This is a genomic window from Azospirillum sp. OGB3 (assembly GCF_014192915.1).
In the GTDB taxonomy this organism is placed as follows: domain Bacteria; phylum Pseudomonadota; class Alphaproteobacteria; order Azospirillales; family Azospirillaceae; genus Azospirillum.
This window is the reverse complement of the sequence record NZ_JACHYN010000014.1, coordinates 56,031-167,341: the sequence shown is the minus strand read 5'-3', so window position 1 is coordinate 167,341 and position 111,311 is coordinate 56,031. Positions and strand designations below refer to the sequence as shown.

The 111,311-nt window shown below is 69.7% G+C and carries 106 protein-coding genes, 1 tRNA gene and 2 riboswitches (2 of these 109 cut by a window edge); of the genes, 35 read left to right on the top strand and 72 right to left on the bottom strand.

Translation table 11 applies throughout. The annotated features are described in order from the left end of the window. Both FHW79_RS24050 and ptsP (FHW79_RS24045) read left to right on the top strand, forming a co-directional pair. Positions 1–180, top strand: the 3' portion of a protein-coding gene (locus FHW79_RS24050; protein ID WP_183181234.1) for an HPr family phosphocarrier protein. 162 nt of this gene lie to the left of the window's left edge; 180 of the gene's 342 nt are visible here — the last part of the coding sequence; the start codon falls outside the window, past its left edge; the stop codon is at positions 178–180. Next, positions 170–1,942 (top strand): phosphoenolpyruvate--protein phosphotransferase, encoded by a 1,773-nt coding sequence (ptsP, locus tag FHW79_RS24045; protein WP_183181233.1) that lies wholly within the window; start codon positions 170–172, stop codon positions 1,940–1,942. Before FHW79_RS24050 ends, ptsP (FHW79_RS24045) begins: the two co-directional genes overlap by 11 nt. On the opposite strand, the gene FHW79_RS24040 is transcribed toward ptsP (FHW79_RS24045), so the two are convergent. Next, the gene (locus FHW79_RS24040; RefSeq protein WP_183181232.1) at positions 1,926–2,222 is read right to left on the bottom strand and encodes a hypothetical protein; all 297 of its coding nucleotides are present in this window, start codon (positions 2,220–2,222) and stop codon (positions 1,926–1,928) included. The two genes, ptsP (FHW79_RS24045) and FHW79_RS24040, sit on opposite strands and share 17 nt — an antisense overlap. A gap of 252 nt (positions 2,223–2,474) precedes the next feature. Here FHW79_RS24040 and FHW79_RS24035 point away from each other — a divergent pair, with 252 nt between their 5' ends. After that, on the top strand, positions 2,475–3,203 hold the full coding sequence (locus FHW79_RS24035) for a hypothetical protein (RefSeq protein WP_183181231.1): 729 nt from the start codon (positions 2,475–2,477) through the stop codon (positions 3,201–3,203). Next, complete coding sequence (locus FHW79_RS24030; RefSeq protein WP_183181230.1) at positions 3,200–3,781, top strand: hypothetical protein; 582 nt, start codon at positions 3,200–3,202, stop codon at positions 3,779–3,781. The genes FHW79_RS24035 and FHW79_RS24030 overlap by 4 nt, the downstream gene beginning before the upstream one ends. A gap of 18 nt (positions 3,782–3,799) precedes the next feature. Here the strand turns inward: FHW79_RS24030 and FHW79_RS24025 are convergent, their stop codons facing one another. After that, the gene (locus FHW79_RS24025) at positions 3,800–4,564 is read right to left on the bottom strand and encodes a hypothetical protein (protein WP_183181229.1); all 765 of its coding nucleotides are present in this window, start codon (positions 4,562–4,564) and stop codon (positions 3,800–3,802) included. A gap of 199 nt (positions 4,565–4,763) precedes the next feature. Then, positions 4,764–5,810: a TerC family protein gene (locus FHW79_RS24020; protein WP_183181228.1), complete on the bottom strand. Its 1,047-nt coding sequence runs from the start codon at positions 5,808–5,810 to the stop codon at positions 4,764–4,766. A gap of 528 nt (positions 5,811–6,338) precedes the next feature. Then, positions 6,339–6,558, top strand: a riboswitch (cobalamin riboswitch). A 115-nt stretch (positions 6,559–6,673) separates the two neighbouring features. On the opposite strand from FHW79_RS24020, the gene FHW79_RS24015 reads away from it, so the two are divergent. From FHW79_RS24015 to FHW79_RS23995, 5 genes are read left to right on the top strand one after another with little or no spacing between them, the layout of a single operon-like run. Next, positions 6,674–8,587, top strand: a complete 1,914-nt coding sequence (locus tag FHW79_RS24015) for a TonB-dependent receptor (RefSeq protein WP_183181227.1) — start codon at positions 6,674–6,676, stop codon at positions 8,585–8,587. Next, complete coding sequence (locus tag FHW79_RS24010) at positions 8,584–9,444, top strand: ABC transporter substrate-binding protein (RefSeq protein WP_183181226.1); 861 nt, start codon at positions 8,584–8,586, stop codon at positions 9,442–9,444. The genes FHW79_RS24015 and FHW79_RS24010 overlap by 4 nt, the downstream gene beginning before the upstream one ends. Next, positions 9,441–10,448: an iron ABC transporter permease gene (locus tag FHW79_RS24005; protein ID WP_183181225.1), complete on the top strand. Its 1,008-nt coding sequence runs from the start codon at positions 9,441–9,443 to the stop codon at positions 10,446–10,448. The genes FHW79_RS24010 and FHW79_RS24005 overlap by 4 nt, the downstream gene beginning before the upstream one ends. After that, positions 10,448–11,248: an ABC transporter ATP-binding protein gene (locus FHW79_RS24000; RefSeq protein ID WP_183181224.1), complete on the top strand. Its 801-nt coding sequence runs from the start codon at positions 10,448–10,450 to the stop codon at positions 11,246–11,248. Before FHW79_RS24005 ends, FHW79_RS24000 begins: the two co-directional genes overlap by 1 nt. Continuing rightward, positions 11,248–11,961, top strand: a complete 714-nt coding sequence (locus tag FHW79_RS23995) for a hypothetical protein (protein ID WP_183181223.1) — start codon at positions 11,248–11,250, stop codon at positions 11,959–11,961. The genes FHW79_RS24000 and FHW79_RS23995 overlap by 1 nt, the downstream gene beginning before the upstream one ends. A gap of 43 nt (positions 11,962–12,004) precedes the next feature. Here FHW79_RS23995 and FHW79_RS23990 read toward each other — a convergent pair whose 3' ends face one another. From FHW79_RS23990 to FHW79_RS23935, 12 genes are all read right to left on the bottom strand, one after another. Beyond that, positions 12,005–14,110: a heavy metal translocating P-type ATPase gene (locus FHW79_RS23990; protein ID WP_183181222.1), complete on the bottom strand. Its 2,106-nt coding sequence runs from the start codon at positions 14,108–14,110 to the stop codon at positions 12,005–12,007. Beyond that, entirely contained in the window at positions 14,107–14,469 is a 363-nt protein-coding gene (locus FHW79_RS23985; protein ID WP_183181221.1) for a YtxH domain-containing protein, read from the bottom strand. Before FHW79_RS23985 ends, FHW79_RS23990 begins: the two co-directional genes overlap by 4 nt. After that, positions 14,462–14,806: a hypothetical protein gene (locus FHW79_RS23980; protein ID WP_183181220.1), complete on the bottom strand. Its 345-nt coding sequence runs from the start codon at positions 14,804–14,806 to the stop codon at positions 14,462–14,464. The genes FHW79_RS23985 and FHW79_RS23980 overlap by 8 nt, the downstream gene beginning before the upstream one ends. Next, positions 14,803–15,198 (bottom strand): hypothetical protein, encoded by a 396-nt coding sequence (locus tag FHW79_RS23975; RefSeq protein ID WP_183181219.1) that lies wholly within the window; start codon positions 15,196–15,198, stop codon positions 14,803–14,805. Before FHW79_RS23975 ends, FHW79_RS23980 begins: the two co-directional genes overlap by 4 nt. After that, positions 15,195–15,536, bottom strand: a complete 342-nt coding sequence (locus tag FHW79_RS23970; RefSeq protein WP_183181218.1) for a cation transporter — start codon at positions 15,534–15,536, stop codon at positions 15,195–15,197. The genes FHW79_RS23975 and FHW79_RS23970 overlap by 4 nt, the downstream gene beginning before the upstream one ends. 17 nt (positions 15,537–15,553) lie before the next feature. Beyond that, entirely contained in the window at positions 15,554–16,039 is a 486-nt protein-coding gene (locus FHW79_RS23965; protein WP_183181217.1) for an HMA2 domain-containing protein, read from the bottom strand. A 218-nt stretch (positions 16,040–16,257) separates the two neighbouring features. Continuing rightward, positions 16,258–18,066, bottom strand: coding sequence for a hypothetical protein (locus FHW79_RS23960; RefSeq protein ID WP_183181216.1), 1,809 nt, complete (start codon positions 18,064–18,066; stop codon positions 16,258–16,260). Between the two features lie 410 nt (positions 18,067–18,476). Next, positions 18,477–19,676 carry a hybrid sensor histidine kinase/response regulator gene (locus FHW79_RS23955; RefSeq protein ID WP_183181215.1) on the bottom strand — a complete coding sequence of 400 codons (1,200 nt, stop codon included), beginning with the start codon at positions 19,674–19,676 and terminating at the stop codon, positions 18,477–18,479. Continuing rightward, on the bottom strand, positions 19,673–22,708 hold the full coding sequence (locus tag FHW79_RS23950) for an ATP-binding protein (protein ID WP_247884575.1): 3,036 nt from the start codon (positions 22,706–22,708) through the stop codon (positions 19,673–19,675). The genes FHW79_RS23955 and FHW79_RS23950 overlap by 4 nt, the downstream gene beginning before the upstream one ends. Continuing rightward, a complete protein-coding gene (locus FHW79_RS23945; RefSeq protein ID WP_183181213.1) occupies positions 22,708–24,219 on the bottom strand; it encodes a 5'-nucleotidase C-terminal domain-containing protein in 1,512 nt (503 codons plus the stop codon). The genes FHW79_RS23950 and FHW79_RS23945 overlap by 1 nt, the downstream gene beginning before the upstream one ends. A 144-nt stretch (positions 24,220–24,363) precedes the next feature. Next, complete coding sequence (locus tag FHW79_RS23940) at positions 24,364–24,690, bottom strand: DUF2218 domain-containing protein (RefSeq protein WP_183181212.1); 327 nt, start codon at positions 24,688–24,690, stop codon at positions 24,364–24,366. Positions 24,691–24,725: 35 nt separating this feature from the next. Next, on the bottom strand, positions 24,726–25,355 hold the full coding sequence (locus FHW79_RS23935; RefSeq protein WP_247884574.1) for a PadR family transcriptional regulator: 630 nt from the start codon (positions 25,353–25,355) through the stop codon (positions 24,726–24,728). Positions 25,356–25,712: 357 nt separating this feature from the next. On the opposite strand from FHW79_RS23935, the gene FHW79_RS23930 reads away from it, so the two are divergent. The 4 genes from FHW79_RS23930 to FHW79_RS23915 are packed head-to-tail and all read left to right on the top strand — an operon-like array spanning position 25,713 to position 29,357. Continuing rightward, complete coding sequence (locus FHW79_RS23930; RefSeq protein ID WP_183181211.1) at positions 25,713–26,642, top strand: siderophore ABC transporter substrate-binding protein; 930 nt, start codon at positions 25,713–25,715, stop codon at positions 26,640–26,642. Between the two features lie 3 nt (positions 26,643–26,645). Then, complete coding sequence (locus tag FHW79_RS23925; RefSeq protein ID WP_348984257.1) at positions 26,646–27,629, top strand: ABC transporter permease; 984 nt, start codon at positions 26,646–26,648, stop codon at positions 27,627–27,629. Further along, positions 27,619–28,602 carry an iron chelate uptake ABC transporter family permease subunit gene (locus tag FHW79_RS23920; protein WP_183181210.1) on the top strand — a complete coding sequence of 328 codons (984 nt, stop codon included), beginning with the start codon at positions 27,619–27,621 and terminating at the stop codon, positions 28,600–28,602. Before FHW79_RS23925 ends, FHW79_RS23920 begins: the two co-directional genes overlap by 11 nt. Next, positions 28,599–29,357: an ABC transporter ATP-binding protein gene (locus FHW79_RS23915; protein WP_183181209.1), complete on the top strand. Its 759-nt coding sequence runs from the start codon at positions 28,599–28,601 to the stop codon at positions 29,355–29,357. The genes FHW79_RS23920 and FHW79_RS23915 overlap by 4 nt, the downstream gene beginning before the upstream one ends. A gap of 160 nt (positions 29,358–29,517) precedes the next feature. On the opposite strand, the gene FHW79_RS23910 is transcribed toward FHW79_RS23915, so the two are convergent. The 8 genes from FHW79_RS23910 to FHW79_RS23875 all read right to left on the bottom strand — a co-directional run bounded on the left by FHW79_RS23910 (position 29,518) and on the right by FHW79_RS23875 (position 38,406). After that, positions 29,518–30,606 (bottom strand): alpha-hydroxy acid oxidase, encoded by a 1,089-nt coding sequence (locus FHW79_RS23910; RefSeq protein ID WP_183181208.1) that lies wholly within the window; start codon positions 30,604–30,606, stop codon positions 29,518–29,520. Between the two features lie 105 nt (positions 30,607–30,711). Beyond that, the gene (locus tag FHW79_RS23905) at positions 30,712–31,401 is read right to left on the bottom strand and encodes a tetratricopeptide repeat protein (protein ID WP_247884573.1); all 690 of its coding nucleotides are present in this window, start codon (positions 31,399–31,401) and stop codon (positions 30,712–30,714) included. After that, positions 31,401–32,087 carry a Fe2+-dependent dioxygenase gene (locus FHW79_RS23900; RefSeq protein WP_183181207.1) on the bottom strand — a complete coding sequence of 229 codons (687 nt, stop codon included), beginning with the start codon at positions 32,085–32,087 and terminating at the stop codon, positions 31,401–31,403. The genes FHW79_RS23905 and FHW79_RS23900 overlap by 1 nt, the downstream gene beginning before the upstream one ends. An 82-nt stretch (positions 32,088–32,169) precedes the next feature. Further along, positions 32,170–34,467, bottom strand: coding sequence for a TonB-dependent siderophore receptor (locus FHW79_RS23895; protein WP_183181206.1), 2,298 nt, complete (start codon positions 34,465–34,467; stop codon positions 32,170–32,172). A gap of 370 nt (positions 34,468–34,837) precedes the next feature. Continuing rightward, the gene (locus FHW79_RS23890) at positions 34,838–36,364 is read right to left on the bottom strand and encodes a glycosyl transferase family protein (RefSeq protein ID WP_183181205.1); all 1,527 of its coding nucleotides are present in this window, start codon (positions 36,362–36,364) and stop codon (positions 34,838–34,840) included. Between the two features lie 251 nt (positions 36,365–36,615). After that, positions 36,616–36,987 (bottom strand): hypothetical protein, encoded by a 372-nt coding sequence (locus tag FHW79_RS23885; RefSeq protein WP_183181204.1) that lies wholly within the window; start codon positions 36,985–36,987, stop codon positions 36,616–36,618. A 22-nt stretch (positions 36,988–37,009) separates the two neighbouring features. Continuing rightward, a complete protein-coding gene (locus FHW79_RS23880) occupies positions 37,010–37,573 on the bottom strand; it encodes a hypothetical protein (protein WP_183181203.1) in 564 nt (187 codons plus the stop codon). 74 nt (positions 37,574–37,647) lie between these two features. Next, entirely contained in the window at positions 37,648–38,406 is a 759-nt protein-coding gene (locus FHW79_RS23875) for a phosphatase PAP2 family protein (RefSeq protein ID WP_183181202.1), read from the bottom strand. A gap of 218 nt (positions 38,407–38,624) precedes the next feature. Between FHW79_RS23875 and ahcY the strand changes: the two genes are divergently transcribed. Continuing rightward, entirely contained in the window at positions 38,625–39,929 is a 1,305-nt protein-coding gene (ahcY, locus tag FHW79_RS23870) for an adenosylhomocysteinase (RefSeq protein ID WP_174439554.1), read from the top strand. Positions 39,930–40,047: 118 nt separating this feature from the next. Here the strand turns inward: ahcY and FHW79_RS23865 are convergent, their stop codons facing one another. The 6 genes from FHW79_RS23865 to FHW79_RS23840 all read right to left on the bottom strand — a co-directional run bounded on the left by FHW79_RS23865 (position 40,048) and on the right by FHW79_RS23840 (position 45,953). After that, complete coding sequence (locus tag FHW79_RS23865; RefSeq protein WP_183181201.1) at positions 40,048–40,719, bottom strand: hypothetical protein; 672 nt, start codon at positions 40,717–40,719, stop codon at positions 40,048–40,050. Between the two features lie 485 nt (positions 40,720–41,204). Continuing rightward, entirely contained in the window at positions 41,205–41,792 is a 588-nt protein-coding gene (locus tag FHW79_RS23860) for a hypothetical protein (RefSeq protein WP_183181200.1), read from the bottom strand. 79 nt (positions 41,793–41,871) lie between these two features. Beyond that, positions 41,872–42,819 (bottom strand): Hsp33 family molecular chaperone, encoded by a 948-nt coding sequence (locus tag FHW79_RS23855; RefSeq protein WP_247884572.1) that lies wholly within the window; start codon positions 42,817–42,819, stop codon positions 41,872–41,874. Positions 42,820–42,930: 111 nt separating this feature from the next. Beyond that, positions 42,931–43,845, bottom strand: a complete 915-nt coding sequence (argF, locus tag FHW79_RS23850) for an ornithine carbamoyltransferase (RefSeq protein WP_149651079.1) — start codon at positions 43,843–43,845, stop codon at positions 42,931–42,933. Next, complete coding sequence (locus tag FHW79_RS23845; RefSeq protein ID WP_183181198.1) at positions 43,845–44,999, bottom strand: aspartate aminotransferase family protein; 1,155 nt, start codon at positions 44,997–44,999, stop codon at positions 43,845–43,847. The genes argF and FHW79_RS23845 overlap by 1 nt, the downstream gene beginning before the upstream one ends. A 150-nt stretch (positions 45,000–45,149) precedes the next feature. Next, the gene (locus FHW79_RS23840; RefSeq protein WP_035678066.1) at positions 45,150–45,953 is read right to left on the bottom strand and encodes an ABC transporter permease; all 804 of its coding nucleotides are present in this window, start codon (positions 45,951–45,953) and stop codon (positions 45,150–45,152) included. Positions 45,954–46,033: 80 nt separating this feature from the next. On the opposite strand from FHW79_RS23840, the gene FHW79_RS23835 reads away from it, so the two are divergent. Both FHW79_RS23835 and FHW79_RS23830 read left to right on the top strand, forming a co-directional pair. After that, entirely contained in the window at positions 46,034–46,594 is a 561-nt protein-coding gene (locus tag FHW79_RS23835; protein ID WP_040133851.1) for a RecX family transcriptional regulator, read from the top strand. Positions 46,595–46,668: 74 nt separating this feature from the next. Then, positions 46,669–47,442 (top strand): hypothetical protein, encoded by a 774-nt coding sequence (locus FHW79_RS23830; protein WP_247884571.1) that lies wholly within the window; start codon positions 46,669–46,671, stop codon positions 47,440–47,442. Between the two features lie 195 nt (positions 47,443–47,637). Here the strand turns inward: FHW79_RS23830 and rpmB are convergent, their stop codons facing one another. The 5 genes from rpmB to FHW79_RS23805 all read right to left on the bottom strand — a co-directional run bounded on the left by rpmB (position 47,638) and on the right by FHW79_RS23805 (position 52,688). Beyond that, positions 47,638–47,940, bottom strand: coding sequence for a 50S ribosomal protein L28 (rpmB, locus tag FHW79_RS23825; RefSeq protein WP_014198082.1), 303 nt, complete (start codon positions 47,938–47,940; stop codon positions 47,638–47,640). Between the two features lie 164 nt (positions 47,941–48,104). Then, positions 48,105–48,911, bottom strand: a complete 807-nt coding sequence (locus FHW79_RS23820; protein ID WP_183181197.1) for a phasin family protein — start codon at positions 48,909–48,911, stop codon at positions 48,105–48,107. Between the two features lie 195 nt (positions 48,912–49,106). Continuing rightward, complete coding sequence (gene meaB / locus FHW79_RS23815; RefSeq protein WP_183181196.1) at positions 49,107–50,105, bottom strand: methylmalonyl Co-A mutase-associated GTPase MeaB; 999 nt, start codon at positions 50,103–50,105, stop codon at positions 49,107–49,109. Positions 50,106–50,199: 94 nt separating this feature from the next. After that, positions 50,200–50,802, bottom strand: a complete 603-nt coding sequence (locus FHW79_RS23810) for a biliverdin-producing heme oxygenase (protein WP_183181195.1) — start codon at positions 50,800–50,802, stop codon at positions 50,200–50,202. Positions 50,803–50,828: 26 nt separating this feature from the next. Then, positions 50,829–52,688, bottom strand: a complete 1,860-nt coding sequence (locus FHW79_RS23805) for an ABC transporter ATP-binding protein/permease (RefSeq protein ID WP_282184020.1) — start codon at positions 52,686–52,688, stop codon at positions 50,829–50,831. Between the two features lie 244 nt (positions 52,689–52,932). Between FHW79_RS23805 and FHW79_RS23800 the strand changes: the two genes are divergently transcribed. Then, positions 52,933–55,011, top strand: a complete 2,079-nt coding sequence (locus FHW79_RS23800) for a methyl-accepting chemotaxis protein (protein WP_183181194.1) — start codon at positions 52,933–52,935, stop codon at positions 55,009–55,011. 31 nt (positions 55,012–55,042) lie between these two features. Here FHW79_RS23800 and FHW79_RS23795 read toward each other — a convergent pair whose 3' ends face one another. From FHW79_RS23795 to FHW79_RS23785, 3 genes are all read right to left on the bottom strand, one after another. Next, positions 55,043–55,504 (bottom strand): SH3 domain-containing protein, encoded by a 462-nt coding sequence (locus FHW79_RS23795; RefSeq protein ID WP_183181193.1) that lies wholly within the window; start codon positions 55,502–55,504, stop codon positions 55,043–55,045. A 129-nt stretch (positions 55,505–55,633) separates the two neighbouring features. Further along, entirely contained in the window at positions 55,634–55,972 is a 339-nt protein-coding gene (locus FHW79_RS23790; RefSeq protein ID WP_211108454.1) for an AzlD domain-containing protein, read from the bottom strand. Continuing rightward, entirely contained in the window at positions 55,969–56,700 is a 732-nt protein-coding gene (locus FHW79_RS23785; protein WP_183181192.1) for an AzlC family ABC transporter permease, read from the bottom strand. Before FHW79_RS23785 ends, FHW79_RS23790 begins: the two co-directional genes overlap by 4 nt. A gap of 225 nt (positions 56,701–56,925) precedes the next feature. On the opposite strand from FHW79_RS23785, the gene FHW79_RS23780 reads away from it, so the two are divergent. Both FHW79_RS23780 and FHW79_RS23775 read left to right on the top strand, forming a co-directional pair. Continuing rightward, complete coding sequence (locus FHW79_RS23780; RefSeq protein WP_183181191.1) at positions 56,926–57,813, top strand: phytanoyl-CoA dioxygenase family protein; 888 nt, start codon at positions 56,926–56,928, stop codon at positions 57,811–57,813. A 70-nt stretch (positions 57,814–57,883) separates the two neighbouring features. Continuing rightward, the gene (locus FHW79_RS23775; RefSeq protein ID WP_183181190.1) at positions 57,884–58,543 is read left to right on the top strand and encodes a hemolysin III family protein; all 660 of its coding nucleotides are present in this window, start codon (positions 57,884–57,886) and stop codon (positions 58,541–58,543) included. A 40-nt stretch (positions 58,544–58,583) separates the two neighbouring features. On the opposite strand, the gene clpB is transcribed toward FHW79_RS23775, so the two are convergent. Then, a complete protein-coding gene (gene clpB, locus FHW79_RS23770; RefSeq protein ID WP_183181189.1) occupies positions 58,584–61,214 on the bottom strand; it encodes an ATP-dependent chaperone ClpB in 2,631 nt (876 codons plus the stop codon). Between the two features lie 238 nt (positions 61,215–61,452). On the opposite strand from clpB, the gene FHW79_RS23765 reads away from it, so the two are divergent. Both FHW79_RS23765 and FHW79_RS23760 read left to right on the top strand, forming a co-directional pair. Next, positions 61,453–61,998 carry an NUDIX domain-containing protein gene (locus FHW79_RS23765; protein ID WP_183181188.1) on the top strand — a complete coding sequence of 182 codons (546 nt, stop codon included), beginning with the start codon at positions 61,453–61,455 and terminating at the stop codon, positions 61,996–61,998. 57 nt (positions 61,999–62,055) lie between these two features. After that, positions 62,056–62,850 carry an MOSC domain-containing protein gene (locus FHW79_RS23760; protein ID WP_183181187.1) on the top strand — a complete coding sequence of 265 codons (795 nt, stop codon included), beginning with the start codon at positions 62,056–62,058 and terminating at the stop codon, positions 62,848–62,850. An 80-nt stretch (positions 62,851–62,930) separates the two neighbouring features. Here FHW79_RS23760 and FHW79_RS23755 read toward each other — a convergent pair whose 3' ends face one another. Both FHW79_RS23755 and prmC read right to left on the bottom strand, forming a co-directional pair. Next, complete coding sequence (locus FHW79_RS23755; RefSeq protein WP_183181186.1) at positions 62,931–63,371, bottom strand: DUF4167 domain-containing protein; 441 nt, start codon at positions 63,369–63,371, stop codon at positions 62,931–62,933. A gap of 287 nt (positions 63,372–63,658) precedes the next feature. Continuing rightward, positions 63,659–64,513 carry a peptide chain release factor N(5)-glutamine methyltransferase gene (gene prmC, locus FHW79_RS23750; protein ID WP_183181185.1) on the bottom strand — a complete coding sequence of 285 codons (855 nt, stop codon included), beginning with the start codon at positions 64,511–64,513 and terminating at the stop codon, positions 63,659–63,661. Between the two features lie 146 nt (positions 64,514–64,659). Here prmC and FHW79_RS23745 point away from each other — a divergent pair, with 146 nt between their 5' ends. Next, complete coding sequence (locus FHW79_RS23745; RefSeq protein ID WP_183181184.1) at positions 64,660–65,019, top strand: endonuclease domain-containing protein; 360 nt, start codon at positions 64,660–64,662, stop codon at positions 65,017–65,019. Positions 65,020–65,029: 10 nt separating this feature from the next. Here FHW79_RS23745 and prfA read toward each other — a convergent pair whose 3' ends face one another. The 7 genes from prfA to FHW79_RS23710 all read right to left on the bottom strand — a co-directional run bounded on the left by prfA (position 65,030) and on the right by FHW79_RS23710 (position 74,989). Further along, positions 65,030–66,103: a peptide chain release factor 1 gene (gene prfA, locus FHW79_RS23740; protein WP_183181183.1), complete on the bottom strand. Its 1,074-nt coding sequence runs from the start codon at positions 66,101–66,103 to the stop codon at positions 65,030–65,032. Beyond that, positions 66,078–67,391, bottom strand: coding sequence for a glutamyl-tRNA reductase (gene hemA, locus FHW79_RS23735; protein WP_183181182.1), 1,314 nt, complete (start codon positions 67,389–67,391; stop codon positions 66,078–66,080). The genes prfA and hemA overlap by 26 nt, the downstream gene beginning before the upstream one ends. A 115-nt stretch (positions 67,392–67,506) precedes the next feature. After that, the gene (gene ispG, locus FHW79_RS23730; protein ID WP_183181181.1) at positions 67,507–68,643 is read right to left on the bottom strand and encodes a flavodoxin-dependent (E)-4-hydroxy-3-methylbut-2-enyl-diphosphate synthase; all 1,137 of its coding nucleotides are present in this window, start codon (positions 68,641–68,643) and stop codon (positions 67,507–67,509) included. A gap of 132 nt (positions 68,644–68,775) precedes the next feature. Continuing rightward, positions 68,776–70,089 carry a helix-turn-helix domain-containing protein gene (locus FHW79_RS23725; RefSeq protein ID WP_183181249.1) on the bottom strand — a complete coding sequence of 438 codons (1,314 nt, stop codon included), beginning with the start codon at positions 70,087–70,089 and terminating at the stop codon, positions 68,776–68,778. Between the two features lie 220 nt (positions 70,090–70,309). Next, positions 70,310–72,610 carry a phosphoenolpyruvate--protein phosphotransferase gene (ptsP, locus tag FHW79_RS23720; RefSeq protein WP_183181180.1) on the bottom strand — a complete coding sequence of 767 codons (2,301 nt, stop codon included), beginning with the start codon at positions 72,608–72,610 and terminating at the stop codon, positions 70,310–70,312. Next, positions 72,610–73,728 (bottom strand): nitronate monooxygenase, encoded by a 1,119-nt coding sequence (locus FHW79_RS23715; protein WP_183181179.1) that lies wholly within the window; start codon positions 73,726–73,728, stop codon positions 72,610–72,612. Before FHW79_RS23715 ends, ptsP (FHW79_RS23720) begins: the two co-directional genes overlap by 1 nt. A gap of 25 nt (positions 73,729–73,753) precedes the next feature. Then, positions 73,754–74,989 carry an aspartate kinase gene (locus FHW79_RS23710; protein ID WP_183181178.1) on the bottom strand — a complete coding sequence of 412 codons (1,236 nt, stop codon included), beginning with the start codon at positions 74,987–74,989 and terminating at the stop codon, positions 73,754–73,756. A 156-nt stretch (positions 74,990–75,145) separates the two neighbouring features. Between FHW79_RS23710 and ubiG the strand changes: the two genes are divergently transcribed. Continuing rightward, a complete protein-coding gene (ubiG, locus tag FHW79_RS23705) occupies positions 75,146–75,907 on the top strand; it encodes a bifunctional 2-polyprenyl-6-hydroxyphenol methylase/3-demethylubiquinol 3-O-methyltransferase UbiG (protein ID WP_183181177.1) in 762 nt (253 codons plus the stop codon). A 138-nt stretch (positions 75,908–76,045) separates the two neighbouring features. Here ubiG and ptsN read toward each other — a convergent pair whose 3' ends face one another. The 9 genes from ptsN to FHW79_RS23660 form a co-directional block, all read right to left on the bottom strand. Then, on the bottom strand, positions 76,046–76,504 hold the full coding sequence (gene ptsN / locus FHW79_RS23700) for a PTS IIA-like nitrogen regulatory protein PtsN (protein ID WP_183181176.1): 459 nt from the start codon (positions 76,502–76,504) through the stop codon (positions 76,046–76,048). Positions 76,505–76,538: 34 nt separating this feature from the next. Beyond that, on the bottom strand, positions 76,539–77,135 hold the full coding sequence (gene raiA, locus FHW79_RS23695; protein WP_014198054.1) for a ribosome-associated translation inhibitor RaiA: 597 nt from the start codon (positions 77,133–77,135) through the stop codon (positions 76,539–76,541). Between the two features lie 123 nt (positions 77,136–77,258). After that, positions 77,259–78,836 (bottom strand): RNA polymerase factor sigma-54, encoded by a 1,578-nt coding sequence (gene rpoN, locus FHW79_RS23690; protein WP_183181175.1) that lies wholly within the window; start codon positions 78,834–78,836, stop codon positions 77,259–77,261. A gap of 16 nt (positions 78,837–78,852) precedes the next feature. Then, positions 78,853–79,677, bottom strand: a complete 825-nt coding sequence (gene lptB / locus FHW79_RS23685; RefSeq protein ID WP_183181174.1) for an LPS export ABC transporter ATP-binding protein — start codon at positions 79,675–79,677, stop codon at positions 78,853–78,855. Positions 79,678–79,695: 18 nt separating this feature from the next. Next, positions 79,696–80,634: an LptA/OstA family protein gene (locus FHW79_RS23680; RefSeq protein ID WP_183181173.1), complete on the bottom strand. Its 939-nt coding sequence runs from the start codon at positions 80,632–80,634 to the stop codon at positions 79,696–79,698. After that, positions 80,631–81,368 (bottom strand): LPS export ABC transporter periplasmic protein LptC, encoded by a 738-nt coding sequence (gene lptC, locus FHW79_RS23675; protein WP_183181172.1) that lies wholly within the window; start codon positions 81,366–81,368, stop codon positions 80,631–80,633. Before lptC ends, FHW79_RS23680 begins: the two co-directional genes overlap by 4 nt. A gap of 26 nt (positions 81,369–81,394) precedes the next feature. After that, positions 81,395–82,411: a KpsF/GutQ family sugar-phosphate isomerase gene (locus FHW79_RS23670; protein ID WP_183181171.1), complete on the bottom strand. Its 1,017-nt coding sequence runs from the start codon at positions 82,409–82,411 to the stop codon at positions 81,395–81,397. Positions 82,412–82,611: 200 nt separating this feature from the next. Continuing rightward, complete coding sequence (locus tag FHW79_RS23665) at positions 82,612–83,238, bottom strand: ribonuclease H-like domain-containing protein (protein ID WP_183181170.1); 627 nt, start codon at positions 83,236–83,238, stop codon at positions 82,612–82,614. Between the two features lie 123 nt (positions 83,239–83,361). Then, positions 83,362–83,448 (bottom strand) — tRNA-Leu (locus tag FHW79_RS23660). 227 nt (positions 83,449–83,675) lie between these two features. On the opposite strand from FHW79_RS23660, the gene FHW79_RS23655 reads away from it, so the two are divergent. After that, on the top strand, positions 83,676–84,665 hold the full coding sequence (locus FHW79_RS23655) for a complex I NDUFA9 subunit family protein (protein WP_183181169.1): 990 nt from the start codon (positions 83,676–83,678) through the stop codon (positions 84,663–84,665). 187 nt (positions 84,666–84,852) lie between these two features. Beyond that, a complete protein-coding gene (locus FHW79_RS23650) occupies positions 84,853–86,028 on the top strand; it encodes an MFS transporter (protein WP_183181168.1) in 1,176 nt (391 codons plus the stop codon). Positions 86,029–86,049: 21 nt separating this feature from the next. Here the strand turns inward: FHW79_RS23650 and FHW79_RS23645 are convergent, their stop codons facing one another. Continuing rightward, entirely contained in the window at positions 86,050–86,850 is an 801-nt protein-coding gene (locus tag FHW79_RS23645) for an undecaprenyl-diphosphate phosphatase (protein WP_183181167.1), read from the bottom strand. Positions 86,851–87,241: 391 nt separating this feature from the next. Between FHW79_RS23645 and FHW79_RS23640 the strand changes: the two genes are divergently transcribed. The 5 genes from FHW79_RS23640 (at position 87,242) to FHW79_RS23620 (ending at position 95,104) form a co-directional block, all read left to right on the top strand. Further along, positions 87,242–88,690, top strand: coding sequence for an NAD(P)-dependent oxidoreductase (locus tag FHW79_RS23640; RefSeq protein ID WP_183181166.1), 1,449 nt, complete (start codon positions 87,242–87,244; stop codon positions 88,688–88,690). 108 nt (positions 88,691–88,798) lie between these two features. Beyond that, positions 88,799–93,358 carry a glutamate synthase large subunit gene (gene gltB / locus FHW79_RS23635; protein ID WP_183181165.1) on the top strand — a complete coding sequence of 1,520 codons (4,560 nt, stop codon included), beginning with the start codon at positions 88,799–88,801 and terminating at the stop codon, positions 93,356–93,358. Positions 93,359–93,560: 202 nt separating this feature from the next. Beyond that, positions 93,561–94,016 (top strand): GNAT family N-acetyltransferase, encoded by a 456-nt coding sequence (locus FHW79_RS23630; protein ID WP_183181164.1) that lies wholly within the window; start codon positions 93,561–93,563, stop codon positions 94,014–94,016. Between the two features lie 101 nt (positions 94,017–94,117). Then, complete coding sequence (locus FHW79_RS23625; RefSeq protein ID WP_183181163.1) at positions 94,118–94,786, top strand: glutathione S-transferase family protein; 669 nt, start codon at positions 94,118–94,120, stop codon at positions 94,784–94,786. A 147-nt stretch (positions 94,787–94,933) separates the two neighbouring features. Beyond that, entirely contained in the window at positions 94,934–95,104 is a 171-nt protein-coding gene (locus tag FHW79_RS23620; RefSeq protein ID WP_183181162.1) for a hypothetical protein, read from the top strand. A gap of 36 nt (positions 95,105–95,140) precedes the next feature. Here the strand turns inward: FHW79_RS23620 and chrA are convergent, their stop codons facing one another. The 4 genes from chrA to FHW79_RS23600 form a co-directional block, all read right to left on the bottom strand. Beyond that, a complete protein-coding gene (chrA, locus tag FHW79_RS23615; protein ID WP_183181161.1) occupies positions 95,141–96,532 on the bottom strand; it encodes a chromate efflux transporter in 1,392 nt (463 codons plus the stop codon). Between the two features lie 92 nt (positions 96,533–96,624). After that, on the bottom strand, positions 96,625–97,974 hold the full coding sequence (locus FHW79_RS33335) for a sensor histidine kinase (RefSeq protein WP_183181160.1): 1,350 nt from the start codon (positions 97,972–97,974) through the stop codon (positions 96,625–96,627). Next, positions 97,971–98,630, bottom strand: a complete 660-nt coding sequence (locus FHW79_RS23605) for a response regulator transcription factor (RefSeq protein WP_183181159.1) — start codon at positions 98,628–98,630, stop codon at positions 97,971–97,973. Before FHW79_RS23605 ends, FHW79_RS33335 begins: the two co-directional genes overlap by 4 nt. 5 nt (positions 98,631–98,635) lie before the next feature. After that, on the bottom strand, positions 98,636–98,992 hold the full coding sequence (locus FHW79_RS23600) for a PepSY domain-containing protein (RefSeq protein ID WP_183181158.1): 357 nt from the start codon (positions 98,990–98,992) through the stop codon (positions 98,636–98,638). A gap of 137 nt (positions 98,993–99,129) precedes the next feature. On the opposite strand from FHW79_RS23600, the gene FHW79_RS23595 reads away from it, so the two are divergent. From FHW79_RS23595 to FHW79_RS23575, 5 genes are all read left to right on the top strand, one after another. Further along, positions 99,130–99,288 carry a hypothetical protein gene (locus tag FHW79_RS23595; RefSeq protein ID WP_183181157.1) on the top strand — a complete coding sequence of 53 codons (159 nt, stop codon included), beginning with the start codon at positions 99,130–99,132 and terminating at the stop codon, positions 99,286–99,288. Continuing rightward, positions 99,275–99,814 (top strand): hypothetical protein, encoded by a 540-nt coding sequence (locus FHW79_RS23590; protein WP_183181156.1) that lies wholly within the window; start codon positions 99,275–99,277, stop codon positions 99,812–99,814. Before FHW79_RS23595 ends, FHW79_RS23590 begins: the two co-directional genes overlap by 14 nt. Beyond that, entirely contained in the window at positions 99,811–100,233 is a 423-nt protein-coding gene (locus tag FHW79_RS23585) for a DUF1924 domain-containing protein (RefSeq protein ID WP_183181155.1), read from the top strand. Before FHW79_RS23590 ends, FHW79_RS23585 begins: the two co-directional genes overlap by 4 nt. A gap of 11 nt (positions 100,234–100,244) precedes the next feature. Next, positions 100,245–100,676, top strand: a complete 432-nt coding sequence (locus tag FHW79_RS23580; RefSeq protein ID WP_211108453.1) for a diheme cytochrome c — start codon at positions 100,245–100,247, stop codon at positions 100,674–100,676. Positions 100,677–100,740: 64 nt separating this feature from the next. Beyond that, positions 100,741–100,947, top strand: a complete 207-nt coding sequence (locus FHW79_RS23575; protein WP_137104577.1) for a DUF6494 family protein — start codon at positions 100,741–100,743, stop codon at positions 100,945–100,947. 118 nt (positions 100,948–101,065) lie between these two features. Here the strand turns inward: FHW79_RS23575 and FHW79_RS23570 are convergent, their stop codons facing one another. The 11 genes from FHW79_RS23570 to FHW79_RS23520 all read right to left on the bottom strand — a co-directional run. Continuing rightward, complete coding sequence (locus FHW79_RS23570; protein ID WP_183181153.1) at positions 101,066–101,833, bottom strand: 3-oxoacyl-ACP reductase; 768 nt, start codon at positions 101,831–101,833, stop codon at positions 101,066–101,068. A 13-nt stretch (positions 101,834–101,846) separates the two neighbouring features. Continuing rightward, a complete protein-coding gene (locus FHW79_RS23565) occupies positions 101,847–102,824 on the bottom strand; it encodes an ABC transporter substrate-binding protein (RefSeq protein ID WP_183181152.1) in 978 nt (325 codons plus the stop codon). A gap of 7 nt (positions 102,825–102,831) precedes the next feature. Then, entirely contained in the window at positions 102,832–103,578 is a 747-nt protein-coding gene (locus FHW79_RS23560) for an ABC transporter permease (RefSeq protein ID WP_183181248.1), read from the bottom strand. Next, positions 103,578–104,348 (bottom strand): ABC transporter ATP-binding protein, encoded by a 771-nt coding sequence (locus FHW79_RS23555; RefSeq protein ID WP_183181151.1) that lies wholly within the window; start codon positions 104,346–104,348, stop codon positions 103,578–103,580. The genes FHW79_RS23560 and FHW79_RS23555 overlap by 1 nt, the downstream gene beginning before the upstream one ends. An 11-nt stretch (positions 104,349–104,359) precedes the next feature. After that, on the bottom strand, positions 104,360–105,808 hold the full coding sequence (locus FHW79_RS23550) for an acyl-CoA reductase (protein ID WP_183181150.1): 1,449 nt from the start codon (positions 105,806–105,808) through the stop codon (positions 104,360–104,362). Beyond that, positions 105,808–106,902: a long-chain fatty acid--CoA ligase gene (locus FHW79_RS23545; protein ID WP_183181149.1), complete on the bottom strand. Its 1,095-nt coding sequence runs from the start codon at positions 106,900–106,902 to the stop codon at positions 105,808–105,810. The genes FHW79_RS23550 and FHW79_RS23545 overlap by 1 nt, the downstream gene beginning before the upstream one ends. A 76-nt stretch (positions 106,903–106,978) precedes the next feature. Further along, positions 106,979–107,108, bottom strand: a riboswitch (TPP riboswitch). A 72-nt stretch (positions 107,109–107,180) separates the two neighbouring features. Next, complete coding sequence (locus FHW79_RS23540) at positions 107,181–107,756, bottom strand: hypothetical protein (protein ID WP_183181148.1); 576 nt, start codon at positions 107,754–107,756, stop codon at positions 107,181–107,183. Positions 107,757–107,798: 42 nt separating this feature from the next. After that, positions 107,799–109,082 carry an acetylornithine deacetylase/succinyl-diaminopimelate desuccinylase family protein gene (locus FHW79_RS23535; RefSeq protein ID WP_183181147.1) on the bottom strand — a complete coding sequence of 428 codons (1,284 nt, stop codon included), beginning with the start codon at positions 109,080–109,082 and terminating at the stop codon, positions 107,799–107,801. Positions 109,083–109,156: 74 nt separating this feature from the next. After that, positions 109,157–110,161, bottom strand: a complete 1,005-nt coding sequence (locus tag FHW79_RS23530) for a formate dehydrogenase subunit gamma (RefSeq protein WP_183181146.1) — start codon at positions 110,159–110,161, stop codon at positions 109,157–109,159. A 159-nt stretch (positions 110,162–110,320) separates the two neighbouring features. After that, positions 110,321–110,956, bottom strand: coding sequence for a formate dehydrogenase FDH3 subunit beta (fdh3B, locus tag FHW79_RS23525; RefSeq protein WP_145705758.1), 636 nt, complete (start codon positions 110,954–110,956; stop codon positions 110,321–110,323). Between the two features lie 25 nt (positions 110,957–110,981). Next, a protein-coding gene (locus tag FHW79_RS23520) for a formate dehydrogenase subunit alpha (protein WP_183181145.1) crosses the window boundary here: on the bottom strand, positions 110,982–111,311 show its 3' portion. 2,589 nt of this gene lie beyond the right edge of the window; only the last 330 of its 2,919 coding nucleotides appear in the window; its start codon lies off the right edge, out of view; the stop codon is at positions 110,982–110,984.

Here is a 111,311-nt window from a genome sequence, read left to right as displayed (position 1 = left end):
GATTGCGAAATCGAGGTGCGGCGCGGCGAGACGCAGGTGTCGGGCGAATCCATCATGGGCCTGATGATGCTGGCCGCCGGCCCCGGCACCTCGGTGGAGCTGTACGCCTATGGCCGCGAGGCCGAGGAGGCCATGGCGGCTCTCGTGGATCTGATCACCCGCAAGTTCGATGAAGACTGACGTTCCGGCCGCCGGCCAGGGACGGTCGTTGCGCGGGCTGGGCGTTTCGCCCGGCATTGCCATCGGCCCGGCCCATGTGGTGGAGAGCGGCGCCGTCCGCGTTCCCGAATACACGCTCGCCGCCGACCAGGCGGAGGCCGAGACCGCGCGTTTCGCCGACGCCTGCGGCAAGGCGCGCCGCCAGATCCGCAAGCTCAAGGCCAAGGCGCTGGTGCTGCCCGGCTCGGCGTCGGAGGAGATCGGCTTCCTTCTCGACGCCCATCTGGCGATGGTCACCAACTCCCGCCTGACCCGCGGCGTCGAGCGCCGCATCCAGCAGGAGCTGGTCAACGCCGAGGCCGCGGTCCAGGCGGAGATCGCCACCATCGCCCAGACCTTCGCGAGCATGGAGGACAGCTACCTCGCCGGGCGGATCGCCGACGTGCGCGAGGTCGGGCGACGGCTGATCCGCAACCTGATGCGGCACGAGTATCAGGCCTTCTCCATGCTGAATCCCGGCGCGGTGATCCTGGCCGAGGAGCTGACCCCGGCGGACACCGCCCTGCTCGACCCGCGCCGCGTCGCCGGCTTCGCCACCGTGCTCGGCGGCGCCGAGGGGCACACGGCGATCATGGCGCGCTCGCTGGGCATTCCGGCGGTGCTGGGCGTCGGCGGGCTGCTGGCCGGGCTGAAGAACGGGATCACGGTCATCGTCGACGGTGTCCAGGGGCGCGTCATCATCGACCCCACGTCAGAGGTGCTGGAGGATTACCGGCAGCGCCGCGCCGAGCGCGAGCGCGAGCGCGAGCAACTGAAAGGCCTGCGCAAGCTGCCGGCGGTCACCCGCGACAACACCGCGGTGACGCTCCAGGCCAACCTGGAATTGCCGCGCGACCTCGACCACGCGCTGGAGAACGGGGCGCAGGGCATCGGGCTGCTGCGCACCGAGTTCCTGTTCATGAACCGCGACCAGCTGCCGGACGAGGACGAGCAATACACCGTCCTGCGCTCCATCGTGGAGGGCATGGGCGGGCGCACCGTCACCGCCCGCACCATGGACGTCGGCGGCGAGAAGCTGGCCGGCTGGATGGCCGGGCGCTACGGCGAGCCGGCAAACCCGGCGCTCGGCCTGCGCGCCGTCCGGCTGGGCCTGCGCGAACCGAAGCTGCTGGAAACGCAGCTCGCCGCCATGCTGCGGGCCGGCGTCCACGGGCCGCTGCGCATCCTGCTGCCGATGATCTGCTCGGTCGCCGAGGTGCAGCGCGTGCGCGAGATGATGGGCCAGGTGGCCCGCCGCCTGCGCCGCCGCGGCGTGCCCATCGCCGACCCGCTGCCGCCGGTGGGCGTGATGGTGGAGGTGCCGGGCGCGGCGCTGTCCGCCGACGCGCTGGCCTACGCCGCCGACTTCTTCTCCATCGGCACCAACGACCTGACGCAGTACACGCTGGCCATCGACCGCGGCGACGAGCAGGTCGCCTCGCTCTACGACCCGCTGCACCCGGCGGTGCTGCGCCTGATCCAGTTCACCATCGAGGCGGCGTTGCGCGCCCGCATCCCCGTGTCGGTCTGCGGCGAGATCGCCGGCGATTCGCGCTACACCGCGCTGCTGCTGGGTCTGGGCGTGCGCGACCTGTCGATGGTGCCGCCGGCCATTCCCCTGGTGAAGCGGCGCATCCGCAAGCTCGACCTCCAGGAGGCGACCCGCCGCGCCCGCGTCATCATGGACCAGAGCGACAGCGGGCGGATTGCCGCCCTGCTGGACGACTTCAACGCCGTGGGCTGAGGCGACCGGCCGCCTCAGCCCGCATCAAACGGCCCCACCCCCATTTCATCTCGCCCTTGGCGGCGTTGGCCCCAATGTCGAGCGCCATGTTGGCCCAGGCGTAGGCGGCGAAACCGGGGTTCCCGGGCCGCACGCCGTCGCCCGCGACCAGCCCGGCGGCGGCTTCGCCGTCCCTCCCGAACCCCTGGGGGCGGACGGAGGTCGCGGCGGGCCGGCTGGTTCCGCTTCTGCCGGATTGGAGCCCGCCGTCCGGCGGCATCCACACCGTTCGTCCAGCCACCCGTTTCCGCCTGCTGAAGGCCAAGGCCTTCGTTGACACGCGCAGCGCCCTGCGGAACCGGCCGCAGCCCTGATGCGCATTTCGACCGCAGATCCGCCCCAATCAAACAATCGCACCCGTTGTTGACAACCATCCATTGTGAAATACTGACACGCCCATCCGCTGAGGCGTAGCGTCCGGCGGGCAGACCAGAATTGGCGGGCCCCCGTCTTCAGAAACATGGGTCTTCGGGAACACGGAAAGGCAAGCAGGATGCGCTCTGGACGACGGAACGGCGGCCGTGTGCCGGAAGCCGCCTTCGATCTGAACACGGCCTTCGATCGGCGCGACACGCTGTTCACCAGGGCCGCCGAACACATGTCCGACATCGTCGCCAACCCGCCAAGCGGCCCCCACGCCTTCGACCTGCTGAACGGCGGCCTCCGCGAGTTGTCGAGCCTGATGATCCGGCAACTGCCCTTGACGACGGCGCGCGAGGCCCGCCTCGCCCACGCCCTCTGCCAGGAGGGGATCGTCGAAGACACGAAGGCCTTGGCCCTCGGCGAGGGCGTGGCCCTGTTCCTCGACCGGCTTCAGGCGGCCGCCGATCACGCGGGGATCGGTCCGGCCGTGGACCGGCGTCCGGTGCTGGACGTCATGGTGGCACAGCCCGCTCAAGCCTTGGATGAGGTTCTCGCCTCGCTGCGGGCGTGCCGCAGCGCGATGGAGGACCAAGGGAACGGCGCCGAGCGGCTGCTCCCCCTTCTGGACGACGCCATAACGACCCTGCAGGGCTTGGCGCTCTCCGAAGCCGTCGCCCGCTTCGATCGCACGGCGGACGCCATCGAGGCCGCGATGCCGAAGGCCCTGCCGACCAAGCCGACCGAGCGGATGCTTGCCGCCGGGGCCAGGGCAGGGAGCGTGGCCCTGGACGCGGCGCGGCGGATCTATCAGGCTATGGCGTCGGAGTTTCTGTCGCCAAGGAAAGGGGTCGGGGAGTGACGGTCGCCTTGCCCATCACGCCGCCGTCACCCGCATTTCTCAAGGACCGCATCGCACGGCCGCTTGCCCGCGGTCTCGTCACGATCCTACGCGGTCGCCGCGGCGATCCGTCCCCCGCCGGGCCCGCGGAAACCCGCGTCGACATTCATCGGCAGCCCTTGCGCACGGCGCTGGACTGGCACCAGGACATGATCGCCGTGTGGAAGCGGAATCCCAGCTTCGGTCCGGGCCTGCACGACGACCTGAAAAGCATGGGGCTGCTGCCGCGCTGCGTCATCCTGACGTCGCGGGACGGCGGGCCGCTGTGCTTCCGCTACATCGGGGAGCCGACCCGACGGGTCTTCGGTGACCGTTGGGCCGATCAGAACATCGGCAAGCCCCATCTGGACGACGTGCACAGCGCCTACGCCCTGGCCATCGACGCGCAGTACCGGGAGGCGGTGGAGGGCGGGGAGCCGGTGTACAACCATCTGGTGATCACCGGGCTTCCCCGCCCGCCCGTCAATTACCGGCACCTCCTGTTCGGCTGGTCATTGGGCCATCGCCGCCAGGCTCTGCTGGCGCTGATCGATTCCTGACGCGGGTCGGCCCGGGCGTCAGGCCGCCTGGGCAAGGTCCGCGGCGAGTTGCGCGAGATCGCCCAGGAACTGCGCCCGGCTGAAACGCACGAGGTGCATCGGCAGGGTCTTCAGGCCGATCTGGTTGTAGGTGATGGCCGGCACCTCGTCGATGTGGCGCGGCCCCATCTTGCGCTCCGCCCAGACCGGGACGATGTCGGGATCGACGACCGAGATGAACCAGGTCGGCGACCACAGCAGCCACGCCGCCAGCTTGTTCACCCGCTGGCAAATCGGGAACAGGCCGCGGCCCTGGAAGTCGGGCCGCGTCCATCCCGCGTTCGTCCACACCACCCGACCGCGCGTGCTGTTGGCGGTGTCGGACGTGCAGGTGCACCATTCGCCCTCCGGAGCCTGCACGACGGGCTCGTCGTAGAACACCGTCATGGCGTTGAAGCGGTCGCCGATGGACTGCGCGGTGCAATCGTAGAGCAGCCCGGCCTGGGCGGTGACCACATCGCCGGAGGAGGCTGTCCCGCAGATCCAGAAGGCGTTCTCCGGCGTCAGGGAGCGGCAGGCCGGATGGGCCGCCGGAAGCATCGGCTCCCAGGAGCCCGCGGCCACCGCCGCTTCGTTGACACGCACCAGCGCCGGCATGTCGAACACGACGGAGAGCGCGACACCGCGGGCAGCGGCCAGGCCGACGAGTTCGTCGCGGGCGGCCTGGAGCAGGCCGGACAGAGGTCCCGACGGGACGGGGAGAGCGGACAGGGCGATGGAGGTCCGTTGCGTACCGGTGAGCATGGATGTCGCTTCCTTGGGTTGGAAAGGGCCGGCGTCAGCCGCCAAGCGGGGCGCGATCCGCCCCGCACATCCACATCATCGTCTCCACGAAACCAGTATTACTACTTTTGCGGACACCACCACCCGGAAACGCACGGGGCGCCCGATCCACCGGACCGGACGCCCCGCCGTTTCCCTTCCGACCTTCGAAGCGGGCGCCTTACTGGCCCTTGCCGTCCGAGGACACCGCGGCCGCCTCGCTGGAGGAGGACGGCGTCGAACCGCCGGCCCCCTTCGCCGGGCTGCCGGGCACCCACCAGCGGCGGGCTTCGCCGTCCGCGGCCTCCGGGGTCGCCTCGCCACGGGTCTTCAGCATCGAGAAGACGATGGAACCGCCGACCAGGAAGGCCGTGATGCCCAGCGCCAGCGCCGTCGGCATCTTGTAGATGTCGACCATCATCATCTTGGCACCGACCACCACCAGAACCAGCGACAGGCCGTACTTCAGGTAATGGAAGCGGTGGATGATCGAGGCCAGCGCGAAGTAGAGGGCGCGCAGGCCGAGGATCGCGAAGACGTTGGAGGTCCAGACGATGAACGGGTCGGTGGTCACCGAGAAGACCGCCGGGATGGAGTCCACGGCGAAGACCAGGTCGGTGAACTCGATCAGGATCAGCACGAGGAACAGCGGCGTCATCATCCGCACGCCGTCGCGCATCACGAAGAAGTTCTGCCCTTCGTAGCCGTCGGTCATGCGGAAGCGGGAGCGGACGAACTTGACGATCCGGTTGTTCTCCATGTCCGGCTCGTCGTCCACCGACATCAGCATCTTGATGCCGCTGAAGATCAGGAAGGCGCCGAAGATGTAGATGATCCAGTGGAATTCCTGGATCAGCGCCGTGCCCGCCACGATCAGCACGCCGCGCATCACCAGCGCGCCCAGGATGCCCCAGAACAGCACCCGGTGCTGGTACTGCGGCGGCACCGCGAAATGCGTGAAGATCAGCGCGATGACGAAGATGTTGTCGACGCTCAGGCTGTATTCGATCAGGTAGCCGGTCAGGAACTCCAGCCCCTTCTCGGAGCCCTGGAAATGAAAGACGCCGGCCGCGAAGATCATTGCCAGCGTGGAATAGGCCGCGCAGCGCATCAGCGCCTCACGGCCGGAGATCACATGGGATTTCTTGGAAAATACACCAAGATCAAAGGCCAAAAGCACGCCAACGAAGACGGCGAAGCCGGCCCACATTAAAACGATCTGATCCATGGAACTGTCCCTTGCTTCATGCACTCCGCTCCCGCAAGCGGAGACTTCGATCGTCACATGAGCAGTCCGACATCACCGGTGCGCCACGGCGGGGCGCATCGGCCAGAGGGGCCCGGACTGGAAACGCGGCCGCGGGTTTGCGGCCAACGCAAAGACGCGCGCAGCGGTTCGGCCGCGGCGCGTCGGAACACCCGCCCCCATCGTTCGCCGTGGAGGCGTGGCGGTCGGTCAGGATGTTGGTTCGGTGCGGTCCATGTCGATGTCTCCCAAAGGCCCGTCGGGTGCCGTCGTCCGGCGATGGACCTTGTGGGGGAGCGGGACCCAGGGGGAAGAACAGGGCCAGCTTCCGCAAGGCCGCGCCAAGGCGACGGCTCAATGGGAAGTCCGACATCACAGCGCCGGGCGACGCTGCCAGAGGGGCCCGGACCTCAACCGTCATGTAGTCAGACCCCGACCCGGCGACAAGAGGGGGGACCGCCGTGATCGGCACAATGGCCGAATGCGGCTTGACCGGAGCCGTTCCGCCCGCGTAGCTTCGCCCCCGACGGTTGCCCGAAAGGGCTGAAAATGGGAACACGGTGCGGGCCCCGCGGCAATTTGCCGTGCGAGGGTCCAACGCCGGGGCTGCCCCCGCAACTGTAAGCGGCGAGTCGTCCATCGGAATGCCACTGGGATCGCGATCCTGGGAAGGCGATGGGCCGACGATAACCCGCGAGCCAGGAGACCTGCCGTCAGTCGTGGTCACACGCGAACACGTTCGGGCGGGGTGCACCGAAGGTCGTCGAGCCGGAAGTCCGTTCGCGGAGCGTCCGGTGGGACTTCGTTCGCGGTGACGTGCCACCGGCGTCCCGCCCGAGGTCTCAATGCGTGTCCGCGTTCCCCGTCTTCACCGGACGGCGTCCTTCGCCGCCCTTTTGGGAGGCCTTGTCCTTCCCGCGTCGGCCTTCGCCGATTCCACCACCATCACGACGCTTCCGCCGGTCTCGGTGACCGCCAACCGCGTCCCCACCGCCGCCGAGGAAACCGGCAGCGCCCTGACCGTCATCACCCGCGAGGATTTGGAGCAGCGCCAGACCCGCGTCCTGTCCGACGCGCTGCGCGAGGTGCCCGGCGTCGCGGTCAACCGCACCGGCCCGATGGGCACCCTGACCCAGCTCCGCATCCGCGGGTCGGAGGGCAACCAGACGCTCGTCCTGATCGACGGGATCGAGGTCAACGACCCGGCGTCCGACTCCGAATATGACTTCGCCAATCTGCTGGCCGGCGATGTGGAGCGCGTCGAGGTGCTGCGCGGCCCGCAGAGCGCGCTTTACGGCTCCGACGCGGTCGGCGGCGTCGTCAACATCGTGACCCGCCGCGGCTCCGGCGCCCCGCGGTTCGGCGCCGCCGTTGAGGGCGGGTCGTTCGGCACCGCCGCCGGGCGAGCCTCCTTCGGCACCGGGACCGACCGCTACGACCTGTTCCTCAGCGGTCAGGGCGTCACCAGCGACGGCGTGTCGGTCGCCGACAAGCGGCTCGGCAACCCGGAAAAGGACGGCTACCGCAACGGAACGCTCACCGGAAACGCCGCCGTCCGCCCGACCGAGCGCAGCGAGATCGCCGTGACCGGGCGCTACACCCGCTTCCGCACCGACACCGACGGCTTCGTCGGCGGGCGCGGCGCCATCGATGACGGGACCAGCACCGCCGGGGAGCAGGTTTTCGGGCGGCTCCAGGGCAAGATCGCTTTTCTCGACGGGAAGTGGGAGCACATCGTCGGCCTGACCCATGGCCGCCAGCAGCGCGACTACCGCGACGACGCCAAGACGGTGACCAGCCGCTACGACGGGCGCAAGACCAAGGCCGACTACCAGACCAACCTGACACTGAACAGCGGCCCCGCCGACCATGTGCTGACCGCCGCCGTGGAGCATGAGGAGGACAAGGCGATCAGCCGCAGCGCCTTCTCCAGCTTCGACCGCTCCATCGGCTCCACCGGGCTGGTGGGCCAGTACAAGCTGGGCCTGTTCGACCGGCTGACCCTGACCGGCAGCGTCCGCCACGATGAGAACGACCTGTTCCGCGACGCCACCACATGGCGAACCACGGCGGCCTATCTGATCGAAGACAGCGGGACGAAGCTGCGCGCCTCCTATGGCACCGGCGTCAAGAATCCCACCCTGTTCGAGCTGTACGGCTACACCGCCACCTATGCCGGCAACCCGAACTTGAAGCCGGAGCGGGCGCACGGCTGGGACGCCGGGTTCGATCAGGCGCTGTGGGGGAGGCGGGCCACCGTGGACGGCACGTGGTTCGACCAGCGCATCCGCGACCTCATCACCGGCACCGGGCGGACTTCCGTCAACATGCCGGGCGAGTCCCACATCCGCGGCTTCGAGCTTGGCTTGTCGGTGGAGCCGCTGGACCGGCTGACCGTCCGCGGCTCCTACACCTGGACCGACGGCGAGGACTCCGCGGGGGCGGAGTTGGTGCGCCGGCCCAAGCAGCTCGCCAGCCTGACCGTCAATTACCGCTTCCTGGAAGACCGGGCGAACGCCAACCTCGGCGTGGTCTACAACGGGCGGTCCAGCGACTGGGCCTACGACCTCTTCTACAACCGGCAGGTCGTGAACCTCACGCCCTACACGCTGGTCAACATGGCCGGGTCCTACGCGCTGTCCGAGGGGGTCGAACTCTTCGGGCGCGTGGAGAACCTGTTCGACCGCCGGTATCAGGAGGTCTGGACCTACGGCGCGCCGGGACGGGCCGGCCATCTCGGGCTGCGGCTGTCGCTGTGAGGCCCATCCGTCTCGGGCTGGCCGCCGCCCTCCTGCTGATCGCGGGGGGGCCGGCGGCGGCGTGGGAGGCGCCGCCCGCCAAACCGCCCAGCAAACCACAGCGCATCGTCTCCCTGAATCTCTGCGCCGACGAGCTGCTGTTGCGGCTCGTCGGGCCGGAGCGCCTCGCCGCGGTGACATGGCTGGCACGCGATCCCCGCGCCTCCACGGTGGCGGAGCCGGCGGCGCGGGTGCCGTTCAACCACGGGACGGCGGAGGAAATCCTGCCGCTCGACCCCGACCTGATCGTCGCCGGGCGCTACACCACGCGGGTCGCGGTCGGGCTGCTGACGCGGCTGGGCGCGCCGCTGCTGGAGCTGGACGTCCCGCAGAGCGTAGCGGAGGTGGCGGACCAGATCCGCGGCCTCGCCCGCGCCGTCGGCGAGCCGGACCGGGGGGAGGCGCTGGTCGCCGACCTGCTCTCCCGCCTCGACGCCCTGCCCCCCGCGCCGCCGGGGCCGCGCCCGACCGCGGTGGTGCTGCGCCCCAACGGCTTCGTCGCCGGGTCCGGGTCGCTGGTCGACGAACTCCTGTCCCGCGCCGGTTTTGAGAACATGGCCGACCGCCTGCCGCTGGGCAGCCAGGGCGCCCTGCCGCTGGAGGCGATCGTCCTGGGCGGCGCGGACGCGCTGATCGTCGACGCCGCACCCGACGCGCCGCCGTCGCTGGCCGGCGCCCTGCTGCACCACCCGGCCCTGAAGGCGTTGGGACGCACCGTCCGCACCGTGTCGCTGCCCACCCGCCTGTGGACCTGCCCCGGCCCGCAGATCGCCGAGGCCGCGGAGCGGCTGGCCGCCGCGCGGGAGGCCGCGCCATGAGCCGGGTCTCGCGCATCCCCTACCCCGCGCTCGTCGCCGGGCTGACGCTCCTGGCGCTGGCGCTCTGCGCGGTGTCGGCGGCGGTCGGCTATGTGCCGTTCGACCTGGGCGCCGCTTTGTCCGACTGGCTCGCCGGACGCCCCACCCTCACCGCCCTGGTGCTGGCCGAGCTGCGCCTGCCGCGCGCCCTGCTCGGCCTGCTGGTCGGCTTCAGCCTGGGGCTGACCGGGGCGGCGATGCAGGGCTGGCTGCGCAACCCGCTGGCCGAGCCGGGGCTGGTCGGCGTGTCGAGCGCGGCGGCGCTGGGAGCGGTGATTGTCTTCTACAGCGGCCTGTCCGCCGCGCTGTCGCTGGCCCTGCCGCTCGGCGGCATGGCCGGGGCCGCGGCGGCGGCGGTGCTGCTGAACCTGATGGCCGCACGGGGGGCCGGAACGACGGCGCTGGTCATCGGCGGCATCGCCATCAACAGCCTCGCCGGGTCGCTGACCGCGCTGGCCCTCAACCTCGCCCCCAACCCCTACGCGGCGCTGGAGATCGTGTTCTGGCTGATGGGGTCGCTGGCCGACCGCGGCACCGACCAGCTTTGGCTCGTCCTGCCGCCGATGCTGGCGGGCTGGGCGCTCTGCCTGTCCGGCGCCCGCGCGCTCGACGCGCTGACCCTGGGGGAGGACGCGGCGCGCAGCCTGGGCTTCGACCTCACCGGGCTGCGCGTCCGGCTGATCGCCGGGGCGGCGCTGGCGGTGGGCAGCGCGGTGTCGGTCACCGGCGCCGTGGGCTTCGTCGGGCTGGTGGCGCCGCACCTGATGCGTCCGCTGGCCGGGGCGCGGCCGGGACGGCTGCTGCTGTTGGCGGGGCTGGCCGGGGCGTGCCTGACGCTCGCCGCGGACATCGCGGTCCGGCTGCTGCCGACGCGGCCCGAACTGAAGCTGGGCGTGGTCACCGCCCTGATCGGGGCGCCCTTCCTGATCGTCCTGATCGCCCGGCTGCGGCGGGAGGAGGCGTGATGCGCATCGAAACCCACGCCCTGTCCGCAAAAGCCGGCGGGCGGACCATCCTGACCGACGTCAACCTCGCCATCGAGCCCGGCGCCTTCACCGGGCTGATCGGCCCCAACGGCGCCGGCAAGACCACGCTGCTGCGCCTCCTCGCCGGTCTCGCCGAGCCGGCGGCGGGCCGCGTCACCTTCGACGGGCGGTCGGCCGCGCAGGTCGGACGCCGGGCGCTCGCCCGCGCCATCGCCTATCTGCCGCAGAGCGGCCCGGTGCATTGGCCGCTGCGCGCCGAGGCGCTGGTCCTGCTGGGCCGGCTGCCCCACCGCGGCGCGCTGGGCGGGATCACCGCGGCGGACCGTGCGGCGGTGGAGCGGGCACTGTCCACCGCCGACGCCGCGCACCTGCGCGGGCGGATCGTCGGCACCCTGTCGGGGGGCGAGCGGATGCGCGTCCTGCTCGCCCGCGCCCTGGCGACCGAGGCGCCCGTCCTGCTGGCCGACGAGCCGGTCGCCGCGCTCGACCCCGGCCACCAGCTCGCCTGCATGACGCTGCTGCGCGACACCGCCCGCCGGGGGAGCAGCGTGGTGGCGGTGCTGCACGACCTGACCCTGGCCGCCCGCTTCTGCGACCGGCTGATCCTGCTGTCGGGCGACGGCGTGCCGGCCGACGGGCCGCCCGGCCGGGTGCTGACCGACGCCCATCTGCGCGCCGCCTATGGCATCGCCGTCCACCGGGGCGCGGCCGGCGGCGAACCTTTCCTGCTTCCCTGGCACGCCCTGCCATCCCCGACTTGCCAACCGGAGACGCCTTGATGAGCGACCTGTCTTCCCTGCTGCGCGACGCGCTGAACGACCCGGCGACCGGCTGGAGCCTCGGCGCCTTCGGCGCCATCGCGGAGTTCATCCGCGACCCGGACGAACCCGTCGCCCTGCGCGACGACGGCCCGGACCTGGAGGCGCGGACCGCCCGCGGCGGGCTGCGGCTGCACCCCACGCCGGCGATCCGCCCGGTGCCCTACCGGACGCGCAGCGGCGGCCTCGCCGTGGCCCTCTGCCTGCCCCGCCACGTCGGGGCGATGAACCGGCGCGGCGTGGTGACCGAGTTGGGCCCCGACCGCGCGGCCATCGCCGGGGCGGACCGCGGCGCCCTGCTGTTCGACCTCGGGCTCGGCGTCTTCCAGACCGACGTCTGCGTGCGCAGCGCCGACCCCGCCACCATCGCCCGCCTGCGCGCGGTGGTCGGGACGGAGCTGCTGGCGCCGGGCAATCCCCTGCCGCCCGACCTGCCGGCGCTCAGCCCCGACCGCGTCTTCATCGGTCCCTTCGGCCGGATCGAGGTCAGCCAGCCGATCCCGCCGCCCGACGGCCGCAGCCCGGAGGGCCCGCACACCCACGTCCTGCCGAAGCTGCTGGCCCACGACCGGACCCACGCGGCGACCGTCCCGATCCCCGACGGCTGGGTGCCCAGCCTGTACCTGTCGCCGCCCGCGGAGTCCTTCGCCGCGTGGGAGGGGTTGGGGCGCTGAGGTCCTGCCCCACCCCGGCCGTCCCCCGCCCAACGGGGGAGGGTCAGGGTGGGGGCAATGCCGCCGCCGGCGCGCGGCGCAGCGCGTTGAGCAGAATCCCGATCGTGGTCCCGTTGTGCAGCACGGCGGTGCCCACCGGGGACAACAGCCCCAGCGCGGCGGTGCCGAGGATCGCGCTGTTCAGCCCGACGGTCAGGCGGTAGTTGCGGGCGATCAGCGCCATGGCGGCGTTCGCCGTCTCCTTGGCGTCGGCCACCCGCTCGATCCGGTCCTCCAGAAGCGCCACGTCGGCGGTCAGCCGGGCGATGTCCGCCCCCTTCTGCATGGCGATGCCGACATGGGCGCCGGCCAGCGCCGGGGCGTCGTTGATGCCGTCGCCGACGAAGGCGATGCGCGCGCCGTCGCGGCTCAGATCCTCGATGATGCGGGCCTTGTCGGTGGGCAGCAGGTCGGCGTGGAAGCCGTCGAGACGCAGTTCCGCGGCCAGTTCGGCGGCTCGGTCGCGGTGGTCGCCGGTCAGCATCAGCACCCGCGTCACCCCGGCCCGCCGCAGCCGCGCGATGGTCGCCGCGCTGGCCGCGCGCACGCTGTCCTTCAGCGCCAGCACGCCGGCCAGCACCCCGCCGAAGCCGATGAACAGCAGCGTCTTGCCGTCGCGGTGCAGCGCGTCGATGGCCTCGCGGTGGGCCGTGGTGTCGATGCCTTCGTCGTCCTCGATGAAGTGGCGGGAGCCGACGACGATGCGCTTGCCGTCGATGACGCTGGCCACCCCGTGGGCGACGATGAACTTCACCTCTTGATGGTCGAAATGGCGGTTGTGCGTCTCCTTGGCGGCGTTGACCACGGCCATCGCCAGCGGGTGGAAGTAATGCTCCTCCACCGAGGCGGCGAGGCAGATCAGGTCGTCGGGGCTGAAGGTCGGGTCGAAGGCGATGGAATCGGTCACCTGCAGGTCGCCGGTGGTCAGCGTGCCGGTCTTGTCGAAGATGACCGTGTCGGCCTGGGCCAGCCGTTCCAGCGCGTTGGCGCCCTTGATCAGGATGCCCGCCTGCCCCGCCCCGTACATGGCCGCCTTGAAGGCCACCGGGGTCGCCAGCTTCAGCGCGCAGGAATAGTCGGCCTGGAGCACCGACGCGGCGCTGCGCCAGTCGCCGGTCATCAGGAAGGAGCCGCCGGCCAGCTTCAGCACCGTGGGCACCAGCCGGTCGGCCAGCCGCGCCGCGTCGAGCTGCGCCTCGCTCTTGGCGGTCAATGACTGTTCGACGTAATCGGCGATGCGGGCGGCGGCGGTGTGGCTGCCGACATGCTCGGCGTAGACGACCAGCCGCCCCTCCTCCATCAGCGTGCCGGAGAGGACGGCGGAGCCGCGCTGCTTGACCACCGGGGCGCTCTCGCCGGTCATGGCGGCCTCGTTGACGGTCGCCTCCCCGCTCAGCACCGTGCCGTCCACCGGGATCACCGTTCCGGCGCCGATCACCACGCTGTCGCCCACCAGGACGGTGTCGGCGGGCACCTGGACCTCCACCCCGTCGCGCAGCAGCCACACCTGATCGCTCGACGGTCGCAGCAGCCGCTTCAGCAGCGCATCCGACCGGCGGGCGATGGACTCCTCCATGTATTCGCCGAGCGCCAGCATGAAGACGGTGGTGTTGGCCGCGGTGAAGTCCCGCCGCGCCAGGGAGATCGCCACCGCCGCCGCTTCCAGCACGTGGGAGTTGACGCCCTCCCGCCTGTAGATCGCCACGCCCTCGCGCAGCATCGGCATCGCGACGGCCAGCGACAGCGGCAGGCGCAGCGGCACGGGCAGCAGGAAGACGCCGGCCAGTGTGGCGAGGCTGCGAACCAGCGCGGCCCCGTGATTCTCCCCACCCTCCGCCGCCGGGGCGGCCGGCGCCGGTTCCGGGATCGGCAGGGCGGCCAGCACCAGGCACAGCGCCGTGGCGTCGGTCACCGCGGGATCGTAGCGGACGGCCAGCGACCGCGCGGCGCGGCTGGCCCGAACCGACGTCACCCCGGCGACCGCCTCCACCACCCGGTGCAGGGTCGCCGCGTCGTCGGGGGCGCCGGGACGGCAGGCGTAGCGCAGCCGGACGCGCCCCGGAATCCGATGGACCGGCTCCAGCCGCAGGAACCAGGGCGGGCCGCTCATAACGCTCCGACCTGTTCCGCCTCCAACTCGGCCTGGAGGTCGGCCATCTGCTCCTTCATCTCGGCGAGGCCGCCGGCGAGGTTGCCGTAGAGCTTCAGCCCGGACTTCACGATCTTGCCGCGCAGTTCCTCGTCGGACAGCACATAGGCCGCCGCCGCCCCGACCAGAAGCCCGACCAGGAACTGCTCGGACCGGCGCGACGGGAGAAGACCGCTCAGCCCGCCGAGAAGCCCCTGCCCCCGCGCTATGCCGGCGCCCATGCCGCCCCCGATGGGGGTGCCATTGGCGGCCATGGCGGCTTCGTACCGGCGCTGCTGCTTCTTCAGCTTCTTCAACGCCTTCTTGATCTTCTTAGCCATGGGGGTCCTCGTTCTTCGGCCGTTCTTGCAGCGGGTCTTCCGCCGGATTCAGCAGATGCTCGATCATGACGACTCCCGCCGCCCCGGCGGCGACCGCCAGGGCGAGGCGCGCGTAGTCGCGGTTGCGCAGGGCGTCGGCGGCGACGCTGGCGGCGGCCAGCGCCGTCCCGCCCTGCAGCCCTTGGCGCAGGATGGTGCGCGGCGCGGGGGGCTCGGCGCCCGTCACCCAGCGGTCCTGGACGGCGGTCAGCAGGCCGGTCGCCACCATGCCGCGCGTGAAGTCGGCGGCGAGTGTGCCGGAGCCCCGCGCCTTGCCGCGCCGCTTCCCGCGTTTCACGCGGCCCCCGGTGCGGCCGACGGCGCCGGCTCAGACTTTGCCGGCTCCGCCACATCTTCCTTTGCCGGCTCCGCCTCGGCGGGCGCCGCATCCACCAGGGCTTCCTCAACCGGCTCCTGCGCGGCCGCGTCCACGGGCGTGGCGAGGCGGGAGCGCAGACCGGCGGATGTCCGCTCAATGGCGAGCAGGCCGGTGACCGCGGCCTCGCGCACCGCGGCCTGGGCCTTGCCGGCGCCCTCGCGGGCGGCGGCCTTCACATCGGCAGCCTTGAGGTTGGTGGCCCTGAGGTCGGCGATCGTGGGATCGGCCTTGGCCTTGGCGTTCTTCACCATCCGGACGCCGATGGCCCCGGCGATCACGCCGGACGCGAATGTCAGAAGCGGCAGCATCATGGTCTCCTTTCCGGCGCACCGGCGGCCAAGCCGGCGGCGGCGATGCGCAGCAGCGTCCCGGCCGCCGCGCTGGCTTCCCCGCGCAGCAGATCCGGCCACGCCGAGGGCGGGATCACCGCGGGGTCGTATTCGATGGTGCAGGACCGGGCGAGCGGGTTCAGCGCGACGGAGCGGATGCCTTCCGCCCCGGACAAAGCCCGGTGCAGCGCCCTGGCGTCGTCCGCCAGCGCCGCCAGACCACGCTCCGCGGCGCCGTCGAGCTTCAGCCGCACCCGGCCCGGAATGTGGTGCGCGATGGTCAGGGCGGCGGCCAGCCGGCTGAGGAGTTCGTTGGGCATGCTCGCGTCGTGATCGGTCATTGGAAGAGGCGTTTGCGCTGCACGGTCATGTGGACGAGCATGAAGGCGACGAACAGCGTGCCGAAGCCGGCATGGACGCGCTTGCCCACCCCCAGCGCCGCCAGGGTCGCCGCCATGCTGCCCATCATCCCGATCTTGGCCGCGCGGTTGATCCGCCATTTCAGCTCGGGCGCGGCCGGCTTGCCTTCCGCTACGGGGACGGGGGTGGGGTCGTCCGGCACCGGGGGAGCCTCCGCGGGATGCAGGACCGCCGACAGCAGCGCCTCCACCTGGGACCGGGCAACCTCCGGCGTCACCGCGGCGGAGTCGTAGCTCAGCAGGACGCTGCCCACCGCCGGGTTGCTCCCGCTCACCCGAATCGCGTCCAAAGCCTCCAGGCGGGCCAGCGCCTCTTGAAACCGGTCCGTCCGGCGCAGCAGCGGGTGGCGCACGCGGATGCGTCCGGGCACCGCCGATGCGATGGGAGAGGTTCGTCCGGTCATTGCCCGTTCTCCTGCGTCAGCCGCGATCCGCCCACGCGGCCGGGGGCCGTTCAATGGCTGCTCAGAATATCCATAACTTTATAATGGCGAAACATTTCCCGCCTTTGCGCACAGGCGCCAGGCGCAAGGCCGCGTTGCAAAAAAGCCGCGGCCTCATCCACGAAGAGCAGGGCGTGGAGCGGTTGAACTCGAAAGCACCACCGCTGCCCTACCCATTGCTACCCCTTTGGCGCTTTCAGCGTATCGTCGGCAGCCGGCTTGGGCTCGGTTTTCGTCGGTTGGCAGACCATCTCTCGATCCCCGTCCTTGGCGTCGGCTGGTTTGATGACCTGCCAGAACCCTCCGACGACCAGAAAGCCTAGAGAGGCATACATGGCCATACGACCACTGATGAGAATACCCCGAAACACTGTCCGCATGTGTTCGTCCAATGCCGGCAGAAGCCTCCGCATGAGCCGGCGCGATCCGAACAACACAAGACCGGCGACGAGAAGGATCGTCCCCGCGTCGAGGAACAGGTTCTTGAAGCTCTCAACGACCATGTTCATGCCGAAAATGCCGGTGATCACCGCCCCCAGAGAGCCGAGCAGAGCGATCATCGACAGCTTTGTCGTCGCATCCGCGACGGCTTCCTGCTTGGCCAGCACCTTGTCCTGACGGGAGGCCTGCGCCAGTTGGTGGAGGCGGTTCACATCCTCCGTGACACTTTGCAACTCGGTCTCAATGCCCAAGCGGTCGTACCAAGTGCGATAGATGAACTCGTCTTGTTCCGCCAGGCCGAGCGAACGATGAATGTAGCCGGTCGCGTAGCGGGCCAGCTTGCGCTGAACAGCACTGGCTGCCGCCTCAAAAGCATCGTCAGTCTTACGCGCCACATCGGCCACTTCCTGTCGAAGGATAGCCAGACAAGCCCGCTGCGCGCACACCAGAGCCGCAGATTTTAGTGTGATCTCACCGACGTCGTAATAGAATAAGTTTAGGTAAGGGGACCGTTGCGCTTTCGTCCCAGCGTTCTGAATAGCGCCGGCTCTGACGATCGATAGTCGTCCAACACGCGCCACGCTCCAATTCGTATTTTCGTTCCGTTTGCGAACGCCGAGAGCGGTGTTCGCCGCATCCGCCATGGCGTGACTCGTGCCCGACTCAAGCAACTGCCTGCGTATCGCCTCCGGCATGTGATGCCAGAAGTCCGGCAGAAGACCGGTGCGGATGCGCGACACCAATTCCGCCCTTCGCAATTCCTGGCTTTCTTGGGCGGTGCCGGAGCCAACCCAAACAGGCGTAAGCGTAAGCAAGTTGAACCAGTCGTCCAAATCCTTCGTATCTTTGGCGACGGCAAAATTCACCAAGCTGGGGAGCTTTAGGGCGTTACGATCAACCCGGCGCCATTCGTCGTCTGGGCATATGCTGCTAAAAATTTCGCGCGCCATCTTTTGCGAAGCCCCAACAGAGCTTAGCATTTTGGCAATGTCTATTTGTTTAAGACGCGCAACGGTAGCGTTGAATTGCTGGATACAATCCAAATGGTACTTACCAAGCGGAATCTCGCAAATCCTCCAATCCGCCACCAACACGGCAATGTCGGAGCCAAACATGATGATCCCCAGTCGCTCGAGGGAGGGGCGAGGGTGGCCCTCCTCGTCTTGTTCCGGCTTCTGGGCCAATTTGGATTCGGCAGTTTCAGCACTGGCAGGAGAATGCTCCGAACCCACTGCGGCGACGTCGGCTTTGACAGCTTCCTGATTTGCCCGGGGGAAGACAGACGCCGAATCTTCCAAAGCCACCCGATGGTCATCGGATGCCTCAAAAAACTGTACAGAATCAATAGCGTCCACGGAGCTGGTTAAGTATTCGGGAATGGAACAACGAATGCCAAAGTCGCCGCTGTTCGGCGCAGCCCACCATTCCTCAACCTTCGTCCATTTCTTGCTGTTGGCAAACGGTGACATCGTATCGGCGGACGTCGCTGTCGTGACGTTCCGATGATAGGTGCCAAGGACGGTCACACGCGCACCATACAGGAGCATTCTTCCACCACCATGTTAATACACTGCCCGGGATTCGGCGTTTTTTGGTGGTATACCCTGCTCTTCATTCGCGCAAGGAGCGGCTATGCCGATGCCGTCTCTTCAACAGGATGCGGAGAAGACGAGCTGATCCAGCAACCTTCCCTGCGCTGAGGCCCGGGAGTGATGTTTCCAGCCCCTGTCTTAGTCGACGCCACCTTCAACGCTTCTTACATGGTGGCCCGAATCGCTCGCAGTGGGTGGCTGGCCGCAATCTGCGCCTCACAGCCCGCGCAGCTGCACAGACCGTCGCAGCATTCGTCCGAGCCCCGCATCGCCCCCTCGCCAGCCATATCCCCAGGAAACGCAGAGAATCACGACCGGTCAGGCTCAGCCTTGTTCCGCGGTCTGCCAAATTTCCACACAACCGCTCACAGATCCGGCGGGGTGCGGATCGGCAGATGCAGGGTCGCCAAGGTGCCGCCACCGGTGCGCGAGGCGATGGTGAAGGACCCGCCCAGCCGGTCCGTTGCCAGATTGTCCACAATGTTCAGGCCGAGCCCGACCGAGCCGGTGCCGCGGCGGGTGGTGAAGAAGGGCTCCAGGATGCGCCCGGCGGTGCCCTCCGCGATGCCGGCGCCGTCGTCGGCCACGGACAGCAGGACGGTGTCCGGCCCCGACCCCGCGGCCCCGACCGTCACCAGCCCGTGCCGCCCCGCCGGGAAAGCGTGCTCCAGGGCGTTGCGGACGAGCTGCTCCAGGACCGCGGACAGGATCGCCGGGTTGCTGACCATGCGCAGGTCGGCGGGGCAGTCCACGACCATGCGATGCCCCAGCGGCTCCCACTGCGGGCGCAGGCTCTCCGTCACCTGTTCCAGGAAGGGCCTCAGCGCGATGGTCTGGCGCAGCCCGCCATGGTCCGCCGCCACCCCCTTGAAGCAACGCACGATCTCCCCGGCGCGGGCGATGGTGCCGGACAGCAGGGCGGCCAGTTCCCCGGCGCTCGCCAGGAAGCGCTCCAGCTCGGCGCGGCGGAGCTGGTTGGCGGCCAGCCGTTCCGTCATCGCGGCGACCCGGTCGCCGAGGTGGGACGCGCTGCCCAGCGCCACGCCGATGGGCGTGTTGATCTCGTGGGCCACGCCGGCGACCATCTGGCGCAGCGCCGCCATCTTCTCGCGCTGGGCCTGGGCCAGCTTGCGCGTGCGCTCGCGGACCAGCGCCTCCAGATGCTCGTTCTCGTCCTTCAGGCTGCGGTTGGCCCGGCGGAGCGACAGGTGGGTGGCGACGCGGGCGCGCACGATGGCCGGGCTGAAGGGCTTGGTCACGTAATCGACGGCGCCGGTCTCCAGCCCGAAAGCCTCCTCCTCGGGGCTGGACAGCGAGGTGATGAAGATCACCGGGACGTCGGCGGTGGCCGGGTCGGTCTTCAGCAGCCGGCACACCGCGTAGCCGTCCAGCCCCGGCATCATCACGTCGAGCAGCACCAGCTCCGGCGGGTCGGCGGAGGCCAGCTCCAGCGCACGGCGGCCGGAGGTCGCGAAGCGCACCTCGTGCCGGTCCTCCAGCACGCTGGCGAGCGCCCGGATGTTGGCCGTGTCGTCATCGACGATCAGAATGTGACCACCGCTCACGGCGTCGTCTCCCGGTCCCGTTCCCTGGTCCATGCGGCGGTGAGCCGTTCCAGCGCCGCGCAGGCCGCGGCGAATTCCAACGCTTCCACGGCCCGCCCCACCTTGTCCACCGCCTCGTCATGGCCACGCCCGGCCAGCAGGCCGCGCAGAGCGTCGAAGCGGGCCGCCGCCGACAGGCTGCCGCTGCGCAACGCCTCCTCCAGCGCGCGCAGCGCCTCGTCCAACCCTTCCCCGACGAGAGGAGCCAGCGGAACGTCCGGCGCCCCCTCCATGGGTGCTTCCACGCTGCGCAGCGTTTCCGCCGAAGCCAGCGCGGGACCGAGGGCGGCGGACAGGTCGGCCACGAGCCCCGGGATCGTGTCCCACCGCTCCTCGCGCGCCGCCAGCTCCAGCGCCGCAGCGGCCTCGCTCGCCGCCATCGCGCCGACCGTCCCGGCGCTGCCGCGCAGCCCGTGGGCGAAGCGCTCCAGCGCCGGCCCGTCTCTCGCGCTGCGCAGATGCTCCAGCCGGACCGGCGCATCGCCGTAGCGGTCGAGAAAGTCCAGGATCGCCCGGCGCAGCGTGCGCGCCCGCCCGTTCATCCGCGCCAGCGCCGGGGCGAGGTCGAACCCCTCCAAGTCGTCAGGAAGCACGGCATCCATCTCCGCGCCCTTGGCAACCGGCAAAGCCTCCCGCCGCCCGAACGGCTTCAGCCAGCGGTTCAGCACGGCGACGAGGCGGTGCGGCTCCACCGGCTTGGCGATGTGGTCGTCCATGCCGGCGTCCAGACAGCGCCGCCGCTCCTCTTCCAGGGCGTGGGCGGTCATGGCGATGATCGGCAGGCGGTCGGGACCGCACTGGCGGCGGATCGCCCGCGCCACCGCGAAGCCGTCCATGTCCGGCATCTGGACGTCGGTGAGCAGCGCGGCGTAGCCCGCCCCCGGCTCCAGCGCCAGCCGCACCGCCTCCCCGCCGCTGCCCACGGCGGTGACGGCCAGCCCGGCGTCCTCCAGCAGCTCCCGCGCGACCAACCGGTTCACGGCGTTGTCGTCGGCGACCAGCACGCGCAGGCCGCGCAACGGCTCGTCCACCTGCAAGCCTGTCAGCCCCGGATCGGCCAAGGCGGCGGGCAGCGCCGTCGCGGCGCCGTCCTGCACGCCGACCGCGACCGTGAAACGGAAGGTGCTGCCCAAACCGGGCGCACTGTCCACGGCGATGCCGCCGCCCATCATGACGGCCAGCCGACGGCTGATCGCCAGCCCCAGCCCGGTCCCGCCGTAGCGGCGGGTGGTCGAGCTGTCGGCCTGGGCGAAGGGTTGGAACAGGCGAGCCACCTGCTCCGCCGTCATGCCGATGCCGGTGTCGCGCACTGCGAAGCGCAGCTCGGTCTCCGCATCGTCCGGTCCGCGCGGCGCGGCGCTCACGCCAAGGACCACGCTGCCGCTCCCGGTGAACTTCACCGCGTTGTTGACGAGGTTGAGGAGCACCTGCCCCAGCCGCAGCGGGTCGCCCAGCAGGGCGGTGGGCACGTCCGGGGCGACCTCCAGCCGCAAGGCCAGCCCCTTCTCCTCGGCGGAGAGGGCGGCGGTGCCGGCCACCATGTCGAGCACGGCAGACAGGTCGAAGGGCACGCGCTCCAGCGTCAGCATCCCCGCCTCGATCTTCGAGACGTCGAGGATGTCGTTGATGATCCCCAGCAACGCCGTGGCCGAGGCGCGAATGCGCGTCAGGTAGCCGCGCTGGCGCGGCGGCGGCCCGGCGCGCAGGGCGAGATGGCTGAGACCGAGGATGGCGTTCATCGGCGTGCGGATCTCATGGCTCATGTTCGCCAGGAAATCGCCCTTGGCGCGCGACGCCTCCTCGGCGCGGCGGCGGGCCTCCTCCACCTGCTGCTGGCGGCGCGCGATCTCGTCGAGGAAGTGGCGGATCGAGCGGGAGATGGTGGCGATCTCGTCGGTGCCGCCGTCGGGCAGCGGCGTTTCCCGCCCCTCCACCCGGTCGAGCACCGCGTCGTTCAGCCGGACCAGACGCAGGGTCAGGAAGCGGCGCAGGTACAGATACACGCCCAGCGCCACCAGGAAGCCCAGCGCCCCCAGCCCGATCAGGATGCGGTTCTGCGTCGCGGCCAGTTCGGACAGGCCGTCCGCCTCGTCCGCCGCCGCCGCGTTGACCCGTTCGAACAGCGCGTGGGAGATCTTCACGACCTCCTCGACCATCACCAGCACTTGGTTGGTCAGCGCCTTGCTGCGGGCGATGGCCGCCTGCCGCTCCATCAGGCTGGGCAGCAGGCCGGAGGGGCCGAGCAGCGCCGTCTCCAGCCGCCGGTGCAGGGCGGCGAAGCGTTCCGCCTGCTCCGGCGGCAGCCCGGCGTGGAGCGCCGGCAGGGCCGACAGCGCCGCCGCGGCGTCCCGCTGGGCGCGCGCGATCTCGCGCTGGAAACGGCTGTTGCCGGCGTGGGTGCTCTCGTTCAGCACGCGGTTGACCGTGTTGGTCCAGGCGGTCAGCGGCCCCAGCCGGTCCGGCGGCAGGGTCGGCAGCACGGCGGCGACCAGCGCGCCGGCCTCTGCCGACAGGCGGCGGGTCTCGTCCAGCGCGTCGTCGCTGCGCGCAGCCGCGTCGATGCGCTCGGCCACCAGCCGGTCGAGGTCCGCCAGCGTCGGGACGAGCGTCCCCAGGACGCCGGCCAGCGTGGCGCCGCCTTCGATGTCGGACAGGGCCTGGGCCGACCGGGTGACCGCCGTCAGGTTGGCGGTCAACTCGGCCAGGGTGACCCGCCGCTCGGGGTGGCTGGTCGCCCCACCCAGCCGGGTCGCCTGCGACAGCACCTGCTGCAGGCCGCCGTTCAGCACCGCCCCGGTGGTGATGCGCGGCAGCGCGCCGTTGGAGAGGTCCGACAGGGCGTGGCGGAACTGCGCGAGGTCGTAGAGCGCAGCACCCGACACGCCCAGCAGCACCCCGACCATGACCAGCAGGCCCAGCCCGACGCGCCGCCCGACGCCGCCCCGGAAGGGGGGGCGCAGAACCGGCGCGGTCGAGGCGGGCTTGCTGGTCATCAACGCTCGGTGATGCGGCCGTCGATGCCGGGCGACACCGTCCCGCGGTCGGTCAGGTGCTGGGCCATGATCTCCCACAGCAGCTTGCCGCTGGCTCCTGAGGAGGCGCCGGGTGCCTTCAGCATGCCGTAGCCGTCGCCGCCCTGGGCCAGATAGTTGGGCAGGGCAACCGAATAGGTGGCGTTCGGGTCGAGCGGCTTGCCGCCCACCGTGACGGAGACGACGCGGCTGCCCGCCGGCTGCTTCAGGTCGTAGACCACCGCCATGTTGGACGGGTGGAGGAAGCTGCCCTTCTGGTTCTCCACCCCGGCGGCGCTGAGTTCCAGCGCCTCGCGCAGGGCCTTGCCGGACAGGGTCACGGCGTTGATGGTGTCGCGGAAGGGCAGCTCGCGCTGGATGTCGCGGCGGGTCAGCACGGTCCCCGCCTCGTATTGGCGGTTGCCGCGGATGTTGCCGCCGTTGATGAAGGCAACGTCGGTGTTGAAATGACCGCGCATGGCGTCGGCGATCAGCGAGGCGAAGGCGTTCTCGCCGGTGCGCACGGCGGCGCGGCGGGTGTCGAGCGCGGTCGCCGTCGTCCCGATGTTGATGTCCAGCAGTTCCGACAGCCGGGCCAGATAGACTCCGACCCGCTTTTCCATCGCCGGGTCCGGCGGCAGCCCGGCGAGCGGCACGATGTCGGCGCCGGCGAGCGCGGGCGGCGCCTTGCCGTCGCCGTCCAGCCGCAGGACGAAGGCCGACCCTTTCACGTTGACGTGGACGCCGAAGAGCTTGCCGTTATCGGCCTCCAGCACGTCCTTGCCGGTGGCGGAGAGTTGGAGAAGCGCGTCGATGGCGGGCTCGCCGCGCAGCGCCTCCACCGCCTCCGGGGCGTTGTCCAGGATGGCGACCACATAGTTCGCTCCCTGGGCGCGCAGCGCACGGGCCTCCGCCGCGATCGTGGCGGGCGGGCGCACCTCGATGTCCGGCACGATGTACTGCACCGTCAGTTCCGGCGAGATCGCCGAGACCACGCCGATCTTCCCCACCGGCGTGTCGAGCAGCGCCGACGGTTCCAGCCCCTCCATCACCTTGCCGGTGTTGCGGTCGATGGTGGTGGCGCTGACGAAGGGGAAGCGCGCCTCGTAGCTGCGCAGGGTCAGCTCGTCCTTGCCGAAGCCGAGGTCGCGCTTGGTCACTGCCATCATGTCGGGCTGAAGCTCGTTCAGCAGGTCGATCATGTGGGCGCCGCGGTCGAAGGTGGACAGGACGCCCGCGGTCAGCGACGCGCCGCCGTGCAGAAACAGCGTGTTGCCCTCCGCCCGCTTGGTGCGCAGCAGCGTGGCGAGGTTGGCGAGGCCGCCCTCGCCCTCCACCGGCTCGATGTCGGCCATCGTCGAGGTGAAGACGATCGACAGCTCCGCCGCCGACGCGGCCGGCGCGAAAGCGCCGAACGCCGCGACGGCGCAGGCGGCCAGGACGGCCCGCCAGCCGGAAAAACGCCCCGTCGTCCCATTGCCGCGCTTCGGCATGGTTACCCCCTCCTGCCATCCCTGTTCCTTCAGGATGGTTCTTCCCGTATTCGGGCGGGGGAGTTCAAGGCATATCCATGCATGCCGGGGAACATTCCGGTGACAAAATCCCTTGCCGCAACAAGGACAAGGGGAACGGCCGAATCAGGCCTCCTCGTCCTGCCAGGAGTAGGCGAGCGGAACCTCGCGGAAGGCGAAGCGGTCGAGGTGGCGTTCCAGAGCCCCTTTCAACGCGGCGAGATGCTCGGCGGAGCTGGCGTCCAGCCGGCAGTCCAGCGCGTCCGGCCGGGCCTGGAGCGTCAGGGTGGCGTCCCCCGGCCAATCGGCGCCGCGGGCGTTGTGCGGGAAGACGACGCTCCCCGCCTCTGGCGTGTACTCCACGGTCAGATTGTGCGCCCAGTGCTTGCAGAGCTGCTGGAGGTAGCGGCTGCCGTTCGGGGTCGGGACGCGGACGCTGCTGGCGTGTCTCATAATGATCCTTCTGTGTCTGGCCTTCTGTGTCTGGTTCAGGGAAGACGCTCGATGCGCTGGGCCGCCTCGTCGATGATCGAGACGGCGGCGTGCACCGTGTCCGCGTCGACACCCTCGCGCCCCAGCCGGTGCATCAGCACGGCCTTCAGATTCTCCATGGCGCGGCGGATCGGGGCACCGTCGGTGTGGGCGCGCCGGGTCGCCAGGGCGGCGAGGCGGGCGAACAGCGCCTCGACGGTGTCCTTGTCCTGGGCGAGCTGGGCGATGCCGTCCGGGGTCGCGGCGAAGGGCTTGCGCGCGCCGTCGGCGTCCGCCTTGGCGATGTGGCCCATCTCCTCCAGCAGCGACAGCGTCGGGTAGATCACGCCGGGGCTCGGCACGTAACCGCCGCCGGTCAGTTCCTCGACGGCGCGGATCAGGTCGTAGCCGTGCCGCGGCTCGTCGGCGATCAGCTTCAGAAGGACCAGCCGCAGCTCCGACGCCTCGAAGACACCGCGCCGGCCGCCGCGACCGCCCCGCCGCTCGTGACGCTCATGGCCCCAGCCGCCCTCCGCGGCGTGACGCCCGCCCCCATGATGCGGCCCCCCACCATGGGGGCCGTCGCCGTGCGGGCCGGGATGATGGCGGCGCATCCGGCCGCACCAGGGATTCGGGAAAAACTTCATGAGGGGTGTCCTCCATGTTCCGATAGGTTCAAGATATATCGTGACATGTCGAAACACAAGCCCCCAAGACGCTTATTCCCTCTCCCGCCCCGGGAGAGGGTGGCGCCGGAGGCGCCGGGTGAGGGTTTTGCGAGGATCAGATCGCTGATCCTTGCCAGCACCCTCACCCTCCCACCGCTTCGCGGCGGGTCCCTCCCTCTCCCGGGACGGGAGAGGGGACGCAGCGGTCCCCAGCCACGCCCGCCAAGCATACTGCGAATGCGAGCAATTCGCATTGACGATCCGCAGCGATCGGGACCACAGTGCGCCCGCCCTTCCGGCATAGGCCGTCCCGGCAAAGTTGAAGGAGAGTCAAGGATGAAGCTGACCCGACGCCACGCCCTCGCCATGACCGTCGCCGTGGCCGGCCTCGCCGCGCTGGCGCCCGTTCCGGGCCATGCCCAGGGCATGACGGTGCGGCATGCTCAGGGCGAGACCCGGCTTCCCGCCAAGCTCGACCCCGTCCTGGTCTTCGACATGACCGCGCTGGACACACTGGACGCGCTGGGCGTGGCGATCGCCGGGGTGCCCACCGGGCTGAAGCCGAAGCATCTCGCCAAGTATGACGGCCCGTCCTACGCCAAGATCGGCACCCTGTTCGAGCCGGACTACGAGGCGGTGAACGCCGCCGAGCCCGGCCTGATCATCGCCGGCGGCCGCTCCGCCCCGAAATACGCCGAGCTGTCGCGCATCGCGCCGACGCTCGACATGACGACCGACCAGACCGACTTCCTGAACAGCGCCTTCGCCAACGCCGAGACGCTGGGCCGCATCTTCGGGAAGACCGCCGAGGTCAAGCAGAGGCTGGACCGGCTGCGCGCCTCCATCGCCGAGTTGAAGACGGTGGCGGGCAACGCCGGGAAGGGTCTGCTGGTCCTGACCACCGGCGGCAAGATGAGCGCCTACGGGCCGGGGTCGCGCTTCGGCATCCTGCACTCGGAGTTCGGCGTCCAGCCGGCCGCCCCCGACCTGAAGGTCGCCAACCACGGGCAGGCCATCTCCTTCGAATTCATCCTGGAGACCAACCCGGACTGGCTGTTCGTGATCGACCGCGACGCGGCCATCGGGCAGGACGGCACGCCGGCCCGGCAGTTCCTCGACAACGACATCGTCCGCCGCACCACCGCCTGGCAGAAGAATCAAGTCGTCTATCTGAACGGCGGCAACTGGTACCTCGTCGGCGGCGGGCTGCAGGCGCTCCAGCAGGACGTGGACCACCTCCTGGCGGCGCTGTCCAAGAAGTCCTGACCCGTGAAGCCCCTCCCGCTCCCCATCGCCACGCTGCCGCTGGCCGCCCTGGGCATCGGCCTGCTGGCCGTGTGGAGCCTGTTCGTCGGCGTCAGCGACGTCAGCCTCGCGACGCTGTTCGGCGGCGGGGCCACGGACCAGGCCACGCAGGTGCTGCTGGTCAGCCGCCTGCCCCGGACGCTGGCGCTGATCCTGGCCGGCGCCGCCATGGCGGTGTCCGGCCTGCTGCTCCAGATGCTGGTGCGCAACCGCTTCGTGGAGCCCTCCACCGCCGGGACCGCGGAGTCGGCCATCTTCGGCATGATGATGGTCTCGCTGCTGGCGCCGGAGATGCCGGTGTTCGGGCGCATGGCCGTCGCCAGCCTGTGCGCGCTGGCCGGGACGGGGCTGTTCCTGGCGATCCTGCGGCAGGTGCCGCTGCGCTCGCCGCTGGTCGTGCCGCTGGTCGGCATCATGCTGGGCGGGGTCATCACGGCGATGACCGAGTTCATCGCCTACCGCCAGGACCTGATCCAGTCGGTCCGCGCCTGGGAGACCGGGGACTTCTCCGCCATCCTGCTCGGCCGCTACGAGCTGCTGTGGCTGAGCGCCGCCCTGACCGGCGTCGCCTATCTGGCGGCGGACCGCTTCACCGTCGCCGGGATGGGGCGCGACGTCGCCACCAACCTGGGCATCGACCACCGCAAGGTGATGGCGCTGGGGCTGGTCATCGTGTCGATGACCACCGTCGCGGTGATCGCCACCTGCGGCATGATCCCCTTCCTGGGGCTGATCGTTCCCAACGTCGTCAGCCTCGTCCGCGGCGACAACATGCGCGGGTCCCTGCCCTGGGTCGCGCTGATGGGGGCCGGGCTGGTGCTGGCCTGCGACATCGCCGGACGGCTGGTGATCCATCCCTACGAGATCCCGATCGGGACGATGATGGGGGTCATCGGCAGCGCTCTGTTCCTCTATCTCCTGCTGCGGAGGAACGGCCATGCCGGCTGACCGCCGCCTCCTCTCGCCGATGGTCGTGCTGGGCGGCCTGTCGGCGCTGACCCTGCTGTCGATCGCGCTGTTCATGACGCTGGGCGCGCGGGGCAAGTGGGACTTCATCCTGGCCTTCCGTGGCACCAAGGTCGCTGCGATGGTGCTGGTCGGCTACGCCGTCGCCGTGTCGACCGTCCTGTTCCAGACGATCACCAACAACCGCATCCTCACCCCGTCGGTGATGGGCTTCGACCATCTCTTCCGGCTGATCCAGACGGTGCTGGTCTTCCAGTTCGGCAGCGGGCTGGTGGCGTCGCTCGACCCCCGCCTGCGCTTCGGCGTGGAGGTGACGTCGATGGTCGTCTTCTCCGGCCTGCTCTACTGGTGGCTGTTCAACGGGGCGGGCCGCGGCGACAACCGGCGCAGCCTGCATCTGCTGCTTCTCGTCGGCATCGTCTTCGGCGTGCTGTTCCGCAGCGTGACCAGCTTCCTTCAGCGCATCATCGACCCCAACGCCTTCCTGACCGTGCAGGACCGGCTGTTCGCCAACTTCAACCGCGTGGACGTCGAGCTGCTGGCCGTGTCGGCGCTGGTCGTTCTGGCGGTGTCGCTGGCCGGCTGGCGGTGGCGGCGCACCTTCGACGTGCTGGCGCTGGGGCGCGACGCCGCGATCAACCTCGGCGTGGAGCACCGGCGTGCGGTGATGGCGGTGCTGGTGATGGTCTCCATCCTGGTGTCGGTGTCCACCGCGCTGGTCGGGCCGGTCACCTTCTTCGGGCTGCTGGTCGCCAACCTCGCCTATCTGGTGATCCGCTCGCACCGGCACGCGCTGATCCTGCCCGCCGCGGTGCTGCTCGCCGTGCTGACGCTGGTCGCCGGCCAGCTCGTGCTGGAGCGGGTGTTCGGCTACAACGCCGCGCTCAGCATCGTCATCGAGTTCGTGGGCGGTCTCGCCTTCCTGTTCATCCTGGTGCGGGGTTCGGCCCGATGATCGACGTCAAGAACATCACGAAACGCTACAACGGCACCGTCGTCGTCGACGGGGTGTCCCTGTCCCTTCCCGCGGGCGGGGTGATCTCGCTGATCGGGCCGAACGGGGCGGGAAAATCGACGCTGCTGTCGATCATCAGCCGCCTGCTGCCGATGTCCTCGGGCACGGTGGAGATCGACGGGCTGGACGTGACCACCACGCCGGGCGCGGTGCTGGCCCGCCGCCTGTCCATCCTGCGCCAGGACAACCAGATCATGTCCCGCCTGACGGTGGAGGACCTCGTCGCCTTCGGCCGCTACCCGCACAGCAAGGGCCGCCTGACCGACGAGGACCGCAAGCACATCCGCAACGCGCTGCGCTACCTGGACCTGGAGGCGCTGGCCGGCCGTTTCCTGGACGAGCTGTCGGGCGGCCAGCGCCAGCGCGCCTTCATCGCCATGGTGCTGTGCCAGGACACCGAATACATCCTGCTCGACGAGCCGCTGAACAACCTCGACGTCAAGCACGCGGTGGCGATGATGAAGCTGTTCCGCCGCACCGCCGACGAGTTCGGCAAGACCATCGTGCTGGTGCTGCACGACATCAACTTCGCCTCCTGCTACTCCGACCGGATCGTCGCGATGCGCGACGGCCGGGTGGTGCACCAGGGGCCGCCGGCGGTCATCATCACGCCCGACGTCATCCGCGACGTCTACGGCGTCGAGGCCCAGGTGATGGAGAACGCCGGCCAGCGCATCGCGTTATACTATCAGTAAAGAGCACCAATTCCCCTCTCCCGCCCCGGGAGAGGGTGGCCCAAAGGGCCGGGTGAGGGTCGTACGAGGATCGAAGCACTGGCCCGTTGCCGGTACCCTCACCCTTCCCGCGCTCTGCGCGGGCCCCTTCCCTCTCCCGGGACGGGAGAGGGAAATCCGATCAGCGATGCGGCGGGTCGAAGATCACCGAACGGTCGATGTCGGCCAGACGCGCCCGTCCGCTCAGCGCCATGGCGACCTCCAGCTCGGTCTGCAGGATGGTCAACATGTGGGCCACCCCCGCCATGCCGCCGACCGCCAGGGCGTGCAGGACCGGCTGACCCACCAGCACCGCGTCGGCGCCCAGCGCCAGCGCCTTCAGGATGTCGGTGCCGCGCCGGATGCCGCCGTCCGCCAGGATGGGCAGGCGGCCCGCCGCGCGGGCGGCGACCAGCGGCAGCACCTCCGCCACCGCGGGCAGCGTGTCGAGCGTCCGTCCGCCATGGTTCGACACGATGATTCCCGCCGCCCCGGCCTCGATGGCGGGGTCGACGTCGTCGGGGTTCATGATTCCCTTCAGCAGCACCGGCAGGCGCGTCTCGGCGCACAGCCAGCGCACGGTGCCCCAGGTGGCCGCGGCGTGCAGCATGCCCTGGAAGACCGGACTGCCGGGCCGCGATGGGCGGAAAGTGTCCGGAGTCAGGCCGGCCAGATTGACCGGGGCGATGCCGTCGGGCAGGCGGAAGCCGGCGCGCTGTTCGATGTTGCGCAGGCCGCTGACCGGTGCGTCCACCGTCAGCACCAGCGCGCGGTAGCCCGCCGCCTCCGCCCGCCGCACCAGGGTCAGCGTGTCCTCGAACCGCGGCTGGGTGTAGATCTGGAACCACAGCGGCCCGCCGGCCGCCGCCGCGACCTCCTCCAGCGTCACGCTGGACTGGGTGCTGACGGTCATCCAGGTGCCGGTGAGGCCCGCCGCCTGCGCGGTCGCCCGCTCCCCGTCGCGGTGGACCAGCCGGTGGAAGGCCATGGGCGCGATCAGGATGGGATAGGGCATGGCCTGCCCGAACAGGTTCGTGGCGGCGCTGCCCCCCGACAGGTCGCGCAGCGCCCGCGGCATCAGGCGCATCCGGTCGTAGGCGTCGCGGTTGGCCTGCCGGGTGATGCCGTCCGCCCCGGTCCCCGCGATGTAGGCGCGGGTCGCCGCATCGACGCGGGCGGTGAAGTGGCGCTCGTAGTCGTAGAGCGAGACGGTGTCGGCGGGAACGCTCATCGCGGATGTCCTCGTGATTGTCCCCTCGCCCCTCCGCTCACGCGCAAACGAAGTTTGCGCTGACGCGACAGGCGGACCTTTGGTCCGCCGAAAGCGGGGAGAGGGCTATGAAGAACGGCCCTCCGCCAAATCCCTTGCCCGTCGCGCCAGGGCGCGCAGGCGCGGGTCGGGCTGGTCGGCCAAAGCGGCGGCCATGCCGCGGTAAAAGTCGGGAAAGCCGGTTTCCAGCGCCCGCGCAAACCACGCCAGCGCCTCTTCCGTCCGCCCGTCCTGCAGCAGCAGGCGGGCGTGGTTGAAGCGGCCCCAGCAGTCCCCTCCCTCGGCGGCGGCCTGGAAGAGTTGGCGGGCGCCCGCGCCGTCCTCGGCCACCGCGCGCCCGGTCTCGTGGAACAGGCCCAGCATGTTCAGCGCCTTCGCGTTGCCCCGGCGGGCGGCCGCCGCGTAGAGCCGGTAGGCTTCGGCGTCGTCCGCCGGAACGCCCAGGCCGCGGCAATGCAGGTCGGCCAGATTGAACAGCGCCCAGGCGTCGCCCAGCTCGGCGGCCCGGCGGTAATGGGCGGCGGCCTGGACGGGATCAGCGGGCACGCCCCAGCCGTGCTCGTGGCAGCGGCCCAGCATGTTGACGGCGCGGGCGTCGCCGCTGCGCGCGGCGATGCGGAACCACTCCACCGCCTGCGCCCGCTCGGCACCGCCGCGGTCGAGGCATTGCTGCCCCAGGGCGAGCTGCACGTCGATGATGCCCGGCCCGTCCGTCGCGCGGGCGGTGGCGGCGCCGTCCCTCATGGGTTGGGCCATCACACCTCCGCCCAGCGCCGCAGCAGGTTGTGGTAGTGGTTCACCAGGGCCAGCACGGACGGGTGCTGGTCGCCCAGCTCCCGGCGCAGGTCGATGATCGCCACGTCGAGGTCGTAGAGCATCGCCCGCAACCCGTCGTCCTTGACCAGCGACTGCGTGAAGAAGAAGGAGGCCCAGCGCGAGCCGCGCGTCACCGGGGTCACCCGGTGCAGGCTGCTGGACGGGTAGACGACCGCGTGCCCCGCCGGCAGCTTCACGCCCTTGGTGCCGTAGGTGTCCTCGACGACCAGATCGCCGCCGTCATACTCGCCGGGGTCGCTGAGGAAGATCGTCGTGGAGACGTCGGCCCGCATCCGCATGCCGCCGGTGCCCGGAATGGCCCGGATGGCGTTGTCCACATGGTTGCCGTAGGTCATGTCCAGATCGTAGCGGTTGAACATGGGCGGCAGGACGCGCAGCGGCAGGGCCGCGGAATTGAAGGCCGGGTTGCGGCCCAGTGCCTTCAGGATGACCACGCCCAACTCGCGGGCGGTGTCGCTCTCCTCCGGGATCTGCAGGTTGTTCTTGGCCAGCACCGCCTGGGAGCCCGCGGTGAGTCGGCCATCGACCCAGGGCGACGCCTCCAGCACGGCGCGGCAATGGGCGACCTCGTCGGCGGTCAGAACGTCGGGGATTTGCAGAAGCACGGGGCGGAATCCTTTGCAATGGAAGAAGGCCGGACCGCGCCCCCGGCGGATGGTCCGGGAACACGGTCCGGCCTGGCCGGAATCAGAAGGTGACGCCGGCGGTCAGCATGAAGGTGCGGCCCGAGGCCGGAACCGCGCGCGAGGCGTTGAAGGCCGAGGCGTAGTTGCGGTGATCGGTCAGGTTGTAGGCGTTGAGCGCCAGGGACAGGTTGTTGATCTCGTAGGACACCACGCTGTCCAGCGAGACCGTCTCCGGCACGCGGCCCGTGTTGGCGCTGTCGGCCCAGTATTCCGAGGCGTACTGGATGCCGCCGCCGACCATGACCTTGCCGGGCACGACGCCGGGAGCGAACTCGTAGGTCGACCAGAGGCTGGCGTTGTGCTTCGGCACGTTCGGCGCCTCGTTGCCGACGACCGCCGCGTTGGTCCGCGACTCCTTGATCTCCCCGTCGAGGTAGGCGTAGCTGGCGTAGACGCTCCAGCCCTCGACCACCTTGCCGCTGACCCCGGCCTCGAAGCCGCGGATGCGGGTGCCGAGACCGGCCTCGGAGAAGCCGTCGGTGACCGTGCCGGTGGCCGGGTCGACCGAATAGGTGTTGCTCTTCTCGATCTGGAACAGGGCGCCGTTCAGACCCAGCCGCCCGCCGAGGAAGTCGGCCTTGCCGCCGATCTCGTAGAGGTCGGTCTTCTCCGGATCGAAGTCACGCCCATTGCGCGGGGTCTCCGCCGTGCCGTTGGTGAGCTGCGCCGCGATGTCCACGCCGATCGGCTTGTTGGAGCGCGCGTAGGAGACATACAGCGACGCGTCCTTGGTCGGCTCGTAGATCAGGCTGGCCGACGGGCTGAGCGTCCGGGTGCTGGCGCTGCCGCCCGCCACCGTCGGGTCGGAGGCGCGGAAGGTGCTGCGGAAGTAATCCCAGCGCAGGCCGCCCTGCACCGAAAGCTGCTCGAACAGCCACACGCGGTCGGTGATGAACAGGCCGGTGTTGGCGACGCTGGACTCGCGCACGCCGGTCGCCGGGTAGGTGAGGAAGGCGTTGGCCGGGTAGTTGTGGCTGGGGTTGCGGATGGTCTGGGTGTTGGTGCGGTTGACCCAGGTGCCGCCGCGCCGCTCGTCCTTCTGGTAGCTGAGGTCCAGGCCGCCGTTGACCTTGTGGTAGAGGCCGAGGAAGTTGCCCTCCGCCTTGGCGCCCGCGACGTTCTGCACGCCCCAGCCCTTCTGCTTGAAGGCCAGGCCGCCGCCGGCGCCGTAGGCGATCACCGGGTTGCCGCCGTTCAGGAAGAGCGTGCTGCTGGCCGCGGTCAGCGCCGCCGGGGCGGTGGAGACGAAGTCGCGCTCGTAATGGCTGTAGCGGCTGTCGTTGTAGAAGGACAGGTTCTTGCTGACCTCGTGGGCCAGGGTCGAGGTCACGACGTGGTTGTCGGTGTCGTCGCGGTCCTGGTTGCGGACGTAGGACGTGGAGCGGTCGAGCCCGAACTCGGGCGCCGGGCGGAACGTGCCGTCGCGGCCGCGGATCATCGGCACGCCCATGTCCGGGATCTTATCGCCGTCGAGGTAGGCGTAGTTCAGGTGCCAGGTCGTCGGGGTGCCCAACCCGACGCCGAGGTCGGCGGCGATGCCCTTGCGCTTGGCCTCGACCTCGTCGCGGTCGGCGACGTCCTGGTCGTGGTACAGGCCGTTGATGCGCAGCGCCGTCGTCTCGTTGATCGGCTGGTTCACGTCCACCGTGGTGCGGTAGGTGGGGCCGGAACCGACCGACTGCTCGACCTTGTAGCGCTTGTCCAGGCCGGCCTTCTTGGTGCCCTGGTTGATGACGCCGCCGGAGTTGCCGACGCCGAAGCCGTTGCCCGACGGGCCCTTGAAGACCTGCACCGTCTCGGTGTTGAAGACGTCGTGGGTGTAGACGCCGAAGTCCTTCAGGCCGTCGGTGTAGATGTCGCCGCGGGCGGTCAGGCCACGGATGCGGAACTGGTCGCCGTTCTGCCCGCCGTTGCCCTCGCCGGTGGAGATGGTGATGCCGGGGACGTTGCGCAGGACCTGCTCCAGCGTCGTCGCGCGCTGCTGCTCGATGATCTCTTCCGGAACGACGTTGACGACGCGGGGCGTGTCCTTGACGGTGTCGGGCAGACGGGAGATGCCGGTGGGCTTGGCGTTCACGTTGCCGGTGTCCGCCGGACGGTCGGCGCCGACCCGGACCGGGTCAAGGACCGTGGCGTCACCGGCCGCGGTGCCCGGCGCGGCGCCGATCCCGGTCCCCGTTCCGGCCGTCTGCGCCTCGGCCACCGTCGCCAGGGTGGAGAAGGACATCGCCAGCCCCGCCGTCGCGGCGGCGCCGGCGATGATGGGTCGGAGGCGGTCGGGGACATTCGATTGCAACATGGGGCTCTCCCGAAAAATCGTCGTGGCGGATGCGCCGATCAGCGGCGGCTATCTACCAAGCGGGGCGGCGCCCCCATCAACGGCGATCATTCAGAATAATTCTAAATTGCAAAATCACCGTCATTCGGCCCCAGCGCATGCAGGGATATGCAGTTTGTCGGAGGCTCATAATGGGCTTCCCGGCGGTTCGCGCAATGCCCCGCCGAAAAGCTTTTTCTGTTTTCTCTTCAATGACTTAAAAGGTCTCCTCAACGGCTTCCGCAGACCCTGGCACGGACGGGAGGAACCCCACTGTTGCCACACGGCAACATCGATAATAAGAATTATTCTCAATATGCTGATCGGCCTCGGGCCGAACGTCTTTTATACGTCAGCCTGGAATTCGCGCGGCCGCAACGGCCTGCCCGAGGCGGGCCTTCCACAGCCCTTCGGCCAGCCGCAGGGCGTCGGCGAAGGCCGATCCGGTGGCGCCGGGAAGGGCGAACAGAGCGAAGGCCGCAGTGCCGATGATGATGCGTTCCGCCCGTGCGTCGCGCACGGCACCGGTCCACACACCCTGCCAATATTCCAGGCTGGTGCCGCGCGGGCGCGGCGTCGGCGGCGGCTCCTCCATGCAGGCGGGCAGGATGAGGTCCTCCGCCTCGCCGTTGACCAGACGGTGGATGGAGGAGGGACGGAAGGGCGTGAACTGGGCGACGTCGCGCACGCTGCCCAGCACGGCCATGTGCTTCCAGCCGAGGATGCGGGCGGCGTCACGGTGCAGTTCCCGGTAGGTCGGCTTCGCCGCGCCCAACAGGGAGGTCTTGGCCTTGGCCGGCTTCAGCAGATGCACGGCCTCGAACACGGCGGAGCGGGTCTGGGTCAGGCGGTGCAGCCCGATCAGCCGGTAGATCTGCGGCGACAGGGCGGCCAGCGGCGCGTAGGCGATCCGCTGCGTCGCCAGCGCCGCCGCGATCTCCCGCGCGGTGGTGCAGACCGGGATGCCCACGGTGGGCGCGATGAACTCGTAGCGGCCGGAGGCCGCGCTGCACCCCGTGCCGCCGTGCAGCAGCACCCGGTGGCCGGCCTGGGCGACCAGCCGCGCCGCGTGGAAGAACCAGGGCGGGTTGTGGTAGTTGGGCGAGGTGAAGCAGGGCCAGTCGATGTCCGCCTGGATCGTCCGGCCGAGCCCGGCGGCGACATGCGCCTGCATTGCCCGGACCATCCCGGCCAGTTCCGGCGCGGTCGAGCCGCGCATCCGCATCATGCCCAGAAGCGCGCCGACCTGGACCGGATCGGCCTCGCCCGCCAGGATGATGGTCATCGCCTCCTCCGCCTCCTCGGCGGTCAGCGGGCGGCCATGACCACCCCCGGCGATGCCCAGCACGCCGATGTGACGGGCCAGACGGTCCTGCGCGGGGGCGTCCGGCGCGATTCCCTCCAGCTTGGCGTCGATCTGGGCCGGTGACGGCTGCCCCTCCAGCAGGCCGGCGGGCCGGACCTGGAGCGGCGGCACCACGACGGCGGTCGGCACGTTCCAGCGGGGGTCGAAGGTCTCGTCGAGCCCCGGGCGGCCCGACGACGGTTCAAACAGGGCATCGATCCCGCGGGCCAGCGCCTGGACGCGCGGGCGCAACGCCTCGGCGAAGGGCGTGGGCACCAGGCCGCGACCCGAGCGGATGAACAGGGGATCGCCGAACTCCTCGCGCATCTGCGCCAGGAGCCGGCTGAGCGCCGAAGTCTGAAGACCAAGATCGCGGGCGGCCAGCGTGACGTTCCGTTTCGCCAGCAGCGCGTCCAGCGCGACGATGATGCGTCCGCGGGTCAGGCGGTTTTCCTGGTCCTGGAGAGTGGCCTTGCCCGGACCGGATCCCTCCGCCTCCGGACGCGGCGCGGCGTCCTTCCTCTTGACCGTCATGAGATTTCAGCCCGAATGCGGTTGCCTGGCCGGTTCACGGCTGCATACCATGATAATGATACGCATTCGCATGCCAACGCAACACGCATGCCCTTCCCCCTTCCATGCCCGGAGGAAGGGACCGGGGGTCTGTGGTCGCTAAAGCGGATTGCAATCCGCTTTGGACCGCGCCGGCGGGCTCCGGTCGCACATGCGACCGGAGCCCGCCGGCGAATGAGGCGATATGAGTCTAAAGCGAACGGAAGTTCGCTTTAGTCCTCGGACGCCACGGGCTTGGGGGCCGCGGCCTGCTCCGCCTGAATCCGCTCGACGATGCGCGTCAGCGCCGCCGCGTCCAGGGGGCTGTCCATGTTCAGGTCCTGGGCGAACTTGCGGATCACGCCGATGGCACGGCGCCGCGTCACGATGTCGACGTCGCCGGGCCGCGTCCGCTCGACCACCGGCCCCTTGTAGTAGCCGCTGCCGACGCGCCATTGGCGCTGCCCGTCCGCCCGCCATTTGGTGCCGTCGGACAGCACCATGCAGCGGTTGCCCTCGGTGAAGGCATCGACGGTGGCGATCCTCTCCGGGCCGGTCTGGCTGTTGTGGATCGTCACCTGATCCCCGACCCTGAACGCTGTCATTCTGTGATCATCCTCATCTCTGTCAGTCGCCGTCCGACACCGGACCTCCGGAAAGGTGCCGTGCGCCCTGGTCGGTCTCGCGCCGCTCCTCCACCGCCGCCATCAGCCGCGACTTCGCGGTGGCGCGGCTGTCGGGCGTCCCGTCCACCGTCCGCTGGCCCAGCGGCTGGCTCCGCGAGGCGGAGCGCACGCCGTTCAGCGCCGCCAGGAAGCCGGTGGCCGGACGCATCGTTCGGCCGCCGCGCAGCCCCGGCGGCGGCCCTGAAGACGGCCCCCCGGGCGGTGATGCCGGCGGCAGCGGCTGCGCCACGGCAACGGGCACCGTCTCCGGGTCTTCGTGCGGTGCCCGCCGTTCGGCGGCCTCGGCATGGGCGAGGCTGGTGGCGCGCTCCACGACCAGCGTCCGGCATTCGCCGTCCAGCGTTTCGTAAACGCGCTTGGCCTCGTTCAGTTCATCCAGATCTTCCGTTTTCAGCGTGCGTTCCAACGCGCTGGAGAGCAGGCGGAACTCCAGCACACCCGGCACCCGCGCCTCGTCCACGGCGCGCTTCAGCACGCCGACGGCTTGCAGGGTTTCACGGTCCAATGGGCCTTCGGGCATCGACATGCTGTGGGTTGATCGACGGGATAACCCGAAATATCGGCTGAGGCCCGGTGGGGTCAAGTGCGATCCGGCACCGTTCCGGCTTCACCCTCCGGTTCGACGGCACCGCGTCTTTGCAGCCACAGGGCGACGAGCCAGCACAGCGCGGCCCAACCCGCCCCGACGCACCAACCCGCCAGAACGTCAGTCGGCCAATGGACGCCCAGATAGACACGGCTGCTGCCGACCAGCAGCGTCACCGCCATCGCCACGACGAGCACATAGGCCTTCTGCCGCCTCCCCTCGACGAAGCGCGCCAGCATCGCGCCCAGCGTCAGGAAGACGACCGCCGACAGCAGCGAATGGCCGCTGGGGAAGCTGGCGGTAAAGACGATGTCGCCGTGGGGGACGATGTCCGGGCGCTCCCGGCCGATCTGGTTCTTCAGCAGGCCGCTGATCGCCATGCCGCCGCCGACCGACAGCAGCACCAGGAGCGACGCCCCGCGCTTCCCCCGAAGCAGCAGGAAGCCCACCGTCACCGCGGTGATCAGCGACAGCACGGTGATGCTGCCCAAAGCCGTGACGTCGCGCGCCGCGTTGTGAAGCCAGGGCGGCCCCAGCGGCGTCGCCGGATCGCCGGCCACCCGCAGCGCCATCAGCACCGCGCGGTCGAAGGCCGCCGTCTCGCCCTCGATCACCTCGCCGGCCAGCAGGGCGAAGGCCAGGATCAGCCCGGCGCTGACCGCCATGCCGACGAGAAGCCGCAACTCGTGCCGGCCGAGCCTCGTCCAGAAACCGGGTGCTCTCAATCCTGCCAGCGCCATCGCCCGTCCCATGCCTCCCGTCCGTCGCAAAACGGTTATGGGAACGCGGACCCGCATGAAAAAGGTCCGCGGAAACGAAACGGGCAAGGCCACGCCGTCGCACCGCAAACATAAAGATATCTTTATGCTTGCGGGGTTCCGAATGCGCTGCTACACCAGCGCCACAGCGGGCCGGTGCGCCCGCCCCTTTTCATTGCTGTCCCGCAAACAGCCGCCCAGGAGACTCCCCGATGGCCGCGCCCGCCAACTTCACCGACTACAAGGTCAAGGACATCAGCCTCGCCGAGTGGGGCCGCAAGGAAATCACCATCGCCGAGACCGAGATGCCCGGCCTGATGGCGCTGCGCGCGGAGTTCGGCGAGACGAAGCCGCTGGCCGGCGCCCGCATCGTCGGCTGCCTGCACATGACCATCCAGACCGCCGTGCTGATCGAGACGCTGACCGCTCTCGGCGCGACCGTCCGCTGGTCGTCGTGCAACATCTTCTCGACCCAGGACCAGGCCGCCGCCGCCATCGCCGCCGCCGGCATCCCGGTCTTCGCCTGGAAGGGCGAGACGGAGGAGGAGTTCTGGTGGTGCATCGAGCAGACGCTGCGCGGTCCGGACGGTTGGACCCCGAACATGATCCTGGACGACGGCGGCGACGTCACGCAGATCATGCACGACAAGTATCCGGAGATGCTGGCCGAGGTCCGCGGCCTGTCGGAGGAGACCACCACCGGCGTCCACCGTCTCTATGAGATGATGAAGAAGGGCACGCTGAAGGTTCCGGCCATCAACGTGAACGACAGCGTCACCAAGTCGAAGTTCGACAACCTCTACGGCTGCCGCGAGTCGCTGGTCGACGGCATCAAGCGCGCCACCGACGTGATGGTGGCCGGCAAGGTCGCCGTGGTCGCCGGCTACGGCGACGTGGGCAAGGGCTCGGCCGCCTCGCTGCGCTCGCAGGGCGCCCGCGTCCTGGTGACGGAGATCGATCCGATCACCGCGCTCCAGGCCGCCATGGAAGGCTATCAGGTCGTCACGATGGACGAGGCCGCCCCGCAGGGCGACATCTTCGTCACCGCGACCGGCAATGTGGACGTCATCACGCTGGACCACATGCGCGCCATGAAGGACCGCGCCATCGTCTGCAACATCGGCCACTTCGACAGCGAGATCCAGATCGAGGCTCTCCGCAACTACAAGTGGGAAGAGGTCAAGCCGCAGGTTGACGAGGTCGTCTTCCCCGACGGCAAGCGCCTGATCGTCCTGGCCCAGGGCCGCCTGGTGAACCTGGGCTGCGCCACCGGCCACCCGAGCTTCGTGATGAGCGCCAGCTTCACCAACCAGGTGCTGGCCCAGATCGAGCTGTGGACCAACGCCGCCAGCTACGAGAACAAGGTCTACGTCCTGCCGAAGCACCTGGACGAGAAGGTCGCCCGCCTGCATCTGGACAAGATCGGCGCCAAGCTGACCACGCTTTCGGCCAAGCAGGCCGAGTACATCGGCGTGAAGGTCGAAGGCCCGTTCAAGCCGGACCACTACCGCTACTAAGCGGGTCCGGACGGACCGGGTCCGAACGGATCGGAACGGAAAGGGCCGCCCCATGGGGCGGCCCTTTTTCATGGAGCGAATGCGGCGCCCCCTTTCAGACGATGGCCAAGCCGTCTTCTCAGCGGCGCCGGCACAGATCGTCGATCAGCCCCCGGATTGCCGTGTGGACCGCTTCCATGCGCTGCACCAGCGTGCCACCCGCTGAACGGGCCAAGGCGTCGTCGAACGCCTGCATCAGGATGGGGTTGTCAGGCCCGGCGATACCGGGAACGCCGACCAGATCCCGCGCGAGCGCGGCACACTCCAAAGCGACCTGCTCTTCGGTAGCCACTCTCAGACTCAGCCGTTGGAAGAGGTCGCGGTCGCGCTCGACGGCCCGGGAGGAGATCTGCCCCCACAAGCGGCCCACCAGGACCGCGGCGAAGGCCGCCCGGAAAAAGCGCCTCCCCACCCCCTGGAAGTCGAAGGAGCCGTCGATGGGATCGGGCATCCTTTCCACCCAAGCCTGATCGGCCAGAACCGTCTGGTAGGTGATTCCCGAACAGGCGCACAGCAGCGCATAGGCGCGACCCGACGTGCCGGGATCGCGCCGCAAAGACCGCAAGGTGGTCTCATAGGCGACGAAAAGGGGCTGGCTGGCGATGCTGCGATCCGCGATGTCGCGCGTCAGACCGTCGGCCAGGAAAAAGTTGAGGTCGTCGAGGGGTATTGCACGTCCCGCTGACGCGATCGCGGCAACTGCGTAAGCGTGCGCGACGGGCTCGCGCAGATAATCGACGTGGCTCCCCATGAAGGATGGCGTTACCCGATGCGGTTCCGGTTGGTGTGCTGGTCGAATGATTGGCGGAACCCCTTCGGAAGAAGGGCATCGAACATGGTGACTTTGGACCCTTCACCCGGCATCATACGCTCCGGACGGGGCGCGTTCAGGTACGCGGCACCGAGGCTTTGCGACGTCGAGTCACCGGTCCGTTCGGTCCTTGTCGGCGCAACGCGGGAGTTTTTGCGGATCGCGCCTTGGGTCGGAGTGTCTGCGGCGGAATCGTTCGTCTCTTGGAAGGCCGAAAGAACCATTGCTCACCCGCCCCCGGAAAAAACAAAAAGGCTTCCCACTCGGGAGCACCCTGACGATCGATCAAGGCTAGTCCGAACTTGCGGGTACCGCAACACTGATTTTCATCTTATGCGCCGCGGCGAAAGGCCCTGAGCAACCCCAAGGCCCCGCCGCCCTGACCCGCCATCCGGATTAGGCCGCGCCGGACGGCGTGGGTCGCATCAGCGCCGCACCATCGGCGCCAGATCCTTGCGGATGCCGGCGTCCAGCCGGGCGTTCAGGTCGTCCATCATGCGGCGGACGAGATCCTGCAGGGTCGCCTCGCGGTCGGCCACCGAAATGTTCTCCGGCACGGTGGTGGACTGCGTCACGGTCGCTTTGGTCATGCCGCGGTAGGTCGTCTCGCCGGGCAGTTCGCCGCTGATCTCGACCTCGATCCGCCCGTCGTAGCGCTGGGCCTGATCGTTGGTGAAGTAGCCCTTCACCCCGCCGGTCTTGGGAAGCTGAACCTCGACGATGCTGGCGTCGCGGATGGTGACGCGGACGCGGCCCGGCCCACCGGCGGCCTGCAGCCGCTCGTTGGCCCAGCGGCGCACCGCCTCGGCGGGCGGCAGGGGGATGCGCTGGTCGACGGCGGTGCCGGCCGGCCGGTGGGCGTCCACCACGTCGACGCCGCCCGCGTTCAGGACGATCGGGCCGAAGTTGGAATAGTCGATGGGCCGGGCCGCCGGACGCGGCGGCGTGCTCTGGCAGGCCGTCAAGGCCACGGTGGCGAGAGCGGCGGCGAGAACGAAACGGCGGGTGGGCATGATCGCTCCGGTGAGACGGAAAAACGGCGCGGCACTATAGCCGCGCCGTTTCCCAAGCGCATCCGGAACCTGGAGCCCCCTACTTCGCCGTCCCGTAGACCCGGTCGAGGTCCGCGTCGTCGAAGTGGTAGGCGGTGGAGCAGAACTGGCAGACCACCTCGACCCGCCCATCGTCGATCTTCAGGCTCTGCACCTCGTCCCGCGGCAGGCTGGACAGCATGTCCGACACCCGCTCGCGCGAGCAGCGGCAGCCGAAGCGCAGGGCCTTGGGCTGCCACACCCGCACGCCGTCCTCGTGGAACAGGCGGAACAGCAGGTCGCGGGCCGGCAGCTCGGGGTCGAGAAGCTCGTCGCCGGTGGTGCTGGACAGCAGGACCATGGCGCGGCGCCACGCGTCCTCGTCGCCGGAGCCGAGCACCTTTTCCGTGGCGTCCTGCGGCAGGCGCTGGATCATGATGCCGCCGGCCCGCCAGGCGCCCTTGCTGCCGTCCGGCAGGGTTTCCTGGTCCACCGACACGGTCAGGCCGGTGTCGATCTGCTCCGACTGGCGGAAATAATGCTGCACGCAGTCGGCCAGCGTCTTGCCGTACAGCTCGACGATGCCCTGGTAGCGCTCGGTGTTCGGCCCCTGGTCCACGGTGAAGGCGATGTGGCCCTTGCCGAGCAGGGCCGGCGCCGGGGCGATGGCCACGTCGTCGCCGGCCTTGACCAGGGCTTCCTCGTCGAACTGGGCGTAGGCGCGGATGTCGCCGACCGAGGTGATGTCCGCCACCATCAGCCGGACCGGGCCGTCGCCCTTGGTCTGGAGCGTGAAGATGCCGTCGTACTTCAGCATGCTGGACAGCAGCATGGCGAGCGTCATCGTCTCGGCCAGGAAGCGGGCGACCGGCTCTGGATAGGCATGGCGGGTCAGGATTTCGTCCAGCGCGGGGCCCAGCTTCACCATGCGGCCGCGCAGGCGCGACGCCTCGATCTGGAAAGGCAGAACGAGATCGTCGGCGATCGGTTGGACGGAAGGATCGTCCATGATGTCCTCGAAGTTACGACAGGCCATGGCCCGGCGCCGCCATCCCGCTCATCGCAGGGGGCGGCGCCGGGCCATGACTCCAATTCCAAGGGCTCTTAGCCCCAAGTGCTCTTAAATAGTGGCGCCGAGGCACCATGCCAGTATGGCCTTCTGGGCGTGCAGGCGATTTTCCGCCTCGTCCCAGACGACCGAGTGCCGGCCGTCGATCACCCCGTCGGTCACCTCCTCCCCGCGGTGGGCGGGCAGGCAGTGCATGAACAGGGCGTCGGGGGCGGCGAGATCCATCAGCGCCTCGTTGACCTGATAGGGACCCAGGACCGCCGCCCGCTCGTCCACGTCGGTGTTGTGCATGGAGGCCCAGGCGTCGGTGACCACGCAGTCGGCGCCGCGCACGGCCTCCTCCGGCGAGGTGGTGACGGTGATCCGCCCGCCCTCGCGCTTCACCCAGTCCAGCAGCTCCGGCGCCGGGCCGTAGATCTCCGGGCAGCCGAGGCGGATCTCCACGCCGAGGCGCACCGCCACATGGACCCAGCTCACCGCCACGTTGTTCACGTCGCCGATCCAGGCCACCGTGCGCCCTTCGATGGGGCCGCGATGCTCCTCGAAGGTCATCACGTCGGCCATGATCTGGCAGGGGTGCGACTGGTCGGTCAGGCCGTTGATGATCGGCACCGAGGCGAACTCGGCCAGCTCGTGCACGCGCTCCTCGCCCATGGTGCGGACCATCACCGCGTCCACGTAGCGGGACAGCACGCGGGCGGTGTCGCCGATGGTCTCGCCGCGGCCGAGCTGCATGTCGTCGGGCTTCAGCACCACCACGTCGCCGCCGAGCTGGCGCATGCCCACCTCGAAGGAGACGCGGGTGCGAGTCGACGGCTTCTCGAAGATCATCGCCAGCGTGCGGCCCGCGAACAGCGAGCGGTAGGCCGGGATGTCCTTCTTGATGGTCGCGGCCATGGCGAGGATCTGGCGCAGGGTCGCCTTGTCCAGCCGGTCGATGTCGAGGAAATGACGGACGGCGGACATCACACCAGCTCCTTGGCGGTCTTGGCGAGGATGGCCACGGCCTCCTCCACCTCGGCCTCGCCGATGTTCAGCGGCGGCAGCAGCCGGACCACGTTCTCGCCCGCCGGAACCGACAGCAGGCCGTTGGCGCGCAGCGCCGCCACCACGTCGCCGACCGCCGGGCCGCAGGCGAGGCCGAGCATCAGCCCCTTGCCGCGCACGCCCGTGAAGACCGCCGGGTTCTCGGCCACCAGCCCGGCCAGACGGTCCTGGAGCAGGCCGCCGATGCGCTGCACATGGTCGAGGAAGCCGGGCTCCAGCACCTTGTCCAGCACGGCGTTGCCGACCGCGGTGGCCAGCGGGTTGCCGCCGTAGGTCGAGCCGTGGGTGCCGGCGGTCATGCCCGACGCCGCCGTCTCGGTGGCGAGGCAGGCGCCCAGCGGGAAGCCGCCGCCGATGCCCTTGGCCACCGCCATGACGTCCGGCGTGATGCCGGCCCATTCATGGGCGAACAGCTTGCCGGTGCGGCCCATGCCACACTGGATCTCGTCCAGGAACAGCAGCAGCCCGTGCTGGTCGCACAGCGCGCGCAGGCCGCGCAGGAACTCGACCGAGCCGGTGCGGATGCCGCCCTCACCCTGGATCGGCTCCAGGCAGATGGCCGCGGTGCGGTCGGTGATGGCGGCGCGCACCGCCTCCAGATCGCCGAAGGGCACGAGGTCGAAGCCGTCGAGCAGCGGGCCGAAGCCCTTGATCAGCTTCTCCTGCTGCGCCGCCGACACCGCCGCCAGCGTGCGGCCGTGGAAGGCCTGCTCGAAGGTGATGATGCGGGTGCGGGCCTTGTCGCCCTTCTCGTAATGGTATTTGCGGATCAGCTTGGCGCCACATTCCCACGCCTCGGCGCCCGAGTTCGTGAAGAACACGGTGTCGGCGAAGGTCGCCTCGGTCAGCCGCTTGGCGAGGCTCTCCTGCCCGGCGACCCGGAACAGGTTGGAGGTGTGCCAGAGCTTGTGGGCCTGGGCGGTCAGCGCCTCGACCAGATAGGGATTCGCGTGGCCGAGGACGTTCACCGCCACACCGGCGGCGAAGTCGAGGAATCGTCGCCCGTCGGTCGCGTACAGATACGGACCTTCGCCGCGCTCGAACACGATGTCGGCGCGGGCATATGTGGGCATGACGACCGGAATCACAGCGAAAACCTCCAAATGAGGAAAGCCCGGCGGACACCCTCGCCCGCCGGGAACCGTCGAATATCAAGATGTCACTTCACCCTGTCAACGGATTGGCTACGCCGACCGGCTGAATTCGGCCGGATTCCGGCGAATTTACGCCTTGAGCTTGTAGCCCGTCTTCAGCATGCGCCACGCCAGCCACCACAGGCCGCCGTTGACGGCCAGCATCACGAGAATCCCGATCCCCAGCGTGCCGTCCGACCGCCCGATGAAGCCGTAGCGGAAGCCGTCGATCATGTAGAAGAACGGGTCGAAATGGGCGATCCACCAGAACACCGGCGGCAGCGTTTCCACCGAATAGAAGGTGCCGGACAGGAAGGACAGCGGCGTCACCACGAAGTTGGTCACCGCCGCGATGTTGTCGAACTTCTCCGACCAGATGCCGCCGACCAGCCCGAGCAGCGACAGCAGCATGGAGGCCATCAGGGCGTGGAAGATCACGAACTCCGGATGGGCGATGCGCACCGGGACGAAGGCCCAGATCGCCAGCCCGGTGACCAGCCCGACCAGCAGGCCGCGCGTCACCCCGCCCATGACGAAGCCGAAGGCCAGCTCCAGCGGGGCCATCGGCGGCATCAGGATATCGACGATGTTGCCCTGGACCTTGGCGATCACCACGGAGGAGGAGGTGTTGGCGAAGGCGTTCTGAGCCATCGCCATCATGATCAGGCCAGGCGCCAGGAACTCCAGATAGGGCACCGTGCCGATCATCCGCACGGCACCACCCAGCGCCAGCGCGAAGACGGCGTAGAACAGCAGGGTGGTGACCACGGGCGCCCAGACGGTCTGCTGGTGCACCTTCAGGAACCGGCGCACCTCGCGCGCGTAGAGGGTCCACAGGCCGACCCAGTTGACGGCGCCGACCTGGCGGGGCATGGGAGGGAGAGGATGAGTCATCGCACCACGATTCACAGGAATGGACCGGACTTTAGGGCGCGCCGCCCGTTCCGGCAACCGCCCCCGGACGGGAGACAGCCATGACCCGCGACCAGCCGCCGGCCCGCAAGCCGCCGCGCCGCGTCACCGCCCAGTATCTGGAGAACGCGGCCCTGCACTATCTCCAGCGCTTCGCCAGCTCCTCGGCCAGCCTGCGCCGCGTGCTGATGCGCAAGGTCGACCGCTCCGCCCAGGCCCACGGCACCGATCCCGCGGAGGGGGCGCGCTGGGTCGAAGACCTGATCGCCCGCTACCTGCGCAGCGGCCTGCTCAACGACGCGGCGTACGCGGAGATGCGCGCGGCCAGCCTGCACCGCCGCGGCACCTCGACCCGCGCCATCCGCGAGAAGCTGTCCGCCAAGGGCATCGGCCGCGACGAGGCCGACCGCGCGCTGGAGTCGCTGGACGAGGAGGTGGAGGGCGACCTGAACCTGACCGCCGCCCTGGCGCTGGCCCGCCGCCGCCGGCTCGGCCCCTACCGCCTGCCGGAGAAGCGCGCGGAGTTCCGCGACAAGGATCTGGCGGCGCTGGGCCGCGCCGGCTTCGCCTACGACATCGCCCGGCGGGTGGTGGACGCCGAAGACCCCGACTCGGTGGAGTAACCCCCTCCCCTCCGCGGCCCGTTCGCCCCGCCCGGCTGTTGTTCGGCAAACGCCACCGGTTCGGGAAAGCAGACATGCGCCACGCCGCCCTCGCGGGCCTCACCCTCGCCGCCGGGCTGCTCACTGCCGTCGGGACCGCCCGCGCGCAGGACGACGAGCGCATGGCGCTGTCGTCGGAACTGCCGGTCACCGTCGAGGACGCCGCGGCCATCGAGAAGGGCAGCGTCGACGTGAAGGTCCGCGCCTTCTTCGACCGGCTGAAGGGGGACGGCGGGCGCAACCGCCTGACCTTCGACCCGGAACTCCAGGTCGGCGTCGCCGACGGCCTGGCGCTGAAGGCCAATCCCGGCTACCGCGTCGGCAACGCCGACGACGCGCAGCAGGGCGACGTCAAGCTGTCCGCCGAATACAACATCCTCGCACCCTCGCAGGGACGGCTGGGCCTCTCGGTGGAGCCGCTGGTCAGCATCCCCTACGGGTCGGGGAGCAAAACGACCGAGGCCGGGATCACCGGGCGCCTGACCCAGCCGCTCGGCACCGCCGCCAGCGCACCGCGCCTGCACGCCAACCTGTCCTGGCGGCATCGGTTCGATCCGGAGCCGGGCGAGCGCGACAACCGCTTCATCATGGCGGCCGGGATGAACGCCCCGGTCGGCCCGGCCACCGCCGTGGCCTTCGACGTGGTGCGCGAGCAGTCGCCGGAGCGTGGCAAGGCCGACAATTTCGTGGAGGCCGGCGTCCGGCATCTCGTCGGCGAAGACCTCGCCGTGGGTGCCGGCATCGGCGTCGGGTTCGGCCCCGATTCGCCGCGCTACCGCCTGCTGCTGGGCGTGCAGCGGTCGTTTTAGGGCAACCCCCGGAAACGACAAAACGCGCGCAACGCCTTTCGGCGATGCGCGCGGCACTCTCAACCGGGGTTCGGTGCAACCGAGAGTCGGAGTCGTCCTGGTGTGGGGCTTGACACCCGGCCGCGGAGTTTGCCGCCCCGCGGTGACGTCACCAGAATCGCCTGGACGCGCTCCGGCGCCTCCAGGCGGTCAGCCTCAGGCCGCGACGGCCTGCTGCTTGTCCTGGGCCTTGGCGATGCGGCGCTTCAGGCGGCGCGCTTCCAGGCTGAGGACGTCGTCCTTCGCGTCGAGCAGGAAGGCGTCGAGGCCGCCCTTGTGCTCGATCGAACGGATCGCGTTGGTGGAGATACGCAGGCGCACCATCTGACCCAGAGCGTCGCTCAGCAGCGCGGTTTCCTGCAGGTTCGGCTGGAAACGGCGGCGGGTCTTGTTGTTGGCGTGGCTGACGTTGTTGCCAAACTGCGTGCCCTTGCCGGTCACGGAGCACCGACGTGCCATCGGAGTGATCCTTTATTTTAGCAAATGAAACCCGGTCCCGGGCAGCATACCGCCCGAAGGAGGCGGCGTTATAGTCGAACAAGCGCGCGCCCGTCAAGGAAGGAAGAGACGGGCGCGCGCCGATCGACGGTCCCCGGGCCGGCGGGGACCGCGATCCGGTGGGATTACTGGGCGGCGGGAGCGGCGGCCTTCTTCTCCTCAGCCTTCGGAGCGGCCTTGGGCGCTTCCGGCTTCGGCGCGTCGGCCTTGGGAGCTTCGACCTTCGGAGCTTCAGCCTTCACGTCCGCCGTCTTCTCCTCAACCTTCGGGGCGGCCTTCACCTCGGTCTTCTTCTCCTCGGCCTTGGGCGCCGGGGCGGCAACCGCCTCGACCTTCGGCGTTTCGGCCTTCACCGGTTCCGCCTTCGGAGCGGGCGCCTCGGCCTTCGGAGCGGCCTTGGGAGCGGCGGCCTTGGCCGGAGCCTTGCGGGCCGCCGGAGCCTTCTTCGGCGCGGGGGCGGGAGCCGCCTCGGCCTTCTTCTCCTCAGCCTTGGGCGCTTCGACCTTGGGGGCCTCGACCTTCGGAGCGACCGCCTTCGGAGCCGGAACCGGGGCGGCGACCGGAGCGGCCTTGGGCGCCGGGGCGGCCGGCGTCAGGGTCACCGGGCTGACGCCCAGTTCGGCGGCGATCTTCGAGGAGACGTCGAGAACGGTCTGCACCTGGTTGACGACCCGGGCCTGGGCGACGGTCGCCCATTCGCGCTGCACGGCGACGAGGTCCGCCGGGCTGCGCACCTTGGCGAATTCGCCGGCGAGGTGGGTCGTCTCGCCGATGCCGGCGGTCACGCCGTCGAGCAGGCGGCGGCAACCGTCCTGCATCACGCCGGCGACGCGCGTCCCGCGGGCGGCGTAGGTCTCGGCGTTCGCCTTGCCCAGCGGTGACAGGGCGAGGGGATTGAAGCGCTCGAAAAGATCCAGAAAGTTGGCGGCCATGTCCTAAGGTCTCCCGTTGACGACTCGACGCGGAGGCGGTGTCGGACAAGTCAACTCCGGCTCATACCCCAGGAGACTGCGGGCAAACCTCTCGCCCAAGCGCCACGAAGGCGCTCCTTTCCCGCCCACGCCACCTTATGCACGGGAGAATCGTCGCGCAACGGAAATGTTGCGGTGCAGCATACCCGAAAGGACCTACTCCACCGCGCGCCCGAGGAACTTTTCAAGCAGAATGCGTGCGGCGGCGGTGGGGGTGACGGCGCCGCCGGTGACGCGGGATTCCAGCGCGGACAGGTCGGCGCGCACGGCGGGATGCCCCTTGAAGGCGTCCACCAGCGTCTCGCGGATCTCGCTCCACAGCCAGGCGCGGGCCTGCTCGGCGCGGCGCGTGGCGCGGACTCCGGACGCCTCGGTGATGGCCTTGTGCTCCCCGATGGTCTCCCACACCGAATCGATGCCGGCTTTCGTGATGGCCGAGCAGCTCAGCACCGGCACGCGCCAGTCGCCGTGCCGCAGCAGGGTCAGCGCGTGGCGGTAGTCCGCGACGGTATGCCGCGCCGTGTTGGCGAGATCGCCGTCCGCCTTGTTGACGACCACGAGGTCGGCCAGTTCGACGATGCCCTTCTTGATGCCCTGAAGCTCGTCGCCACCGGCGGGCAGCAGCAGCAGCATGAACAGGTCGACCATGTCGGCCACCGCCGTCTCCGACTGGCCGACGCCCACCGTCTCCACCACGATCACGTCGAAGCCCGCCGCCTCGCAGACCAGCATGGCCTCGCGCGTGCGGCGGGCCACGCCGCCCAGCGTGGCGCCGGCCGGCGACGGACGGATGAAGGCGTTCGGCTCGCGCGACAGGTCGACCATGCGCGTCTTGTCGCCCAGGATGGAACCGCCGGTGCGCTGCGACGACGGATCGATGGCCAGAACCGCCACTTTGTGCCCGCGCGCGATGACGTGCTGCCCGAACGCCTCGATGAAGGTCGACTTGCCCACCCCCGGCACGCCGGAAATGCCCACCCGCACCGAGTTGCCGGTGTGGGGCAGCAGCGTCTCCAGCAGGGCGTCGGCCTGGGCGCGGTGGTCGCGCCGGGTCGATTCGATCAGCGTGATGGCGCGGGCGAGCGCGCGGCGGTCACCCCGCAGCACCGCGTCGGCGAGCGCGGCGGGGGTGTTGAGGGCGGGGGCGGTGGTCATGCAGGGAACCTAGCGGGCGCGGCGGGCGCGGTGAAGCCCCTCATCGACCCACTGCGTCGATCCGCTGCGTCCATCCGCCATCGCTCGTCGGCATTCAGGCGGGCTTGGCGACCAAACCGTCCAGCCAGACCTCCAGCGCGGCGAACAGGGCGACCGCCGTGGCGCAGGCGGCCTGCGCCGACTCGGGCGCCTCCAGATCGCTCTCCAGCCGGGCAAGCAGCGCCTTCCAGCGGCCGGCCATGTCGATCCCGGCCGAGGCCAGGAAGCGCGCCCCGTGCGTGGCGTCGAAGCCCAGCGCGCGGGTGACGTTGGGCAGCATCGCCCTCCCGCCATGGGCGGAACCGTCCAGCACATAGCGCGCCGCCAGCCGCGCCGGCACGCCGTCCAGCGCCGGCAGCGCCCCCGCCACCGGCAATGAGTCCGCATCCACCCCCAGATCGGCCAGATCGGCGCGCAGCAGGTCCAGCCGCTCGGCGCCCTCACCCAGCGCCCCCTCGCCCAACGCCCGCTCGCCCAACGCCCGCTCGCCCAACGCCCGCTCGATGGGGGCGTTGAAGCCGTGCAGGGCGATCAGGGCGTCGCGGTATTCGTCCACGGTGATCGTCGGACTGGTCAGCGGGCGCAGCACCGCCGCCCGGTCCAGCCGCTCATGGATGTCGCGGGTCGCTTCGCGCAACGCCTGCCGTACGGGTCCCAAGAAAATGCTCCGTCATGTCTATTGGGTCAGGTTGGGGCGAGGACTTCGGGAACCGGTTCCGGCCCCTGGGAGGATTCCTGCTGCCGCGCCCACAATGCGGCATAGGCGCCGCCGCGCGACAGCAGTTCCGTGTGGCGTCCCCGTTCGATCACACGCCCGGCCTCCATCACCAGGATCTCGTCGGCGTCGATCACGGTGGACAGGCGGTGCGCGATGACCAGCGTGGTGCGGCCCCGGCTGACCTCGCGCAGGTTCGCCTGGATCTCCCGCTCGGTGTGGGTGTCGAGCGCCGAGGTCGCCTCGTCGAACAGCAGGATCGCCGGGTTCTTCAGGATGGTGCGGGCGATGGCGACACGCTGCTTCTCGCCGCCGGACAGCTTCAGCCCGCGTTCCCCCACCGTGGTCTCGTAGCCGTCGGGGAGCGCCATGATGAAGTTGTGGATGTGGGCCAGCCGCGCCGCCTGCTCGACCTCCGCCGGGCTGGCGCCGGGGCGGCCGTAGGCGATGTTGTAATAGACCGTGTCGTTGAACAGCACCGTGTCCTGCGGGACGATGCCGATGGCGCCGCGCAGCGATTGCTGGGTCACCTCCCGGATGTCCTGCCCGTCGATCAGGATGCCGCCGCCCGACACGTCGTAGAAGCGGAACAGCAGGCGCCCGATGGTCGATTTGCCCGCCCCGGACGGGCCGACGATGGCCACCGTCCGCCCGGCGGGCACGGTGAAGCTCACCCCCTTGAGGATCGGACGCCGCGGATCGTAGCCGAACTCCACCCCGTCGAAGCGCAGTTCGCCCCCGGTGATGGCCAGCGCCGGGGCGCCCGGCTGGTCGGCCACCTCGCGGTCCACCGACAGCAGCGTCACCATGGATTCCACGTCGATCAGCGCCTGCTTGATCTCGCGGTACACCACCCCGAAGAAGTTCAGCGGCTGGTAGAGCTGGAGCAGGTAGGTGTTGACCAGCACGAAGTCGCCCAGCGTCATCGTGCCGTTGACGATGCCGCGCGCCGCCATGCCCATGACCACCGCCAGCCCCAGCGAGATAATCGCCGACTGGCCGATGTTCAGCAGCGACAGGCTGCGCTGGCTCTTGACCGCCGCCTGCTCGTAGGAGGCCAGCGCCTGATCGTAGCGCCGGGCCTCGTGCCCCTCGTTGCCGAAATACTTGACGGTCTCGTAGTTCAGCAGGCTGTCCACCGCCTTGGTGTTGGCCTTGTTGTCGGTCTCGTTCATGGCGCGGCGGAACTGGATGCGCCATTCCGACACGAAGAAGGTGTAGGCGATGTAGCTGCCCACCGTGGCGAAGGTCGCCAGCGCGAACCAGCCGTCGAACATCCGCCACAGGATCACGCAGACCAGCGTGATCTCCACCAGCGTCGGCACGATGGAGAACAGGGCGTAGCGCAGCAGCGTCTCGATGGCGCGGGTGCCGCGCTCCAGCGAACGGGTCAGTCCGCCGGTCTGGCGCTCCAGATGGAAGCGCAGCGACAGGGCGTGCAGATGCTGGAAGACCGACAGGGCGACCTTGCGGATGGTGCGCTGGGCGACGTTGGCGAACACCGCGTCGCGCAGTTCGGCGAAGACCAGCGACATGACCCGCGCCAGACCGTAGGCGACGATCAGCCCCAGCGGAATCGTCACCAACGCCCCGGCGTCGCCCGGCGACAGGGCGTCGACCGCCCGCTTGTAGAAGAGCGGCACCCAAACGTTCGCCACCTTGGCACCGACCAGCAGGACCAGCGCCACCACCACGCGCAGCTTCGTCTCGACGGAATCATGCGGCCACAGATAGGGGACGAGCGAGCGCAGCGCCGCCATGTCGCCGGTGCTGGACGCGGCCTCCGCATAGGAGGGGGCCGGGCTGGGGTTGCTGGTGCGGCGGCGCATGGAAGGGTCCGGGAAAGGGGTCGGTTGCCAAAGGCGGCTGCCCTAACCTAGGGCCAGTTGCCGCGCCAACCAAGGAAGACGGGCCGTGCGCCGGCTGCATGGCGGTTTGCCGGAGCCTTTCCACACGGCCGGCGGGAATCGATCTCTGAAAAATTGCAAGCGGACGAATGGATAAAACCGTATTAGACTTATTGTCTATCTCCGTCGGCGAGGGCTGCGGAGCGATTGCCGCATAGGGCCGAACGTGCTGAAAAACCTCTCCCTGACCGCCAAACTGTCCCTGCTGAACGTGCTGGGGCTGTTCATCCTGGCCATCGTGCTGACGCTGGCCTCCAGCCACGTGCTGAGCGACCGCAGCGCCGCCTCCGCGCAGGAGCAGCGGGAGCGCAGCATGGCTCTGGCCCACATGCTTCTGAAGCAGAACGGCGCCGACTACAGCCTGCGCGACGGCGCGCTCTATATCGGATCGGTGCGGGTCGACGGCGACACCCGCATGGTCGACCAGATCCGCGAGCTGACCGGCGGTGCGGCCACGGTGTTCCGCGGCGACACCCGCGTCGCCACCACCGTGCAGAACCCCGACGGCAGCCGGGCCAACGGCACGAAGCTGGGCGCCGGGCCGGTCTTCGACAGCGTCATCACCCAGCGCAAGCCCTACCGCGGCGAGGCCGACATCCTGGGCGAGCGCTACTTCACCTCCTACGACCCGCTGCTCGACGCCTCCGGCTCGGTGGTCGGCGTGCTGTTCGTCGGGCTGAAGCGGGCCGACGTGATGAGGGTGGTGGACGAGGTGGAGCGCACCATCCTGGTGGTGGCGCCGCTGGTCACGCTGGCCTTCGGCCTGGTCAGCTTCTTCCTGGTCCGCCGCCAGATGGGCGCGGTGCGGGCGATGAGCGCGACCATGCACGACCTCGCCGCCGACAAGCTGGAGGTGGCCGTTCCCGGCCTCGACCGCGGCGACGAGATCGGGCAGATGGCGCAGGCGGTGCAGGTGTTCAAGGACAACGCCATCCAGAAGAAGGCGATGGACGAGGCCGAGCGCGCGCGGCTGGAGGCCGAACGCCGCGCCGACGAGGCGCAGCGCGCCCGCGAGGCGGCGATCGGCGAGGAGATCGCCGCGCTGATCGACGGCGTGTCGAAGGGCGACCTGTCGCGCCGCCTCGACCTGGCCGGCAAGGACGGCTTCTACAAGACCATGTCGGCGGGCATCAACCGCCTGACCGACACGGTGGAGGCGGTCATCGCCGACCTCGGCGCGGTGCTCAGCGCGCTCGCCCAGGGCGACCTCAACAAGCGGGTGCAACGCGACTACGAGGGCGCCTTCCAGACGCTGAAAACCGACGTCAACGCCACCTCCGCCAAGCTGTCGGAGATCGTCGGCCAGATCACCCAGGCGGCGGACACCATCGCCTCGGCGGCGGGCGAGGTCTCCATCGGCTCCTCCGACCTCGCGGAGCGGACGGAGCAGCAGGCGTCCTCGCTGGAGGAGACGGCGGCGAGCATGGAGGAGCTGGGGGCGACGGTGCGCTCCAACGCCGACAACGCCCAGCGCGCCAACGGCATGGCCGCCGACGCCCGCACCGCCGCGGAGTCCGGCGGCACGGTGGCGGATTCGGCGATCGACGCGATGAAGCGCATCGAGGCGTCGAGCCGCAAGATCACCGACATCATCGGGGTGATCGACGAGATTGCCTTCCAGACCAACCTGCTGGCGCTGAACGCGGCGGTGGAGGCGGCGCGGGCCGGCGACGCCGGGCGCGGCTTCGCGGTCGTGGCCCAGGAGGTGCGCAACCTCGCCCAGCGCTCCGCCCAGGCGTCCAAGGAGATCAAGGGCCTTATCCTGGACAGCGACGCCCAAGTGAAGGACGGGGTGGAGCTGGTCAAGAAGGCCGGCGACGCGCTGGAGGGCATCGTGTCGGGCGTCCAGCAGGTCGCCGGGCTGATCGCCGAGATGGCCTCGGCCTCCTCCGAGCAGGCGGCGGCGCTCGACGAGATCAACGCCACCGTCTCGCAGATGGACGAGATGACCCAGAAGAACGCCGCGCTCGTCGAGGAGACCACCGCCGCCGCTCAGGCCATGGCCGGTCAGGCGAACGACCTGAAGGGGCTGATCGGCTTCTTCAAGCTGGACCCGCGCGCCGTGCCGGTCGCCGTCGCGGCCACCACTGCGGCACTGCGGCATGTGGCGCCGATGGCGCGTCCGGCCGCCCCGGCGCCCCGCTCCGCCCGCGCCGCGGCCAAGCCGGCGCCGCGCGCGGTGGCCCATTCGGGCGCCGCGCTCAAGCGCAACGTCAGCGAGGACGACGACTGGAAGGAGTTCTGAGGGTCGAAGTGATCATTGCCCCCACCCCGCCTCAATTGGCGATCGGTGTCGCCTCGATCTTGCGGCGCGGCGCGGCCTTGATCGAGGGGCCGGCGTTGTCCTCCGGCTTGGCGACCGTCGTCGTCGTGCCGCGGGCGGTCTGGATGGGCGCGCTGCCGCGCAGGCGCAGCAGATGAATCCGCACATAGGCGGTCGACCCCACCGCCTGCACCGCCACCCAGTCGGTGCCGCGGGCGCGGCCCAGAACCTTCAGGGGCTGGCCGGGCGGGAAGGTGGCGACGATGGGGGCGCCGTTGCTCGGCTGCGACCGCAGCGCGGTGGTCTTGTCGGTTTCCCACTCGCCGGAGACGGTGTCGAGCCCGGCCGGGGATGCGCTGGCGGTCCCCTGCACGACGGGCGCGCGGTTGGTCCGCTGGCCCGTCTGGCAGGCGGTCAGCATCACCGCGCAGGCCACGGCGAGGGAGACGGGAACGAGGCGCAGGCGTCTGGTCATCACGGACTCTGTCGGGTAGCCCTTTCGATCGGGCGACCATACAGGATGCGCCCCCACCCGCGCCACCGCGCCGCGGCAAAGCCGCTATGCACTGTTTGTGGCAGGAAAGTGGCGCCGCCGGTTCCAGTCCTAGGCGAGGACGCCCAGCTGCCAGACGAAGAAGACGCCCAACCCCACGGCGATGGTGAGGAGCTGCTTGCCCGTCGCCACGCAGGCGAGCACGGCGGCCAGCGCGCCGACCAGCTGCGGGTTCCCCCAGGTCAGCTCCAGCCCCTCGCCGTTTGGAGACAGGATCATCGGCACGATGATGGCGGTCAGCACCGTCACCGGGACGAAGCCCAGCGCCTGTTTCAGCAGCGGCGGAAAGACCACCCGGTCGCCCAGCACGAACAGCGCCGCCTTCACGAAGACGGTGACCGCCGCCATGCCCAGGATCATGACGGTGTTGGTCAGGACGGTCCCGGTCATGCCGCCTCCTCCTCCTCCCGCCGCCCGGCCTCCAGCCCGCCCGAGCGCCAGCGTTGCAGGGCCATTCCGACGGTGACGCCAGCCACCACGGCGGCCATCAGCCCCAGCTTGTAGGGAACGTCCTGCCCCAGATAGGCCACGGCCCCCGCCGCCACCGCCGCCGCGAAGTTGGGCAGGCTGGCAAGCTGCGGGACGACGATGGCGATGAAGGTGGCAACCATCGCGAAATCCAGCCCAAGCGACTGGAGTTGCGGAAAGGCCGCGCCGAACAGCAGGCCGACCAGGGTCCAGAACTGCCAGTTCGCGTACATCGACAGGCAGGAGCCCAGGAAGTACCAGTGCCCGAGCGGCGCCCGCGGGTGCCGGGCGTAATAGCCGGCCATCACCGCGAAGGTCTCGTCCGTCAGGAAGAAGCCCAGCGTCCAGCGCCAGCGCGCCGGCAGATGGGCGACGTGCGGCAGCAGCGTTGCGGCGTAGAGGGCGTGGCGCAGGTTCACGATCAGGGTGGTCAGCCAGATCACCGCCAGCCCGGCGTGCCCGGCCACCAGACCCAGCGCGATGAACTGGCTGGACCCCGCATAGACCGACAGGGACATGAGCTGCCCCTGCCACGCCGCCAGCGGGCCGGCGGCCACCAGCGTGCCGAAGATCACCCCGAAGGGCGCCGCGCCGATGACCATCGGCAGGGTGTCGCGGGCGCCGGCGGCGAAGCTGGATCGTCTGGTCATGATCGTTCTGAAGCGTCTTGTCGGACCGTTCCATGGAACAGCGTCGGGTTGCGGACCATAGCGCTGCGACGGGCGCACCGCCCGCCTTTTATTGTCCGGGAGACAAGTCCATCCACCCCACCCCGCGCAAAATGCCGCATGCGAACGAACGATGAAAATTTCCCGCATTTGGAGTATTTTTTCGGAATTCTCGCACTCGCTGCGTTTGCCGGGGAGCCCGCTCGCGTGAAGGTACCGTTCAACAACAAGGCCCGCTTGATCGACGACGTCGTCTGGCATCAAATTCCACGCCTGAAGATCGAGCCGCGGCGCAAGATCGTCGCGTCGCTGGTGGCGCCCTTCCGGCCCCGCACCCCCGGTTTCACGCCGTCCGAACGGGCGTTGAGCCTCAAGACCCAGTTGGAGACGCGCGGCTACACCGACGCCTTCCGCCTGATGACCGACGAGCAGGTCGCGGCGATGCGGCGTTATTTCGAGGAACAGCCCTGCTTCGACGGCGGCCACCGGCAATACGGCTCCTTCACCATCGACAAGGTGCCGTCGCCGGACATCCAGATGGCCCGCTATGTGGAGGAGCAGTTCCTGGCCGCGCCCCATCTGCTGGACACCATCAACCATCCGCTCGTCCTGGAGGTTGCGGAGGCGTTCCATGGCTGCAAGCCGACCATCGACGGCATGTCGGTCTGGTGGTCGCTGGCCCGGCCCAACCCGCGGATCAGCACGCAGAACTACCACCGCGACTACAACCAGGTCCGCCACTTCAAGATGTTCCTGTACCTGACGGACACCGACATGGGCGGCGGGCCGCACATCTACGTCCCGGCTTCCCAGCACGGGCAGGAGCTTCTGGAGCGGCGCAATCACTCCGACGCCGAGGTCGAGGCGGTGTATGGGGCGTCGGCGCCCGTCGCGCTGACCGGGCGGGCGGGCGACTGCTTCCTGGCCGACAACATCGGGATGCACAAGGCTCTCCAGCCGACGCACAGCGACCGGCTGATCGTCGTCACCGAATACACGTTGCTGCGCAACCGCTTCGGCCCGCTCCAGCCGGTGCTGCCGAATCCGGACCGCCGTTACGACCCCTACATCAACCGGGTCTATCTGCGGAGTTAACGATTCCGGTGGGGCCGCCGTGCCGGGGGAAGGGCTTTTCATCCACCCGCCTTTCCGGCAGGCTGGTCCCATGAAACCCGATTCCTGCTTCGAGTTTCCCGTCCACACGGCGGGGGAGCGTGCGGCGGACGCGGTCATCCACGCCATCGGCGTGATCGCCGGCCTGATCGGCGCGTCCTGGCTGCTGGTCGTGACGGCGGGCCACGCCTCCGCGACCGAGATGGTGTCGCTGGTCGCCTACGGCGCCGGGCTGGTCGGCATGCTGAGCGCGTCGGCCGCCTACAACCTGGCCCCGCCGGGGCGGCGCAAGGCGGTGCTGCGGCGGCTCGACCACGCGATGATCTATGTGATGATCGCCGGCAGCTACACCCCCTTCACCCTGAACCGGCTGGACGCCGCCGCGGGACTCCCGCTGGGGATCGGGGTGTGGGTGGTGGCGCTGGGCGGGGTGGCGCTGAAGCTGTTCGCCTCCTGGCGGTACGAACGGCTGGGCTTCGTGCTCTATCTCGGGCTCGGCTGGGCCATCCTGTCGGTGGCCGAACCGCTGTGGCGGTCGCTGTCCCCGACGACGCTGCTTCTGCTGGCGGTGGGCGGGGTGGTCTACACGGTGGGGGCCTTCATCCACACGCTGGACCGACTGCCCTACAACATTCCGGTCTGGCACGCGCTGGTCATCGTGGCGGCCTCCTGCCACTTCGCCGCGGTGGCGCGGGAGTTCGTGGTGACCTGACCGGCAAGGGGCCTCGCGAAAGGCCCCCCGCCGGCGTCACTCAATGCACCGTCGTCACCGGCTGGGTGGCGGCGCTGCGCACCTGGGCCGAGACGGGCAAGCCGTTGATGGTCAGCTCGCCGCCTTCCGCCCCCACCTTGACCGTCTGGCCGTCGGCGACGCGGCCCTCCAGGATCATGGTGGCCAGCGGGTTCTGAAGCTCCCGCTGGATCACCCGCTTCAGCGGACGCGCGCCGTAGACCGGATCGTAGCCGGCCTCGGCCAGCCAGTGCGTCGCCGCCTCGTCCACCTCCAGCGTGATGTCGCGGTCGGCCAGCATGCGGACCAGCCGGCCGAGCTGGATGGTCACGATCCCGCCCATGTGGCTGCGGTCCAGGCGGTGGAAGAGCAGGATCTCGTCCAGGCGGTTCAGGAACTCCGGCCGGAAGTGGGCGCGCACCACCTCCATCACCTCGTCGCGCACGGCGCCGCTGTCCTGGCCTTCCGGCTGGGCCGCCAGCACCTCGGAGCCGAGGTTCGAGGTCATGATGATGACCACGTTGCGGAAATCCACCGTCCGCCCCTGCCCGTCGGTCAGGCGCCCGTCGTCGAGCACCTGGAGCAGCACGTTGAAGACGTCGGGATGGGCCTTCTCCACCTCGTCGAACAGCACGACCTGATAGGGCCGGCGGCGCACCGCCTCGGTCAGCGCCCCGCCCTCCTCATAACCGACATAGCCCGGAGGGGCGCCGATCATGCGGGCGACGGAGTGCTTCTCCATGTATTCCGACATGTCGAGCCGGACCATCGCCGTCTCGTCGTCGAACAGGAACTCGGCCAGCGCCTTGGTCAGCTCGGTCTTGCCGACGCCGGTGGGTCCAAGGAAGAGGAAGGAGCCGATCGGCCGGTTGGGGTCCTGCAGGCCGGCGCGGGCGCGGCGGACGGCGTTGGACACCGCCACGATGGCCTCGTCCTGGCCGATCACACGGGTCTTCAGGCGGGTTTCCATCGCCAGCAGCTTCTCCCGCTCGCCGGCCAGCATCTTGTCCACCGGCACGCCGGTCCAGCGGCTGACCACGGCGGCGATGTCGCTGTCGCGCACCTCCTCGTTCAGCATGCGGTTGGCGGCGTGGGCCTCTGCCTCCTTCAGACGCTTCTCCAGGTCGGGGATGACGCCGTAGGCCAGCTCGCCGGCGCGGCCCCAATTGCCGTCGCGCTGGGCCTGCTCCAGTTCCGTGCGGGCTCTTTCCAGGTCCTCCTTGATCTTCTGTGCGCCCTGGAGCTGGTCCTTCTCGGCCTGCCACTTGGCGGTCAGCTCGGCGGATTCCTGCTCCAGGTCGGCCAGCTCGCCTTCCAGGTTGGCGAGCCGGGCGCGCGAGGCGTCGTCGGATTCGCGCTTCAGCGCCTCCCGCTCGATCTTGAGCTGGATGATGCGGCGGTCCAGCTCGTCGATGGCCTCCGGCTTGCTGTCCACGGCCATGCGCAGGCGGCTCGCCGCCTCGTCGATCAGGTCGATGGCCTTGTCGGGCAGGAAGCGGTCGGTGATGTAGCGGTTCGACAGGGTCGCCGCCGACACGATGGCCGCGTCGGTGATGCGCACGCCGTGGTGCACCTCGTAGCGCTCCTTTAGGCCGCGCAGGATGGAGATGGTGTCCTCCACCGTCGGCTCGGGCACGAAGACGGGCTGGAAGCGCCGGGCCAGCGCCGCGTCCTTCTCGATGTGCTTGCGGTACTCGTCCAGCGTGGTGGCACCGACGCAGTGCAGCTCGCCGCGCGCCAGCGCGGGCTTCAGCATGTTGGAGGCGTCCATGGCGCCGTCCGCCTTGCCGGCGCCGACCAAGGTGTGCAGCTCGTCGATGAAGACGATGATCTCGCCCGCCGCCGCCTGGATCTCCTGGAGCACGGCCTTCAGCCGCTCCTCGAACTCGCCGCGGTATTTGGCGCCCGCCACCATGCCGGCGAGATCGAGCGACAGCAGCTTCTTGTTCTTCAGCCCCTCCGGCACGTCGCCCTTGACGATGCGCTGGGCGAGGCCCTCGACGATGGCGGTCTTGCCGACGCCCGGCTCGCCGATCAGGACGGGGTTGTTCTTGGTGCGCCGCGCCAGCACCTGGATGGTGCGGCGGATCTCCTCGTCGCGCCCGATGACGGGGTCGAGCTTGCCCTCGCGCGCCGACTCGGTCAGGTCGCGGGTGTATTTCTTCAGCGCGTCGTAGCCCTGCTCGGCGCTGGCGGTGTCGGCGGTGCGGCCCTTGCGCACCTCGTTGATCGCGGTGTTCAGCGCCTGCGGGGTGACGCCCGCGCGCTTCAGCACCGCGGCGGACGGCGTGCCGTCGGCCATGGCCAGCGCCAGCAGGATGCGCTCCGCCGTGACGTAGCTGTCGCCCGCCTTCTTGGCGATCGTCTCGGCCTGCTCGAACACGCGGGACAGTTCCGGCGTCAGATACACCTGCCCGGCCCCGGCGCCTTCCACCTTGGGCTGCTTGTCCAGCTCGGCGTCCACGCCCGACAGCGCCAGGGCGGGGTCGCCGCCGGCCGCACGGATCAGGTTGGCGGCCAGGCCTTCCTTGTCGTCCAGAAGGGTCTTCAGCAGATGTTCCGGCGTCAGCCGCTGGTGGCCGCGCCGCAGGGCCAGGGTCTGCGCCGCCTGCACGAAGCCCCGGCTGCGCTCGGTGTATTTCTCGAAGTCCATGTTGTGCTCCCTTCATCGCCGACCGTCCGCGAGGCAGCCCGGTCAGTCCGATCCACGTTACCAGTGCGATCCGCAAGGATGCATGCGTCGCCGTAGATGTGGGAGAGGCCCATCCGTATGCAAGACCCCCCGGTACGCGTGGTTATTGCTTTTGTCGGACCCGCGCCGAAAGGGTGGCTTTCCGCGGCCCGCCGGAAAAGGCTAGGGTTTTGCGCCAATGCCACGGACTCCCGCCTTCATGACGGCCACGCCCACCAGCAGCACCCCGCGCGCCCCTTCGCCCAAGGCCCTGCGGCCCGCCCTGACCACCCCCCTGATGCGGCTGGCCTGGCACGGCCGCAACATGTGGCATTGGGTGGCCCGCCCGCTGACCATGGGGGTGCGGGGGATCATCCTGGACGACTCCGCGGCTGGCGGCGGTACGGCCTCGGTCCTGCTGATCCGCCACAGCTACGTTGGCGGCTGGCATTTTCCGGGCGGCGGAGTCGGAAAAGGCGAGACGCTGGTGGAGGCCATGAAGCGCGAGGTGCGGGAGGAGGTCGGGTTGACGGTGGAGAGCGGCCCGCAGCCCTTCGGCGTCTACGCCCGCTTCCGGCACGGGGCGAGCGACCATGTGGCGGTCTTCGTCGCGCAGGGATGGTCGGGAACGCCTCGGGCCGACGGGGTGGAGATCCTGGAGGCGCGTTTCTTCCCGCTGGACCGGCTGCCGGAGGACACCTCCCCCGCGACGCGGCGGCGAATCGCCGAGTTCCAGGGTCGGGAGCCTTTGGCCGAGCGCTGGTGACGGTTTTCGATTGCGACGGTTGACAGAAGCGAACCGGTCCCACCATTGTGCGATGCAATGCCCGCGACCGTCGCCGCCATACGCCGCTACCCCGTGAAGGGGCTGAGCGGTCAGGATCTTCCCGCCGTTGACCTCGTCACCGGCCAACCCATCCCCTTTGACCGGCGCTTCGGCCTGCTGCACGGCCCGGCGGCGCTGAGCCCCGACGTCGAGGGCTGGCGCCCGAACGAGGATTTCTTCACGCTCGACCGGAACGAGAAGCTGGCGCTGCTCGACACCGAGTTCGACGAGGCCACCCAGTCGCTGATCATCCGGCGCGGTGGCAAGCCGGTGTCGCGCGGGCGTCTGGACCAGCCGATGGGCCGGATGCTGGTGGAGCAGTTCTTCGCCGCCTATCTGGCGGGGGCGGCCCCCGGCCTGCCCAAGCTGGCCGAGGCCAGGAACCCGGCGCAAGGCGGCGGCGTCTCCTTCACCGACCGGGAAGAGGCGGCGGTCTCCATCCTCAACCTCGCCAGCGTGCGCGATCTGGAAGAGCGGGTGGCCAAGCAGCCGGTCGATCCGCGGCGCTTCCGCGCCAACCTGATGATCGACGGGCTGGAGCCCTGGGTGGAACGCCAGTGGATCGGCGCGTTGCTGACCGTCGGCGACGTCACCCTGCGCATCTGCGACCACAAGGATTGCCGGCCCTCCAGCGAGGTCAACCCGGCGACCGGCGCGCGCGACCTCAACACGCTTCCCATTCTGGAGCGCGGTTACGACCACACGCAGTGCGGCGTCTATGCCCGGGTGGTGCATGGGGGCCGGATCGCGGTGGGCGACCCGGTGGCGCTGGCCGAAGACCTGCCGGCCTGAGACACGTTCAGCCCTGATACCCGTTCAGCCCTGAAACCGGACCTTGCCGGCCTCAGGACTGACGGTTACCGGACAGATGGTCAGGCGCTCATCGGGGTGCGTTCGTCGGCGGCAGCCTCGGACTCGTCGCCCATCTCGCCGCCGTCCTCGTCTTCCGCCGAACCGCCCAGGCTGGGCTGCGGACCGAGGCCCGCGGCGCCGACGTTGCCGCGCTGGCGGTTCTCGGATTCCTGGATCTGGTTGATGATGCGGAAATAGTGCTCCGCATGCTGAAGGTAGTTTTCCGCCTGGACGCGGTCGCCGGACGAGGAGGCGTCGCGGGCCAGCGCCAGATACTTTTCATGGACCTGCCACGCGTTGCCGCGGATGCGCACGTCCGGACCATTGCTGTCGAAGGTCTGGTGACGCAGCGGAACATTCTGCCGGCGGCTGCCACCGCCACCACCGCCGCCGCCACCTCCGCCACCACCGCCGCCGTTGCCACGACCGCGCGAGCGCCTGGAGTTCGGTCCTTGTCTCATTTGGCTCTTATGGCCCCATGTAAGAGAAGTGCAATCCCGCGAACGCCCTGGCTGACCATTCGGTCGCCGGGCCCGCCGCGGAACCAACCGCGGATGGGTCGCAGGGATCAAATCGACGCGCCCAACCGATCAACCGGTCTGCCTTCTCGGACGTCCGCCCAACCGCGCGGGGTTTCCGGAGGCCATGGGTACGCCCTGGGATGATTGTCCCCGGGCCATCGTCGTCCTTGCACCCTACTGGGGACCGCGCGTCAATCCAACCTTTTTTTTGGGGGGATGGGGCGAAATCACGCGCTCTTGCGCCCCAGGACGCAGCGTTCCACGCCGCCCAGGTCGCGGAAGACGCCCGCCGGCTCCAGCCCGGCCGCGGCCAGCAGCCCCGCCACGTCCGCCGCCTGCCCCTGCCCGACCTCCAGCCCGGCCAGACCGCCCGGCTGGAGCAGACCGGGCAACTGCGCGGCGATGATCCGGTAGGCGTCCAGTCCATCGGCGCCGCCGTCCAGCGCGCGCAACGGATCGTGCTCCCGCACCTCCGGATCGAGCGCGGCGATGTCGGCGCTGGGGATGTAGGGCGGGTTGGAGGCGACGACGTCGAACCGCTCGTCCAGCCCGACACCCCAGTTGCCGGTCTGGAAGCGCGCCCGCTCCGTCAGCCCGTTGCGTGCCGCGTTCTCGGTGGCGGCGGCCACCGCGCCGGGGCTGAGGTCGACGCCGAGGCCGCTGGCGTTGGGCAGCTCCGCCAGCAGGGCCAGCAGGATGCAACCGGTTCCGGTGCCGAGATCGAGCAGCCGCAGCGGGGCGTTGCGGTCCGGCAGCGCCTTCAGCACCGCCTCGACCAGCGTCTCGGTGTCGGCCCGGGGTTCCAGGGTGTCGGGGTTGAGGGAGAGGTCGATCGTCCAGAACTCGCGATGGCCGAGGATGCGCCCCACCGGCTCCCGCGCCACCCGCCGCTCGACCAGGGCGAGGAGACGCGCGGCGTCGGGCTCGGGGATGGGGTCGTTGGCCCGGGTGAACAGGTCGTGGCGGGTGAGGCCCAGCGCGTGCTCGACGAGCAGGCGCGCGTCGAGGTCGGGCGTGTCGATGCCGGCCTCGCGCAGGCGGGCCTCGGCGGTGCGGCGGAGTTGATGAAGCGTGACGGTCATGAATTGCCCCCACCCTCCCCATGCTCTGCATGGGTCCCCTCCCTCCCCCGCTGCGCAGGGGAGGGACAAGGATGCGACGTCCTGTTCCCTCCCCTGCGCAGCGGGGGAGGGTTAGGGTGGGGGCCCGTGTTGCCACGCAAGCGCCTATGCGGAACTCCAAGCTGAAATACCGCGCTCGTGACCTCCGCACTCAGCCCACCCACGCCGAACGAGCGCTTTGGCGCCAATTGCGCGGTGAACAGCTCAGCGGATGGAAGTTTCGCCGTCAGCACCCCATTCCCCCCTACATCGCTGATTTCGCCTGCATCCAGGCAAAGCTGGTTGTCGAAGTCGACGGCAGCCAGCACGCCGACTCCGCCTACGACTCCATTCGGGACGAGCATCTGCGGCATCACGGCTGGCGGGTCCTGCGCTTCTGGAACAACGACGTGCTGAACAACCCGGAGGGAGTGGCGGCGACGGTCCTCGCCGCCATCGGAGGGTCGAAACTCCCGGAGGAGGATTGACCAAACCGCCCTATTGCAGTTCCGACAGCCGCGCCGCCTCGTCCTCGGCCGTCAGCGCGTCGATCAGCTCGTCCAGCGCCTCGCCGGCCATCACCTTCTCGATCTTGTAGAGCGTCAGGTTGATGCGGTGGTCGGTCACCCGGCCCTGCGGGAAGTTGTAGGTGCGGATGCGCTCCGAGCGGTCGCCGGAGCCCACTTGGCTCTTGCGGTCGGCAGCGCGGGCCTTGTCCTTCTCGGCGCGCTCCCGCTCGTAGAGGCGGGCGCGCAGCACCTTCAGCGCCTTGGCCTTGTTCTTGTGCTGACTCTTCTCGTCCTGCTGGCTGACGACGAGGCCGGTCGGCAGGTGGGTGATGCGCACCGCGCTGTCCGTCGTGTTCACCGACTGACCGCCGGGACCGCTGGACCGGAAGACGTCGATGCGCAGGTCCTTCTCGTCGATGTGGATGTCCACCTCCTCCGCCTCGGGCAGCACCGCGACGGTGGCGGCGGAGGTGTGGATGCGCCCCTGAGTCTCGGTCGCCGGGACGCGCTGCACGCGGTGGACCCCCGATTCGAACTTCAGCCGGGCGAAGACGTTGCGGCCGGTGATGTTGGCGATGGCCTCCTTGTAGCCGCCGATGCCGGTCTCGCTGACCTCCATCGTCTCGAACCGCCAGCCCTGGAGCCCGGCGTAGCGGCGGTACATCTCGAACAGCTCCGCGGCGAACAGGGCCGCCTCGTCGCCGCCGGTGCCGGCGCGCACCTCCAGGATGGCGTTCTTCTCGTCCGCCTCGTCCTTGGGCAGCAGGGAAATCTGCACCCGGCGCTCCAGGGCGGGGATGCGGCGGGTAAGCTCGGCGAACTCCTCCTCGGCCAGCGCCTTCATCTCGGCATCGCCCGCCGGGTCGGCGATCATGCCGGCGAGGTCGGCGGCCTCCGCCTTCGCCTTCTTCAGCTCGCCAATGGCCTCGGCCACCGGAGTCAGGTCGGCGTATTCCTTCGACAGCCGGGCGAAGTCCGCCGGGTCCACCGTCCCCGCCGCCATCGCGTCCCGCAGCTCGTCATGGCGGGCCACGACCCTATTGAACTTCTCGTCCAGGCTCACGTCGCTCGTCCTTATCCAAATCGCTCCCGGCGGGCTCGTCCAGCCGGAACAGCCGGAACAGCAGCCGTTCCGCCGCCGCCCGCTCCGCCAGCCCGGCCCCGTCGGGGTCCGCCGCCATGGCGCGCAGCGCCTCCGACGGACCGTGCAGCAGCCGGTTGACCAGCAGCCGCGTCGCCGACGCCGCGTCCAGCCCCCGCTGCTCGTCCAGCAGGCGCCGCCGCTCCGTCTCGAAATGCGTCCGCAGCGCCGCCACGGCGGGCACCGCGGCGCGCTCGGCCCGGTGGCGGGCGAAGGCCGCCAAGGCGTCGTCCACGATGGCCCAGGCCGCCTGGGTCGCCGCCTCGCGCCCCACCCGCCCCTGCAGCGCCACGCGCTCCAGGTCGGCGAGGTCGTAGACGAAGGCCTCGTCCAGCCCGGCGACGTCCGGATCGACATCGGCGGGGATCGCCGCGTCCACCACGAACACCGGGCGCCGGCGGCGGCGCTTCAATGCCGCCCCCAACTGCGGCGCGGAGAGGATATAGCGCCCCAGACCCGCCGCGGTCACCACGATATCCGCACTGGTCAGCGCCGAATCGAGATCGGCCCAGGGCGCGAAGTGGCTGTCCATGCGCCGCGCCGCCGCTTCGGCCCGGCGATCCACCGGGGCGGCGACGATCAGCCGGCCCAGCCCGGCCTCGCGCAGGCCCTCCAGCACCAGGGCGCCCATGTCGCCCAGCCCCATCAGCAGGCCGGTGCAGCGCCTCAGGTCGCCGTGCAGGTCACGCGCCACCTGGACCGCCGCGGCGACCAGCGAGGTGGCGCCCTCGGCGATCGGCGTCTCGCGGCGCACCCGCTTGGCGGCACCGTAGGCGGCCTGGAGAAGCCCCTCCAGCTCCGGCCCGGACAGGCCGGCGGCGGCGGCGTGGCGGTGGGCGGCCTTGACCTGGCCCAGGATGTGCGGCTCGCCGATGATCTGGCTGTCGAGCGAGCAGGCGACGGCGAAGACGTGGCGCACCGCCGCCGCGCCGGTCAGGGTGTAGAGCTGCCCGGCGAGGTCGGGCTCGCTCAGCCCCACCCGCTCCGCCATGATCCCGGCGATGGTCAGAGCGGCCTCGTTCGGGCGCTCGTGCACCGCCTGCACCTCGACCCGGTCGCAGGTGCTGAGCCACATCGCCTGGCTGATGCCGGCAGCGCTCAGCCGCTCCAGCATCGCCGGCACCTCCGCCTCCTCCGTCGTCAGACGGTCGCGGATCGCGCCGGAGCAGGACCGGTGGCTGGCGCCGATGACGAAGTAGGAAGCGGTCACTCTGACTCTGGCCCAGGCCGCGGCACGGCCGACAAGGATGGTACGGTTGCCGCGGATTTAAGCACGGATGGCACGGAGCGTCCCTAGTTCAAATTGTCCGCCCGCGCCGGTTCCGTCACTCGGCGGCGTTTCCCGCTGCCTTTTCGGCGGCCTTGGCGGCCTCGATCTCGGCGGCCTTCTTCTCGACCAGCCCGACGAGGTGGTCGACGATGTTCTGGTCCTTCAGCCGGTGGTCGGTGACGCCGGACAGATAGACCTGATGGGTGTTGTTGCCGCCGCCGGTCAGGCCGATGTCGGTCTCGCGCGCCTCGCCGGGGCCGTTGACCACGCAGCCGATGACCGACAGGGTCAGCGGCGTGGTGATGTGGGCCAACCGCGCCTCCAGCGTCTCCACCGTCTTGATGACGTTGAAGTTCTGCCGGGCGCAGCTCGGGCAGGAGATGACCGTGACGCCGCGCCGCCGCAGGCCCAGCGACTTCAGCATCTCGTAGCCGACCTGCACCTCCTCCGCCGGCTCGGCCGACAGGGAGACGCGGATGGTGTCGCCGATGCCCGACCACAGCAGCATGCCCAGCCCGATGGACGACTTCACCGTCCCGGCGCGCAGGCCGCCGGCCTCGGTGATGCCGATGTGCAGCGGGTAGTCGCAGGCCTCGGCCAGGCCCTGATAGGCGGCGACGGCCAGGAACACGTCGGACGCCTTCACCGAGATCTTGAACTCGGTGAAGTCATGGTCCTCCAGGATCTTGGCGTGGTTGAGCGCGCTTTCGACCAGCGCCTCCGGGCAGGGCTCGCCGTACTTTTCCAGCAGGTCCTGCTCCAGCGAGCCGGCGTTGACGCCGATGCGCATGGAGCAGCCGTAGTCCTTGGCCGCCTTCACCACCTCGCGCACCCGCTCCGCCGAGCCGATGTTGCCGGGGTTGATGCGCAGGCAGGCCGCCCCGCTCTGCGCCGCCTCGATGGCGCGCTTGTAGTGGAAATGGATGTCCGCGACGATCGGCACCGAGACCTGCGGCACGATCTGCTTCAGCGCCAGCGCCGACTCCTGGTCGGGGCAGGAGACGCGCACGATGTCGGCGCCCACCCGCTCCGCCGCCTGGATCTGCGCCACCGTCGCCGCCACGTCCGCGGTCGGCGTGTTGGTCATCGTCTGAACCGAGATCGGCGCGTCGCCGCCGACGAGCACGTTGCCCACCCGGATCTGGCGGGACTTGCGGCGAAGGATCTGGCGGTAGGCGCGCACGCTGCTCATGGGCTGTGGCCTCGGGGCATGAATCGGGTCCGGCGCGTCTTATAGCGCAGCCGGCGTCACGCCTGAAGTGCGGTCCGCCGCGCCGGATTCAAGGGAAAAAGCCGTTACTGGCTTGTCTTCGGCGGCCCGCCCTCAGTGGGCGGGGGCGGCGCCGCGCAGGGTCGGGGCGTGCTGGTCCAGCGACACGTCGCGCAGCACCTGCCCCACCGCCCCCATCGGCGCGCCGTCCACCCCGTCGGTGACGACGATGAGCCCGCCGGCGTTGCCGGTGCGCACCCGGATGCCCGAGCGGTCGGGCACGCGGTAGAGGTCGCCCGGCTTCAGCACGCGGGTGAAGATGATCTCGCCGCTGTTGTCGCGCACCTGGATCCAGCTGTCCTGGGTGGCGCGGAGCTGGATGCGCGAGGCCGCGTTCTGCGTGCCGTAGACCTTCGAGGGCAGCGCCCCGTCCGCGGCGGGCGGAGGCGCCGCGGGGGCCGCGGGCGGCAGGCTGGCGATGGCCGGGGCGGCCGGGGTGAGCGGCGTCGGCTCCTGCGTGGCGCCCTCGGACTCGTCGTCCTCGGCCGGGGGCGGCGGCACGTTCACCATGGTCGAGGGGGCAGCCGGAGCGGGCGCCGGGGCAGCCGCGGACGCGGTCGGCTTGCCGGGCGCGGCCGGGGACGGTTGTGCCGCCACCGGAGCGGGGGCCACGGCGGGCTTGGCGGGAGCCTGGGCGGCCGGCGCCGGAGCGGTCGCGGTCGGCGCGGCGGGAGCCGGCACCGCGGTGGAGGCGCCACCGGCCGCCGGCGGTGCGACCACCGGGGCAACCGCCAGGGCGGGCGGGGCCTCCGCCATCACGGTCGGCACGGACGCCGGGGCGGCCGGCGATTCGGCTGGCGCCGGCAGAGCGGCGGTCTGGCCACCACCGTTCTGGCCACCACCGTTCTGGCCGCCCGTCTGGTTGGCGTTGAAGGGCAGCGTGTCGAGCAGCGAGACCAGCCGGTCGGGCAGGGTCGGAACCAGATCGACCATCGACCGGTCGGTCGCCGACAGATAGTACCAGCCGCCATAGACGATGCCCGCCAGCACCATCGTGCCGAGCAGGACGGTGCCGCCGGGGATGCGGCCTTCCGGCACGGGGGTCGGGAAATAGAGCTGCTGGCTGCGCGTGCGGCCCGCCGCCTCGTCCTTGTAGCGGGTGAGGATGGTGTCCGGGTCGAGCCCCAGGCATTCCGCGTAGGAGCGCAGGAAGCCGGCGGCGTAGGTGGTGCCCGGCAGGTCCTCGAACCGGCCCGCCTCGATGGCCTGCAGGTAGGGGTAGCGGATGCGCAGCATCGTCGCAACCTCGCGCAGGTCGTAGCCGAGGCTCTCGCGCGTCTCGCGCAGAGTGTCGGACACGCTGGGGCCGGTCTGCGCCGGGCCGTCCTGCGCGGGGTCGTAGGAGCCGAAAACCTTGCGCTTGGCCATCATCTCAACCGTACCGTCGCCTCGGATGACTTATGGTCGCACCCCCGGCATGGGTACGCCAGCCGCGGGGTCGGCGCAACCGGGAATGACCTTGATCCTGCCCTCTTGTATACGCCCTTCGTCCAAACCGCTGTAACAAAACGCCGTCACGGCACAGCACGGCGCCGGATATGGCTCCAGGGTGGAGGAAGCGACCTTGGGCGCAAGCTTGGACGGGGCCTCAGATGAGGACGCCGTGGTCCTTGGCGAAGCTGCGCAGCTTGTCGCGCAGGCTGTGGTCGCCGCGCAGGTAGAGCCCGTTCATGTACTGGCGCAGCGCCGCCACGTCGAGCGAGCGCAGCATCGTCTTCACCGGCCCGACCGAAGGCGGCGACATCGACAGGCTGCGGAAGCCGATGCCGATCAGCGCCATGGCGTCGAGCGGCCGGCCGGCCATCTCGCCGCAGATGCTGACCGGGACGTTGGCGTCTCCGCAGGCCTCGACCAGCCGCCGCAGCAGGCTCATCATGGCCGGCGACAGCGGGTCGTAGCGGCCGGAGGTGCGCGGGTTGCCGCGGTCGCTGGCGAAGATGTACTGGGTCAGGTCGTTGGAGCCGACCGACAGGAAATCCACCCGCGGCAGCAGGGCCGGCAGCTGCCAGAGCAGCGCCGGCACCTCGATCATCGTGCCGACGCGCACGCGGCTGGGCGGCTCGCCGCCCTGCCCTTCCAGGCGGGCGATCTCCAGGTCGAGCAGGCGACGGGCGGCGTCGAACTCCGCCACCTCGGCGATCATCGGGAACATCACCGACAGCGGACGCCCGGCGGACGCCCGCAGCAGGGCGCGCAACTGCTGGCGCAGCAGCGACGGGTGGTCCAGCCCGATGCGGATGGCCCGCCAGCCGAGCGCCGGATTCTCCTCCCCCTCGCTGGCCGCGATGTAAGGCAGCATCTTGTCGCCGCCGACGTCGAGCGTGCGGAAGACCACCGGCTTGTCGTCGGTCTGGTCGAGGATGCGGGAATAGAGGTCGGTCTGCGCGTGGACGTCCGGGTAGGTCGAGCGCACCATGAAGGGGATTTCGGTGCGGTAGAGGCCGATGCCCTCCGCCCCGCTGGCCTTCAGGTGCGGCAGGTCGATCAGCAGGCCACAGTTGAGCTGGATGGAGATCGGCACGCCGTCCCGCGTCACCGAGGGCAGCGCGCGGATCGCCTCGTACATCTGCTCCTTGCGGGCGCGCAGGGCGACGGCCTCGGCGAAGGCCATCTGGATGTCCTCGGCCGGGCGGACGAAGGCCTGCCCGTGGTCGCCGTCGACGATCACCGGGTCCAGAGGCTCGATCCGGTTCAGCGCGTCGGGCGCCTGCACCACCGGGATGTTCAGCGCGCGGGCCACGATGCAGACGTGGCTGGACGGCGAGCCCTCCTCCAGGATCACGCCGCGCAGGCGGCGCTGGTCGTAGTCGAGAAGCTCCGCGGGCCCCATGGACCGCGCGACCAGGACGATGTCCTCCGGCAGCGTGCCGCCGTCGGCCTCCGACTTGCGCCCGGCAAGATGCTGGAGCAGCCGGTTGGTCAGGTCCTCCAGGTCGAGCAGCCGCTCGCGGATGTAGGGGTCGGTCAGGTGGCTCATGCGGGCGCGGGTGTCGTTCTGCACCTGCTGCACGGCGCCTTCCGCCGTCAGACCCATGCGGATCGCCTCGCGGATGCGCGACAGCCACCCGCGGTCCTCCGCGAACATGCGGTAGGTTTCCAGGATGTCCTTGGGCTCGCTCAACCCCGCCAGCGCCGCCGCATTCAGCAGGTCGTCGATGGCGCTGTGCATGGTGGCGATGGCGGCGTTCAGCCGCGCCAGCTCGCTCTCCGCGTCCTCGGACACCATCTGCCGGATGGTCAGCTGCGGGCGGTGGATCACCGCCAGCCCCATCGCCAGGCCGCTGGCCAGCGAGGTGCCCGACAGGCGGGCCGGCAGCAGCGCCGGATCGCCGGTGGAAGCGACCTCCTGCGGGTTGACCAGCTCGCCCTGGGCGACCAGCTCGGCCACCACCATGGCGATGGTCTGGAGCGTCTCGACCTCGACCTCGGTGTAGCGGCGGCGGTCCTTGTGCTGGATGACCAGGACGCCGCGGACCTTGCCGCCGCGCAGGATCGGCACGCCGGCCAGCGACAGGAACGGGTCCTCTCCGGTTTCCGGGCGGTAGGCGAAGCTGGGGTGCGACGGCGCGTTGTCCAGCGCGATGGGCCGCGCGTGGCCGGCGATGTCGCCGACGATGCCCTCGCCCACCCGCAGGCGGGTGTTGTGCACGGCGTCCTGGTTCAGGCCGAGCGTGGAGAACAGCTCCAGCACCTCGCCCGCCCGCATGACGTAGCAGGAGCAGACGTCCGCCCCCATCTCCATCCCGATCAGGGTGACGATCTTGTCCAGCCGCTCCTGGCCGGAGCCGGAGCCCGCCATGACGTCGCGCAGCCGCGCCAGCAGGCGGCGCGAGGCGGCGCCGTCGAAGCCCGGCGAGGCGGCGGGGATGTCGCCCAGGACGCCGGCCATCAGGCCGCTCCCAGGATGGCCGATGGACCAATGACCGGCTGCTCGCCCGCCTCGGGCGACCGGTCGGGAGATGACGGGCAACGCGCGGCCAGCGCCGCTTCGGCCTGGGCGATCAGGTCGCCGATGATCTCGGCCACCGGCTGCTCGCGCGTGACCAGCCCGACGCTCTGCCCGGCCATCAGCGAGCCGCTCTCGACGTCGCCATCGATCACCGCGCGGCGCAGCGCGCCGGCCCAGAAATGCTCGATCTCCAGGATGCCCGCGTCGCGCGTCGTCTCGCCGCGGTCGACGCGGGCGATGACCTCGCGCTGCAGCTCCATGAAGCGCTTGGACCCGGCGTTGGCCAGCGCCCGCACCGGGATCACCGGAAAGCGCGGGTCGATCTGCACCGACGCCTGGGCGTCGCGCGCCGAGGCCTTGATGAAGACCTGCTTGAAGCGCTGGTGCGCGATGGATTCGGTGGCGCAGACGAAGCGGGTGCCGATCTGCACGCCCGCCGCCCCCTGCTCCAGATAGGACAGGATGGCCTCGCCGCGCCCGATGCCGCCGGCCACGAAGACCGGGACCTCGCGCAGGTCGGGCAGGATCTCCTGCGCCAGGACGGTGGTGGAGACGGGACCGATGTGGCCGCCGGCCTCGGTGCCCTCGATCACCAGGGCGTCGATGCCGATCTTGACCATCCGCCGGCCGCTGACCAGCGTCGGGGCGAAGGCCATGGCGCGGGCGCCGCCGTCCTTGATCCGCTTGATGGTGGCGCCGCTGGGGAAGCCCCCGGCGATCACCACGTGGCTCACCGCCAGTTCCCGGCAGACGTCGATCAGACGGTCGAGGTCCGGGTGCATGTTGATGAGGTTGACGCCGAAGGGCTTCGCGGTCAGCGCCCGCGTGGCGGCGATCTCCGCCGCCAGCAGGTCCGGCGGCATCGAGCCGCAGGCCAGCACGCCGAAGCCCCCGGCGTTGGAGATGGCAGAGACGAGGTGGCGCTCCGACACCCAGCTCATCGCACCGCCCATGATGGCGGTGCGCGTGCCGAGGAAGGCGCAGCCACGCGCCCACAGCCGGTCGAGTCGGGCGCCTGCGACCGCACCGGACCTGGAGTCGGACCTGGCGTCGGTCATCGCCGCCCCTCCCCCTTCACCCGGCTCAGGCCGCGTCCAGCCCGTAGGCGGTGTGCAGCGCGCGCAGCGCCAGCTCCGCATACTCCTCGGCGATCAGGACGGAGATCTTGATCTCGGAGGTGGAGATGACCTGGATGTTGATGCCCTTGTCGGCCAGCGCCTTGAACATGCGCTGCGCGACGCCGGCGTGGCTGCGCATGCCGACGCCGATCACCGACACCTTCACCACGTTGGCGTCGGAGACGATGCGCTTGTAGTTCAGCTCGGCCTGGGCGTCCTCCAGCACCTTGACGGCGCGGGCGATGTCGGCCTTGCCGACCGTGAAGGTCATGTCGGTGGACTTGCCGTCTTCCGACACGTTCTGGACGATCATGTCGACATTGACGGCGGCGTCGGTCAGCGGACCGAAGATGCTGGCCGCCACGCCCGGACGGTCGGCGACGCCGATGAGGGTGATCTTCGCCTCGTCGCGGCTGTAGGCGATGCCGCTCACAACTTCCTTTTCCACGATCTCGTCCTCGTCAACAACAAGGGTACCGGGAAGCGCGCTGCCGGCGGCCTCCTCGAAGCTCGACAGAACCTGCACGCGCACGCGGTGGTTCATCGCCATCTCGACCGAGCGGGTCTGCAGGACCTTCGCCCCCTGCGACGCCAGCTCCAGCATCTCCTCGTAGGTGATCTTGGAGAGCTTGCGCGCCTTGGTGACGATGCGCGGGTCGGTGGTGTAGACGCCGTCCACGTCGGTGTAGATGTCGCAGCGGTCGGCCTTCAGCGCCGCCGCCAGGGCGACCGCCGAGGTGTCGGAGCCGCCGCGGCCAAGCGTGGTGATGCGCCCGCTTTCGGTCACGCCCTGAAAGCCGGCAACCACGGCGACCTCGCCGGTGTTCATCCGCTTGTCCAGCTCCGCCGTGTCGATGGACACGATGCGCGCCTTGCCGTGCGTCTCGTCGCTGTAGATCGGAATCTGCCAGCCGAGCCAGGACCGCGCCTGGATGCCGCGCGACTGCAGCGCGATGGCGAGGAGACCGGAGGTCACCTGCTCGCCCGAAGCGACGATGGCGTCGTACTCGCGCGCGTCGTGCAGCTTGTCGATGTCGTTGCAGTATTTCACGAGCTGGTTGGTCACGCCGGACATCGCCGACACGACGACGGCGACCTGATGCCCCGCCTTGACTTCCTGCTCGACCTTGCGGGCCACGTTCTTGATGCGGTCGATGTCGCCGACCGACGTGCCGCCGAACTTGAGGACGATCCGCGCCATACCTCACACCATATCTGGGCCGGCAAAAAAGCCGGCAGTCCGCGCCCCCGCTCTACCGTTGCCGGCGCGGGGCGGCGTATCCATACTCTGTCGCTCACAGCGAGGCAAGTTCGCCCCGCAATTGTTCTCGCAATCCAAGCATACGGGATTTCTTTCATGACCGCGACCGCCGGAACCGCAGGCACCGCAGGCACTGTCGACCCCCAGGACATCGCCCGCTTTTCGGCCATCGCCGCGGAATGGTGGGACCCCACCGGCAAGTTCCGGCCCCTGCACCGGCTGAACCCGCTGCGGCTGGCCTACATCCGCGACACGCTGTGCCGCCGCTTCGGCCGCGACCCGCTGGCGGCGGAACCGTTGAAGGGCCTGCGCATCGTCGACATCGGCTGCGGCGGCGGCCTGCTGTCGGAGCCCGTCGCCCGCATGGGCGCCACCGTGGTCGGCGTGGACGCGGCCGAGCGCAACGTCCGTACCGCCGCCGCCCACGCCGCGGAGACCGGCATCCCCGTCGATTACCGCGCCACCACCGCCGAGGCGCTGGCCGCCGGCGGCGAGCGCTTCGACGCCGTTCTGGCGATGGAGGTGATCGAGCATGTCGCCGACGTGCCGCTGTTCGTGAAGTCCTGCGCGGAGCTGACCGCGCCGGGCGGCGCGCTGTTCCTGGCGACGCTCAACCGCACGCCGAAGTCCTTCGCCCTGGCCATCGTCGGGGCGGAGTACATCCTGCGCTGGCTGCCCCGCGGCACCCACAACTGGCGCCAGTTCCTGCGCCCCGGCGAGCTGGCCGCCGCCCTGCGCGCGGAAGGGCTGGCGATCCGCGACCTGACCGGCATCACCTACAACCCGCTGTCCGACGAGTTCCGGCTGAACCCGCGCGATCTCGACGTGAACTACATGGGCTGGGCGGACCGGGCCTGAACGTACGGTGCGTCGGCGAGCGTACGTACAAACGTACGCTTGTCGTTTTCGCCCGCGAAAGCGGCGGCACCGGGTGCCGCAAAACGAAAACGGGAGAGCCACCGGCTCTCCCGTTTTCATGTCCACAGGACGCGCGTCTTAGGCCGCGTGGCTGGCTTCGTGCTGGGTCAGCAACGCGTAGATCGCGTCCGCCGAGTCCGAACCGCGCAGCTTCTCGCACATGGACCGGTCGCGCAGCAGGCGCGACACACGGGCCAGCGCCTTCAGATGGTCGGCGCCGGCATGATCCGGAGCCAACAGCAGGAAAATCAGATCGACCGGCTGCTCATCGATCGCATCGAAGTCGATGGGCCGCTCCAGCCGGGCGAAGACCCCGTGGACGCGGTCGAGGTTGGGCAGCTTGCCGTGCGGGATGGCGATGCCATGACCCACGCCGGTGGTGCCCAACCGCTCGCGCTCCAGAAGGACGTCGAAGATCGCCCGTTCGTGCTGGCCGGTCAGCTCGGACGCCTTGCGCGCCAAGTCCTGCAGGGCCTGCTTTTTGCTGCCGGCCTTCAGGTTCGGGAGGATGGCGTGCGGCGTGATGAGATCGAGCATGACGCTATGGATGTGGTTGGAACGCGGACCGGACTCAGGCGCCGGCCTTCTCCGCCGGGTCCACCCAACCGATGTTGCCATCGGCGCGGCGGTAGACCAGGTTCAGGCGGCCATGGGCGCCGTTGCGGAACATCAGGGCCGGAGCGTCGGCGAGCTCCATGCGCATCACCGCCTCGCTGACCGCCAGGGTCGCGATGTTGGTTTCCATCTCGGCGATCACGATGGGCTGCGCCTCTTCGGCAGCGGCCTCTTCGCTCTCCACATGGGCCTCGTCCTTCTCCGCTTCCAGAATCTGGTAGCGGGCCGGGAAGGCTTCCTGCGCGGGGGCTTCGACGCTGTGGTGGTCGCGCAGGCGGCGCTTGTAGCGGCGCAGGCGCTTGGCCAGCTTCTCGCACGCGGTGTCGAAGGCGGGATACGGCTCGGTGGCGTCGGACGCGCTCTGAAGGACGATCCCACGACCGACGTGCACCTGGATGTCGGCCTTGAACAGATGCGCTTCGCGCGTCAGGACGACGTTGGCCTCGATCGGCTTGTTGAAATACTTGCCGACGATGGTGTTCAGGCTGTCCGCGACGTGGGTGCGCAGAGCGTCGCCAACGTCAAGCTGCTTGCCTTTGACGGTCAGTTGCATTTTGGGATGTTTCCAATCTGGTCCGCGATAGACATAGGACGACGGAAGGCCGCCACGTGCGGACGGGGACCATAGTGACGGCGGTATGGGCTGTCAATCAAGGACGACCCCCTCCCGGCCCGGTTACATGCGTGACATCTTGGCACGGCGTCGCTGCACCGATGACGGAATGCGCATCGCTTCACGATACTTCGCGACCGTCCGGCGCGCAATGTCGATCCCTTCACCACGAAGGATTTCGACGATTTTATCGTCCGACAGCACGTCGTCCGGCTTCTCGGCGTCGATCATCGCCTTGATGCGGTAACGCACGGCTTCCGCCGAGTGGGCGGCCTGCCCGTCGGCCCCCTGGATGGCGGAGGTGAAGAAATACTTCAACTCGAACACGCCGCGCGGCGTCGCCATGAATTTGTTGGTTGTGACCCGGCTGACCGTGCTCTCGTGCATGCCGATCGCCTCAGCGATGTCGCGCAGGATCAACGGCTTCAGATGGGAGACGCCGTGGATGAAGAAAGCGTCCTGCTGCCGGATGATCTCGCTCGCCACCTTCAAAATCGTGGTGGCGCGCTGGTGCAGCGACTTGACCAGCCAGTTGGCCGACTGGAAGCGTTCGGTGATGTATTCCTTGTCCGCCTTGTTGCGCGCGGTGCCGGAGATCCGCGCGAAGTAGCGGTGGTTGACCAGCACCCGCGGCAAGGTGTCCGGGTTGAGGTCGATCAGCCAGCCGCCGCCGGGGTTGGCGCGCATCAGGATGTCGGGGGTGACAAGCTGGGCGGGCGTGTGGTCGAAGCTGAGCGCCGGCTTGGGGTTCAGCTTGCGGATCTCCGCCACCATGTCGGCGACGTCCTCGGCGTCCACACCGCAGACCTTCATCAACGCCGGCAGGTTGCGCGCCGCCAGCAGCTCCAGGTGATCGAGCAGGGCTTCCATCGCCGGGTCGAAGCGGTTCTTCTCGCGCAGCTGGATCGCCAGACATTCCTTCAGCGACCGCGCGAAGATGCCCGGCGGGTCGAAGCGCTGGCAGGCGGCGAGCACACGCTCGACCCGCTCCGGCGCGCAGCCGAGCTGCCCCGCGAGGCTATCGACCTCCAGCCCGGTGAGCCAGCCGGCCTCGTCCAGCAGGTCGATCAGCGCCAGGCCGATGAGCTGGTCGCCGAGGTCCGGCAGGTCGATCTTCAACTGTTCGGTCAGGTGGTCGCGCAGGCTCTTCTGGCCGGTCAGCGTGGCTTCCAGGTTGGACTCGTCGTCCTCGAAGCCGCCGCGACCGCCGCGTTCCTGCCAGGAACCGTAGACGTCGCTGGACCCGTCGGTGCCGTCGGAGAAACGGTCGTCGGAATAGACATTCTCGAAATCGGTGTCGAGCGGCGCGTCGGAGGCCGATCCCATCGTCTCCGACGAGGTCATCTCCACCGTGTCGCGGGTGCGCCCGTCGGTCATCGGCGGCTGGCGCTCCTCCGGAGCGGCGAGATCCACCGCACCGGGCTCGCCCCCGCCGTCGCCGGCACCGTCGCCCCCGGACTCGCCGCCGCCCTCGCCGGGACCGCCGTCGCGCTCCAGCAGAGGGTTCTGTTCGATCTCGCGGTCCACGAAGTCCGACAGTTCGATGTTCGACAGCTGCAGCAGCTTGATGGCCTGCTGCAGCTGCGGAGTCATCACCAGGGACTGGGTCTGACGAAGATCGAGGCGTTGGCTGAGCGCCATGGGCAGGGAAACCGAACTAGAGGCTGAACCGGTCGCCGAGGTAGACCCGGCGCACATCCTCGTGCGCCACGATCTCGGCCGGCTCTCCCTCCATTAGTACCACACCATCGTGCAAGATGTATGCCCGATCGACGAGGTCGAGCGTTTCACGCACGTTGTGGTCGGTGATGAGCACGCCGATGCCGCGGTCGCGCAGGTGGCTGACCAGTTCGCGGATGTCGTTCACCGCGATCGGGTCGATGCCGGCCAAAGGCTCGTCGAGCAGGATGAAGTGCGGCTGCGAGGCCAGCGCGCGGGCGATCTCGACGCGCCGCCGCTCGCCGCCCGACAGCGCCAGCGCCGGGGCGCGGCGCAGGTGCGTGATCGAGAACTCCGCCAGAAGCTCGTCCAGCATCTGCTCGCGCGTGTCGCGGTTGGGCTCGACCACCTCCAGAACTGAGCGGATGTTGTTCTCCACCGACATGCCGCGGAAGATCGACGCCTCCTGCGGCAGGTAGCCGATGCCCAGCCGCGCCCGGCGATACATGGGCAGCGCCGTGATGTCCTGCCCGTCGAGCAGGATGGTCCCGGAGTCGGCGGCGATCAGCCCCGTGATCATGTAGAAGCAGGTCGTCTTGCCCGCCCCGTTGGGACCGAGCAGGCCGACCGCCTCGCCGCGCTGGACCGTCACGGTCACGTCGCGGACGACCGGGCGCTTCTTGTAGGCCTTGCCCAGATGCAGGGCCACCAGCCCTTCGGCCGGGCGCTGGTCGGTGGCGTGTTGACCCGCCGGGTGACCCGACGCGTTCGGGGCGGAAAGGGTCGGACCGCCGAGGTCCCGGTCTTCGATGTCCATGGCCATTGATTCGCTGCCGGGTCGTCAGGGCTTCGCGGCGGGCGTGCCGCCCGATTGGACGGCCGGCGTACCGCCCGATTGGACGGCGGGCTTGCCGCCCGTCTGCGCGGTGGGCCGGCCGGCGGAGGCCGCGCCGCCGGGCGCGCCCGGCTCCTGGCCGGGGATCAGAAGGCCCATCACCCGGCCGCCGGTGGCGGGACCGGCGATCACCCGGTTGACCTTGGTTTTCATGTTCATCTCGGCGGCGTCGCCGTTGAGCTGGTTGTCGTTGCGGGTGATCTTGACGTTGCCCAGCAGCACCGCCGTCTCGTCGGCCACCGAATAGACCAGCTTATCGGACAGCGCGACGTCGGTCGCGGTGGTCACCACCACGCTGCCCGCGCCGTCGATGCGCTCCATCTGGGTCGAGCCGTCGGGCATCTTCCTGAGCTGACCGATCAGGATGTCGGCGCGCAGCCGGTCGCCGTTGGCGATGCGCACGGCCACGGCGTCGCCGCGGGCCACCGTCAGGTTCTTCGCCTCGTAATATTCCAGCGTGTCGCGCGCCGTCACGATGTCGGTGCGGGTGACCAGTTTCAGGTTGCGCCCGGTGACCACCGCCACCTGCTTGTCCACGTCGTAGACGCCGCGTTCGCCGAAGACCTCCTGGGTCGGGCTGACGATGCGCACGTTGCCCTCAGCGAGGAGCTGGAACACCTCGTTCCCCTTGCCGGGCACCTCGCGGTAGTAGGCGGTCAGCACGTCGGCGTAGACGGTGCTGTCGGCGCGTTTGGCCGAGGCGTTGCCGCGCGCCACGTAGGCGCGCACGTCCTGGTGCCATTCGATGGCCTGATCGGCATCGACCTCGACCGGGTTGGGGCCGCCGCCGAGGCCGGGCAGCCCCTGGGCCGCCACCGGAATCGACGCCCCCGACAGCAGGAGGAGCGCGGCCAACAGCGGGGCCGCAAGGGTGGCTGCACTCAACGCGTCTTTCCTCCCGGGCTTTCGGCGGCCTGGACGTCGGCCTTGGACTGGTTCAGGAACACCATCGTCTTGCCACGGTCGGACAGGCGGAAGCCCTCGGCGTTGATGACGCCCTGCGGCCCCTGGCCCACGACATGGACATCGCCCCAGGCGGTGCCTTTGCGGATGTCGGATTCCGCTTCCTCTGTGGTGAATTCGTTGCCGTCGTCGCGCATGACGCGGACATGGCCGCGCATCAGCAGGATGCCGGTGACCTGGTTGTACCAGCCCTTGTCGGAGCGGATGGTCACCCAGGTGCCGTCGGTCTGGGTCATCTCGGCCTCCGGCTGGTCGAGCAGCATGATGTCCGGCTGGTCGGCGATCCGATCGGCCTTGGCGGCCACCAGCGAGAAGGGCTGGTTCTCCTCGTCCACCGCGATGTAGCGCGGCTTGATCATTTCAAGCTGGCCCTTGTCGGCGGAGATGCGCAGGGTCGGCAGCTCGGTCAGCGAGGGCCAGACGGCGATCAGCGCCATCACGGCCAGCGCCAGCGCCGGAAGCGCGAATTTCATCCCGGTGACGAAACGGCTGTAGACCCGGCTGACCGGGCGGATCTCCCGGCGCCGGTGGACGCGCTTGGCCGCCTCGCCCTCCGGCTCCGCTCCCGGCATGGCCATGAGCTGCGCCGCGAGGGAAGGCGCATCCGCGCGCCGCTCCTGCGTGTTCACCGTCCGATCCTTCAGGTCGCTGTCCATGGCGTCAACCGTCCTCCGGCTGCCCGTCACGCCGCCCCGGCGCGCAGGCAATCGTGAATGTGCACAACACCGAGCGGCCGGTCCGCCTCCACCACGAACAGGCTGGTGATCTGCTTTGCGTTCATCTCCCGCAGCGCCTCTTCGACCAGCGCCTTGGGGCGAATCGTCTTGGGCCGCGGCGACATGATGCTGTCGGCGCGCTCGGCCCACAGCTCCGGCGTCAGGTGGCGGCGGAGGTCGCCGTCCGTGATCACCCCGGCCAGAGCGCCCATGGCGTCCACCACGCCGACGCAGCCCAGCCGCTTGGCCGTCATTTCGAATATGACGGTGGAAAGCGGCGTATCCAAGGCGCACAGGGGCATATCGTCGCCCTTGTGCATCACGTCGGTCACCTTCAGCAGCGCCCGGCCGAGCTGGCCGCCGGGGTGGAACTGCTTGAAATCCGCCGCCGTGAAGCCGCGCCGTTCCAGCAGCGCCACCGCCAGCGCGTCGCCCAGCGCCAGCATCATCGTGCTCGACGTGGTCGGGGCCAGCCCCAGCGGGCAGGCCTCCGGGGCCGGCGGCAGCACCAGCGCCACGTCCGACTGCTCGGCCAGGGAGGAGCCGGCGCGCCGGGTGATGCCGATCAGCGGAATGTCGAAGCGGCGGGTGTAGGCGACGATGTCCGACAGCTCGTGCGTTTCGCCGGAATTGGACAGGGCGATCACCGCGTCCTGCCGGGCGATCATGCCGAGGTCGCCGTGGCTCGCCTCGCCGGGATGGACGAAGAAGGCCGGCGTTCCGGTGGAGGCCAGGGTCGCGGCGATCTTGCGCGCCACATGACCGGATTTGCCCATGCCGGAGACGACGACGCGCCCGGTTATCCCGGCCAGCCGGTCCAGAGCGCGCACGAAGGCGCCGTCCAGCCCGTCCGCCAGCGCGGTCAGGGCCTCGGCCTCCATCCGCAGGACGCGCCGGGCGCTGGCGATGTCGCGGCCGGCCGCGGCGTCGGGCGCGCCGTCGGCCGGGCAATCGATCAGGCTGGTTGCGGTCAGGCTCGTCAAGGCGGTGCTTGCCTCTTCTGGTTGGCACACGGGGCCGAATATGGGTACTCCGGCTGGCGAGGCGCGTATCCGCGACAACGGGCCAGCCACCGCGCGGGCAGTATGCCCACCCGCGCGCGTCCGGTCAAATCAACGTCCGGAGGGCTTGACCTATTCCACCGCGGCTCAAGTCCCAGCGCCGGCCGTCAACGCGACCGGCCTCAATGCGACAGAATGTCCGGCTGTTCCCAGCCGCCGAGGTCCAGCTCCCCGCGGGCCGGCAGGAAGTCGAAGCAGGCCTTGGCGAGGTGGGTCCGCCCCTCGCGCGCCAGCATGACGTCGAGCTTCTCCTTGAGGTCGTGCAGGTGCAGCACGTCGGAGGCGGCGTATTTCATCTGCTCCGGGGTCAGCTCCGCAGCACCCCAGTCGGAGGACTGCTGCTGCTTGGACAGCTCCACCCCCAGCAGGTCCTTCACCAGATCCTTCAGCCCGTGCTTGTCGGTGAAGGTGCGGACCAGCTTGGACGCCACCTTGGTGCAATAGACCGGCTGGCAGGAGACGCCGAGATAGGCCCGCATCACCGCCACGTCGAAGCGGGCGAAGTGGAACAGCTTGGTGACGTCGGGGTCGGCGAGCAGGCGCTTCAGGTTCGGCGCCTCGTACTGGCCCTTGCGGAACTGGACCAGATGCACCGTGCCGTCGCCGGGGGAAAGCTGGACCAGGCAGAGCCGGTCGCGGTGGGGGTTCAACCCCATGGTCTCGGTGTCGATGGCGATGGCGCCGCCGCGGGCGAGGGACTTCAGGTCGAGACCGTCCGGCAGGTCGCCGTCATGGAGGTCGATGGGCATTGGGTGGCTTCCCGCTCATTAGGACGGCCCCCGGCCACGGACCCCAGAAACGACGAACGCCGCTCTGCTACCTTTCCGTCCCGTTGGGGGAGGACCGTAGCATGCGGCGCAGCCGGGTAGATATGGTGCCCAGGAGAAGACTCGAACTTCCACGACATTTCTGCCACAGGTACCTGAAACCTGCGCGTCTACCAATTCCGCCACCTGGGCTCGGTGTGGGCCGCTTATGTAGCCGTCCTGCGGAGACCCGTCAACAGCTTTTTTCACTTTTGCGCGGAAAGATCCGCCGGGCGCGAAATGGGCGGCGGTCGGCGCGTCAGGCCCTAGCCTCCCCAGGGAGGTTTCTATATAAGCAACCCCCGATCCGGTCGCCCCGCCCCGCTGGCGGGCGGCCCGGAGGGAAGAATTTGCGGGCCCAACGGCACGGGAGAAGGTCGATGTCCTATCGCTCTGAAGTGGTCACGGTGTTCGGCGGTTCGGGATTCGTCGGCCGCCATCTCATTCGCCGCCTGGCCAAGACCGGCGCCATCGTGCGCGTGGTGTCGCGCCATCCGAACAAGGCCAATTTCCTGAAGACCGCCGGCTCGGTCGGCCAGATCGTGCCGATGGCCGCCGACGTGAAGGACGACCAGTCCGTCGCGCGGGCCATCCAGGGCGCGGACACCGTCATCAACCTGATCGGCACGCTGTACGAGCGTGGGGCCTGGAACTTCCAGACCGTGCATGTCGACGCCCCGGCGCGCATCGCCCGCATCGCCAAGGCCAGCGGCGTGCGCCGCCTCGTCCACGTCTCGGCCATCGGCGCCGACGCCAAGTCGGCCTCGGCCTACGCCAAGTCCAAGGCGGCGGGCGAGCAGGCGGTGACGCAGGCCTTCCCCGGCGCCACCATCATCCGCCCGAGCATCGTCTTCGGGCCGGAGGACGGCTTCTTCAACAAGTTCGCCGCCATGGCGCAGGTTTCCCCGGCGCTGCCGCTGATCGGCGGGGCGACGAAGTTCCAGCCGGTCTATGTCGGCGATCTGGCCGACGCCATCGCCGCCGCCGCGACGCTGGATTCGGCAGCCGGCCGGACCTTCGAGCTGGGCGGCCCGCGCGTCTACAGCTTCAAGGAGCTGATGCAGCTCATGCTGCGGGAGATCCGCCGCAAGCGCTTCCTCGTGCCGATTCCCTGGAACGTGGCGGAGACGCTGGGCGGCCTGCTGGAGAAGGTGCCGCCGATCGTCGCCCCGCCGCTGACCCGCGATCAGGTGGAGATGCTGCGGACCGACAACGTCGCCGCCGCCGGCGCGCCGGGCTTCAAGGAGCTTGGCATCACCAACCTGTCGAGCTGCGAGGTGGTCCTGCCGACCTACCTGTCGCGTTACATCGTCGGCGGCCGCTCCAACACGACGCCGCGCGACGCCGGGAACCATTCCGGCGCGCACTGATCGTCACGGCCCCGCGCCATCGACGCGAAAGCCCCGGCCCGCCGCCGGGGCTTTCGCCGTTTCGGGGTCCTGCCGTTCCGCGTGAACGCGTCGTGCAAGGGTGCCCTGCGGCGCGCGACCTTGATTCCCGCGTGCTCCTGCCGCATCTGGCCCCTTCATCGGGGCGGCGGAAGGGGCGCGGGGAGTCATGCAGGCGGCTACACAGGATTTCACCATACGGGAATTCGCCGACCGCGCTCCCGGCGCCCGGCTGGCCTCGCTGGCAGCCTTCTTCGTCAACGGGTCGGTCTTCGGCGTCTGGGCCACCCAGATCCCGGCGATCAAGGACCATCTGGACCTCAGCCCCGGCGTGCTCGGCGTCGCCCTGCTCTGCCTCGCCGCCGGGGCGCTGACCGCGATGGTCGGGACCGGCCCGCTGCTCGGCCGCGTCGGCAGCGCCCCTGTGATCCGGCTCACCGCCGTGGCCTTCGCCCTGATCCTGCCGCTGCCGGTGCTGATGCCGGACCTGCTGTCGCTGTGCGCGGTGCTGTTCCTGTTCGGGGCGGCGGGCGGCACGATGGACGTGGCGATGAACGCCCACGGCGCCCTGGTCGAGCGCCATCTCGGGCGGCCCATCATGTCGTCGCTGCACGGCATGTGGAGCCTGGGCGGCCTGTTCGGCGCCGGTGTGGGCGGCTTCCTGCTTCAGCTCCTGCCGCCGCCGGTCCAGGCCTCCCTCCTCGCGGCGGCGCTGCTGCTGCTGTTCGTCGCGCTGCACCGCCGCCTCCTGCCCGGCAGCGCCGACCGGCGGGCGGAACCGTCGGGCCTCGCCCTGCCCGACCGCGGCACGCTGCTGCTGGGCGCGCTGACCTTCCTCGCCTTCATGAGCGAGGGCGCGATCCTGGACTGGAGCGCCGTCTATCTGCGCGAGGATCTGGGGGGCGCGGCGTCGATCGCGGCGCTTGGTTTCGCGGTCTTCTCCGGCGCCATGGCGGTGGGCCGCTTCTGCGGCGACCGGCTGCGCCAGCGCTTCGGCGGGCCGCTGCTGGTCCGGGCCGGCGCGGTGCTGGCCTTCGCCGGGCTGGCCGTCGCGCTGACCGGCGGCGGACCGGTGGTGGCGGTCGCCGGATTCGGGCTGACCGGGCTCGGCTTGTCGAACGTGGTGCCGGTGCTGTTCAGCGCCGCCGGGGACAAGGCGGAGGGGGAAGCCGGCCAAGCCATCGCCGCGGTGGCGACCCTGGGCTACGCCGGGGTGCTGACCGGCCCGGCCCTGCTCGGCTTCGTGGCGGAGGCCAGCACGGTGGGCTTTTCCTTCGCCCTGGTCGCCGCGCTGGCGTTGGTCATCGCCGCGGCCTCCTCGCGCGCCGTCGCCCGTCAGGGCTGAGGCGCGCGCGAAGCCGGCTCCTTACAGATACAGAAACGCCAGCATCCCCGACCCGATGGCGATGCGGTACCAGGCAAACGGCGCGAAGCCGTAGCGCCCAACGAAGTCCACCAGAACCTTGACCACCAGCGCCGCGGCGATGAAGGCGGTGACGAAGCCGACCCCGATCAGCAGCGCGGAATCGACGTTCATCAGGCTCCAGTTCTTGTAGAGGTCGTAGACCGTGGCGCCGGCCATGGTTGGGATCGCCAGGAAGAAGGAAAATTCCGCGGCGGTCCGCCGGTCCACCCCCATCAGCAGCGAGCCAAGGATCGTAGCACCCGAGCGCGACACGCCCGGCACCAGGGCAAGGCACTGGCACAGGCCGATCTTCAGGGCGAGCGGCGCCGGGAAGCGTTCGATCTGGTGGTAGCGCGGGACCGGCACCAGCCGCTCCGCCAGCAGGATCGCCACGCCGCCCAGGATCAGCGCGATGCTGACCACCGTCGGGTTGAACAGCACCGCCTTGATGACGCCATGCAGCGCCGCTCCCAGCACCATCGCCGGCAAGAAGGCCAGGATCACCGCCATCGCGAAGTGGCGGGCGCCCGGATCGTCCTTCAAGCCGGTGACCACCTTCCACAGCCGGGCGAAATAGACCGTGCAGATCGCCAGGATCGCACCGAGCTGGATCACCACCTCGAACACCTTGCCCGGCGGGCCTTCGAAGCCCAGCAGGGTGTCGAAAATGATCAGGTGGCCGGTGGACGAGACCGGCAGGAATTCGGTCAGACCTTCGATCAGGCCGAGCAGAGCGGCGTCCAGATATTGGTCGATCAACATGCGGCGCAGGGCCTCTGACAAGATTGCGGGGGGCAATGTCCGGCTTATAGCAGTGCAACATGGCGAAGGCGACGACCCATGGGGCGATACCCCGAATTGGGCGATAGTCTCGTATCGGACCTAATTTTCTTGCTTGTTTTTCGGGCACTCCGGCCGTTCCCGGAGGCATCCGCGACATCGAGTCACGGTTTGGTCAGCCATGCTGCCCTAACGGCGAAAATATGCTCGCGCGGCGCCTTCTCTTGCGGTATATGACGTTCAGACCGCGTGACCGCGGGCTTTCGTTTTCACTGCGGCCACGCCCCTCGCCATGCCCCACCGGCACGAAAAGGGCCGCCCGGCCGCCGGCGCCGTCCCCATGCACGGGACACGGGAAGAAGGAGCAGGCGTTATGGCGAACCAGAGGATGTTGGGCTTCGTGCACACCGCGCAGCGGATGCCCGACAAACGCCCGGCCGCGGAGCGCCGCCAGGATTTCGCCGAGATCTACGCCCGCTTCAGCGACGAGCGCGCCAACGAGCAGGCCAACCGCTGCTCGCAGTGCGGCGTTCCCTTCTGCCAAGTGCACTGCCCGGTCTCCAACAACATCCCCGACTGGCTGAAGCTGACCTCCGAAGGCCGGCTGGAGGAGGCTTACGAGGTCTCCCAGGCCACCAACAACTTCCCGGAGATCTGCGGCCGCATCTGCCCGCAGGACCGCCTGTGCGAGGGCAACTGTGTCATCGAGCAGTCGACCCATGGCGCCGTCACCATCGGCTCGGTGGAGAAGTACATCAACGACACCGCCTGGGATCAGGGCTGGGTGAAGCCGCGCACGCCGTCGCGCGAGCTGGGCGTCTCGGTCGGCGTCATCGGCGCCGGACCCGCCGGCCTCGCCGCCGCCGAGGAGCTGCGCGCCAAGGGCTACGAGGTGCACGTCTACGACCGCTACGACCGCATGGGCGGCCTGCTGGTCTACGGCATCCCCGGCTTCAAGCTGGAGAAGTCGGTGGTCGAGCGCCGCGTACAACTGCTGGCCGACGCCGGGGTGATCTACCACCCGAACTTCGAGGTCGGCCGCGACGCTTCCCTGCCGGAACTGCGCCGCAAGCACGTCGCCGTCCTGGTCGCCACCGGCGTCTACAAGGCGCGCGACATCAAGGCGCCGGGCTCGGGCCTGGGCAACATCGTGGCGGCGCTGGACTACCTGACCACCTCCAACAAGGTCAGCCTGGGCGACACGGTGGAGGCGTACGAGAACGGCTCCCTGAACGCCGCGGGCAAGCATGTGGTGGTTCTGGGCGGCGGCGACACCGCCATGGACTGCGTGCGCACGGCCATCCGCCAGGGCGCCACGTCGGTCAAGTGTCTGTACCGCCGCGACCGCAAGAACATGCCGGGCTCGCAGCGCGAGGTCGCCCACGCCGAGGAAGAGGGCGTGGAGTTCATCTGGCAGGCCGCCCCGGAAGGCTTCACCGGCGATACCGTGGTGACCGGTGTGCGCGCCGTGCGCATCCATCTGGGCGTGGCCGACGCCACGGGCCGCCAGACCCCACAGGTGATCGAGGGATCGGAATTCACGGTCCAGGCCGATCTGGTCATCAAGGCGCTCGGCTTCGAGCCGGAGGACCTGCCCAACGCTTTCGGCGAGCCGGAGTTGAAGGTCACCCGCTGGGGCACGCTGCTGGTCGATCATCGCACCAAGATGACCAACATGGACGGCGTGTTCGCCGCCGGCGACATCGTGCGCGGCGCCTCGCTGGTGGTGTGGGCCATCCGCGACGGCCGCGATGCGGCGGAGGGCATCCACGCCTACGCCAAGGCGAAGGCCGAGGCTCCGGTCGCCGTGGCGGCTGAGTAAGTCAAACCAATCCACAATTCCGCGGGTTCCAGGGGTCCATTTCGGCCCTTGGCGGGGGCGAAGGGGCGAAGTCCCCCTTCAAAACAGACTGATTGAAAGGGTCCACCGATGACCACCGAGTTGAACCAGGGTGAGCAGTTCGTCGCCGACTTCCGCGCCAACGCCGCGGCGCTGACCACTGCCAACGCCTACAACCCGGAGGATGAGCACGACGCCTGCGGCGTCGGCTTCATCGCCGCGATCGACGGCAAGCCCCGCCGCTCGGTGGTCGAGAAAGGCATCGAGGCGCTGAAGGCCGTCTGGCACCGCGGCGCCGTGGACGCCGACGGCAAGACGGGCGACGGTGCGGGCATCCACGTCGCCGTGCCGCAGAAGTTCTTCAAGGACCATGTGAAGGTCATCGGCCACCGCGCGCCGGACAACAAGCTGGCCGTCGGCCAGGTCTTCCTGCCGCGCATCAGCCTGGACGCGCAGGAAGCCTGCCGCTGCATCGTCGAGACCGAGATCCTGGCCTTCGGCTACTACATCTACGGCTGGCGCCAGGTGCCGATCAACGTCGACATCATCGGCGAGAAGGCCAACGCGACCCGTCCGGAGATCGAGCAGATCATCGTCGGCAACAACAAGGGCGTGTCCGACGAGCAGTTCGAGCTGGACCTCTACATAATCCGCCGCCGCATCGAGAAGGCGGTGAAGGGTGAGCAGATCAACGACTTCTACATCTGCTCGCTGTCCGCCCGCTCGATCATCTACAAGGGCATGTTCCTGGCGGAGCAGCTGACCACCTTCTACCCGGACCTGCTGGACGAGCGCTTCGAGTCCGACTTCGCCATCTACCACCAGCGCTATTCGACCAACACCTTCCCGACCTGGCCGCTGGCCCAGCCCTTCCGCATGCTCGCCCATAACGGCGAGATCAACACGGTCAAGGGCAACGTCAACTGGATGAAGGCGCACGAGACCCGGATGGAGCATCCGGCCTTCGGCACCCACATGCAGGACCTGAAGCCGGTGATCGGCGTCGGCCTGTCGGACTCCGGCTCGCTCGACACCGTGTTCGAGGTGATGGTCCGCGCCGGCCGCACGGCCCCGATGGTCAAGATGATGCTGGTGCCGCAGGCGCTGACCAGCTCGCAGACCACGCCGGACAACCACAAGGCGCTGATCCAGTACTGCAACTCCGTCATGGAGCCGTGGGACGGCCCGGCGGCGCTGGCCATGACCGACGGCCGCTGGGTCGTCGGCGGCATGGACCGCAACGGCCTGCGCCCGATGCGCTACACGATCACCACCGACGGCCTGATCATCGGCGGCTCCGAGACGGGCATGGTGAAGATCGACGAGGCCCAGGTGATCGAGAAGGGCCGCCTCGGCCCGGGCGAGATGATCGCCGTCGATCTCCAGTCCGGCAAGCTCTACCGCGACCGCGAGCTGAAGGACCATCTCGCCACGCTGAAGCCATGGGACAAGTGGGTGCAGAACACCACCCACCTGGACGAGCTGGTCAAGTCCGCCTCGCTGAAGGGCGAGCCGTCGGACATGGACAAGGCCGAGTTGCGCCGCCGCCAGCAGGCCTTCGGCCTGACCATGGAAGACATGGAGCTGATCCTGCACCCGATGGTGGAGGACGGGAAGGAGGCCATCGGCTCGATGGGCGACGACAGCCCCATCGCCGTGCTGTCCGACAAGTACCGCGGTCTGCACCACTTCTTCCGCCAGAACTTCTCCCAGGTCACCAACCCGCCCATCGACTCGCTCCGCGAACGCCGGGTGATGAGCCTGAAGACGCGGCTCGGCAACCTCGGCAACATCCTGGACGAGGACGAGACGCAGACCCGCCTGCTGCAGCTCGAATCGCCGGTCCTGACGACCGCCGAGTTCCGCGCCATGCGCGACTACATGGGCGACACGGCAGCCGAGATCGACGCGACCTTCCCGGTGGATGCCAACGCCGGCGGCGGCCCCGAGGCCCTGCGCGACGCGCTGCGCCGCATCCGCCAGGAGGCGGAGGACGCGGTGCGCGGCGGCGCCACCCACGTCATCCTGACCGACGAGGCGATGGGCCCGGCGCGCGCCGCCATCCCGGCGATCCTCGCCACCGGTGCGGTGCACACGCACCTGATCCGCTCCAACCTGCGCACCTTCACCTCGCTGAACGTGCGCACGGCGGAGGGGCTGGACACCCACTACTTCGCCGTGCTGATCGGCGTCGGCGCCACCACGGTCAACGCCTACCTCGCGCAGGAGGCCATCGCCGAGCGTCACCGCCGCGGCCTGTTCGGCGCCATGCCGCTGGAAAAGGGCATGGCCAACTACAAGAAGGCCATCGACGACGGCCTGCTGAAGATCATGTCCAAGATGGGCATCTCGGTCATCAGCAGCTACCGCGGCGGCGGCAACTTCGAGGCCATCGGCCTGTCGCGCGCTCTGGTCGCCGAGCATTTCCCGGCGATGGTCAGCCGCATCTCCGGCATCGGCCTGAACGGCATCCAGAAGAAGGTGCTGGAGCAGCACGCCACCGCCTACAACGAGGAGGTCGTGGCCCTGCCCGTCGGCGGCTTCTACCGCTTCCGCAAGTCGGGCGACCGCCACGGCTGGGAAGGCGGCGTGATCCACACGCTGCAGCAGGCGGTGACCAACGACAGCTACACCACCTTCAAGAAGTACAGCGAGCAGGTGAACAAGCGCCCGCCGATGCAGCTCCGCGACCTGCTGGAGCTGCGCTCCACCAAGGCCCCGGTGCCGGTGGACGAGGTGGAGAGCATCACCGCGATCCGCAAGCGCTTCATCACGCCGGGCATGTCCATGGGCGCCCTGTCGCCCGAGGCGCACGGCACGCTGAACGTCGCCATGAACCGCATCGGCGCCAAGTCCGACTCGGGCGAGGGCGGCGAGGACCCGGCGCGCTTCCGCCCGGACAAGAACGGCGACAACTGGAACAGCGCCATCAAGCAGGTGGCCTCGGGCCGCTTCGGCGTCACCGCCGAGTACCTGAACCAGTGCCGCGAGCTGGAGATCAAGGTCGCCCAGGGCGCCAAGCCCGGCGAGGGCGGCCAGCTCCCCGGCTTCAAGGTGACCGAGATGATCGCGCGGCTGCGTCACTCGACGCCGGGCGTGATGCTCATCAGCCCGCCGCCGCACCACGACATCTACTCGATCGAGGATCTCGCCCAGCTCATCTATGACCTGAAGCAGATCAATCCGGATGCGAAAGTGACGGTGAAGCTGGTCAGCCGTTCCGGTATCGGAACGATTGCCGCGGGCGTCGCCAAGGCCAACGCCGACATCATCCTGATCTCCGGCAACAGCGGCGGCACCGGTGCCAGCCCGCAGACCTCGATCAAGTTCGCCGGCCTGCCCTGGGAGATGGGCCTGTCGGAGGTGCATCAGGTCCTGACGCTGAACCGCCTGCGCCACCGCGTGCGTCTGCGCACCGACGGCGGCCTGAAGACCGGCCGCGACATCGTGATCGCCGCCATGCTGGGTGCGGAGGAGTTCGGCATCGGCACGGCCAGCCTGATCGCCATGGGCTGCATCATGGTCCGCCAGTGCCACAGCAACACCTGCCCGGTCGGCGTCTGCGTGCAGGACGACAAGCTGCGCCAGAAGTTCGTCGGCACGCCGGAGAAGGTCGTCAACCTCTTCACCTTCCTGGCCGAGGAAGTGCGCGAGATCCTGGCCGGCCTGGGCTTCCGCTCGCTGAACGAGGTGATCGGCCGCACCGACCTGCTCCATCAGGTCAGCCGCGGCGCCGAGCATCTCGACGACCTCGACCTGAACCCGCTGCTGGCCCAGGTCGATCCCGGCGAGAACGCCCGCTACTGCACGCTTCAGGGCCGCAACGAGGTGCCGGATACGCTGGACGCCCGCATCGTCGCCGACGCCCGCCCGCTGTTCGAGGAGGGCGAGAAGATGCAGCTCGCCTACAACGCCCGCAACACGCAGCGCGCCATCGGCACGCGGCTGTCCTCGATGGTGACGCGCAAGTTCGGGATGTTCGGGTTGCAGCCCGGCCACATCACCATCCGCCTGCGCGGCACCGCCGGCCAGTCGCTCGGCGCCTTCGCGGTGCAGGGCATCAAGCTGGAGGTGATGGGCGACGCCAACGACTATGTCGGCAAGGGCCTGTCGGGCGGCACCATCGTCGTCCGTCCGACGACCTCCAGCCCGCTGGAGACCAACAAGAACACGATCATCGGCAACACGGTCCTCTACGGTGCGACGGCGGGCAAGCTGTTCGCCGCGGGCCAGGCCGGCGAGCGGTTCGCCGTCCGCAACTCCGGCGCCACCGTGGTGGTCGAGGGCTGCGGCTCCAACGGCTGCGAGTACATGACGGGCGGCACGGCGGTGATCCTCGGCCGCGTCGGCGACAACTTCGCCGCCGGCATGACGGGCGGGATGGCCTACGTCTACGACCTGGACGACAGCCTGCCGCTCTACATCAACGACGAGAGCGTGATCTTCCAGCGCATCGAGGTCGGCCATTACGAGAGCCAGCTCAAGCACCTGATCGAGGAGCACGTGGCGGAGACGCAGAGCCGCTTCGCCGCCGAGATCCTCAACGATTGGGCGCGGGAGGTGACCAAGTTCTGGCAGGTGGTTCCGAAGGAAATGCTCAACCGTCTGGAAGTCCCGGTCCATCTGCCGAAGGCCATCTCGGCGGAGTAAGACCCAAGCACTAAGTCTCAGGTCGATTGTGCATACGCGAACGGCGGTCCGGGGTAACCGGGCCGCCGTTTTTCACGCCCGCTGTGGCACGGGCGTCCTTTTCAGGGCGCCGGTTGCTGGAATAGTCTGGTTGGGAATAATCTGGAGCGGAATGGGTTGTTAGGACCGCCTGGGAGCATCCGCAACCACACGGGAGGGCGTCATGCCGGCAGAGGACGGCTTGCGCATCGACATTCGCTTCGCCACGGCGGCCGACGGGCCGCGCTGCGCGGACATCTTCCTGCACGGACGCCGCGCCGCCTTTTCCTGGCAACCCGAGGACCGGTTCGGCCTGGACGACTATTACGACTGCGTGGACGGGGAAGAGGTGCTGGTGGCGGAAGCCGGCGGCGGCGTGGTCGGCTTCATCTCTGTCGATGTGGCGGACCGCTTCATCCACAACCTGTTCATCGCCCCGCTGTGGCGCGGGAGGGGCATCGGCAGCGCGCTGCTGCGCGAGGCGCTGACCCTGCTGCGCGGTTCCGCCGAACTGGCCTGCGCCTCGCGCAACGCGGCGGCCCGCGCCTTCTACGAGCACAACGGCTGGACCCCGGTTCCCGACGCCGGTCCGGAGGGCGACGCCGCCCCCCTGGTGGTCTACCGCAAATCCGCCCTTTGACACCCTCTCGGCACGGTTAATCCATAAGCCGAAGGAGCGGCGTCACAGGCCAAAGCGCAGACTGTTTTCCACGCTCCCCATACGCTACAGTCCGGCCCGGCATGCGGACACTCCATCACCACCCCCTCCATCCCTTGTCCCGCGTCGCGCGGGTGATGCTGGCCGAGAAGGGTCTTCCCTTCGATTCGGTCATCGAGAAGCCGTGGGAACGGCGCGAGGATTTCCTGATGCTCAACCCCGCCGGCGAGCCGCCGGTGCTGGTGGAGGAGGACGGAACCGTCGTGGCCGGCGGGCTGCCCGTGCTGGAGTATCTGGAGGAGGCCTATCCCGACATGGCGCTGATGCCGCGGGAGGTGGCGGCCCGCGCCGAGGTGCGCCGGATCGTCGACTGGTTCACCCGGACCTTCGACCGCGAGGTGACCGAGAATCTGGTGGGCGAGAAGCTGATCAAGCGGTTGTCCGGCCAGGGCCACCCCTACGCCCCGGCGATCCGCGCCGGTCTGGCGAACATCCAGTACCACATGGAATACATCGCCTTCCTGTCGGAACGCCGCCCCTGGCTGGCCGGCTCCGCCTTCACGGTGGCCGACATCGCGGCGGCGGCGGCGCTGTCCTGCGTCGACTACGTGGACAACGTGCCGTGGGACAAGGTGCCGGAGGCCAAGGACTGGTACGCCCGCATCAAGTCGCGCCCCAGCTTCCGCGGCCTGCTGTCCGACAGCATCCCCGGCTGCCCGCCGCCGCGCCATTACGCCGACCTGGATTTCTGAATTCCCCCACGATCTTTGCGGGAAAATTCCAGGCAAGGCTCTCGCCGCCCGATCTGTCCGACCGGGATAGGCCCCGCCAAAGGAGGGAACCCCATCCGTACCGGTCTGTTTCGCTTTGGTTGCAGAACGGTTGAGGAGGATGGGGGCATGGCCCAACACGACTACGTGCGTCACACGCTCGATTGCCTGGAGGAGGCGCAAGCGGCCCTGCGGCTTGCCCAACGCAAGGGCCAGATCGCGCCGGAGGACGAGGACCAGCTGTCCCGCCGCCTCGAAGGAATCACCGAACGCATCGCCCAGGTTCAGGACATGCATTGAGCCGGCCCCGGCGCGGCCTGCGGCGACACCGTCGCCTCAGGCTACGCCCGCCATGCGCAGCGCCACGCCGGCCAGCGCGCAGGCGCCCAGGGTGGGCAGCATCCCCGCCTTGAAGCGGAACACCGCCAGCACCGCCGCCACGGTCAGCGCCAGCGCCGGCAGGTTGACGCTGGCGAGAACGGGCAGGTCCAGCGCCATGCCGGCGACCGACACCGGCTCCAGCCGGGCGAACAGCGTGTGCAGGGCGAACCACAGCGCCAGATTCAGGATGACCCCGACCACCGCCGCGGTGATCGCCGACAGGGCGGCGCCGAGCATCCGGTTGCCGCGCAGCGCCTCCACATAGGGCGCGCCGAGGAAGATCCACAGGAAGCAGGGCACGAAGGTCACCCAGGTGGTCAGCAGCCCGCCCAGCACCCCGGCCAGCAGCGGCGGCAGCGCTCCCGGATCGCGCAGCGCGCCGAGGAAGCCGACGAACTGCACCACCATGATCAGCGGCCCCGGCGTCGTCTCCGCCATGCCCAGCCCGTCGAGCATCTCGCCGGGATGGAGCCAGCCGTAGGTCTCCACCGCCTGCTGCGCCACATAGGCCAGCACGGCGTAGGCGCCGCCGAAGGTCACCACCGCCATCTTGGAGAAGAAGACGGCGATGCCCGTGAACGTGTTGTCCGGCCCCAGTGTCACCAGCAGCGCCAGCACCGGCCCCAGCCACAGGGCGAGGCACACCGCCCCGACCCGCAGCGACCAAGCGGTGGAGGGGCGGGCGTGGTCCGGCGTCCCCTCGCCCAGCAAACTGCTCCCGTGCGTGGACGGGTCCGGCCCGTGCGGCATCGGCCGGAAGGCGGAGACGCCAAGCCGCGCCCCGGCCAACCCGATCAGCGCGGCGGTCAGGATGATCAGGGGGAACGGGACGTCGAAGGCGAAGATCGCCAGGAAGGCCGCCGCCGACAGGGCGACCATCGCCCCGTTCTTCAGCGTGCGCCGCCCGACGCGGACCACCGCCTCCAGCACGACGGCCAGCACCGCCGCCTTCAGCCCGAAGAACAGCCCCTGCACCGCCCCGGTGTGCCCCAGCGTCGCGTAGAGCAGGCTGAGCGCCATGATGGCGAGCACGCCGGGCAGGATGAACAGGATTCCGGCGATCAACCCGCCCACCGTCCGGTGCATCAGCCAGCCGATGTAGACGGCCAGCTGCTGCGCCTCCGGTCCCGGCAGCAGCATGCAGTAGTTCAGGGCGTGGAGGAATCGCTCCTCCCCGATCCACTTCTTCTCGTCCACCACGACGCGGTGCATCATGGCGATCTGGCCGGCCGGCCCGCCGAAGCTCAGCGCCGCGATCCGCGCCCAGACGCGCACCGCCTCCCACAGGCCCACCCCGTGGCCGGCGGTGTCCGCACCGGGTGCGTTGGCGCTGTCCGCCTGGGTCATGCGTCGTCTCCGGAGCACGCGAAGGGGCGCCATTCAGACCACAAGGGACGGTCCGCCGCCAGCGCGGAGATGTGACGGTAATGTTGCGCCGGTCAGGAGGGCGCCGCCGCCGGCAGCACCAGCTCCACCCGCAGGCCGCCGAGCAGCGAATCGCCCAACCGCAGGTCACCGCCGTAGAGCCGCGCCACGTCGCGCACCACGGCAAGGCCGAGGCCGCTGCCCGGCGTGCTTTCGTCCAGCCGCACGCCGGGGGCCAGCACGGCGTCCCGCCGGTCGGCGGGCAGGCCCGGCCCGTCGTCCTCGACCACCACCGCCAGCATGCCGCCCGCCTCCAGCCGCGACGCGACCTCCACCCGCGACCCCGCCCACTTCATGGCGTTGTCCAGCAGGTTGCCCAGCATCTCGTCGAGGTCCTCGCGCTCCCCGGCGAAGACATGCTCGCGCGGGACGCGGACGGTGACCGTCACCCGTCCTCCCCCCTGGAGCTTCTCAAGCACCCGCGCCAGCGCCCCGGCGCTGTCGGCCACCGGGGTGGCGACGCCGGGCAGGCCACGGGCGGCGGCGGCGCGGGCGCGGGCCATGTGGTGGTCGATATGGCGGCGCATCTCCGCCACCCGCCGGGCGGCCGCCTCCCCCTCCGCCTCGTTCGCCAGCACGGCGAGGTGGGTCTTCAGCGCGTGGGCAAGGTTGCCGGCCTGGAGCCGCGCCCGCACCACCACCTCCTCCGAATGGTCCAGCAGGGCGTTCAGGTCGTCGAGCAGCGGCTGCACCTCGCGCGGGGAGTCCCCGCCGAAGCGCTTCCGGCGCCCGGCCCGCACCGCGGCCAGCTCGGCGCGCAACCGCACCAGCGGGCGCAGCCCCACCGACACCTGGACCACCGCCGCGGCGATCAGCGCCAGCGCCAGCGCCCCCAGCGACAGCCAGAGCACCCGGTTGAAGTCCGCCACCACCGCCCGCAGCTCCGCCTCGTCCTGCGCCACCGCCATGCGCAGGGGTGCGGCTCCGTTGGGGAAAGTCACGGCGCGTTCCAGCACCGACAATTGCCGTCCGGCGGGGCCGACGACGCTGTGGCGGTGGATGTCGCCGTCGGCGACCTCGTCCGGCGGCAGGGGCAGCGCCTCGTCCCACAGCGAGCGGGAGCGCAGGAGGGGCGTGTCCCCCGGCCCGACCTGCCAGTAGAGCCCCGACAGCGGCCGGCGGAAGCGCGGGTCGCTGAGCGGCTGGCGCAGCACCGGCGCGCCGTCCGCCCCCAGTTCGGTCAGCGCGGCGAGCTGGTCGAGATGGTTGGTCAGCTCCGCCTCGAAACGGCGGGCCACATGGTCGCGGAACAGGCCGGACAGCACCAGCCCGGCCAGCGCCAGGGCCAGCGCGATCCACACCGCCGCCCCGGCCAGCAGGCGGAAGCGCAGCGACCCGGTCAGCCGCCGCCCACCCCGCTTCACGGCGCCTCCAGCTTGTAACCGAGCCCCCGCACGGTCTTGATCAGGTCGGCGCCCAGCTTGCGGCGCAGGCGGCCGACGAAGACCTCGATGGTGTTGGAATCGCGGTTGAAATCCTGGGCGTAGATGTGTTCGGTCAGCTCCGTGCGCGAGACGAGCTGCCCCTTGCGGTGCATCAGGTAATCGAGCACGCGGAACTCGTGCCCGGTCAGATCCACCGTCTGCCCGTCAAGCGTGACCCGGCCCGAGCGGGTGTCCAGCACCACCCCGCCGCAGGCGATCTCCGCCGAGGCGTGCCCCTTGGAACGGCGGATCAGCGCGCGGATGCGGGCCAGCAGCTCCTCCATGCTGAAGGGCTTGGCCAGATAGTCGTCGGCCCCGGCGTCGATGCCCTGGACCTTCTCCGTCCAGGCGCCGCGGGCGGTCAGGATGATGACCGGCGTGGCGATCCCACCCGCGCGCCAGGAGCGCAGCACCGTCAGCCCGTCCACCCGCGGCAGGCCGAGGTCGAGCACGATGGCGTCGTAGGGCTCCGTCTCGCCGAGGAACTGCCCCTCCTCGCCGTCGGCGGCGCGGTCCACGGCGTAGCCCTCGCCCTCCAGCCGCTCGGCGAGCTGCTGGGCGAGCGCCGGATCATCCTCGACGACGAGCAGGCGCATGACGCTCACCTCTTCCCATGATGGCCGCCCTCGCCCTTCCCGTTGCGCCCGCGCACCCGCAGCAGGTCGCCGGTGGCGGCGTCGTATTTCAGCTTCAGGACCCGGCCTTCGGCGGTGATGGTCTTGATCTCGTAGACGATCTGCCCGTCCTCGTCCTCGAACTCGACGTCCAGGATGTCGCCGGGGAAATCGGCCTGCGCGCGCGCCAGGATGGCCTCCAGCGGCATCGCCCGGCCCGAGCGGAACGCCTCACGCGCCCGCTCATGGTCGCGGTCGTCATCGGCCGCCGCCGGCAGAGTGGCGCCAGGGAGGGCAGCGGCGAGGAGGACGAGGGACAGCAGGACGGTGCGGACGGCGTTCATGGTCGGAACCGGCGGGCGAAAGGACGTTCCCAGTTAGCACAAAGCGGGCTGAACGGCACCTGAACGAACCGCTCAGGCTGCGTTCAGCGGGAACGGCGCAGTCTCCGCGGCAACGAACGGATGCTCTGGAGATGTCGATGATCCGCAGAATACTGACCCACACCGCCGCCGCGACGCTCGTCATCGCCGTGGCGGCCTTCGCCTTCCAGTCCATGGCCTCCGGCGGGGGCGGCATGACCCGCACCGCCTGGACGCTGGCCGCCGCCATCGCGGGGGGCGATCATGACGTCGACTGACCCCCGCCCCGCGAAGCCGCGCCGCACACCGGGGCGGCTGCTGTTCCTGTTCGCCTTTCACGCCGCGCTGTCGGGCGCCTTCATCGTCGCCTACCTGACCGGGGACGAGGACACCTACGCCATGCATCAGTTCGCCGGCTACACGGCGCTGGCCGCTCTGGCGGTGCGGCTGCTGGCTGGGGTGCTGACGCCGGTGGGGCCGCTGCGCCTGCCCCGCCCGTCCCGTGCCGCCACGCTGGACTGGCTGCGCCGCGCCGCCATGGGCGAGGCGCGGGCCTGGGGGCAGCGCAGCCCCCTGCTCGCCTGGATGGCGCTGGCGCTGCTGGCCGTGGTCGGCGCCGCCGCGCTCAGCGGAGCGGTCGCCGACTTCGTCGTCCCGTTCGAGAAGCTGCACGAGGCGCTGGGCGAGGCCTCCCTGCCCGTCGTGCTGGCCCATGTCGCCCTGGTCTTGGCGCTGCTCGGCCTGAAGAAAGCCGCCGGCTGGCGCGCCCGCTCCCACACCCGCCACGAGGTCATCGCCCCATGATCCGCTTCCTTCTTCCGACGCTGGCCGTCTTCGCCGTGGGCGGGGCCATCGCCGCCACCGCGAACCCGGCGCGCACCGCCCTGCTCGACGGCTACGCCGCCCAGGCGAAAGCCCAGTCGCCCGCCTTCGCCGGCTTCTCCGCCGAGCGCGGGCGCGCCCTTTATCTTGGCCCGCACAGCGGCGGCAAGCCGGAGACCAACGCCTGCGCCGCCTGCCACACCCCCGATCCCGCCGCCCAGGGCCGCCACCAGCGGACCGGCCGCGGGATCGAGCCGATGGCCGTCTCCGCCAACCCCAAGCGCTTCACCGACCCCGCGGAGGTGGAAAAGCGCTTCGACCGCGATTGCCCCAACGTCCTCGGCCGCGCCTGCACGGCGCAGGAGAAGGGCGACTTCATCACCTACCTCGCCGGCCAATGAGGAGCCCCGCCATGCCCCGCCGCCTCGCCGCCGCGACCGTTCTCCTGCTGCTGTCCGGCGCCGCCGTTTCCGCGAATGAATTCGAGCGCGTCCCGCCGGTGACCAACGACGCCACCCGCAAGGAATGCGGGGAATGCCACATGGCCTTCCAGCCCGGCCTGCTGCCGGCGGGAAGCTGGACCCGCATCATGGACGGGCTGGACGATCATTTCGGCGAGAAGGCCAGCCTGCCGCCCGGTCCGGCAGCGGAGATCCGCGCCTATCTGACCGGCAACGCGGCCGGGCGCGGCGACCCGACGCTATTGCGGATCACCGAACAGCGCTGGTGGCTGCGCGAGCACCGCTTCCGCCCGGAGGTCTGGCTGCGCAAGGACGTGCTGTCCAAAGCCAACTGCGAGGCCTGCCACCGCGACGCCGCCCGTGGCCTGTACGACGACGACTGATGGGGCGGGACAAAGCGTTGCCGCGACGGTTGTCTTCGGGAGCGATCAGAGAGGGAGGAGCATCATGGACCACGACACCTTCAACATGGGCATCCGGAAGTACCTGAAGGTCGTCGGCGTCACCTCGCAGCGCGAGATCGAGCGCGCCGTGACCGAAGCGATCGAGTCCGGGAAGCTGAAGGGCAACGAGACGCTCCAGGCCCGCGTCGTGCTGACCGTCGAGGGTATCGGGCTGGAGCATGAGATCAAGGGGGAGATCGCGTTGGAGTAGCGGGGGAAGTGGTTGCGACGGGCCCCCACCCAACCCTCCCCCGCTAACGCAGGGGAGGGCTAAGCTCCTCCCCCTGCGAAGCGGGGGGAGGTCGGGAGGGGGGCAACCACGCCAGCGCTCACCCCATCACCAACCCCCCGTCCACATACAGCACCTGCCCCGTCATGTACCGGCTCCAGCTGGACGCCAGGAACAGCACCGGACCGGTCACGTCCTCCGGCGTGGCGATGCGGCGCAGCGGGGTCTGGGCGACGATGGCGTCCTTCACGTCCTCCTTCGTCGTCCGGCTGGCGTCGGTGGGGTAGACCAGCCCCGGCGCCACGCAGTTGACGCGGATGCCCAGCGGCCCCAGCTCCACCGCCAGATTGCGGCTGAAGCCGACCAGCGCCGCCTTGGCCGTCGTGTAGTCGTGGTAGGGCACGGTGGGCCGGGCGACGAGGTCGGTCGCCATGTTCACGATGCTGCCGCCGGGCCGCCGCCGAATCACCGGCAACACCGCGCGGCAGACGTTGTAGGTGCCGAGCAGCGCCCCGTCCACCTGCCCCCGGTAGTCCGCCCAGTCGGTGTCCCAGAACAGCTTGCGCTTCTCCGGGTCGAAGGCGTAGGGGCGGAAGGCGTTGTTGACCACCACGTCGATCTTGCCGAACTCCTCCGCCGTGCGCTCGACCATGCGGTTGACCGCCTCGGCGTCGGTCACGTCGGCCTGCACCGCCCAGGCGTCGCCGCCCGCCGCGCGGCAAGCCATCGCCACCGCCTCGGCGGCCTCCGCGTTGCTGAGGTAGTTGACGGCGACCGCCGCCCCCTCCGCCGCGAAGGCCTTGGCGATGGCGGCGCCGATGCCGCGGCTGGCGCCGGTGACGAGGACGGTCTTGTCGCGGAAATCCATGGCCCGGCGCGCCTTATTCGGGGATCAGGTCGGACCGGACCAGCGTGCCCATGTCGAGGTCCGCCGCGATCAGGCCGAGCTGTTTGAAGGTGTCGGCGCCCTTCTGCATCAGCGCCGGATCGAAGTGGCCGAGGCCCTTGGCCTTGGTCGTCTCCGACACGCTGGAGGCGTTGCGCAACTTGATGATGGCGAGGTTGGTGGCCTCGTCGCGACCGTTGATGGCGCGGGTCACGGCGAGGCGGGCGGCCTCCTCCGGCTCGGCGATCATCCAGGCGGCGCTGTCGCGGTAGGCGGCGAGGAAGCGCTTCAGCACGTCCTTCTTCGTGCGGTAGGTCTCCTCCGTCACCACGAAGATGTCGCTGGGCAGGTTCAGCGTGTCCTTGACCTCGATGACGTTGATGTCCTTCAGCCCCTTCTGCATCCCGACATGGAGGCCGGTGTCGGTCGCCGCGGTGGCGTCGACCTGTCCCTGGATCACGGGGGCGAAGTTCAGGAGGCCGGTCACCTCGATGGTCACGTCCTTCTCGCTCAGCCCCACCTGATGCAGAAGCACCTGGAGGTTCTGGCGGGTGCCGCTGGACAGGCTGTAGACGCCGATGCGCTTGCCCTTGAGGTCTTCGGGCTTGGTGATGTTGCGCTCCTTCGGCGACACCACGTTGAAGACGTTCTGCGGGTAGATGTTGTAGATGGCGATCAGCTTCTCGCCCTTGTCGAGGGCGAGGTAGAAGGAGGCCGGGTCGGTGAAGGCCACGTCGGCCTGACCGGTCAGCATGTTCTGGATGGCCGAGCCGCCGCCGGTTCCCGGCACATAGCCGAGATCGATCCCCTTGGCCTTGAAGAAGCCCTTGTCCGGCTCGGCCAGCAGGTTGGTGATCTCGCTGATCGGCTGGCTCCAGCCCGCCACGGTCACCTTGTCGAGCGCCAGCGCGGGGGAGGACAACAGGAAGGCGGAAACGGCGACGGCACCCAAAGTGCGCAGGAACCCGAACATCGTGTGATTATCCTTTCCACGGACGGCGCAGCAGCCACCGCTCAAGCCCGGCGGCGGCCTGATAAACGATCATGCCCAGCACCGTGATGACGATGAACAGGGCGAACATCATGGTCGAATCCATCATCCCCTGCGCCGCGATGATCGAGGCGCCCAGCCCCTGCCGGCCCCCGATGAACTCGCCGACGACGGCGCCGACCAGCGCCAGCACCACGGCGACGCGCAGGCCCGCCAGGATCACCGGCAGGCCGGAGGGAATCTTGAGGCGCAGCAGGGTTTGCAGGCGCGTCGCCCGCAGCATCCGGAACAGCTCCCGCTTGTTGGGATCGACCTGCTGGAGGCCGGTCATGGTGTTTTCCAAAAGCGGGAAGAAGCAGATCAGCGCCGTGATGACGACGGTGGAGGTCATGCCGAAGCCGAACCAGACGATGAACAGCGGCCCCAGCGCCAGCTTCGGCACCACCTGGCTGGCGAGAATGTAAGGGTAGAAGAGGCGGCGCAGCACCGGCACCTCGGCCAGCAGCACCCCGGCGAGGAAGCCGACGGTGCAGCCGACGGCGAGGCCCATCGCCATCTCCGCCGTGGTGACCCAGAGATGCGGCAGCAGATAGCCGCCGGCCAGCCCGTCCCACAGCGTGCGCAGCACCGCCGAGGGCAGGGGCACGACCAGCGCGGACACCCCCGCCACCCGGCAATAGACCTCCCACCCCGCCAGGAACAGGACGAGCAGCAGGGCCGAGGCGGCGCGCACCATCACGACGCGCGCTCCAGCGCCACGCCGGAGTCCGCGCCGTCCATGACGCGGCGAAGCTCCAGGCACAGGGCGTTGAAGCGCGGGCTGTAGCGGACGTCGCGCCCGCGCGGGCGGGCCAGCGGCACCGGCAAGGCGTGGCGCAGGCGCCCGCCCTCCATCACCGCCACCCGGTCGGCCAGATAGACCGCCTCCGCGATGTCGTGGGTGACGAACAGGACGGTGGTGCGGTGCCGGGCGCAGAGCTTCAGCAGGTCGTTCTGCAACTCCTCCCGCGTGATGGCGTCGAGCGCGGCGAAGGGCTCGTCGAGCAGGAGCAGCGGCGGCTCGGTGACCAGCGCGCGGGCCAGCGCGACGCGGCTCTGCTGCCCGCCCGACAGTTGGCTGGGGTAGCGCCCTTCGAGGCCGGACAGCCCGACGAGGTCAAGCAGCTCCTCCGCCTTGCGGCGGTCCGCCGGCTGCGGGCGGCGCGTCAGCGAGACGGGAAGCAGCAGGTTGTCGAGCACCGTCCGCCAGTCCAGCAGCGTCGGCGCCTGGAAGACGAAGCCGACCTGGGCGCCCGGCCCCCGCACCGGCTCCCCCTGGATGCGGACGGTTCCGGTGGAGGGGGCGAGCAGGCCTGCGACCAGCTTCAGCAGGGTCGTCTTGCCGCAGCCGCTGCGCCCGACCAGCGCGTGGAACTCGCCCTCCTCGATGGTCCAGTCGATGCGGTCCAGGATGGTGGCGCCGCTCGGGACGCCGTAGCCGGCCTGTTCGATGCTGACGAAGCTCATAGCCGGGCGCCTCAATCCGTGTAGGGGGCGAAAGCGTCCGCCGCCCGTTCCGCCGAGCCTTCGATCTCGGTCATGGTGACGAGGTCCAGCAGGTTGAACCGCCCGTCATGGTGCCAGCCCGCCTCCGGCGCGGTCATGCGGCCGAGCGCGCAGAGGCGCGTGACCCCGACCGCCCCCAGCGCCCCGGCGAGCGCGAACAGCTCCTCCGGTGCCGCGGCGATGCCCACGGTCTGGAGGAAGGCGCGGTAGGGCGCCAGCCCCGGCACCGCATCGGCCAGCCGGTCCACCGCCACCACCGTCACCGTGCGGTTCAGCCCGCAAGGGCTCAGGCCGTCCGCCGCGTCGGTGTAGGCGACCGCCCAGCTTCCCGCCGGATCGCCGAGCAGGGCGCGGCCGGGGTCGGCAAAGCCCTTCGTCTCCTCCGCGTTGCGCCAGGACGCGACGCTGCCCGCCTCGCCCATCGACAGGGGGCGGCGCGGGAATTTGCTGCCAAGGGCGTCCAGCTCGTGCGCCAGATAGCCAGCGAATTCGCGCGGCGACACCCGCCCGCCGCGCTCCACGAAAAAGGTTTGGGGCGAATAGCAGCCCTGCTGGTCGTAGCGCGCCACGTCGTAGGCCGCCTGCCGCGCCACCACGCCCGCCTTCCCGGCGTCGAGCGCGGAGCGGGCGACCATGGCGAAGCTGATCTTGTGCCCGTAGGGCAGGAAGCGCGTGGTGATCGGCACCCGCGCCCGGATGGCCTCCAGCGCGTCGTTGCCGCCATAGGCGACCACGGTGTCGGCGCGGGTCAGCCACGCCCGCTCCGCCGCTTCGTCGCCGCCCTTCCACCAGACGATGGCGATGCAGCCGGCCAGTTCCGGGTCGATCTCCGCCAGGATCTGCGCGAACCAGCCGGCGAACAGCGGCTCGGCGCTCGGCAGCTTGCCGACAGTACCGGCCTTCACCAGCAGGCCGGAAATCAGGCTCCACAGCGGCAGGCCCGGCACGTTGCCCGCCCAGACGTGCAGCAGAAGCTCCGGCCCGAAGGCACGGGCGAAGCCGCCCTTGGGCATCGGCTGGAAATCGTCGAGCAACGCCGGGTTGGCGAAATCCTCCGCGATGAACTTCCGAAGCTCCGGCCCGCGGAAGGTCTTCAGATAGCCGGTCAGCCCCAGCCGGACCATCTCCGCGTCGTAGCCGGTGACCAGAGGCAGCAGCCGTTCCGCCTTTTGCCGCCACGGGTCGTCGCGGTCGAGCAGCCGCGCGACGGCGCGGTCGATGATGGCGGCGATCTCCGCGACGGTGCGGCGTCTCAGATAGGTCCGCGCGTTCGTCCGCACCCGCGCCGCCAGCTCGGCGATCTGCGCCTCGCTCAGCACCGGCACCGCCACGTCGAGAGTCTCTGCGCCGCGCCGGAAGGTCAGCGTCCGCCAACCCACCGCGTCGGCGGACAGCCCCGGCAGATGCCCGGCGCGCTCCATCAGGAGGCCCGCGCCGCTTTGAGGAAGTCCTCGACCGCCATGGAGCAGCCCTTGGCGTCCGTCCCGTCGGCCCGGCCGAGAAGCTGGAAGCCGCCCTCCACCTCCACCCCCGCATCCTCGGTCAGGATGGCCGAGGCGCAGTTGAAATGGGCCAGATCGTGATGGACCAGCACGCCGACGCTGCCGCGCGGCACCTCCTGCCCGGTCAGGGGGTTGATGACACGGCTGCGGATCCAGTGCGGGCCGGACTTCACCGATGGGCAGGTCTCGTTGCCGTCGTCGTAGAACTGGGTGCTCAGCTCGGTCATGCCGTACATGTTGATGCACAGCCGGCGCGGCACGCCGAAGGTGGCGGACAGGCGGCCGTAGAACTCCTCCGCCGCCATCTCGCGCGACTGGCCCTTGAAGCCGCCGGTGTCGAGGATGCGGCTGCCCGTCGGCAGGGCAAAGCTCCGCCCCCGCTCGGCCAGCGCGTCCATCAGATGCACGACGCTGAAGCTTGCCCCCAGCAGCGCATAGGGTTCGCCGGTTTCCTCGGCGCGGGACAGCGCCGCGATGGCCCCATCCACGTCCAGCCCGGCATCGGAGACGAAATAGCGGCTGTCCGCTGTCCCGAATTCGCTCCTGGCCAGCGCCAGATAATGGGCGAGCGAGGAGTTGGGCATCGCCTGCTCGGTCGGGAACAGGATGCCCATGCGCAGCCGGTCATGGTCACCCCCGTAAGGATTGGCCATGAAGCGGCGGCGGAAATTGACGGTCATCGAGCGGTCGTAGACCGCCAGCGTCGGGTGGTGGCTCTTGCCCCGCACGCCCTTGGTGGTGCCGCTGGTCATGAAGACGTGCGGGCATTCCTCCGGCGGGCGTCCGCTCAGCGTCAGGTCCTTGAAGGCGCTGATCGGCACGGCGGGCACGTCGCGCCAGCTCTTCACCGTGCGCAGGGTGCGCGCCCGCTGGGTGGCGAAGCGGCGGTAGGGGGCGTTGGTCTCGAACTGGTGGGCGAAGACGGCCAGCGCCATGCGGTTGAACGCCTCCTCGTCCGCCTCTCCGGCGGCGATGAAGGCCAGCAGGTCTTCGACAAGTCGGGCTTCGGTCACGTCCGGACACACCTTTTGCAGCGCCAGCAAACTGTTGCCGGGACAAGCGGTGTCTGGATGGAATGGGGGTACGCCGTGCCGCCCTTCAGTCCCGTCCCTACGCCGGTATGACCCGGATCAGGTTCGATGGGTCACCGCGTTGTCCGGATGAAAGCGCCGGACCGGCGGAGTCTCAGCCTCCTAGCGAGGCCCCCCAGGGAACATTCGCAAGCTAAGGGACCCGCCCCCGCCCGTCAAGCCGGTCGGGTTCAAGGAGGTCGGGTTCGGGGAGGTCGGGTTCAGGCGGCGGCCTTCACCACCTCCAGGACCATGGCGATCTCGTCGATGACGTTGTTCTGGCTTTCCATCGCCTCCATCACCTGCTGGTTCGTCACCTCCCCGGAAGCCAGCTTCTGATGCCAGCGAGGGGTCGGGGCGTAGGTGATCGACAGCGTACGGAAATCGACGTTCAGATGCATGGCCAGCCGGGTGTTGGGCCAGCCGCGCTCGATGAACTTCCGGTTCTCCTCCATCGAGAACAGGCTCAGCACGTTGGGCGTGATCGGGCGGACGTGGGTCGGGTCGCCGAGATAGCCCTCGCTGCGCGGGTGCGGCACCTTGATGGTGACCCGCGCGCCGTGGCGGCAGACGCGGTACAGCTCCTTCATGATGTTCAGGAAGCCCTCGGTCGTCTGGCCCATATGCTCCAGCGCGTGGATGAGCTGGACGTCGGCGACGCTGCTCTCCTCGAACGGCCAGGGCACGACCTCCAGGTCGGCCACGATGTCCGGCCCGAAGGTGCCGTACTTGTCCACGTTCACATAACCGGCAAGCCGCGTGTCGCCGCAGCCGAGGTTGAGCTTCAGGTCCGACATCGCGTGCGCTTCCCGCCAGCCGTTGTTGCCACGACCGCGACCCTACACCTCCCGCCGCAGCAGCGACAGGGCGGCCATCGCCATGACCTGCGCGGAATGGACCATGTCGTCGATGTCCACATACTCGTCCGGCTGGTGGGCGAGGTCGAGGATGCCGGGGCCGTAGGCGATGCAGTCCTTCAGATGCCCGACCCGCGCGATGTGCTTCTGGTCGTAGGTGCCGGGGGACACCACCTGCGCCGCCGGGCGGCCCAGCACCGTCTCGATGGCCGCCCCCACCGCCCGCACCACCGGCGCGTCGGCGTCGGTCAGGGTGGGCAGGAAGGCCAGAACCTCGCGCAGCTCGTAGTCGAAGCCGGGGCGCTCGCGGCGCAGACCCTCCAGAATGCTGACGATCTCCGCCCGCACCTCCTCCGGGTCCTCCTCGATCAGGTAGCGGCGGTCGATGACCATGCGGCAGCGGTCGGGCACCATCGGGCTGGGCAGGCCGCCATGGTCCTCGGGCTGGCCGCCATGGATGGCGTTGATGTTCAGGGTGGATTGCCGCGCCCCCTCCGGGACCACCGGCATAGTCGTGCGCTTGGCGGCCAAGCGGGGGATCAGCTCCGTCTCGATCCGGTGCAGCACGGCGCCCATGTGACGCACCGCGCAGTTGCCGAGGAAGGGCATGGAGCCATGGGCGACGCGGCCCTTCGTCTCGATCTCCGCCCACCAGACGCCGCGGTGGCCGATGCACACCCGGTCCACGTTCAGCGGCTCCGGGATGATGACGTGGTCCACCCGTGGGCGGGAGAAGTAGCCGAGCGTCGCCAGATGCCCGACCCCGCCGTAGCCGCCGGACTCCTCGTCCACCGTGCCGGAGATTTCCAGCGCGCCGGGGAAGGGGATGCCCGATTCAAGGATGGACTCGACGGCGATGATGGACGCGGCGATGCCGCCCTTCATGTCGCAGGCGCCGCGGCCGTAGACGCGCCCGTCCTTCACGACGCCTTCGAAAGGATCGACCGTCCAGCCCTGGCCGGCGGGCACCACGTCGATGTGGCCGTTGAAGTGCACGCAGGGGCCGGGCTCGCGCCCCTCGATGCGGGCAACGACGTTGGTGCGCGGGTAGCGGTCGCTGTCGCCCGGCGCCCCGTCGGCCCGCACATACTCCACCTGGAAGCCGCGCCCGGCCAGCCGCCGCCCGAGGAACTCCGCGCAGTCGGTGTAGACGTCGCCGGGCGGGTTCACGGTGGGGATGCGGATCAGGTCGCGGGTCAGCGCGACGAGGTCGTCGCGCCGCTCCGCGATGCGGCGGAACAGCGACTCCCGGTGGTCGAGCGGCATGCATCACCCCCACGCACAATTCGTCGCGCGGAAGGATCGGTCATGCCGGCGCGCCTGTCGAGAGGTTCCGCGCCTCACTCCGCCGCGTGATGCCGCAGCCGCCCGTCCTGGTTGGCCTGCCCGTTGCGGAGCTGCTCCTCGTACCAGCGGCGGTGATGGTCCTTGGCCCAGTTCTCGTCCACCACGCCGCTGCCCATGGCGTCGAAGGCGCCCTCCATGCCGATGGTGCCGATGTAGATGTGCCCGATGATCAGCGCGATCATCAGCGCGGCCACCACCCCGTGCGCCACATGCAGGATCTGCATGCCGCCGATCCCGGTGACGGCGAAGGGCATCATCAGCAGGAAGCCGGTGAGCGACAGCGCGAAGCCCCCGAACACCACCGCCCAGAAGACGCCCTTCTGGCCGGCGTTGAAGCGCCCGGCCTCCGGATGCTCGCCGGACTTGCTCAGCACGCCGCCGAGGGTCTTCAGCCAGACCAGATCGGCCTTCTCCGGGATGTTGTCGCGCACCCACAGCACGAAGATCATCAGCAGCCCGAGGACGAAGGGCACGCTGAAGAAATTGTGCATGTACTTGCTGGCCTCCGCGAGCATCGTGAAGTTCGGGTGGCCGATCAGCGGGATCAGCAGCATACGCCCAAAGGTCAGGATCAGCCCGGTCAGCGCCATCAGCAGGAAGCTCACCGCCGTCGTCCAGTGGGCGAAGCGGTCCATGCCGCTGAAGCGCGGCACCGGACGCCCCGACCGGCCGCCATGGATGCGGATGGTGCCGCGGATCAGGTAGAAGATCGCCAGCACCGCGATCGGCCCCAGGATCAGCGCGCCGGCGATGATCTTCAGCCAGACCATGCGGAACTCGCGCCACTCCCGCCCCTCCGGCTGGACCAGGACGCCCAGCTTCTCGTCGGGGATGCTGACCCGCCCGGACAGCTTGCCGTCCGGCGTCTGGTAGAGCTGCACCTCGTCCTTCGAGGTCGGCGAGGTCGGCCCCGGCGTCTGGTAGAACTGCGCCTGCACCGCCGGGGCGGCGAGCAGCAGAACGAACAGGACCAGCAGGGGGCGCAGGAGCTTCGTCATGTTGCGTCCTTCCCTAGAGAAAATGCGCTTCGCGGGGTGCTTGATCGGGGGACGCTTGCCCCCACCCCGGCCCTCCCCCGCTTTGCAGGGGAGGGAGAATTGTCCCCTCCCCTGCAAAGCGGGGGAGGGTTAGGGAGGGGGCATCACTTCCCCACCCCCTCAGCTCCCGCCCGTTCCCTCGCGGCCCGGGCTGAAGGCGTCGCCGCGGTCGTTCTGGCCATAGGCGGTGGACCAGCCCCAGGCGCCGGAGCCATAGCCGCGGCGCACCGTCCGCTCTTTGTAGATGTCGGCCAGAACCTCGCCGTCACCGGCCATCAGCGCGCGGGTGGAGCACATCTCCGCGCAGAGCGGCAGCTTGCCCTCGGCCAGCCGGTTGGTGCCGTATTTCTGGTACTCCTCCATCGTGTTGTCCGCTTCCGGGCCGCCGGTGCAGAAGGTGCACTTGTCCATCTTGCCGCGCCCGCCGAAGTTGGTCGCCTGCGGGTACTGCGGCGCGCCGAAGGGGCAGGCGTAGAAGCAGTAGCCGCAGCCGATGCACAGGTCCTTCGAGTGCAGCACCACCCCGTCCGCCGTCTGGTAGAAGCAGTCCACCGGGCAGACCGCGGCGCAGGGCGGGTCGTTGCAATGCATGCAGGCCATGGAGATCGACCGTTCGCCGGGCACGCCGTCCTTCAGCGTGATGACGCGGCGGCGGTTGATGCCCCAGGGAATGTCGTGCTCGTTCTTGCAGGCGGTGACGCAGGCGTTGCACTCGATGCAGCGTTCCGCGTCGCACAGGAATTTCATGCGGGCCATGGTTTCTCATCCTCCTTGCGGCGCGTCAGGCCGGTTCGACGCGGCAAAGCGTCACCTTGGTTTCCTGCATGAAGGTCATGGGGTCGTAGCCGTAGGTCGTCACCCCGTTGGCCGGCTCGCCCAGGACGATGGGATCGGTGCCCGGCGGGTAGTTCTCCCGCAGGCTGTTGCCCTGCCAGTAGCCGGAGAAGTGGAAGGGCATGAAGACCGTGCCGGCGCCGATGCGTTCGGTCACCAGCGCGCGCATCCGCGCCTTCGAGTTGTCCTCCGGCCCGTAGACCCAGACCATGCCGCCGTCGCGGATGCCCAGGCGCTCGGCGTCCTTGGGGTTGATCTCCACGAACATCGTCTGTTG

Coding starts and splice junctions, on each gene's coding strand:
- ptsP (WP_183181233.1), top strand. CDS start 170: ATGAAGACTGACGTTCCGGCCGCCGGCCAGGGACGGTCGTTGCGCGGG.
- FHW79_RS24035 (WP_183181231.1), top strand. CDS start 2,475: ATGCGCTCTGGACGACGGAACGGCGGCCGTGTGCCGGAAGCCGCCTTC.
- FHW79_RS24025 (WP_183181229.1), bottom strand. CDS start 4,564: ATGCTCACCGGTACGCAACGGACCTCCATCGCCCTGTCCGCTCTCCCC.
- FHW79_RS24020 (WP_183181228.1), bottom strand. CDS start 5,810: ATGGATCAGATCGTTTTAATGTGGGCCGGCTTCGCCGTCTTCGTTGGC.
- FHW79_RS24015 (WP_183181227.1), top strand. CDS start 6,674: ATGCGTGTCCGCGTTCCCCGTCTTCACCGGACGGCGTCCTTCGCCGCC.
- FHW79_RS24005 (WP_183181225.1), top strand. CDS start 9,441: ATGAGCCGGGTCTCGCGCATCCCCTACCCCGCGCTCGTCGCCGGGCTG.
- FHW79_RS24000 (WP_183181224.1), top strand. CDS start 10,448: ATGCGCATCGAAACCCACGCCCTGTCCGCAAAAGCCGGCGGGCGGACC.
- FHW79_RS23995 (WP_183181223.1), top strand. CDS start 11,248: ATGAGCGACCTGTCTTCCCTGCTGCGCGACGCGCTGAACGACCCGGCG.
- FHW79_RS23990 (WP_183181222.1), bottom strand. CDS start 14,110: ATGAGCGGCCCGCCCTGGTTCCTGCGGCTGGAGCCGGTCCATCGGATT.
- FHW79_RS23985 (WP_183181221.1), bottom strand. CDS start 14,469: ATGGCTAAGAAGATCAAGAAGGCGTTGAAGAAGCTGAAGAAGCAGCAG.
- FHW79_RS23975 (WP_183181219.1), bottom strand. CDS start 15,198: ATGATGCTGCCGCTTCTGACATTCGCGTCCGGCGTGATCGCCGGGGCC.
- FHW79_RS23970 (WP_183181218.1), bottom strand. CDS start 15,536: ATGCCCAACGAACTCCTCAGCCGGCTGGCCGCCGCCCTGACCATCGCG.
- FHW79_RS23965 (WP_183181217.1), bottom strand. CDS start 16,039: ATGACCGGACGAACCTCTCCCATCGCATCGGCGGTGCCCGGACGCATC.
- FHW79_RS23960 (WP_183181216.1), bottom strand. CDS start 18,066: ATGCTCCTGTATGGTGCGCGTGTGACCGTCCTTGGCACCTATCATCGG.
- FHW79_RS23950 (WP_247884575.1), bottom strand. CDS start 22,708: ATGACCAGCAAGCCCGCCTCGACCGCGCCGGTTCTGCGCCCCCCCTTC.
- FHW79_RS23945 (WP_183181213.1), bottom strand. CDS start 24,219: ATGCCGAAGCGCGGCAATGGGACGACGGGGCGTTTTTCCGGCTGGCGG.
- FHW79_RS23940 (WP_183181212.1), bottom strand. CDS start 24,690: ATGAGACACGCCAGCAGCGTCCGCGTCCCGACCCCGAACGGCAGCCGC.
- FHW79_RS23935 (WP_247884574.1), bottom strand. CDS start 25,355: ATGAAGTTTTTCCCGAATCCCTGGTGCGGCCGGATGCGCCGCCATCAT.
- FHW79_RS23930 (WP_183181211.1), top strand. CDS start 25,713: ATGAAGCTGACCCGACGCCACGCCCTCGCCATGACCGTCGCCGTGGCC.
- FHW79_RS23920 (WP_183181210.1), top strand. CDS start 27,619: ATGCCGGCTGACCGCCGCCTCCTCTCGCCGATGGTCGTGCTGGGCGGC.
- FHW79_RS23915 (WP_183181209.1), top strand. CDS start 28,599: ATGATCGACGTCAAGAACATCACGAAACGCTACAACGGCACCGTCGTC.
- FHW79_RS23910 (WP_183181208.1), bottom strand. CDS start 30,606: ATGAGCGTTCCCGCCGACACCGTCTCGCTCTACGACTACGAGCGCCAC.
- FHW79_RS23905 (WP_247884573.1), bottom strand. CDS start 31,401: ATGGCCCAACCCATGAGGGACGGCGCCGCCACCGCCCGCGCGACGGAC.
- FHW79_RS23895 (WP_183181206.1), bottom strand. CDS start 34,467: ATGTTGCAATCGAATGTCCCCGACCGCCTCCGACCCATCATCGCCGGC.
- FHW79_RS23890 (WP_183181205.1), bottom strand. CDS start 36,364: ATGACGGTCAAGAGGAAGGACGCCGCGCCGCGTCCGGAGGCGGAGGGA.
- FHW79_RS23885 (WP_183181204.1), bottom strand. CDS start 36,987: ATGACAGCGTTCAGGGTCGGGGATCAGGTGACGATCCACAACAGCCAG.
- FHW79_RS23875 (WP_183181202.1), bottom strand. CDS start 38,406: ATGGGACGGGCGATGGCGCTGGCAGGATTGAGAGCACCCGGTTTCTGG.
- ahcY (WP_174439554.1), top strand. CDS start 38,625: ATGGCCGCGCCCGCCAACTTCACCGACTACAAGGTCAAGGACATCAGC.
- FHW79_RS23865 (WP_183181201.1), bottom strand. CDS start 40,719: ATGGGGAGCCACGTCGATTATCTGCGCGAGCCCGTCGCGCACGCTTAC.
- FHW79_RS23860 (WP_183181200.1), bottom strand. CDS start 41,792: ATGCCCACCCGCCGTTTCGTTCTCGCCGCCGCTCTCGCCACCGTGGCC.
- FHW79_RS23855 (WP_247884572.1), bottom strand. CDS start 42,819: ATGGACGATCCTTCCGTCCAACCGATCGCCGACGATCTCGTTCTGCCT.
- argF (WP_149651079.1), bottom strand. CDS start 43,845: ATGTCCGCCGTCCGTCATTTCCTCGACATCGACCGGCTGGACAAGGCG.
- FHW79_RS23845 (WP_183181198.1), bottom strand. CDS start 44,999: ATGCCCACATATGCCCGCGCCGACATCGTGTTCGAGCGCGGCGAAGGT.
- FHW79_RS23840 (WP_035678066.1), bottom strand. CDS start 45,953: ATGACTCATCCTCTCCCTCCCATGCCCCGCCAGGTCGGCGCCGTCAAC.
- FHW79_RS23835 (WP_040133851.1), top strand. CDS start 46,034: ATGACCCGCGACCAGCCGCCGGCCCGCAAGCCGCCGCGCCGCGTCACC.
- FHW79_RS23830 (WP_247884571.1), top strand. CDS start 46,669: ATGCGCCACGCCGCCCTCGCGGGCCTCACCCTCGCCGCCGGGCTGCTC.
- rpmB (WP_014198082.1), bottom strand. CDS start 47,940: ATGGCACGTCGGTGCTCCGTGACCGGCAAGGGCACGCAGTTTGGCAAC.
- FHW79_RS23820 (WP_183181197.1), bottom strand. CDS start 48,911: ATGGCCGCCAACTTTCTGGATCTTTTCGAGCGCTTCAATCCCCTCGCC.
- meaB (WP_183181196.1), bottom strand. CDS start 50,105: ATGACCACCGCCCCCGCCCTCAACACCCCCGCCGCGCTCGCCGACGCG.
- FHW79_RS23805 (WP_282184020.1), bottom strand. CDS start 52,688: ATGCGCCGCCGCACCAGCAACCCCAGCCCGGCCCCCTCCTATGCGGAG.
- FHW79_RS23795 (WP_183181193.1), bottom strand. CDS start 55,504: ATGACCAGACGCCTGCGCCTCGTTCCCGTCTCCCTCGCCGTGGCCTGC.
- FHW79_RS23790 (WP_211108454.1), bottom strand. CDS start 55,972: ATGACCGGGACCGTCCTGACCAACACCGTCATGATCCTGGGCATGGCG.
- FHW79_RS23785 (WP_183181192.1), bottom strand. CDS start 56,700: ATGACCAGACGATCCAGCTTCGCCGCCGGCGCCCGCGACACCCTGCCG.
- FHW79_RS23775 (WP_183181190.1), top strand. CDS start 57,884: ATGAAACCCGATTCCTGCTTCGAGTTTCCCGTCCACACGGCGGGGGAG.
- clpB (WP_183181189.1), bottom strand. CDS start 61,214: ATGGACTTCGAGAAATACACCGAGCGCAGCCGGGGCTTCGTGCAGGCG.
- FHW79_RS23765 (WP_183181188.1), top strand. CDS start 61,453: ATGACGGCCACGCCCACCAGCAGCACCCCGCGCGCCCCTTCGCCCAAG.
- FHW79_RS23760 (WP_183181187.1), top strand. CDS start 62,056: ATGCCCGCGACCGTCGCCGCCATACGCCGCTACCCCGTGAAGGGGCTG.
- FHW79_RS23755 (WP_183181186.1), bottom strand. CDS start 63,371: ATGAGACAAGGACCGAACTCCAGGCGCTCGCGCGGTCGTGGCAACGGC.
- prmC (WP_183181185.1), bottom strand. CDS start 64,513: ATGACCGTCACGCTTCATCAACTCCGCCGCACCGCCGAGGCCCGCCTG.
- FHW79_RS23745 (WP_183181184.1), top strand. CDS start 64,660: ATGCGGAACTCCAAGCTGAAATACCGCGCTCGTGACCTCCGCACTCAG.
- ispG (WP_183181181.1), bottom strand. CDS start 68,643: ATGAGCAGCGTGCGCGCCTACCGCCAGATCCTTCGCCGCAAGTCCCGC.
- FHW79_RS23725 (WP_183181249.1), bottom strand. CDS start 70,089: ATGGCCAAGCGCAAGGTTTTCGGCTCCTACGACCCCGCGCAGGACGGC.
- ptsP (WP_183181180.1), bottom strand. CDS start 72,610: ATGGCCGGCGTCCTGGGCGACATCCCCGCCGCCTCGCCGGGCTTCGAC.
- FHW79_RS23715 (WP_183181179.1), bottom strand. CDS start 73,728: ATGACCGACGCCAGGTCCGACTCCAGGTCCGGTGCGGTCGCAGGCGCC.
- FHW79_RS23710 (WP_183181178.1), bottom strand. CDS start 74,989: ATGGCGCGGATCGTCCTCAAGTTCGGCGGCACGTCGGTCGGCGACATC.
- ubiG (WP_183181177.1), top strand. CDS start 75,146: ATGACCGCGACCGCCGGAACCGCAGGCACCGCAGGCACTGTCGACCCC.
- ptsN (WP_183181176.1), bottom strand. CDS start 76,504: ATGCTCGATCTCATCACGCCGCACGCCATCCTCCCGAACCTGAAGGCC.
- raiA (WP_014198054.1), bottom strand. CDS start 77,135: ATGCAACTGACCGTCAAAGGCAAGCAGCTTGACGTTGGCGACGCTCTG.
- rpoN (WP_183181175.1), bottom strand. CDS start 78,836: ATGGCGCTCAGCCAACGCCTCGATCTTCGTCAGACCCAGTCCCTGGTG.
- lptB (WP_183181174.1), bottom strand. CDS start 79,677: ATGGCCATGGACATCGAAGACCGGGACCTCGGCGGTCCGACCCTTTCC.
- lptC (WP_183181172.1), bottom strand. CDS start 81,368: ATGGACAGCGACCTGAAGGATCGGACGGTGAACACGCAGGAGCGGCGC.
- FHW79_RS23665 (WP_183181170.1), bottom strand. CDS start 83,238: ATGCCCATCGACCTCCATGACGGCGACCTGCCGGACGGTCTCGACCTG.
- FHW79_RS23655 (WP_183181169.1), top strand. CDS start 83,676: ATGTCCTATCGCTCTGAAGTGGTCACGGTGTTCGGCGGTTCGGGATTC.
- FHW79_RS23650 (WP_183181168.1), top strand. CDS start 84,853: ATGCAGGCGGCTACACAGGATTTCACCATACGGGAATTCGCCGACCGC.
- FHW79_RS23645 (WP_183181167.1), bottom strand. CDS start 86,850: ATGTTGATCGACCAATATCTGGACGCCGCTCTGCTCGGCCTGATCGAA.
- FHW79_RS23640 (WP_183181166.1), top strand. CDS start 87,242: ATGGCGAACCAGAGGATGTTGGGCTTCGTGCACACCGCGCAGCGGATG.
- gltB (WP_183181165.1), top strand. CDS start 88,799: ATGACCACCGAGTTGAACCAGGGTGAGCAGTTCGTCGCCGACTTCCGC.
- FHW79_RS23630 (WP_183181164.1), top strand. CDS start 93,561: ATGCCGGCAGAGGACGGCTTGCGCATCGACATTCGCTTCGCCACGGCG.
- FHW79_RS23625 (WP_183181163.1), top strand. CDS start 94,118: ATGCGGACACTCCATCACCACCCCCTCCATCCCTTGTCCCGCGTCGCG.
- FHW79_RS23620 (WP_183181162.1), top strand. CDS start 94,934: ATGGCCCAACACGACTACGTGCGTCACACGCTCGATTGCCTGGAGGAG.
- chrA (WP_183181161.1), bottom strand. CDS start 96,532: ATGACCCAGGCGGACAGCGCCAACGCACCCGGTGCGGACACCGCCGGC.
- FHW79_RS23605 (WP_183181159.1), bottom strand. CDS start 98,630: ATGCGCCTGCTCGTCGTCGAGGATGATCCGGCGCTCGCCCAGCAGCTC.
- FHW79_RS23600 (WP_183181158.1), bottom strand. CDS start 98,992: ATGAACGCCGTCCGCACCGTCCTGCTGTCCCTCGTCCTCCTCGCCGCT.
- FHW79_RS23595 (WP_183181157.1), top strand. CDS start 99,130: ATGATCCGCAGAATACTGACCCACACCGCCGCCGCGACGCTCGTCATC.
- FHW79_RS23590 (WP_183181156.1), top strand. CDS start 99,275: ATGACGTCGACTGACCCCCGCCCCGCGAAGCCGCGCCGCACACCGGGG.
- FHW79_RS23585 (WP_183181155.1), top strand. CDS start 99,811: ATGATCCGCTTCCTTCTTCCGACGCTGGCCGTCTTCGCCGTGGGCGGG.
- FHW79_RS23580 (WP_211108453.1), top strand. CDS start 100,245: ATGCCCCGCCGCCTCGCCGCCGCGACCGTTCTCCTGCTGCTGTCCGGC.
- FHW79_RS23575 (WP_137104577.1), top strand. CDS start 100,741: ATGGACCACGACACCTTCAACATGGGCATCCGGAAGTACCTGAAGGTC.
- FHW79_RS23570 (WP_183181153.1), bottom strand. CDS start 101,833: ATGGATTTCCGCGACAAGACCGTCCTCGTCACCGGCGCCAGCCGCGGC.
- FHW79_RS23565 (WP_183181152.1), bottom strand. CDS start 102,824: ATGTTCGGGTTCCTGCGCACTTTGGGTGCCGTCGCCGTTTCCGCCTTC.
- FHW79_RS23560 (WP_183181248.1), bottom strand. CDS start 103,578: ATGGTGCGCGCCGCCTCGGCCCTGCTGCTCGTCCTGTTCCTGGCGGGG.
- FHW79_RS23555 (WP_183181151.1), bottom strand. CDS start 104,348: ATGAGCTTCGTCAGCATCGAACAGGCCGGCTACGGCGTCCCGAGCGGC.
- FHW79_RS23550 (WP_183181150.1), bottom strand. CDS start 105,808: ATGGAGCGCGCCGGGCATCTGCCGGGGCTGTCCGCCGACGCGGTGGGT.
- FHW79_RS23540 (WP_183181148.1), bottom strand. CDS start 107,756: ATGTCGGACCTGAAGCTCAACCTCGGCTGCGGCGACACGCGGCTTGCC.
- FHW79_RS23535 (WP_183181147.1), bottom strand. CDS start 109,082: ATGCCGCTCGACCACCGGGAGTCGCTGTTCCGCCGCATCGCGGAGCGG.
- FHW79_RS23530 (WP_183181146.1), bottom strand. CDS start 110,161: ATGACGAAGCTCCTGCGCCCCCTGCTGGTCCTGTTCGTTCTGCTGCTC.
- fdh3B (WP_145705758.1), bottom strand. CDS start 110,956: ATGGCCCGCATGAAATTCCTGTGCGACGCGGAACGCTGCATCGAGTGC.